Here is a 115,343-nt window from a genome sequence, read left to right on the forward strand (position 1 = left end):
GTACAGTTCCATCAGGAGGTAACGTTTGCACATGGCTTCCAAGATTTATTGATTCATTCGGAAAAGATGGGGACATCTTCGCTACCAAACCACCTTCAACTGTAGGGTCTGGTTCCGGGTAGTTTTTTACCCCTGTGAGGAAGGGGAGCTCCAACGGATGTGCATAAACCGGAACTTCCCAGTGTTTTACAAGTTCGATCACCCCTCCGACATGATCAAAATGTCCATGAGTCAAGATTACCGCTTTGGGGCGGCTGTTTGCACCGAAACGCTCCTCAATGACAGAGATTATTTCATTTGCTGACTTTGGCATTCCCGCATCTACTAAAACGAACTCGTCAGATTCCGGGTTACCCACTAGACAGATATTGACGATTTGGATAGTGTAGCAAAATAAATCAGGTAATATTTCAATCCCCACACCACTTCCTACTGAAGTTACGGGGACGAACTTATAATCTGTACCATAATTCAATTGTTCTTGATTCATTACTCATCCTCCTTGAAGTTGTTCAATCGACATGCTGTAGTATACCCAGAAGCAAAAAAATATCCGGCTTACATAGCCTCCACAGATAGATTATAAAAAAACTGTCGATTGACAAGAATAGAGGCGCATTTTGCATTCATGTCGCTATAGAAGTGGCTTATTGGGAGAAAATCAAGGAATTCTGCAAATGATATAGTACCTTATCACTCTTCAATCCGAGGTCAGAAAGAAGTTTCGATTGAAGAGTTTGCTACTTTAGATGAAGAAAATTAAGAACTGACTCATGGCTCCTTCGTCAGATGGTGGTGCTGATCGCGAAGTGACCGTTGTTTACCAGCGAAAATCATGTTGATGTTTGCCTTAACCAATCCCATTTCTCTTGGAAAGAGGCAATTACCGTTCCCCCCTATGAATGATACTTCATAGAATAGAAAATAGAATATTAATTTTATCTTATAGAAAGTAGGGGAATCCAACGATGGATGGGATAGGAAATACAGAGAGTGGTTTCGCGGCTCACGCAGAAGGATTGAATACTACTGCCAGTGGGACAGCGTCTCACTCTGAAGGTTATCAAACGATTGCGAGCTCAAATGCATCCCATGCCGAGGGCAGCACAACTACAGCAGCGGGTGCAGCATCTCATACGGAAGGATACCTTACGAATTCAACGATCGATACAGCACATGCCGAAGGTGATTCTACAACAGCTAGCGGCGCTGCAGCACATGCGGAAGGTTATAATTCAAATGCTAGTGGAATTGGCTCTCATGCGGAAGGTGGAGAGACACTAAGCAGCGGACTATATGCACATGCTGAAGGTCAAAACACATCTGCCATCGGGCAAGCCTCGCATGCTCAAGGTCTGCTTAGCTTGGCTAGCGGTGATTTTTCCCATGCCGAAGGTGAAGGAAACACAGCGATCGGCAGAGCTTCTCATGTTGAAGGTGGAGCTCAGGATCCAAACGGAACAGCTGCTCCTAACCTGGCGAGCGGTCCTTGTTCTCACGCGGAAGGGGTTGGAACAACCGCCAGTGGTTTTGCCTCACATGCGGAAGGGGGAACTTTTGATATTACAGTTGTCCAAGGCCCACAGGCGATAGGTGACTTCTCCCATGCGGAAGGGAACAGCACAACAGCACTCGGTATCGCCTCACATGCGGAAGGGATTGGCACTATAGCAAACGGGGAAGCTCCCCATGCGGAAGGGATTGGCACTGTAGCAATCGGGGTCGCCTCCCATGCGGAAGGAATGAATACAACAGCGTTTTTCAATGGATCTCATATTATGGGTCAGAATGGACAATCGCGATTCCCCTTTTCTTGGCACTTAGCAAATGGTCTTGCGGTCGGACCAACATTAAACTCAGCTGTGATTGAAGGAGCTACAGGCAACCTTTATTTGGATGGAACGGTCATCTCTCCCGCAGCTGCCGATTATGCTGAAATGTTTGAAACATATGACGGAAATACAATTGATGTCGGGTATTTTGTAACCTTAGTTGGTGATAAAGTTCAAATAGCTCATGCTGAAGATGACTATATTCTTGGTGTAGTGAGTGCGACACCAGCGATTATTGCCGATGCAAGTGATCTAAGATGGCATGATCTATACGTCAAAGATGAGTGGGGAAGAATTCAATATCATGATGTTGTTGTACCTGAAGTGAAAGATAAGGAAGGTCGAATAATGATTCCTTCCTATACTAAACGAGAAGGTCAACTAAATCCTGTGTATGACTCATCGAAGGAATATATCCCCCGATTGCAAAGGGTAGAATGGATACCGATTGGTGTTGTCGGTAAATTGCTTGTTCGTGATGACGGTACTAATCAGGTAGGGGGATTTTGCCGGCCGAATAACGAGGGAATTGCAACATCATCTACAACAGGCTACCGGGTTATGAAAAGGACTGGACCTAATCAAATTTTGATATTTGTGAAATGAGAAGTATCTCTTCCATCAAGATTAAATTATAGTGTCAAGGAGAATTCTAAAATGTTGCTTTCAACAAATGTCTAGGGACAAGAACTTGTTCCTATTGCAGAATAGGCGTGATCGTTATTTTGCCCTTTAATTCATTAAGCTAACGGGCAGGTTAGTTTAATAAGAATTGCTATATTTGTCACTACCATGTATTTATCATCTTGACAGTAATTGAGTCTGACTCGTAATATTTGAAGTGGAGATGTAGGAAAGGGGACTCGCCGGACAATGTGGACTTCCTTGTAATGATTATCTAAACTGGATCGCTCGACTTGGTGTTTTGGTTATAACCACACGCCTCGTTTGTGATGCCGATCCGCAATCATTCAAGGGACGCGAGGAACCGTTTGAATCAAACCCGGGCGCGGATACTTGATGTATCCGCTTTTTGTTATACCTAGGATAATTCCATCTCCAATGAAAAATGGTTTTCTCCCTCCCTTATTAAACGGAGGAAATAAAATGACCAAACTATATGGAAAAACCGCTATCGTGACAGGCACAAGCCGCCCCGGAGGTATCGGAACCGCTGTCTGCCGCACGTTGGCGCACGAAGGCGCTAATGTGTTCTATACCCATCTGTACGATTACGATAAAACAGAGAATCCGGGAGATGCCGACAAGAACTGGCCGGATCTCTTCGCCGAAGAACTTCGCTCCTATGGCATTAAAGCAGCGCATATGGAGGTTGATCTTACCGATCCCACTTCCCCAGTGCGGCTGCTTGATGCATGTCGATCGGCTCTCGGGCTGCCGACCATTCTCGTCAACAACGCTACCTACAGTGTATCAGCTGATTTCCGTCAATTGAATGCATCACTGATCGATGCGCACTGCGCCATGAACATTCGAGGTACATTCATGCTATCGGCCGAATTTGCGCGTATGCTGGAGGTTGAACTGGCCAACCGTCAGGTCCTTTGCGGCGGCCGGATCATCAACCTCACGTCTGGTCAAGGTAAGGGGCCGATGCCTGGCAATCTCGCTTATGCTGCAACAAAAGGCGCTGTCTCCACCTTTACCGAATGTCTATCTGCTGAACTGGCGCCGTTTCACATTACTGTGAATGCGGTTGATCCCGGTCCTACCGATACGGGTTGGATGTCGGAAGAAGTGAAAAGAGCCTTGCTACCGGGATTTCCGATGGGCAGGATTGGTCTTCCTGAAGATGTATCCCGTCTGATTGCTTTTCTGGCGAGCGATGATTCCCAATGGATTACCGGACAAATCATTCATTCTAGAGGTGGTTTCTAATTTCCATAAAACCAAAAGAAGCCGCCGATCAACAAGATCGGCGGCTTTATTCGACTACCGTAACTGGAGTGGATACTATGCTTTGTGAAGAAGATTATGCAACGGTGGCGAAAGAAGCTTTACGTCACTACCCAATCAATTGGGAAAAACTTGTCGTCTCCGCCTGTTAACGTCTTCGGAACGCTCCACTGCGCGCCAGAGCATAGAAAATCAAGAGAGCAATGATCGACCCGACGATCGCGGGTATGATATGAAATCCACCCACAACCGGCCCCCTCGGTCCCAACAGTTCATACCCTAACCATGATCCAACAAAGCCAGCAATGATATTTCCGAGTACGCCTCCCGGCACGTCCCGTCCAATCAGATTTCCACTTAACCAGCCAATTAGCCCACCGACAATAAGTATCCAGATTAAATACACGAATTGGTCTCCCTTCCATTGATTTATTACAAGTTATGTTTCGTTAGGGGGAATGTTGCAGATCATCTGCGAATCGACCATTAAACCATTTCCATTTTAATCCAAGGGTAGTAAAATCGGTTGTACCACCACTAGTATGAATGCTGATGCAGATGGGGATTGGAGATCGCCAGTATAGGAAGGAGGCGCTTAGGTGTTCATATTTCGAAGTCCTTTTATTTTAGCCTTGTTGATGATATGCCTGATGTCAGGCTTGTCTGCTTGTTCTGAGTCAGAGCAATCGGAAGATAGGGGTGTTCCGACAAAGGCTGACTTCACGGAGCAGATACAGAGCCTTAATCTGAATCTGGAAGAACCGTCATGGAAGCTGGATACCACCCCCGTGAATCTAACGTGGTTCGTTGGAGCCGAATGGTACGGGCACACTTGGGGTGAGAGCCTGACTTCCAAATATGTCACCCAAAAAACAGGGGTCAATATCGAATTTGAAGTATCCACTGGTAAACCAAGCGAGATGTTATCACGGATGTTGACGACCGGTAGTCTGCCGGATTTGATAACCATCGGCTCCTGGGAGAGTGCGGTTAACAAACTTCGGGAGAGTAATCTCATCTATGCCCTGGATGAGCTAGCCAACCAGTATGATCCTTACTTTTACAAGGTAGCAGGTGATGGTGCTCTACAATGGTATCGGCAGGAAGACGGCCATACCTATGTCATCCCCAATGATGCGTACAGTCCCGAACAGATGCGTTCAACCGGCTTGACGGGAGCTAACCAAACCTTTCTCGTACGTAAAGATCTGTATGAGTCGATGGGTAAACCGGACCTTACCACAACCAAAGGTTTTCTAAATGCATTGCAATTGCTGAAGAATCAATATTCTGTTTATAAAGGCCAACTGATCAGCCCGTTTTGGGCACAGGGGAATGCCTCCTATGGGATGACCGAATATTTGCAAAATCTGCTTGCGATCCCCCATGAACAGAACGGTAAAGTATACGACCGAATGACAGATCCCGATTATATCGAGTGGCTGAAAACATTTCGTATCGCTTACGAGCAGGGCCTGATTAATGTTGATTTTCTGGTCGACTCCAGTGCACAGGTGCAGGAAAAAACCAACCATGCCCAATATTTTATGATGATTCGGGAATGGACAGACATATCGGACCTTAATTCGAAATTGGAAGTCCTTACGAATCAGAGTTCATACTATATTGCTGTAGATGGACCCCGGAGCAGCAGGGGAGAATCCGCCAAACTGTTCCCCGGCAGCATGGACGGCTGGATGGTTACGATGATTAGCAGATCCACGGAAAACCCTGAACGGGCCATCCGATTTTTGACCTATCTGGCCAGCGAAGAAGGCCAAAGGGATTTATTTTTGGGCAAAGAAGGTGAAACCTGGGCGATGAAGAACGGCAAACCGCAGTTGACGGCGGCAATGGTTCAGTTGCATGACACGGATCGGGAGCGGCTGGAAAAGGAATATGGCATTATGGATACCTACTGGATGCTGCGAAACCCTGCTTTCGTTAACAAGTGGAGACCAGAGAATGCCCCATCCATTAAACAAATGGAGGAGTTCGCCAACCAACAGGCTGATCTGGACAGTGGCATCTATAAGGGACTAGATCCTGTAGGGGATTCCGATATCGCGTTAGCCTGGTCACGTATTTCTCAGAATTGGGAAGAAGTGCTGCCAGAACTGATTACAGCGAAAGATGAAGCTGCCTTTGACAAAATTTTCGAGAATTTTCTGATACGTCGTGTGAACTACGGCTTTAACCAGGTGATGGAATATCGCCAGGCTGAACTGGAATTGCGGAAATCCAAGATAGCCAGATAACCATTCCCTAATACATTGTTACCTACGTGATAACTAGTAATATATGGTATAACAAAGGTGGTGAATACATCAGAATGAAATACCTGCTAACGAGATTGAGGAAGCTTTATCGCAATGCCCGTATATCCCAAAAGCTGTTTCTGGCATTTAGCCTGATGATTGCCATACCTGTTATTTTGATATCCTTTGTGTATATCCGCATGCAAGAAAACCAGCTATATAAAGATGCTATGGCAACGGGCAACAGTCACGTTTCATGGCTGAATGAACAATTGCACAGAAGAATGGACACGATTGAGAACGCTTCCAATACAGCTCTTACTCAAAAGACATTTGTGGATTTTATTCATTCCAATATGCTTGTGGATGGACTGCGTCTGGTGAAGTTTAAGCAAAACCAGTTTGAGCAAATGCTTAATATCATTCAAAGCAATGCGATGATCAGTGAGCTTAGCTTTTACGTCGATAACCCAAACTTGTATGAAATCTGGCCTGAAATCTATCATTACAAGAAATTTTCGCCGCAGGATTATTGGGTAAAGCTTCGGGATGAAGGTGGGGCGGCTTACCGTTTATTTTCTTTTAGGGATGGTGAACACACATTATCCTACTATCGTCTGGTTCGTCTTCAAGGGCAGGAACAAAAACGCCCTAGTATTATGGAAGTGCGAGTCCCGCACAGCATGTTTTTCAGCGACCTGCTCCAGGAGAGCAAGGGGGACTTCTTTTCGGTGTTGATGAACGCAAGCGATCCTCCCCAGTATGTTTACAATCCCCAGCATGAGTTTTCTGAGAAGTACGGGCAGGGGATGGAGGAGATCCTTGGCAGTATTCATCGCCAGCTGGATATATTGCCGCAGGAAAGCCCGCTTCAGGTTAAGGTGGGAGATCAGAGCTTCTATGCATTGTATCGATACATCGCTCCGTTGAACACTTATGTGGTTGATATTGCTTCCCATGAGGCATTGATGAAGGGGCCGCGCAGTTGGTATGCATTTGTGGTAGCGATTACATTAGGTGTATTGCTGCTGATTATGCTACTCGTATCCCAAACGACGCGACGTATTTTCCGGCGGTTGGACAGCGTACTGGGTTCCATGCGTCAGGTACGGAAAGGCGAGCTGGATGCAATGATTGATACAGGCCTTGATGAGAACGAAAGAGGGGATGAAATCGATGAGGTGGCGGTGAATTACAATAAAATGTTACATGAGGTCAAACGTCTGATGACACAGGTCGTGGATAAGCAGTTAATTGCCAAAAACGCACAGTTGCACTCCTTGCATTCGCAGATTAATTCTCATTTTTTATATAACGCCCTGGAATCGATTCGCATGGTGGCAGAGGTACAGAGGCAACCTGCTATAGCCAATTCATTGGTGTCGTTGGGTTCCCAGCTACGTTACAGCATGCAGTGGCGTAGCGATACCGTTGCTTTTCATGAGGAGCTTGCCAATATCCAAAGTTATATTGAATTTATTAACTTTATGGAAGGCAGCAGTATCGTTATGACGGCCGATCTTCCTCAGGAGATACTTCGCTACGCCATTCCCAAGATGTGTATGCAGCCCATCGTTGAAAATGCAGTTCATCACGGGTCACCTTCAGGCGGCAGGGTATCTATAGAGATTACCTTTTCTGTGGAGAATGACAGTCTGCTTTTCATTAACATAAGAGATGACGGAGTGGGGTTAGAGCCTGAGATGTTACACCGTATTCAGGCAGTACTGCGGAGCAAATTGGATACGCCGATGGTGACTAGCAGGAGCGGACTTGGTTTGGAAAACGTGAATAAGCGGTTGCAGCTTCATTATGGCAAGAATTGCGGTCTTTGGATTGATAGTGTACAAGGTGCATATACCTGCGTAACGATACGCTTGCCTTGGGAAAATGTAAATCTTGGAGGGTGGTAGAGCATGATTAATATCCTGATTGTGGACGATCAAAAACACATTCGTGACGGCCTGCAGGCCATGCTGCATCAATTTCCTCTGGAGCTGAACAACATATACTGTGCCGCGAGCGGGATTGAGGCGCTGTGCCTATTGCGGCAGCATTGCATTCACATCGTTATTACCGATATTATGATGCCGGATATGGATGGATTGGCACTCATGGCTCAAACCAAAGAGGAGTACATGGATGTGGAATACCTCATTATCAGCGGTTATAGTGATTTTACATATGCCCAAAAAGCTATCGGGCTTGGGGCAAAGGGCTACTTGCTAAAACCTTTGAAGCGAGAGGATCTGCAACATTCCCTGGAGCATGTATGGCAAGAAATCCAGACACGGCAGGCACTTACGCATAATATGCAGCGTGTATCCCGTCTCGCCCAAGAGACCGATCGTAAAGAATTAAGAATGTTTATGCAAGGTGCGTTAAGTGATGACGCATGGATTCTTCAGATTGAGGAACAAAATGTTGCGTTATGGCGTAATTATCGCCTAACCCTGCTGCGGGAAGAAGTTTGCATGAACCAGCCCGGGGCCAGCAGCGCCCATAGCATGGAAGCCATTGCTTATCGTGTGTTTGGCAGACAAGGTTGTATTTGCCTGCAGCATCGCCCATACCTGATCCTTGCGGTGGATGCGTCCATAGATCCAAGTGTTTATCCTGCAGCGCTCAAGGAAGGAAAGATCGATGCCATAACAGCCATGACTAACCCGATTCAGGGGTTAAAAGACCTACCAGAAGGCTATAACCAAGTGCTTGAGCTCTATCGCCACAGTTACTTGTTTCCTGATCAGTACAGTATCTTCCCAGTCCATATTGAGCATATGGAACAGCAGTGGCAACTTCCCTATGAAGACCTATATCAACTATTCCAGTCGGTTGGAAGAGATAACAGCGGAACAATCACTCAGGGTATTTCTGCAATATTTCACAAAAAGGTGCTGCAACGCTATCCTATTCGCTATACTCAACAGCTCTGCGCCGCCACCGTTCAGATGATGGAGGAATACCAACGAGTTATCCACCCTTATATGGGGGAAGAAGTGCTGGACCTTGAATCATTGCGTAATCTCTTTGATTATCAAGGGATGCGTGATTATATACAAGCACTGCAACAGCAGCTGCTTCGGCTGAATCAGTTATATTATGACTATAAGTGCAGCTATCGCCATTCGCAGGATCTAAATGAAGCCATTCGTTTTATACACGAGAGTTACCACAAACCGCTGGACCTCGCAATGGTATCCAATCATGTATCGCTTAATTATGCTTATTTTTCAAATCTGTTTAAGAAGAATATTGGTAAAGGTTTTGCTGAATACCTACGAGATGTGCGTCTGGATAAAGCGCGGCGGCTTCTCGCCGAAACCGATCATAAAATTGTGGAGGTGGCTGCTATGGTTGGCTATGAAAGCTACAAAAGCTTTACACGCGCGTTCCGACTTGTGATGCAGATCCAACCCACAGAGTACCGACAAATGATGCGGCAGAAGGCAGATTGAATCAAAAGCCAAAAAAATGGGATACCACAAAAACAATTGTACCTTTTCAGCGAATTAACCTATTCGATAGAATAAAGATATTCTCCTATGTAAGCGATTTCCTTAATGCGCATGGATTGGGAGAAGCTATTATTCTATTAAAGGAGGGCAATTATGAAACCATCTCACTTTACGGCGAAACGGTTTATGAAAAAGGGACTCGGTATGTTCCTTGTGGTTGTGATGCTGGCTAGTATTGGCATACTGCCAGCTTCAAAGGTTCAGGCAGCGGGAACTACCGTAACCTCAATGGAGTACTTCTCACCAGCAGACGGGCCTGTTATTTCAAAATCAGGCGTTGGCAAGGCCAGCTACGGATTTGTTATGCCTAAGTTCAATGGAGGCTCCGCGACATGGAATGATGTTCACAGTGATGTAGGCGTTAATGTAAAAGTGGGCAACAACTGGGTTGATATCGACCAAGCAGGCGGTTATATCTATAACCAAAACTGGGGACACTGGAGCGATGGCGGCTTCAATGGCTATTGGTTCACCCTCTCCGCAACAACCGAGATTCAACTGTACTCCAAAGCGAATGGTGTTAAGCTGGAGTATCAACTTGTGTTCCAAAACATCAACAAAACAACCATTACAGCGATGAATGCAACACAAGGTCCACAGATCACAGCAAGTTTCACAGGCGGTGCAGGCTTTACATATCCAACGTTCAACAATAATCCTGCGGTCACTTATGAAGCTGTTGCGGATGATTTGAAGGTGTATGTCAAACCTGTAAACAGCAGCAGCTGGATTGATATTGACAATAACGCAGCCAGCGGCTGGATCTACGATCACAATTTTGGCCATTTCACGGATGGCGGCGGTGGGTACTGGTTTAACGTAACGGAGTCGATCAATGTCAAATTAGAATCAAAGACTTCTTCGGCTAATCTTGTTTATACCATTACGTTTAATGAACCTACAAGAAATTCATATGTCATTACGCCATACGAAGGAACAACCTTTACAGCAGATGCGAATGGTTCTATTGGGGTTCCGCTTCCCAAAATTGATGGAGGGGCGCCAATCGCCAAGGAACTGGGCAATTTTGTATACCAAATTAACATCAATGGGCAGTGGGTTGATTTGAGTAACTCCAGCCAGAGCAAATTTTTATACTCCGGTAATGGGTATAACAATATGTCCGATGCCAACCAGTGGGGTTACTGGGCCGATTATGTCTATGGTCTTTGGTTCCAGCCAATCCAGGAAAATATGCAGATCCGTATTGGATATCCGCTGAATGGACAGACGGGTGGAAATATTGGCAACAACTTCGTCAACTATACCTTCATCGGCAATCCAAATGCCCCGCGTCCTGATGTATCCGATCAAGAGGATATCTCAATCGGAACACCAACCGACCCGGCAATCGCGGGCATGAACCTCATCTGGCAGGATGAGTTTAACGGAACTACGCTGGATACAAGCAAATGGAACTATGAAACAGGATATTATCTCAATAACGATCCCGGTACTTGGGGATGGGGAAATGCAGAACTGCAGCACTACACAAACAGCACTCAAAATGTTTATGTACAGGACGGAAAGCTGAATATCAAAGCCATGAACGACAGCAAATCTTTCCCACAAGACCCAAATCGGTATGCACAGTATTCTTCAGGAAAGATTAACACCAAGGATAAACTGTCCTTGAAGTACGGCAGAGTAGATTTTCGTGCCAAGCTTCCTACAGGTGATGGTGTATGGCCAGCACTGTGGATGCTTCCACAAGATTCGGTATATGGCACTTGGGCTGCATCAGGTGAAATTGATGTTATGGAAGCGAGAGGCCGTCTGCCTGGATCAGTAAGCGGTACCATACACTTTGGTGGACAATGGCCCGGGAACCAGTATTCGGGCGGCGATTATCACTTCCCGGCGGGGCAAACTTTTGCCAATGATTATCATGTATACTCGGTAGTCTGGGAAGAGGACAATATTAAATGGTATGTAGATGGCAAGTTTTTCTATAAAGTCACTAACGAGCAGTGGTATTCCGCAGCTGCACCGAATAATCCTAATGCACCTTTCGATGAGCCATTCTACCTCATTATGAACTTGGCAGTCGGTGGAAACTTTGACGGCGGCCGTACCCCGAACGCCTCCGATATCCCGGCGACTATGCAAGTGGATTATGTACGCGTGTATAAAGAACAGTAATAAAAAAACAATTTCCGCAATGAACAAGCCGTTGATCTGGTGATGATCAACGGTTTTTTTGTTATGGCTTTAGCCAGTTGAGTGTGTGTAACGACGCGAAACAAAAAACCACCCGCTATGCGGGTGGAGGGATCGAGGGTTTGACCACCAAGACCATTCCGATAAAATTGAGATGTTCAGGCTGGGTGAAAGGAATGGTCTTAGATGGCAAACAAGAGCTATAGCCTAGCTCACACAAAGTGGATGTGCAAATACCACATTGTATTCACCCCGAAGTATAGACGGAAAGAAATCTATAATCAAGTGAGAAAAGACTTAATCGAAATTTTTAGACGTCTATGTAAGTACAAGGGAGTAGAAATTATAGAAGGTCATATGATGCCCGATCATGTTCATATGTTGGTAGCGATTCCACCGAAAATAGCTGTCTCCACGTTCATGGGATATCTAAAGGGAAAAAGTTCGCTAATGATATTCGAGAAGCATGCCCAGCTCAAGTATAAATACGGCAATCGAAAGTTTTGGGCAGAAGGGTACTATGTGAGTACAGTGGGTCTAAATGAAGCAACGGTAAGAAAATATATTCGTGAACAAGAAGCACATGATCAAGCGTTAGATAAGCTGAGTGTAAAAGAATACGAAGATCCATTCAGCAGTAAAATGGATGCTAATCTAAGTCAGTAAGCCACACGCTCGCGTGAATGAAATGTATTTTGGTAGCATACATGCAAAAGCGAAAATCCGTAAAGTCGAAATTTCGCTTTTTGTCAGTATTTTTTCAGTTTGCAGTTAATGAAGCCGGGGCGGAGGTTAATTCGATATCTTGCCATTGACCGTCAATTTGTGCCCTAAACTTTGCACGAACTACCAAAGTATACGTTCCGAGAATTTTTAACTCTAATACATTTTGTGGCGAAGATACATACTCACCACCATCATAACTATAACTGCCTCCGATTTGATGGTTGTGCTAATTCCAATACGATTTACTATCGAATTTTCTGTACCATGATGTTTTCAATCAACGCTATTGTGTCATAATAGTTCTTTTGTCTTATTTATTGAATAGAACACTTTTTCATTAATTTTTCAAATTAGCTATAATCAAATTTGAAAAATTAATGAAAAGTGTACAAAGCCAGGTGTTTTAGTGTCAAACTTGTGATAATATTATTCTAGTAATTTTTTCTTTTTGAAGAACATTACTACAATTCCCTAACCAATGAAAGGTACGTGAGGCCCATTATAAAATCTAGGAAGGAGGATGCAATCATGGGAAGTCTACCAGAAAAATGTATTGATCTCGTAGGCTTCGCTGCGCAGCAGCAGCTTATCTCAGAAACCCAAGGATCATAAAAGGATTGCAGAAGCAGAGCATTTGTTTTAACAAATGACTAAAACCAAATCGCCCTTTCTTAGCCATCAATTGGAGCGATCAATAAGCAAAACCATCTTATAGAACGTCTCTTACATAAAGTCGATGAAAAATCCAAAGACACAAAAGCTTTTAGAGCTAATTGTCATTCATAGAACTGTGTTTTCTGACGACACAGATGGTCAGTGAGACTTCATTCTCCGTGATGCGAAGCGACGTATAGCAAAGGAAAATAAGAATACGAGGCAGCTGCTTTATGAGGAGTAAAACACATGTTGACAGAGACCAGTAGCTGCACTTCATTTGGTTCTCATTCAGTATGCTTTAGGAGATATGTCAAATGAATAAAATTAAAATACTAATGTTGATGATTCTAGTTTCGTTTATCATGTATTCAACAAGGACGTACGCGGATAATAGCATAAGCTCCTTTACAGCTTCTATTGAAAACTCCCAAAGTTCTACCGGGTTTATGAAGTCCGTTAAGCCAGGAGACGAAGTAAAAGTAAAGGTAAAAGTAAATAATGTTAGTAAGAATGAAAAAGAGTTTACAATATACCCCACGGATGTACTTTCCGATCTAAGAGGTGGTTGGACATATCCACTTAAAGAGAATGTTCCATCTTTATTTGGAACATGGATAAAAGAAACTCCTGAAAAAGTAAAGTTAAAACCTAATGAAAGTAAAGAATTTGTATTTACTGTCAACGTCCCAAAAGATACTAAACCTGGTCAATACATAGCTGCGATAGTGTCTCAGGAATTCACTCCTGCTGAAGAAGCGACCGCAACCTCAGGCATGAGCACACAAACCAATTCCAACACTCAATTACCCTTGCAAGTTGTATTGAATGTGGATATCGAGAAATCCACTCGTAAAATGGACATAGGAAAGTTATCTCATACATTCAATAATGATGGATTGCTAACCGTTTTTGTACCTCACATAAATAAAGGTACTATTCTTGAGAAGCCTCAAGGAATTCTAATATTGAAAGCCAAGGACGGTACTGTACTTGTTAAAGAGACTTACACTATGGATTCTGTGTATGTGAAAACAACGGGTCTTTACGATCTAAATGTGCCCAATATTCTAACACCTGGAAAGTATGATTTAGAGTATGAAGTTAAGTATGATGAAGCAACCTTAAGAGGTACATATCATTTCCAAGTAACCACTGCAGATCTAATGAAAGCGATGGACAAAGCTGATAACGTAGGTAACCCCTATGATTTAGGATTTTGGGCATTCATTAAAGAGTTCTGGATTTGGATCATCGTAGTTATATCGATCATTATACTTTTAATGATTGTCATAATAATATTGCTTTTAAGAAGGAGAAAAAAGGATGAGAAGGAAGAACGTGTTAAAGAAGTTACCTAGCATCTTGTTATCAGCAGCATTAGCACTGTCTGTTATAGGATCTGGTCAAGCAACAGCAGCAACGAACTTAATTCAAAATGGAGGATTTGAGGGTCCTGCAGCTGGAGGTTCTGGTGCGAATTGGTACTTTGGGACAATAGGTAATACCCCTCAGTCTCTACAAGCAGCGGTCACCGGTGAAGATCCATACGAAGGAAATCAGGCTCAATTCTTAGCAGAAAACGGTGCCAGTCTTGCCGGAGATAATCTTAGAGTAATTAGCGATAGTTATCCAATCGTACAAGGTCAAGGATTAACTCTTAAGTTTAAAAGTAAAATCGTAACTATAGCAGATGCAAGTCTTAACTATGCAATCGTATTTTACGACAATGCGAATACGTTAGTAGGAGAAGTAACCAGCAGTCCTGTAACATCAGCAACAGTAGGATACTCAGACTTCATTCTGAGAGCAACTCCACCAGCCGGTGCTACTAATTTCAAAATTCGATTTGATTCAATCATTTCTCAAGACGGTGGCTCTTATAAATTATTTATAGATAACGTAGAAGTTAATTCAACGCCCAATACTGTACCGGTTTCAGGAGATACTCAAGTAGGAGTTATTGGAGGAGAGCTCGAGTTTTACATATCGTCAGGTTCATTTAATGATGTGGAATTGGACTACAATAAAACAATGATTAGCCAGACTTCAAGTAACGCTTCCGTGACAGACAATACTGGGGAAGCTAAAGGATGGAAGTTAAAAGTATCTTCAACGGATTTCATGAGTGAACAACTCCTAGATCCTTCTGGTACTAATGCTACAATTGTTCTAAAGTTACCTGCCTCTGCGGTAACGTTGCAAACAACACAACTTACACATGTATCTGGTCAGGCCGTAGATCCAACTTATGGACCTAACACAGGAAGTATTACGCTGAGTAGTGCAAGTAAAACTATACTTAGTGCTGATCCGGGATTTGGATCGGGATCATATAATTATCGAGTAGAAAATCATCTTATCGTACCTAAAACTCTAGAGGTAGTAAGCAAAGAAGGTGACGGTAACATCCAAGTGGGTCAGATGGTTGGTACTCGATCAGGAGTATACAAAGCTACAGTTAACTATGTGATTGGGACTGGACTTTAAAAAATAGGTAAGGAACTCAGAGTTGAGTTCCTTACCTACCGTTTTAATATGATACAATTTTGCATAAGAAGAGAAGTAACCCAACTCAAGGCTACATCAGTGAGTGGGTTACTTCTTTTTGTCTTTATTAATAGGGCAATGACGCATAATATCGCTTCAATTCGAGTGCTTGAGATGGTTGGCTTTCAAAAAGAAGGCATTGCTCGACAGAATGTTCATATTAATGGAAAATGGGAGGATCATCAGATACTCGCGATTCTTAACCCATACAGTTAGTTCTTTAGAATATGAGTAATACTGCGTCCTTATAGCTTTACGTTATAGAGTATAGTAGGACGGGAAACGTTAGCTCAATAATATGAAAAGAAAGCAGCTGATCAATGTGATTGGCTGCTTTTCGTTTTAACTAACGAGCAGGATAGTTTAATGACTAAAAGGCAATAGATCAACGAAACAAGGGGTACTCTAATGCGGATTCCTTTAGCCTATGTTATTTATGTAACAAAAATATAAATATATGTCGAGGGACACGAACATATTCCCATTGAATTCGCTATTTTAGCGGCTTTTTTTATTTTATCCGTACAAGTTCTTGTCCCAAGCCAAGCGCTGTTCGCATCGTTTGCGACAGGGCCGATTTTTGTTTTTTTAGGCTAGCTTCAAATTGCTATTCTTTCCAGACACTCATAGGGTCCCATGGCTTGATTTGATTACCATATTTTCCGGCCAAAAAAACTTTCATGTCTTCCAGCTTAGCAGGCACCTCGTTCCAAATTGGAAGGGGTGGTAAACCTCGTTTACTTTTCAATAGGATGTCCACTGTAACATACAGGCGTTCTGGCTGAATCCAATGAAGGAAGCGGGAAATATCAATTTGCTTGGTCAGGGACAAGGCATCAATTTCGTCATTGTAATGCTTGTTGAACTCGCTGATCAGGTTCAGGAGGTAGTCTCTCTGCTCCTTCACGAAGTCCAGGCCGCAGATGGCGCCATGTCCTGGAATAACAATTTCGGGTTTAATTTCATCAATAATGCGGTCAAGCACTTTAACCCAATTGAGGGTTCCCTCTTCGCTGTACGCCGTACATCCGTTAAACACGACATCGCCGGCGAACAGCACTTTTCCTTTTGGCATCCACAGCAGCAAGTCACTGTCAGAGTGGGCCGGAGCTACGTTATAAATCATGACTTCCGTATCGCCAAGACGGATGTTGATATCGTCCTTTATCTCAACATTCGGGAGCAACCATTCTACGCCTTCCAGGTCGAATCCTTCAAATTCCGCTGCAAAAAACCGCTCGCCCGAAGTAGATTCCGGAGAATCCTTTCCTCTTCTGATGACGCTGTCCATCCAGGCGATATTTTCGGTAAGACGCTCTCTGGACGCTTCCTTGTGCATAATAATGCAAGCATCTTCAAACACTTTGTTTCCCCAGGCATGGTCGCTATTATAGTGCGAGTTCACCACATATGCGGGAGAGCCGCCGTTGCTTACTTCCATAAAAGCCTCCCGCATTTCCCTCGCATGGAACAAATCGAAGAACGTGTCATACACCAACCCTTCACCTTTATTGATGAATCCGGCATTGGCCCAACTGATCCCGCGATACGGCGAAATACCGGCAAAGACGCCATCTGCGACTTCAAAAAATTTAACACGAGGTTTTTGAATAATACGTCCATACTTCATAAAAATTCTCCTTTGCGTATATGTTTTGGGGTGAGGCATACTGACTATGCCATTATTATAGAGATTGGAAAACAGAAATGCAAGCATGTACTTGCATGCACTAGTTCTATGCAATATGATAGTAATCGAACAACATCACACTACATGGATGGAGGCGCTTAACCATGAAACTAGTAACCTTTCAAACCAATACATCGCAAGAACCTTTGTTTGGGCTTGTAATTAACGAGAAATTTGTCGTATCTTTTGCCGCAATCATGAAAAAGCAGGGAACATTCGTTGATAGTCTTGAAAGTATGGACAGCTATCTTCATGATTTGCCGGCTAGCTATGATGCCGCTAAGGAATTATTGCAATATGTTATCGGACAGTCCCATCAATTCAATGAAAATGAAATCTGCCCGATTGCAGCGGTAAACCTGCTACCGCCGGTTCCGAATCCGGCTGCGCTTATCGATTTCGGGCTGACGCCAAGACATCTGAGAAATGCTGGCGTAAATCTGCTGCAAAGAGAATATACAGGGCCGGAAAGAGAAGAACTTAAACGGAAAATCGCCGAAAAATTCCAGCAAGATCCGAATAAAGTGAATTTCAGTTATTACAAGTGTAACCATAATGCATTAATTGGCGATGGGGATACGATTCATTGGCCATCATACTCTTCATACCTGGATATCGAGCCGGAGCTGGCCTTTGTAACAGGAAAGGGGAATTGCATTGCAGGTTATGTTATTTTTAACGACAGTACTATCCGCGATGTGCAGTGGCCGGATTTCCAGGCGATGACCGGACCTACGCGCTGCAAAGATTTCGATCGCAGCAAAGGAATAGGACCATTTCTGGTAACGTGTGATGAAATCGACAACCCGCTGGCATTGGATGTGGATGTACGCATCGGGGAGAGACTGCACTGGAAGGGAAGCACATCCGAGTATTCTGCACACCCCGCAAAAGTGATGGAGGAGGTTCTCAAAGTTTTCACGCCACTCCCGGGCACGATTATAGGAATGGGGACGATACCGGATTGCTGCGCAATAGAGACCGAAGAATGGCTGTTGCCCTCTGACCGAATCCAGATTACATTTGATAAATTAGGCACGCTCACGCAATTGGTACCTGATCATGTCAAGATTACGGAACCAAGCCGCTGGGAAAAAAGAAGCGATTTACCTTAAATAAACGTTTATCAAAATGATGAACTCTGAATCTGCTTCATCTGCAAAACTTGTAGTAGAATAGGTTTAACATATGCAAAAGGAGAAATACAATGCAAACTTCAGACAGAATCATTGAAGCCGCGACACGGCTCATCAAAAAGAATGGCTATCGGGGAGTAAGCACCAAAGCCATTGCAACGGAAGCTAAAGTCAATGAATCTACGATTTTCCGCCAATTCGGAAGCAAGCAAGGCATATTGGAAGCCATCATTGAAAGACATTCGGATATCCCGCAATTCGAGAAGCTCTTAAAAGAGGACGCGACCGACAATCCGGAAGTCGATCTGCTGAATGTAAGTCAACAGTACCGATTGTTTTTCCATAAAAATGCGGACATCATTTTGATTGGCATCCGCGACAAAGGAATGTTTCCCGAATTGGACAGAGTGCTGGCCGATCCGCCGGTGAAGCTGCACTCCTTACTGGTTGAATATTTTGAACGCCTGCAGAAGAAAAAAGTTATAGCCAGACAGGATGAGCGCCTTGCCGCCATGTCTTTTCTCTCGATGTGCTACGGATTTCAGATGAGCGAGCTGATTCACCGGCAATATCAGTCCCAACTCGTCACCGAGGAAGATTTCTACAAGCACAGTGTCTCATTGTTTGTAAAAGGAATTTTGTCTCAGTCATAAGCTTTGTTGATTTATTTAAATATGCCAAAGACTGCTTTTGCTCGACTAACTTTACCATTCGTTTCACATTCACAACAAATGCTGTGAGATATGTCTGTATTCGCATACGAAATAGACCTCGGTACTTGGCTGTTGCCATACCGAGGAAGCTCTTCATCATAAAAGCCCCTAGGCTGCAAACTGACGTCGTTATTCCACCGACGTCAGTTTGTTATAGTTTTTGCTCTGGCGGTTTTCTTGTCCTATGTCACGGCCAGTGACGAGTTATGAGGGAGTGACGTTTTTCAAAGACTTTTGATTATGCGTAACTCTAGTTTGGTCGTTATTGTAGCAGCTTTTTTATTTTTCGGTTCAAGTTCTTGTAGATTGCTGTAATTCACAAATACTAGGTTCTGCTTGTAGTATTATTGTTAGACCAATGCAAATTGTATGAGTAGAAGATCTGTTATAAAGTTTGCGGCATGTAATAGAACTCACCAAAAAATGTCCACCCAGGTAAGCAAAATGTTAGAAATTGGTTTATATATTCAGCCTAATGGGCTAGGCGGGAATTGTACATTTTTTCGGGGGAAGACCTTTAGTATGTGTATAGGAAAGAACAAGCGGGGCTTGTACAATAATATTAGAAATTGTAAACGCTTGCTTCACGCTAGAAACTGAAGGAGAACAATTCCAATACCAAAGGAGATGCCTTATGAAACAACAACAACAACAACAACTACCTAAGCCCCACCAGCCGCTTGTAACCCACATCTTCACTGCGGACCCGTCCGTCCATGTCTACGAGGGAAAAATCTATATCTATCCTTCCCATGACCTCGATCATGACGAGCCGAGCAACGATAACGGCGACCAGTATAAAATGGAAGACTATCATGTCCTCTCGATGAACAACTTCGATTCCCCGGTGGTCGATCACGGCGAAGCGCTGCATCTGAGAGATATTCCGTGGGCTTCCAAGCAGCTCTGGGCACCGGATGCCGCCTATAAGAACAATACCTATTACCTGTTCTTCCCGGCACGGGACCATGACGGCATCTTCCGTCTGGGTGTGGCAACATCAGAGTCTCCGGCAGGCCCGTTCACGCCGCAGCCGAATTATATGGAAGGCAGCTTCAGTATCGATCCGGCCGTACTGGTGGATGACGACAATCAGTCATACATCTATTTCGGCGGACTCTGGGGCGGCCAGCTGGAGAAATGGCAGACCGGCAGCTTCGTGCCAGATGCAGAAGGACCGGCTCCTGACCAGCCGGCGCTTGGACCGCAAGTTGCACTGCTTAGTGACGATATGCTGTCCTTCCAGGGCAAGCCTGCCGAGTTATCGATTGTCGATGAAGACGGGAATCCGATTCTGGCCGGGGATGAGGAACGGAGATATTTTGAAGGCCCATGGATGCATAAATATAACGACAATTACTACCTGTCCTACTCTACAGGAACCACGCATAAGCTCGTATATGCGATCGGCAAGAACCCGATGGGGCCATTCACGTTCAAGGGCGAGATTCTCTCTCCGGTTATCGGCTGGACAACCCACCACTCCATTGTGCAAGTTGAAGACAAGTGGTATCTGTTCTATCACGACAGCTCCCTGTCGGAAGGCGTCAACCACAAGCGCTGCGTTAAATATTCGGAGTTGAAATACAACGAAGACGGAACGATCCAGAAGATCAATCCTTATCCGGATGCCGAGTAAGCTGGCGGGTTAGCGGAAACAGATAAGATTACTAGATAAGACATAACATGAGGCAGCTCCTGACGGGGCTGCTTTTTTGATAGGAGGATTAGTTGTGTCACTTAAACGTAAATTGGATCAACATAATTTTTTATTTAAAGAGGACCATTAATCATAAGAGATCACTTAGAATATTTACAGACCAAATCGTTAGTCATCAAACGAGAAGTGAAGGGGGGGGATTGATAAGAACGCATTATTCTGGATATTAGAAAAGATTGTAGCTCAATTTAGTGCAACCTTTTTTATTGATTGAGAATTGCAGGAGAAAGAAGTGTATAAGTAAGTGTAACTCAAGGGGAACGAAATTGAACAAATAAGAGATAACAGTTTCCCAAACATAGCAATAAAATTTATGAAAAAATTCTTTATCAAGCTCAATTGAGTTTTATCATCTAGAAGAAGTGTCGAGGGACAACTTGTACCGATTACCGTATTGGACAAGAACCTGTTCCTATTACCGATTAGTCGTGTATCTAATCGGCAGGGTATCGCAAACTACCGAGCAGCAAAAGATATAAGCAAAGATTTAGTAGCGATTGCTTCCGAGAATGGGGGAAGCAATCGCTATTTTTTTTTGCGGATTTTTTTATTTTTTGTCCGCCACATGTGTACAAAAAAATAAAAAGATGATACATTAAAATCAATCTAACCCTTTTTATAACAGGTTTTTCCCGGAGAATTATATGTCTCCTGTACAAGGACATGCGTATGTTGAGGAGGGAATGGAATGTCAAGTCAAGCATTGGACCAATTTTTAAAATCGAACATCGAAGATCTAAAAACTAAAGGTCTATATAACTTCATCGATACGCTGCAGGGTGCAAATGGTCCTGTTATTCGTATCGACGGAAAGTCCCTAATCAATTTGTCTTCCAATAACTATTTGGGACTGGCAACAGATTACCGCCTGATTGATGCTTCAGTTAAGGCGTCGCAGACATACGGGGCAGGCGCAGGGGCTGTGAGAACAATTAATGGTACGATGGATCTTCATATTGAGCTTGAAGAAAAACTGGCCCGTTTCAAAAAAACGGAAGCCGTTATCGTGTATCAATCGGGATTTAACTGCAATATGGCTGCTATATCTGCGGTAATGGACCAGCATGATGCGATTTTATCAGATGAGCTGAACCACGCTTCGATTATTGATGGCTGCCGCCTGTCGAGAGCCAAGGTGATTCGCTTTAAGCATTCGGATATGAATGATTTAAGACAGCAGGCGAAAGATGCCAAGGAATCCGGTCAGTACCATAAAATTATGGTCATCACCGACGGGGTTTTCTCCATGGATGGTGATATAGCAAAGCTGCCTGAAATCGTGAAAATAGCAGAAGAATTCGATCTGATTACTTATGTGGATGATGCCCACGGTTCGGGCGTTCTCGGAGCAGGTGCGGGAACCGTGAAGCATTTTGGATTGTCCGACCGCATTGACTTTCAAATTGGTACTCTTTCCAAGGCGATTGGCGTTGTCGGCGGTTATGTGGCGGGTAAAAAACAACTGATCGAATGGTTGAAGCTGAGAAGCCGTCCGTTTCTGTTCTCGACATCGCTACCTCCGGCTGCAATCGCTTCTTGCAGCGCTTCTGTCGACATTTTGATGAATGACAAAGAGCTGATCGAGAAGCTGTGGGAGAACGGCAATGATTTGAAAAATGGCTTGAGCCGGCTTGGATATGATGTAGGCCAAAGCGAAACGCCGATCACACCTTGTATCATTGGCGATGAAGTAACCACCCAACAGTTCAGCAAACGGCTTTATGAAGAAGGCGTTTACGCCAAGGCAATCCTGTTTCCGACGGTTCCGAAAGGAACCGGAAGAATACGCAACATGCCGACAGCTGCCCATACCAAGGAGATGCTCGACCAGGTGATCTCCGTTTATGAGAAAGTTGGCAAGGAAATGAAGCTGATTTAGCTGCAATCGCGGGAGTACATTTCGGGAGGAATGTCTTATGTACAAGATTTTGGTGACCGGAGCACTGGGCCAAATCGGTTCTGAGTTAGTTGTTAAATTACGTGAAATTTATGGTGCGGATCACGTCGTTGCTACGGATCTCAGGTCATCAGCCCACGAAATTACCCGATCCGGGCCATTCGAGCTGCTGGACGTGACGAATGATAAGGCGATGTTCGAAATCGCCAAGCGGTACGAAGTTGATACCGTCATCCATTTGGCTGCGCTGCTGTCGGCTACCGCAGAGGAGAAACCGCTGCTTGCCTGGAATTTGAATATGGGCGGATTGATGAATGCACTTGAAATATCCAGGGAGCTCGGCTGCCAATTTTTCACTCCAAGCTCCATTGGATCTTTTGGTCCTTTGACTCCGAAAGACAATACCCCTCAGGATACGATCCAGAGGCCCAATACGATGTACGGCGTGAACAAAGTGTCCGGCGAACTGCTTTGTGATTATTATTTTCACAAATATGGCCTGGATACTAGGGGGCTGCGATTCCCGGGTTTGATATCTTATATGACGCCTCCCGGCGGAGGAACGACGGATTACGCCGTGGAAATTTATTACGCAGCCGTGACGACTGGCCGGTATACATCTTATATCGCCAAGGGCTCAAACATGGACATGATGTATATGCCGGATGCCCTGAACGCTATCATCGATTTGATGGAAGCGGATTCTTCCCGGTTGATGCACCGAAATTCATTTAATGTCACCGCAATGAGCGTGGATCCGGAGGCGATCGCTGCAGCGATTCGGGATGAGCTTCCCGGCTTTATCCTCGATTATGACATTGATCCGAAGAGACAGGCGATTGCCGATAGCTGGCCGCATTCCATTGATGCGACAGCAGCGAAAACAGAATGGGGATTTCATGCTCGCTACGACCTGAAGGCCATGACGAAAGATATGCTTTCACACCTAAGCGAAAGACAAATGCTTCGCAAGGCTTAAAGTTATTATGAATTCGATCGAAGAGTGACATCGCTAGAAAAAGCAATTCGGATTAAATCCGAATTGCTTTTTTAATGATTGCTCTCATTCAAAGAGGGCTTACGATGGTGAGAGGACATCTTGGACTGGCCATAAGGTAAAGAGGTGATATCCGTCAGAAGATCGAGACCAGGGATTCTTTTCTTGAAGTCTCTCTGCAGAAGGTGCAATGTTCTTTTCTTCAGAGTCGCCTTAGCCATCCGTTTGAATGATTTGGGTTTCAAGTGAGGACCGACCAAACCGAATTTATTTAAACGACCACATCTTAATTTGGTTTATTATCAAGTATCCTTCAGCAAGTCAACCATGTTAGAATAGTGAATTTCACTCAGTTGCTCGATAAAGTTATCTACCCTGTAGTTCTCCGGTTCAACAATCCAGAGACAAATTACTCCTACCAATCCAGATATCATGTATTCGATGCCAATTTTTATCTTCTCATCGTGGCGATGATCGCCGATCCCCGAAAAAATGATCGTTTTAAAAGCCTCTTTCAAGTATACGGAGAAGTTTGGATAAATATTTTGAGTGATCATTGTCTTAAAAAATGTCATATTGGCTTCAATATCGTCGAAAATCGTTTTTAACATGGTAGCAAACATATCTTTATCCATCTCATGAATTGAACTCACTTCCAGGCTTAAGCAAGCATTTAAACTCTCCACGTTTTCCTGAAATAACTTCTCCATGAATTGAGGTTTATCTACATAGTGCAAATAAAATGTGTTGCGATTTATCATCGCTTCTTCGGCAATGTCCTGCACAGTAATTCGTTCATAGCCTTTGGTTTGTACTAATCTCAGAAACGCTTCTTTAATGGCTTTCCGCGTTTTGAGAATGCGCAGATCCACTTTATCTTTACCCAATTCGTGCTTCCCCTCCATAAATAATAGTCGGATTTATTAAAAGTGATGTTTAATTAACACATTGAATTATATCAACCATTGAGTCCTTTAAGTGTACGTTTTACAATTAAAACTGTCAATTGAACTCACTAACTCATTCATAAAAGGAGAATCATAAATGAAAACACTGGCGATTATTGGTGCAGGTAAGGGATTAGGATTATCTATTGCGAAGAGCTTTGGCAAGCACGGCTTCCAAGTGGCATTAGTTGCAAGAAATGCTGCAAAGCTGCAAGATATGGTGGATGAACTGAAAGCGGATGGTATCGAGGCATCTTACTTCGTAGCAGATATTTTTAACAAGGAACAGATTGAACAGGCTATGACCAACATGAAAGAAAAGTATGGTCAGATTGATGTGTTGGAATTCAGTCCAACAGCAGGCAATTATCCTCCCACTTCTGTATTGGAGTTAACGGCGGAGAACGCCAGGGACGCATTTGAGGCGAATGTGGTTAGTGCCATCCATGTCGTCAATGCTGTTCTCCCTGATATGCTCGCCAGGAAAGAGGGAGCCTTGCTCTTTACCTCAGGATTATCCGCCATGTACCCTGTGTCCATGATGGGGAATATCGGTATTGCTCTTTCAGGGTTACGCAATTATGTTGCTAATCTTCATACTTCATTGTCTGCTCAAGGGATTTTTGTGGGCCACCGCTCATTAGGTTTATTGATCAAGGAGTCAGGTACCGGCGCAATTAATGATCCGGATGTCATTGCAGAGATGTGGTACCAGGCCTATGTAGAGAAAAAGGTATGGGAAGAAGAGTATCCTAAGGGCGTTACCCCCGAAAGCATTCTGTTTTAACATTGGTGATGATTTCAGCAGGTCATAACATACAGTTGTAACCAAGTAGATGAGCTTTAGAACTAGGCATATATTTTGTGCTAAGAAACACTTGAAAGAGATGAAGAAGTCGCTATAAGAGCGACTTCTTTTTTGTTGGCACAGGAACCGATCTACTGCACTGTAGAAGCAAGAGGTGTCTATGATGTAGTAAGAAAAGTATCGGGGGGGATTTTAAGTTCGATCATCAGCTGTCGAGGGGCAAGAACATATTCCTATTGAAGTCGCTAATTTAGCTGCTTTTTTTATCTGTACAAGTTCTTGTACAGATTGCCGAAAAGGACAAGAACATGAGCCGATTACCGATTAGATAAACACCTAACTAAGTTTCATGCAATTTCATTTAACAGTTGCGTAGGAAAAATAAACTAATTGTCCAGCGAAAATATAGTATTTTCTTAGTGTTCAGGTTAAAGATAAGTCCCTGTTTAAGCACTACATGCTACACGCGTAGGTTCTTTAATAGGTGACTGGAATTGGAATATATAAAGGAGGACGTAACCCGCGAAGGCGCAGAGGGCAGTGCTTAGACACTCATGAATAAAAGAGGTGTCTGTGGTATTATATGTAATTATGGGTTATGAAATAAATGGATTATTTGAAAAGAAAATGGGGGAATCAAAATATGGAACGTAAAATTCAACTAATGGAAAACTACGTAAATATCGACTTTGGAAACTCACCCTTTTTAAAATTAGATAAAGGGTTGCAAATTCCATACTCTTCAATCGAGGGAATAACAACAGGTAGACCAATACCCAATGCTTTTAAACTATATGGTGCTTTATTAGGAGAAAAGAGAAATGGGTTATTTAGATCAAATGGTGGTTATCAACTGCACTTTTTTGAAAATGAGCTTGAAACTCTTCATTTAGATTTGAATAGCTTTAAAGTTGGTAAGTTCAAAATATCAAAGTTGATCATTGGTGTTGAAAATCCTGAAGAAATAAGTAAAAATATTTCCGAAAGAGTGAAGTGATAATTTGTTGACGTGTCGAGGGACAAGCACATGATCAAGAGATACGTTTGAGGAATATGGGGCATTTATTAATGCAGGTGTATTTTATTGGCCAAATGAACTTTCTAAATCAACACCTTACCAAAAAAACTTAAATCATATTGAACTTAAAAAAAAGGTAGGAGATAGAATAGCCATTGTAGTAGTGATCCGCCCATAATAGTGTGAAACTTTTACGTACAATTATTTAAGGAGGGTATCTTCACATGAAACGTATGTCAATTTCTGAATTGAATGAAATTTTAGTAAAAGCAACACTCTCGGCCAGACAAGAGGCCAAAAGCAATGGTGTGCCCATTGTATATGAAGAAAATGAAAAAATGATCAAGGAATACCCGGATGGCAGAAAAACAGAGATTATATATGAAAAAAATGGTAACAAAAAGGAAATTGAATACCCATGAGCTGAAATAAATGAGCTGATCATTGTTCAGCTGTCGCGGAACAAGAACATTGTTGCATTAAAAGTCGCTATTATAGCGGCTTTTTTGTTTTAAGGAACCAAGTTCTTGTCCCAAGCTGAGGACAAGAACTTGGTCCTTTGCCGAAAAGGACAAGAACTTGTACCTATTGCCGGAATGGACAAGAACATAGTCCGATTGCCGATTAGATGCATAGCTAAACATTGAGCACATGCAGTTAGAACTTCATTAAGTACCATAATAAATGAAAATGTTCACATTGATATGGGACAACTGACACGAAGAGAGGTTAAACACAGTCTCTAGTATTAAAAAAGCGAAATATCGGACTAAAACTAGCGGTTGAGGACAAGAACATGTTCCCATTTTCGATTAGATGAATATATAAGTGTGAGTAGTGAGTCTCTTTTGAGCGACTAACAGGCTATTATACTCCGATGTATGCCGTTCCTCATTTTTATCTATATAAGACATCTTTAGATTAATTTAATTCAAGCCATAGAAACATCAACATATAGTATATATATATATTCAAAAATACAACATAAGCTATTATAGGATCAAGTGTTCGCATAAAATATGTTGACTTTTTCCAGTTACTAGATTACGATTATATAGGTAAATCGGCCCATGGCATGATTAATGCCCATTACTCTTAAAGAGCAGAAACAGATTGGCAATTTTTAATTTGTGTATATTTTATGCACAAATAATGAGAATATATAACATTGTGGAAGGATGAAGTTTTATGCCGCATAATCAAAGCCAATTCGAAGGTTTTCATAATGCAATTAAACTAAGCGACGAGTCTACCATTCTTAAAGAAAAACGAGATATCATTATCAAACGTCTAACTGAAAAAATGCCAGCAGCTGCTAAGTCCTACACAACCTTTAATCAGGGTAGTTATGCGATGAGAACTGGTATTAAACCTTTAGACGGAGAAAATTATGACATTGACTTAGGACTTTATTTTGACATGTCAAAGGAAGATGCGAATCCTCTTGAGGCAAAAACTTGGGTCTATGATGCCCTTGTGGGTCACACAAACGATGTCGTAATGAAAACCCCCTGTGTAACTGTTACATATGCTGCTGGGTATCATGTTGATGTAACAACATATGCGTCAGAGAATAATGATGGAAAGGTATATTTAGCAAAAAGTAAGTTGGGAAGTACTTTAGAAAATCAGAGTTGGAACGAATCAAACCCTAAAGATTTAATTAAAGAGATTAGAGAAAAATATTCGGACGAGGATGACAGAAAACAATTCCGTAGAATCGTTCGTTATCTTAAACGTTGGAAAGATGTCCAATTTAAAGGTACTACCTATGGTAAGCCTACTGGGATTGCTCTAACCTCGATTGTTTATCATAATATGCAAGTTAAAACAGAAGTTGTAGACTTTTTTTCTGGAGAAAAAAAATATCGTGACAGTGAGGCTCTTATCCACCTTATCTCTACATTTCTTTCAACATTCACCACTAGATTGGCGGTTGAGGAGGGTGAGGTTATTCAATATCCTTATGTAGAAGTAAATTTACCAGTTTCTCCTTACCCTAATTTGCTCGAAAGAATGACCCTGAAACAAATTAAGGTATTCAAAGAGAAGTTAGAGAAACTCCTAGCTTGTCTTATTGAGGCAAGAGATGAGGTCGATAGCGCAGATGGAGCAACTATACTTCAAAAACAATTTGGAGACGACTTTCCTGTGCCTTCCAAAGATCCTGGGCAAAGAGCTGCAATTCCAGCTATAATTCCGTCAACAGAGTCAGCGTAAGAGAAGAGGGATCAGTTGTGAATATTATTGAAGAGACTATAGACTATATTAAAAAATATGGCAAAGCTATTGTAGAAGATATAACTTTGATTTCCGAAGTGTCCCTCAAGCAGTATCCTCGTAATATAGAACATGCATTTCGAATTCAGATTGAAATATTAGAGGGACCGGCCACTCTTGTGGTCGGTTTGCCTTTTGATTTTCCTGCCTCCCTGCCTCACTTCTATGATTCTCAGCAACAATTTGGTTTTATTCCCCATATTGAAAATGATAGGTTTATCTGCTTTACACAGAACGAAAGTCTAGTCATTGATGAAAGATATCCCGGTAAAGTCGTTTTAGATTGTTTAGAGAAAGTAATCTCTGTCCTTGAAACTGGGGAAACGACAGCTGAAAATCATGATTTTCTTGAGGAATTTGAGGTATACTGGGCAAAGAACTGCAACTGTGAAGCACATACAATTGTTAACGAGAATAATGGGGCAGTACGCGAGTTGGATATATATATGATGCCCAAGAACGAATTAACGTACTTTATTTGCGAAAAGAATTATAATGCAGAACACTATATGCGAACGACATTTCATTTACCCAAAGAGGAATTAATCAAGACAAGATGCATTTATATCCCTCTTAAAAATGGAACATTCACCTTACCACCAAGACGTGGCCAATTCTGGAGCTTTAAGGATTCAAAAGATTTTATTATGAAGAATCTTGATTCAACAAACAAAAATATTCTATTGAAATTGCTAAGTAATACCCCAAAAAGAAACCGTAACTATGACTATTTCTGCCTAGGGCTACCTATTGACACGGAAAAAAAAGCAATGTTCGGTATGACATTAAATTATCCAGTAGGCATGATTCGTAAAGGAAAAAAAACAATCCATCCTTTTGTTCAACGCCCCTTAAAAATAGAAGTTAGTCCATTTAAAATTTATAGACATCAAAAAGAATTTTTACTCCAAAGAACTGGGGGAGATACGGGTTTCACTAACAAAAACGCTGTCGTTGTTGGCGTAGGCGCTATTGGGAGTTTAGTTGCAGCGGGATTAGCAAAAGCCGGTTTTCAAAGGATAACTCTTATCGACCATGACTTTCTTGATGTAGAAAACATATATCGCCATGAACTTGGGTTTGACCAGGTGTTTGATAATAATGAATCTAAAAAACTCATCCGTCAATTTAAAGTTGAAGCCTTAAAAAAGGAATTCGAACGTAAATATCCTTTTACAGAAGTAGTTACTATCCCAAAAAGAATAAAAACAGTACTCACTGAAAACCTAATTGATTGGAGTACGGTTAACTATGTTACTGTCTGTATCGGTGCGCCAAACGTAGAAATGTCTATTAATAGGTATATGCACAAACTAGATAGCTCCCCTCCAGTTATTTATTCTTGGGTTGAGCCCTTTGGGATAGGAGGGCATGTCCTTGTCACTCTAAATAAAGAGAAACATGGCTGCTATCAGTGCCTATTCCGACCTCTTAGTAATGAAGAACCAATAAGAAATCTATCCTCTTTTGCAAAACCCGGCCAGTCATTTACTAAATCGCTTGGTGGATGTGGTACCTACTTTACTCCATATAGCTTTCTTGATAGCGAAGAGACAGCAAATAAAGTACTGCGTACGGTTTACCAAGTTTCTCGGGGTCAAATACAAGGAAACCCAATATTATCTTGGAAAGGGGATTCAGCCTCCTTTGTAGAACATGGCTTTCGGGTAAGTAGTAGATATGAAATGTCAGAGGAAACATTGATGAAAAATAAATTACTTTATTATGATCCTAACTGTCCTGTCTGTTCTAAAAAGGAGTCACATTAATGATGTCAAAAGCTATATTCCCCTTACCCGATAATCGTAAAATTAAGATAGGTAATGACGTCTTACAAATGCTGTTTTCCTTTGCTCAAGATCAAAAGAATTCCCCGGAATCCGGGGGGATTTTAATTGGAAGAGTACTTGATTGTAGTTCTCATATAGTAGTAGACCATGCATCACGTCCTATGGAAAGCGATGTTCAAACGAGGCACCGTTTTATTAGGAAAGCTGCTGAGCACCAGGAGTTTTTTAATCAGACCTGGGAAAGTAGTGAAGGCAGATGTTTCTATCTTGGTGAATGGCATACACATCCTGAAACACATCCAACTCCTTCTGCTATAGACAAGCGTGAATGGAGAAAATTATTAGCAAAATCTATACAAGACCAAAATCAATTGTTTTTTATCATTGTAGGAACTATAGAGCTAGTTGTATGGTATGGACAACGACAAGCGAACAAAGATACTTTCCTTAGAATTGGGTCTTATAAACGGAACGAAATTCAATACTAATATCAATGGAGGTGTTGTAATGACTAGAAGAAATCTTTCATCTGCGGAAAATTACCATTTATGGATGGTGAGTGGGGGGATTTGTACATTCGAAGGATGTAATGAAAGATTAGTTGTTAATACGAAAGGGAAACTGACAAATTCAGGTATTAAAGCACATATTATTGGTCATAAAAAGGGGGCAGCTCGGCACGAGTTTGCAAAAGAATTTGGGTACTCTGATGGCAACTTGGAAGATATCTCTAATTTAATGCTTATGTGTTATACACATTCTAAGCTAATTGATGATCCTCACACAAGAGGCTCATTTCCACCAGCTTTATTGTTTGATATGAAGAGCAAACATGAAGAATGGGTAAGAAGTTGGACAGATGAGAAGAAGAAGAGTCTTGCTATTGTTCATAAGAGGCTCGGCCCACCACTTACGACATTACCTTTAACCGAACATTCTCCTAATATCATGCTTGAAGCTATTGAAAGTCAAGTTGAATTCACTAATTTCTCTCCTGCTGGTTGGGAGCAAGGAAAAGCTGATAATGAGAAACTCTACGCAAAGTTTGTCACTCGAATCAATAAAGGAAAGTACGATGTAGCTGAAGTTTATGCCATTTCTCCAATCCCCCTTTTAATTCATTTAGGGAAACTAATTTCAGACACAGTTCCTTTAACAGTATACCAATATGATAGAGAAGTAGGCTTCTGGGTTAACAAAGCACCGGATAAAGCTTTGTTAGAAGATTTGAATCCTACTACGTCATTCACAGATAAGGAATCTAATGAGTTGGTTGTAACTATTTCAGTTAGTGATACGATTACAGACGAGGATGTTCATGCCATTTTGGGAGAAAACCAGGATCGGTATGATATTTTGATTAAGAATCCTCATGTAAAACGATTACTTTATTTTGAACATGTACAGCAAATTCAAAAGCTTTTTAAGGATAATGTTGAAGCCTTACACCGTCAAAAGAAGTATAAATTAATTCATCTGTTGTTTAGTGGACCAGCCGGGTTGGCTATTGAGCTCGGACGGAGTATCAATACAAATATGTGGCCAGAAGTAGTTGTGTACGAATTTAAGTATCGAGGGACCCCTCGCTATCAGAAAGCTTTTTGTATTTAATCGTGAAATGAGATGATGATTGTTTGCCTTCATGGAATCTCAGGTTAGAATGGAATCTGTTGTTCTCCTTCACTCGAAGAAATCATGGCTCATAGTTCTATCGTACATCTCAGGATTGAATTAATATTCTTTCCTCTGTAAGATAGTTACATTATGAAATACAATTTTTTCCTTGTCGTCTAATCAACAGGGATGAGGAGAATCTTTCAACAAAAGTAAAGGATATCACTTAAGGAGACAATAGGTATGCGGGCCCGTATGCCTTTTTGTCTCCATTTTTCGTATCCACAAATTCACAGGATGAATGTATACCAATCATGCCAACCTCAGGTTCCAAGACGAGGAGAAGTATTCCCTATACATAATTCATTGTGTCCTCATCATGAGTGAAAGGAAATTGTCGGGGGACAAGAACATATTCCCATTGAAAGTCGCTAATTTAGCGGCTTTTTTATTTTATCGGTACAAGTTCTTGTTCCAAGCTCAGGACAAGAACTTGTACCGATTACCGAAAAGGACAAGAACTTAATCCGATTGCCGATTAGATGATTATCTAAGTAATATCGATGTATTAAAACCTCAATAAGCAGCATAATGAGGACAGTTTTCACATTGTTATGGAACAACTTCTTAGAATAGAGGCGGTTAGGTATTCATCAAGCGAATTATTGGTACTGAAACAAGCTGTCGAGGACAAGAACTTCTACCGGTTGACGTTATGGAGCACATGGACGATAGTTCATTAAGCTAACGGGCAGGTTAGTTTAATAAAACTGCATTCAACTCATCATATTGGGAAAAAATAAAATATCCCAATCACGAGGTGTATGCATTTGATAAAAGTAATCTTGACAATCGTTTTAGTGCTTGGATTAACTTCTGTGATCGAAACTCCAGCCTTGGCCAAAGAAACTCCGCCGTTAACAGACACAATTCAATGTTCGTTAATGCAGCAGGCATTGATAATCGAGTTACATCCTCAAATAATGGATGCACTTCAACAAAAGTACCACAATAATTTTATGTTCGGGAACGCCCATGTGTTGCCGATCCAAGGTGAGGATATCCTGGAGTTTGAGTTCATTGTGGAAATGACGGTAATGAAAGAAGAGCAGCCAGAAACAGTTCAAATGACGTTTCGACGAGATGGTCTTAATGGCTATATGGTAGATCATGTTAATGTTATTCCTACTAAGAAACAAGATTAAACTAACGGGAAACGTTAGCTCAAAGCTGGTCAACGTCAATCGGCTGCTTTTGTTCAAAGTTCTAATATATAGTAATACAACAATAAGGAATAATGAGGGAAGGGATGCAAAATTATCCCAGCGGTCCGTTTAGACGTGTCATTTTTATTGAGCAGTGAGCAGGTTCACTCACGATCTCGTAGTTACAGTCGAAGGCGGGACCGTAGATCCGGTAGATGTCGCCAGGGTTGCCCTGGTTCTGCACGACGGCATCACCGGGTTTGACGACCATGTCCTCACCCCACGGGGCTTCAATCGCTTGGGGAGATCGGCGACCTCCTCTGCTGCCGAGAGCGCTTCGGTCGGAGTCAGGTTCGTTGTAGGTTCGCTGTTTGGGCATGCAGTTAACGCCAGTGCTGCGATAACGAGAACGGACGTGGTAGTCACACGAACTCCGCTGACGAAATTGGTACGCACGGCAACACTTGCAGTGTTTACGATACGACTATGCGTAGCCCGTCTGGCCGGTTGCGTTATTGCATTAAATCGGCAGCGCTTCGCTTTATTCCGAAGGAGGATCTGAAGAAAGAAGGATACGGGGAATACCTTCACTGGTTTGATAATGATTCCTCGGAGTACTGAGTTTTATGAGATCCGCAGTTGATTCCAATACAGAGTCCTTTTAACGGGAAACAAAAGCTCAATTGGTAGCAGCGGCTTTATTATTCTAACGATATAAGTTCTTGTCAAAAGCCAGTGACAATGACTTATATCGTTTGCCTATTGAGGACAAGAACATGTATTGTTTTAACCAAACGAGGAGAGGGAAAAATCGAATGCATACGATTTCGTTCCCTAGACATAATAAATCGAGTATGACTTACTCAAAGGAGGTGAGAACATGAAAGATACCCGAACGACCAATAAGGATAAGATGGTTTTTCATGCAGGGGAGATTCACACTAATGATTACGTATATAGATGTATAGGTAATCCCGCTTTTGCTTATATTTGGGCTTCGGAATATACGCGCTTGGAAAACTTAGTCGAATTAAGGTATCAAGTTAGAGCATGGTATGCGGAGAAAACACTTGACGGTCCGGACAGAATTTATGAAAAATTAGAACACATAGCTGATTCCGACTGGCATAAAACACCTCAGCAATGCAGAGAAGAAATAGCGAATAACGCTGGTATAGAATTTGGAGAAGTTGTTAATAAGAACGCTATCGGTTCTTTACCAGCGGAAATAAGAAACCTTTCTTACGTTGACAATGAGCACACTCAATAAAAAACGGCGCAGTTAATACCGGCCGCCGCTTTAGTCAGAATTTTTATTCGAAAGATCAAAATTTTTTGCATAACTTGTTGTCGAGGGACAAGAACATGGTCCCATTAAAGTCGCTATTTTAGCGTCTTTTTTGTTTTAAGGAACCAAGTTTTTGTCCCATTCTGAGGACAAGAACATTGTGTCATTTATATTGCTGCGGGCTTTCCTGTGCCTCAATAGCATGGGTTATCCACCTACTGATCCGACCAACCACCCTCGCAGATAAATTGAGAATGAAACGGGGAACGTAGAAGGGATCGGTACAAGTTCTCATCAGCAGAAGAAGATGTCAAGGGACAAGAACATAGTCCGATTAACGATTAGATGAGTATCAAAATGTCGTTCTTCTAAAGGACATCCATGTAGAGAGACATGAACAAAATCCCGTTGTAGTCTTTAATCGTTGAAGTTTTTAGACTTAGCTTAAACTAAGATTTTTTTATCAAGAAACGAGCTTTTCCTGAGTTAAAGGAAGAACTAATTCCAAATGTAACGATTAAAGACATGGGGCCAATGTCGATTAGAATATAGCTTTGTTCAAAAAAATTAATAAAAATACCTAACAAAAATTATATTTTTAGCAAACATGGGGATGCTACAAGTGAATAAAAATCTGAAAGGAGCTTACTATGGAGTCAACTATTCTTATTTTTTGTTTACAGAAAGCTGCTGAAGCATTTGGTACGAAGGCTGCAACCATAATAATAACCGATATTGGACGAGGAATTGCAGAACGAATATCCGGGGATTTATTCAGAACATCTGTTGAGGAAATATGTGAACGTGTTCAAAAAATTATCGAAGAATCTTTTTTTAACAGAGATCTCGCCTCATCCAGAAGTATAACAAGACTCTTTTTTGAAGCAGCAAGTACCAAAGATTACGATGTACTTACTGACTTATACAGAGACTCAGATCATATAATTGAGCAATTAATGTCAAAAGTAAATAGTTGGGAGGGCTACCTGGCGACTGTTCAACTGATGTCCGTAGCTTTGTTGATAATAGCAAGTCTTCGTGAAAAACCAAATGAAGGTGATACAGATTACTATAAAACTTACCATGATGTTCTACTTAAACGAGGCAAATTATATGCAGAGTGGGCAATCCCAAAGGCGGAAATGATAGTACAAATTGCTCAAGATAGCGTTTCAAAAGGAGTAGGTCCGTATTACCCAACTCCATTTGCTCATGAAGATTATTATGCATACGAGAAAGAATGTCCCATTGATAAAACTAAAGCCTGTTATCGTTTTCAATTTGAGTTTTACGATACATGGGCAAGTGGAATGTCTCTAGAAAGGAGAGGAGATCCGTATTATCACATTTCAAAATTTTGGAATGGAACGGTTTTAACTCCAAGTTTAGATATAAAAGAACCAGAATTCAAGAAGGCACGAATGGATGCTATTCAGAATGCAGCAAAAAAAAGAGAGGATTATTTACTACCTAGAATAGAAAAATCAACAGAAATAAGGGATTCAATAATAAATATATGCAACTTATGGAAAGATGGAGTTGCACCAACCCCATAATCGTTAAAGAGAATTTATGAAACGTTAATCTTCTCAGATTAACGTTTTTTTACGAGAGGTGGGAATTTAAACGGCAACGGGGAATGCACAAGCTAGGGGCTATCTCGATTTGTCGAGGGACAAGAACATAGTCCCATTGAAGTCGCTAATTTAGCGGCTTTTTAATTTATCGGTACAAGTTCGTGTCCCGAGCCAAGGACAAGAACTTGTACCGATTGCCGGAATGGAACAAGAACATAATCCGATTACCGATTAGATCTGTGTCTAAATAAAAAAGCGATATAATTAAAGTCTCAATAGTCAGCATAGTGCAGGTCAATTTTTACATTTCTAATGGGACAAATGACTTGATTTAGAGATAAACACGATCAGCTAGACATTAAAAAAGTAGGGTACTTTGTGCCAATGTACAAATCATCCGATTGCAAAAATCATCAGGTTTGGAGAAAGGCCTATATACATATGTACAAAATACGAGTTTTGTGAAACAGTACTAATGATTTAAAAGCTGCACAGTGATTTTCACCCCTGCACAGCCAATTCTTTATAATATTCGAGTTAATCCCAAACTACTTCTGTTCCTGCTACGAAGTCATGAATCGCACGTCGATCCTCACGCATACCGACCATAAAAGCACTCACTATAACTCCGATACCCAAAGTTAATACGTACACAAGTCCAGCTACAACAACTCGCATCAGCATCGTACCAATTTTTGGCGGTTCGTGTGTATCGTATTGGCGGATTCGAATTCCACATATACGTTTGCCTATGGTTCGACCATACCAGTAAACTGGTAATAAAATTGAGTATAAAGCACTAAGTAGCTTGGCAATCGGCTCATCCGTATCAAAGTTACCCGTAAGCACACCTGCAATAATCACTAACGGAATTGAAATAATAAGACTATCCAACACATTTGCTCCTAATCTAATCCAAAAACCTGCTTTATACAAAATGCTTTCCTCCAAACTACAATTTTAAACTAAACGGCTAATTTACTTCATGAACTCCCTTCATTAAAATATCTAACTTTATGTACACAACTCAAATAGTATAACAGAAAATTTTACCTTTTTACGATAAAACTCCTAGTTCTTCTCACTGGCACTCTTTGTGAATTTTATAACAAACTATCGAATTAACTTAGCTGCTTGTTCATGTTCACTACTTACTCTTACATAATCCTATCTAATATTGTATTCAGCTTCTAAATCTCCAATGAAAAACACCATAATAATTATGTAAACCAAAAAAACTACTCAACATTTGTTAAGTAGCCATCTGTTCGTTCTGCATCTGCCCTCTTCGCCAAATCTTATTCTCCACAATGGCGTAGACTAAACCGGCGATGGCAAATATCCATATCGATGTCATTCGATTCAGATTGTATCCATTCACAAAATATGGATTGTACATGAGATCAAAAACCCACAGCCCGCCCCATCCAAACCCAATCATATAGATGAAAGTTCTCACTATAGGAAAGCATACATATTTCCGCAGAAACCATGATATTGGGCTAATAATAGCAACATAAAAAGCGACTAAATAGTGTCCGAATCCCAGGATGAGCGATAAAATATATATTACTCCCCCTGCATTACGTAAGCCGTAATACTCTGTCGTTGCAATATGGTACCCTTCAATCCTTTCAAGAACGATATAAGCCGTTAAGCTTATTCCAATAAATATACATGCTAATACCATGTACCGTTGAACCGCGTTCACCAACATCAGATCACCCCAATGTCTAAACGCAGCCAGAACCGCTCAAGTTACATGATTTCGAACAAATTACACAATTACACATAGGCCTCCGTTAGGTTCAGTTAAAGTTAAAGTTAATCCATCATAAATTGATCTAATTCAACGACTACTTCTGACCTTCCAGAATCATCGTACCCAAACGGTCCATAAGCTCCATTCTTCCCATGGCTGTGTAGGAATAGTTGTAGTTATCGACATTGGAAATTTTGTATATCTTGCCGTTCTTTACGGCGTTCATGTTATTCCACACCTTGCTGTCTACCATCTTGTTCTCACTATTCTCCATCAATAGCAGACGATCCGAATTAACGGTAGCCAGAGCCTCCAGTGCGATCTGTTTACCGCCCCAGCCCTCTGGATCAGGGATACCCTCTGTGCGCTTTAGGCCCCATTCACCGTATAACATCTCAGCTGCCCCTTTATTGGAATAGATGACCAGGTTGTTTGGATATGTCTCAATTACGGCAAAGGATTCACCATTTACAGCCGCCTCCAGCTTTTGTTTCCACTCTGCAGATTTCGCACCATATTTGGCCAGATATTCATCTTTCTTGCTTTCTTCTTCAAACGTATCTGCCAGGAACGTCAAGCGTTCTCTCCAATCAAAGTAGGAGTATGGCAATGCAATCGTAGGCGCGATTTTGGATAAAGTTTCATACTGATCCGTGTTAAAATCCTTACCCAAGATAATCAGATCAGGATTGGCACCCGCTATAGCTTCAATGCTTAAGGGGAAACCATACCAGCCCAGATTAACGGTATCTGCACTCAGCTGATCCTTAATGGTTTGCGTGAGTTCCTCCGGGTTACCATAATCCGCGCTCATCGTGGCCACAGGTGTTTTCCCAATGATCAACAGTTCTTCTGTAGAGCCGGATAGATCAACAATGCGCTCTGGATTCAAAGGGATCGTAATCTCTTCTCCATTCGGGTTGGTAATCAATTTGGTCGTTGCTTGTGCAATTCCCTCAGAGGAGCTGGCCATTTTACTGGTGGTCTGGGTCGTTCCACAGGCCGCCAAGGTGAGCATACAGCATAGTGCAATCCATACAGGAATTCGTTTAAACATCGTTGTCATTCTCCTTTTATGTCAGTTCATTAGCCACATCAGGCTTATTTGCTTCAGTTTTTATCTATCTCATCGAACACTCATGATCCGTTCACTTTTACCTGCCAGCCTTCCGCATCCTGTTGTAATTGCCACAACCGAGCGTAGATGCCTGAGTGATCTAACAAATGCGCATGAGTTCCTTGCTCTACGAGCTGACCATGGTCCAATACAAGGATCTGATCCGCATTCTGAATGGTCTTTAATCGGTGTGCAATCAAAATGACCGTTTTGTCCGCGACCAGCTCATTAATCGCTTGCTGCACTGCGGCTTCGTTCTCCGGATCAAGTGAAGCTGTAGCTTCGTCAAGCAATACGATCGATGCATTTTTCAACAAAGCACGTGCAATGGAAATACGCTGTTTCTCCCCACCAGATAACGTCGATCCACCCTCGCCAACGAGCGTATCGTACCCTTGAGGCAGACTGGAGATAAACTCATGACAACAAGCTCTGCGCGCGGCCTCTTCAATCTCGAATTGCGTAGCGTCTTTCTTTCCTACACGAATGTTGTTGCCGATCGTATCCTGGAACAGATACACGTCCTGGAAGACCACAGAGATATCCTGCAACAGCTTCTCCGGGTCCATCTGATCAACGGGTCTGTCACCAATGCGAATGGTGCCTTGCTGTACATCCCAGAAACGGGCAATGAGACGTGTGACTGTACTCTTACCACTACCGGATGGGCCCACCAGCGCAGTAATGGTATGCGGCTCAATCGTAAAGGACAAGTCTTTCAACACCGGCTGCTGGTCATCATATCCAAAGGTCACCTGGTCAAATGAAATCGCCTGATTGGGCTGTACATCTCCCGTTCCTGCCATCGGTGCTTCCTGCTGCACATCCATAATGCGTCTTGCACTATATGCAGAGTACCGCATCTCCCCATAACTCATCAGTACAACCGTCAACGGCTCAAATACCTTCGTACCTACCAGCAAAAATAGCAGAAATACCGGTAGGGACAACTCACCGCCTGCAAGCAAATAACTGCCCACGAGAATCATCCATGTCATTCCTGATCGTGCAAGCAACATCGCGCCCATGATCATCGGTCCCATGATGCCTTCCAACCGAATGGAAGCGGATTTCAATTCGTCAAAAGAACGACGCAGCCGTTCAAAACGTTTCCCCCCCATATTGTGGGCCTTAATCTCACGAATACCGCTCAGATACTCCTGCAGCCGGCTGGCGGCTTCATTTTTAGCCCGAACATGGTTCTCACTCAGCCGTGCCTGAATCGAATCCGTAAGCCATAACAGCGCTACACCTAAGGGAACGGCAACAAACATGGCTACGGCCATTCTCCAATCCACCAACAGAAGTCCGCCAAAAGCGAGCACCGGAAGCACAATCGCGCTGATCAGCTGTGACAGATTGTGAGAGATCGTATGCTCGACCTGACCATAATCACTCAAGATCAGATTCGTCAGATCCCCAGGATCACGTTTCCCGAAAAATCCTAACGACAGATGACGAATATGTTCTGCCAGCTTCAACCTTCCTGAGGCCGCGAGGCTGTATGCTGCCCGATAGGTCTTGTCATAGAGCGAAGCGTAAGCCGCATATTCCACCAGAAGCCAGGCAAACAGGATGCAGCATACAATCCACATTCGGTTGATATCCAGTCCTTTGTCCGGTTCAGAGAAAGACTTATAAATCGTATTGAATATGTCCACAAGCAGCGCCGCAGGAACAATCTTTGCAATCCCGTCCAGAATCGCTGCAATTACCGAAGGAAGCAGACTACGCGGGTTACCCCCAGATATATTGTATAAATAATTCCTCATCGTACTGCACCTCCAAGCTTCCAGGAAGCTGCACTGATATGGGCTTGCCACATGTGCTCATACACTCCGCCTAATGCACGCAATTGATCATGTGTCCCACGCTCGGCAATCGTTCCCTTTCGGATCACGAGAATTTGCTCTGCTGCACGAATCGTTGTTAGACGATGAGCAATAATCAGTACTGTTTTGCCTTGAACCAATTGGGCTAGACCTTGCTGGATCTTGTGCTCATTCTCTGCATCCGCGTAGGCCGTCGCTTCATCCAGGACCAGAATCGGAGCATTTTTGAGCAATGCCCGTGCAATCGCAATTCGCTGTGCTTCACCGCCGGACAGGTACGTGCCGCCTTCTCCGATTTTGGTATCATATCCGGCGTCCAGCTTCTCGATAAATTCATGACAGCAAGCATTTTGAGCCGCAGCTATAACGTCCTGTCGTGAAGCTGATGTATTGCCCATCCGAATATTTTCTTCAATCGTATCGTAGAACAGATGTACATCCTGAAATACAAAGGACACGGTATCCATCAGCTTCTCCGTACCCATCTCCTGAATCGGAATTCCACCAATCGTAATCTCACCTTCCTGTACATCCCAGAAACGAAGTAATAGATTAGCAATGGTTGACTTCCCCCCACCAGAAGGTCCGACAAATGCGGTCATCTCTCCTGCGTTGGCTACAAAATCAATCTGTTCAAGTACAGGTTTATATGCTTCGCTCTCCTTACGTTCATAAGCAAACGATACCTGCCGAAAGGCAACCTCATATGTATCCGGAACTTTGGGCAACTCAGGTTCTTGTACAAGCGGCTCGGCAAACACCGATTCAATCCGCTTCTGTCCTTCCACAATCTCTCGCATCCCACTACCCAGATACATTAACTTCAATAACGGTGCAGATAGACTCGGGGTAATGATCAGAAACAGAATAAACGTGATCGCAAACGACTGATTCCCCGCATTTCCACTTGACAGCAGAATACCCACCGGAACAATGAAGGTAAATAACGAGATCATGATTACAAAAAACAGCCCGTAAGATGTTTTACATAAACCTGTTATTTTCAACGAAATATCCCGGTACCGCGTTACCGCCTGTTTAAACGTTAGAAATGAATCGGCTGTAATGCCAAATACTTTCACTGCTGGCATACCTCTCACGTATTCAACACCCGTCGCATTCATTTCTTCTATGGCAAGCTGAAAATCACGATAAGCCTGACGGCCTCGTTCGCTGCGGAAGATACGACTTTGGAGCCAGAACCCGATTCCAATCGGAACCATAAGCGTCAGCGCCATGCGATAATCAAGCCAGAACAGATATCCCAAGAGCATCAGTGGAATGACGACCGCACTCACCAGATCCGGCAACTGATGGGCGATAAATTTCTCGATTTTCTCCACACTGACTTCGATGATCTTCTTCAGCTCACCGGTTGCCGTCCGAGTGTGATACCCCATGGGTACTTTGGCAACATGTTCCGCAAGTCTCACTCTGAGCTGGTACAAAATGTTGAACGCGGCAATGTGTGAGCACATCCCCCCGATATAGAGCGAAATAAGCCCTGCAATCAGGGCTACGAATGCGACGATCCCCCAATAGATCAACAGATCTCTGTCCATGGCAGAGGGCTGCCCCGCATGAGTTAGCAGTTCCTCGACGATTTTATACACTCCGACAAAAGGAACAATCTGCAACAGACTCGACAGGGTCGAGAAGATACTTGCTGTGATCAGCAGACCTTTGCGCTCCTTCGTTACTTGCATTAACCCGAACACTTCAGATGTGTTGTTCATCTCACCCCTCCTGATATTAATAATCATTCTCAATATAGCACAGTGCTATATACGCACATTAATATCTCACAGAGCCCTGAATGATCACTACCTCTTCACGGAGCAATAATACCTCTTCACGGATTATTGTTGTCTCACAGCTTCTTATAAGCCAAATTGGACATACGACCTCGTCGCTTAACTTGAGAATGACTGGTGAAGTATTTACATTCTCGCCAAGCAAAAGAAGTGTTGTTGTAGAAAGTTTTCGTTTTTTGTTTGCATAGACAAATATGACTTCTTTGATCTGTAACTCCCGTAATATTTTCCATTTAGTATGGATAAATATGTGAAGGAGTTACTTACATCATTAGACTGTCTCCTATTGAATCCAAAAGGAAGCCATATTGGATATATGGCTTCCTCGCTTAACCTGTGAATGGACACTCAACTATGAAAAGCTTTCCAGAACGAACCTTCTGTATTAATGATATCCTTGATCTGGACAAAAGGAATCGTAAACGTTGGAAACCCTGCCGCATAGGGCGCGATATCATACGGGTTGAAGTAGAGATGCAGAGCATCCGCTGAGACAAAAAACGGCTGATCCGCACTAATCCCCTTATAGGTGTCCGGAAACACATACGAGTATTGAGGATCATTTTTGATCTGATCCCCCACAATCTGGCTTAACACTTTTACGTAGTCACTATTCGGTTTAAATAAATCCTTCAGCTCATACAACTGACCATTCGTCAGATTAATGATCGCATAGATCATCGTAGGCATACCATGGGCTGCACCAGCCGGATAATTATAACCTGTGAGTTGCAGTTGCAGCAATTGCTGTTGATAAAACGTAATATCAAAATCACCTGTATACGTATAATCCAGCTGCTGATCCGCAGGGATCGGTTTAACCTGGGAGAGTTGCTTCAACTTGGCATTTAGCGCAATTTGCTCCGCTTGGTTCGTTAATCCCTCCACCTGCGGATAATATACGAGATAGTCCCTGTTCGGTTTGTATTTCTCTTCGCGTACACGGTACGGCGGATGAAGTGGAACGATTGTATTTTGCCGCCAGATGATCTGTCCTGCCCGATTCACATACGATAAACGCTGGTCTACATAGGCCTTAATCAGATCTGGTGCCACGACCTCCAGCGTACCCGAACCTTCTACATGGGGATACCCAGCGGCAGGTCTTCCACTCAGATCCAACAGATAGGTCTGTCTGCCATCCGATGCGGAAGCAAGGCCGTTTTTGTAATTGCTCACTTCGCGATATAGGAACTCCGTAAGTCTTCTGCCATTGGTATCTGCAATCGCGTATACAGAGCCAATATACGGCTGCTCCAGATTAATTGCTTGCCCCAGCGCATAACGATGCTCGCCTAGTTCGCGGATGTCATTATATGCGGGTTGAATGATAAACGATCCTTGCGTATTAATGACACCATAGTTCGATTTGTAGTCCTCTGCTGTATTAACAATCGCTTGCCCGCCGCTAAAAGGAAATGCCGATGAAAATTTGGGCTGAATGCGAATATTACCCCGTTCGTCGATGTACCCATACTTGCCCGAGGCTTCTTTTTGAAAAGCCAGCAGACCATCCCCTAGTGGTCCCACATAGGCATATGGGTACGTTGCGAGCCGATGTCCATTGCGATTAATGAGTACATATTCATTGTCCTTAATCTGCACAACCGCTTTGCCATCTTGAAAATCATTCGCCGAAGCGAACTGTGCCGGAATCACCTCATTGCCCGACGCATCCAGATAACCATACCGACTCACCGAACCATCTGACTGACCAGGATTAGAATCGTAAAATAATGCTCGACCGTCGTTCATATTTGAGATATACGGGTACGCCCGTTTGGTCAGTACTGTACCTTGTTCATTAATCATCTTAAATCCTTGAGAATCAATGGTTATCGCCCGTTCTTCGGAAAAGGAATTGATGGAATCGTATACAGGTTGAACGACATACTGCCCCTGAAGGTTAATCACACCGGCTCGACCATCCTTCACAACCACAGCCAACCCATTGGGCTGAAACTCTTGCGCGTCACCCAGTACCGGCTCAAGCCGAATGTGGCCTTGTGCATCCATATAACCCCAACGCGTCCCACTCGTAGTTCGAACGGAGACTGGATACAACCATGTCGCTACCCGGGCATGGCTTACAGGGACCATCGCCTGCGTAATTTTCTTTTCCAGCTCTTGTAGTACCTCTCTGGAAGGATAAGCTTCCGGGAAACTGAGTGCCTTCTGAACGGAAGCAAGTGCTGCCGGATACTGGCCGGCATGGTACTGAGCATCCGCAAGGTAATACCAGTAAAAGATATAATCAGGATATTGCTGGGTTAGTTGCTCGTAATATTGCACCACTTTGGGATAATAGGTTGCATATACGTCCGGTGCAGGGACCCATTTCCCATTCTGCCATCGGATAATCTCCACACGATAGGCTTCACCTGTGTCATGTATCCAGAGTGCAATCTCCACTTTCCCATCTCGACCATGTGGACCAGGCATATCTATAATCTCTGCATAGCTATAGTATAGATCGTCAGGCGCCAGATCTTTGAGCCCGGATTCCGTCCACTCATATATGGCAAGCTTAGACCAAATAGAACCAATCCGCCAACCGATAATGAGATTGTTCCTTGCCGTTGAAGTTACAGGGGCTGCAGTCATTAAAGTCACCCCATACCCCAATCCCTTAATTAGTGCCATCTTGATCCAGTGTCCTTGAACAAATTTCAGAATGAGCAAATACAGCTCACCATTCAACTGATAGACTGCAGCAATCTCCGGCATACCGTCACCGGTAAGATCTGCCGCATAGATCGCTGGATGTTGAACAGGTTTATCAATAGTGACGACCGTTGCACCAGCCGGAATATGTTGATTCACAATTTGCGTTAACAGCGGTTCGCTCATGGACATATCAGTTTCCTCCCTTATGACCGCATTCGCCTAATGGTATGCGTCATAAATCGGGATATGACATGTAATTCATTTTATATAAGTTGAACTAAAGAATACTCACACTTACCACTCTGATGACAGAACAAACTTCCGATCGCACTTATCCACCGATTTTTAATTCACTTTTTAATTATTCATCTTGTAAAGTTACTCTCTCCCCATTAATTAGCAGGTAGCTCACATCATTCACCGGAATGGTCTTAGGGGATATCCACTTAATGATATCCTGATCCACCTGGAGGAAACCGGATGCGCCAGACAACTTTGTACCATCCTTCAGGTGAACTTCAATACTCAAGTCCTCCACCCGAATCTTGCTCAGTGCCTCACCTCTAAGCGTGACGCCAACCGAGGAAAGAGTTACATTTGCCTGTAAGCCTCCTCTTGCATCAAGCTGAATGTTTCCCGTTTTACTCAAAGTATTTTGACTCAAGTTAAAGGTCGTTTTCCAATTCCCTTGTATAACTTCACTAATACTCGTAAAGCTGCCTTGAAGTCTCAGTTTATCTAATTCGTTAACAGCGGACAGATCATACACAAACTCCTCATAATCTCCTCCATACCCGACCCCATCTTTCATATAATGTCCATAGCTAACGGAATATTCAGGTATATCGAGTTTTTGACCTTGCTCATCCGTGAAGTAGAAATATCCATGATTATACTCGCCTATCTCATTATTCGGATTAATCTGAATGTGTAACTTGCCCTCCACAAAACCTATATTGGAAATATGCATCCAATCAATACCCTCAACAGGGATATTCGTTACATCCTGATGCAATACCGGAATTGGATCGGTTTCCAATTGAATATCGGTTTTACCTCCCAAGCCACTTATACGATCTTGATCCAGGATTTCATAACTATTGTTTTGCTTTTCTTGTAACACCTGCTTCCAGTCCACTTGTACGTTGTAACCATCTTGTCGAGATGCACCCGACATCAGCGTATTGATCTGAACGGTAATCCGATTTTTACTGACTTTTCCTTGAATGAGGAATCGGACAATAGCCGTTTTGTTAGCATCATCATAATGAACAATCTGAGCGTTGTTTGCATTACCTCCGGTTACCCTGTAATCATATACGTCCAGTGTATCGTCAATGCGATGACCCGTCAGATCCGATAATGAAACATAGATTTCCGTTGTATCTCCGTCCCTGACAGCACCTATAACCTCCATTCGAATCCCTTGATCTTCACTCACCTGGTGAACAGGCTGAAGAATGCCAATCCGATCTGCACCTAGAAAATGAAGAATAGAAGACAGATCAATGATGCCCACCGATGCAGCTGCCCCTGTAACAAGACATAACGATAACGCAGCGGTTACAGGAATATAGATGGCTTTGCGATACTTTCTTCTCCTATTCATGGACTTCTTTGTCTGTGCGGATGGATATAATACAGGTGGATAAAATGATGTATCTGATCTCGTAACGGTTGGTGGTTCATTCAGCGCCAATTTATCATAGAACAACTTTTTAATATTAAAGAGGTTCTGCTCAGTGAATTTTTTTTCGGATTTTCGCATTTGATCGCCTCCTTTATTTCCTGTTCATCCACCATGTCCTCAATCGTTGCCTGGAGCGATAAAGCTTGTTATGGACTTGCCTAACGTGTAGGGACAATGCTTCCGATATCTCATGGGGTCTCTGTCCTTCATAAAACCGACGTTTCATAATCTCCCGTTCCGGTTCTGGAAAAGATTCAATCATTTGATTAAGTTCCGTATACGTCTCTTTACTGATCATCTGAACCAACAAATCATCCGTTTGCACCGAATGAATCTCCTCTTCATATGTAAGCTCAGTTCTTCGATTAAGTTTCCGGTAGCGATCAATCGCTTTATGTTTTGTGATCGTTGCAAGGTAATTTTTCAAGCTGCTTCGCCCAGATTGGAATGCATCCGGATTCTGCCAAAAAGCAAAAAATGTATCTGCTACACATTCTTCAATCTCTTCTACCGATGCATGATGTAGGATGGAATGAGCAATCTTCCATAACAAACCTGCGTAGTGGTTCATCACCCATTCCATGGCCTCAGGATCACGATTCGCTACTGCCTTCCGTATTTGTTCTTCTTCCACGATTACATGCACCCTCCCTTCCATGCTCATATGATCACGAGTGCTCGTGTTGATCCGTGCTTCCTACCTATATTCGTTTGGCAAATGACTTTTACTTACTCCTCGATAAAAAAAAGATTTGCAGTGACCCTGTGGTCTTCTGCAAATCTTCTTATATTCTATAATACATCTTATTTATTACATCATATCGCTTCATGTGCCTTCGCTTCGATTACTAACCAATATCACGCCTCTTCTTGCACACTGAGCTGTACATATTGGGTGAGACGACAATACTGAAATAACAGCAATTCTTCATTACCTTGTCCAAGAGCCACGCTACGCCCTTCCTTGATGAGGTGATTCAACAACTCACCGAGGAAACTCATCTGCAACCGCGAGGATTCCGCTGCGAGCTGCTCAAGCACCTCAATATCCCGGATCGTAAACTGAGATAACCCGCGCAGGAGCAACTCTTCTGACCAGCCGTTAATTCTCTGCATAAACTGATTATATTCTTCCAAGTCTGCCCATCCTCCCATTACCGATATCCAGTTTTAGACTGAGCACCGTTTGACCCTTCAGGAAACTGATCGGGCTAATCCGTTTTGGTTCCACACGCACAAAGGCATAGAAGTGTTCAAGTGATTGGGAACCATATCCTGACTCCAGTCTTTGGATCATCGTTTGCCAATCAGTTGAATACGGGAGAGTAAGTGCCAAACGTTCTCCTTTGGCACTCTCAACCGTCAGGACAAGATCCTGCGTTTGTTTGACAAAGTTATGGTCCACGATTCGAGCAACTTTGATCACAGCCAATCGTTCTTTGGGAGCAGCAAATAAGTCAAATGTTCGCGATTCCTCTTCAAGTACAGACGTTACGTCTTGCATGGTTTTGCCCAGGTTCAACGTTTCCACACCCGTTCGTGGCAAAATCGCAAGCTTGGCACCTTCCCCGGAAGAGATCCGGCGTTCTTCATTCACTTTAACTGAATGGAATTGAACTTCTTCACCGACGAACTGGCGAAAGGTCAGATTAGGCAGCCATGGTGTGAATGCACCATAATGCTCTGTATATGAGAACTGCTGATCATCGTAATATACAGCACGTACATCGCTATAGGTGTAGATTTCCTCATCATCGAAACAATAGAAATAATAGGTGATTCCACGGAAACCGGATCGTGTCTCCCACGCATCAGCTCCCAGTCCATACAGGTGAAGTGAAGGAACTGTAAAGTATTTACTTCGAAAACTGCCAATGAGCTGACTCTGCTGAATGACAGATACCTTTTCTTCTTCAAGAACCTGGAGTGCAAGATACAGCTTGCTTACCCGATCCAACATGGATTGCATGGAGAAACGTATATGTCTGTTGAAAAACAACTGTAGTTCCCCTTGAATCCCTCGTAAACTGCGTTCTATGTCAGGCAGGTTGCCACTATGAGCAGCGATTGCCAAGGTCTCCAGTTGTGCCATATAGGACTGAGGAAGGCGGGCCAGTCCCGTCTTCAACAATCCTGCCAGCATAACCATACATTCCTGTACTGTCTGAAGAGAGAACTTGGCTTCGTATACCCGTCCACTTAATGCATCCGTATCATCCAGGCCTTTTAGGTTCCGATACCGTAGCAAAGCTTCAAGCTTGGCCATTTTCCCAGCTGTCTGCTGCACCTTACAGAGTGCTTTTGCAAGGTTCGGTTCCTCAGTAAAAGACACCTCGATATTCTGGGTGGTCAGATGAACCGTAAGAAGTGAATCTTCAATGATCTTAATTTCCTCTGGGTATCTCAGTCGGAAAACAACTTCCTCAATCATGGAAGAACTATACGATTTAATTAACACGTTTAGGTCAGACTCTGTCATCCAGCGGAAGCGAGACTCGATCCCACGTGATACCGTATGCGGAATTTCGCTTGGAGCGTCCACGTTGGATACTAAGTTTGAAACTCCGTCTGTTACGGATACGTTTTTTGGTACGTCCAACGGATCATTATCCGGTATCCCTGAGTCCTTATCCAGCGCATGCTTCTCGTCTGCATTCATTGAATCCTCTGCCGTATATTCCCGTTGATCATACAGAATTGCAATCAGCACATGCTTGCAGATATGATCGGCCGGGCAGGAGCATTCCCAATGATCCAGCGTATTTTCAAGCGTACATTGTGTCCCGTCACTGAGCTGACAACTCACAGATGATGCATTCCATGTGTACGTTACACTTACACCATTGTCCAACTCTTTCAAAGACCTTTTGTACAACCCCTTGTTGGCATACCGAATCAAATAATCCTCCGTACACAGCTTCGAAAAAATCCGGAATTTTTCCTTGAATCCACTCACGTCATAAACGCCCCGTTGCTCTTAGAATATCGTAGATCGTTTCACTGAACACGCGACCTGGAACGTTGCCTAGAGCAATGGGTTTGTTGTCACCATAGTAATAATATTGCTTGTTATTCGGTTTGAAGAAATGAAGGGATTCCAGGGTAATGTCATCCAATCCCTCGTAATACGTGATGCTCGTACCGCTGAATTGCAATTCCGCAACAAGATCTCCGTACTCTTTATAAAATTCATGATACCAGCCGCCGTCCTGTGCCGGTCCTTTGATCCAACCGTATTTCTCCAGTGCTTTGGGGAAAGCCGTTGGTGAAAAGTCAGACTCGGGCAGATGATCGTATTCATTCTTCGTTTTATCCTCATCTTCTGGCTGGTGAATCTCACGATTCAATTGCTCGAATGGCTGCTTGATCTCGTAATCCTCCAACTGCGTTGTCCAACCTTCAAGCGTCGCCTGATCCAGTTCCAGCGGGTGTATAAGTCCCACCTGCGCACCCGAAGGCAGATCAACCTCATCTTCATCCACAGAATTGAAGGTGCCGTCCTCCATATAACGGAAGGTGCTGATCAGAGCGCCATCCTCATACGTTCCCCAGATCAGACCAACAGCAAATTTCTGCATAATTACATTTTGTACAAACAATGCTTTCCACTCATCGGCAGACCACAGACGTTGCTTGGACAATGACTCTTCCAGACGCTGCGCCTGAATATTAACCATGGATTTGAGATCTTTTTTCAGCTGTGTGAATCGTGCCTTGGACTGCGCTGCCAATTCAGGGTCATCTTTATGTGCAGGAGCAGGCAGACTCTTCACGGATTTGCCCGTTTCTTCATTGAGTACAACGATTTGTAAGTCTCCATTTACCTTAATCAGGAAGGAACGTTCTCCGTAACTCAGCTGCATGGTTCCTTTTTCATCAAAACCAAGCGTAGTGACTAACCGATCCTCCAGTTGTTCCGGGGTAAGTCCCATATTATCCGCTGCAAGCTGCAACGCTTCTTCTGCTGCACCTTTCACCTGACGGTTCTTCACACCACGTTTGATTTTATCGATCGCCATAAGAGCGGATGGATCCTTCAGATAAGCGAGCACTTTTACAGCATCTGCTGCAATCGCGCCGCGGCTATTTTCTGTCCATTCCTTAATTTGCGGAGCCAGAATATTCACAATCTGAATATCGCCAAAGAGTGCTGAAACATACATCACCCACTTTTCTTTCGCAGGGGCACCTTCTTGAATCCAGACCTGAATCAATTCACTTGCAAAACGAGCGAGCGATGCCTCACTTACGTAATCCCGTAATTCATTCAACCGTTCATTAGGACCGGATGTATGATCCAATGATTGGACCAAAGCATACTGTTTAATCCGGTCATCTAAAGGCTGATTGTCTTCAATACGTATCAGTGAAGGGAGATCTTTCAAGGACAACCAGCTCAGTCTCGACAACTTTTTGGCATCCGCCTGATCAGCGAGTGCAGCATGGGCATACTCTGGACTTAGATCTGCGGTATCCAGCAGAATTTGGATCAAGCTCTTCCAATCGTCGGACTTCTCTTTCTTCAAAAGCTCACCGTACAGTTCCTTGCTGTTTTCCAGACTGCGGATTGCGGTCAGAGCCATTTCTTTGATCGCCACTTTTTTCTCCGAGAGGTAGACGAGCGTATACAAGTCCTGATCAGGAATTCGGTTGAATTCCGCTAACGCCACGCCGTTGGCCTTTTTGGAAGAATCCTGCAATCCGGCACGAATCGCTTCGGCCAATATTTTCTTCGATAACTCATCACGCTGTTCAAAGGTAATCTCCAGAATTAAAATGCGTGTATCTGTTGGCAGTTTCTTGTACTGTGTCAGTGCATAGTCCAGATTCTGCTGAATGATTCGGCGGTATTCGTCATGCGGCATCGATTTGTATCTGTAGTCGGTCATGCCATTGAGTGAGATCAGGCTGGTTAGCAATTTCTCACGTTGCACCTCAGGGTCTTGCCCGTAACGTTGAAGCAGCTGCTCTCCACTAAACGCGTATGAATTGTACATGTCCGAGATAATATCCAGTGTCCAATCGGGATGAGTGGTCAGGATTGCGAACCTGCGCATCGCCTCCGAGTCCAAGGGCAGAAAACTAATACTAATGAGGTTGTGAACACGCTTCTTATCCCGATTCAGTTGATTAAACAACCCGCGACTATTCGGGTCCGCCCAATATTCCTCCAGGGTGTTTTCCCCACTTAAGTATCTTGCAATCGCAAGTCCTTGACGTCCCCCGTCCAAAGGATGCCGAAGAGCGTTGAATACAGCTTGCTCCAGTGACCCCTCCGCATTAGGCAATGTCAATCCTTGATCCTCCATGAATTTCTGAATGCAGAGTTTGAGGAATGGCGGTTTGATAATCTCGTATGCTCGAATCGCTTGTTCAGGACGATTCGCGATCGCGGATTGTAACATGTTCCAAGATACCGTGTACGAATTAAGCTCGTCCCGCAACATTTCAACCAACTGATAAGGCTCATCCAGAGGCACAAGTCCAGCAAGCAGATCATTTGGACTCTTGGCTCTAGGGTCCATACTCAGCAAGTAACGGCGAACTTCAAGTGGATAAATCTCATGTAACTGATGTATTGTGTGAAGCAAAACATGCCCAATCTCACTATTTGTATCAAGGAACCGTTGTTTTCCTCCACTAATGTTAATCAGGTACAACAAGGCACCACTCACAAGTACCATAGTTTGATGGAATACGGTGTTTGAACATTGCTCTTTTGAAGAGAAAGACGTATTGGGATACAGCTCAGCTATGAGCCGACTGCGCTTTTCTTTGAGGAATTCATCCTTCAATTCTTGGGATGATCCGTTATGCTTTCCTTGAATATTACTTACCACTACAGGTTCAATCAACGTATGTAGCTCGTCCCGCAACTTATCTGGATCATTAGCCATCACATGTTGAAACAACACGGGTAACGATTGAGCAGAAGATTGAACCTCTGCGAGATGAGAAGCCGTGTCACTGAGTCTTGAATATAGTTGTAGCAGCATTAACGCATTGATTACATCTCGATAATCCCCCTGGGTGTCAGCCTTTTTGGAATCAAAAAGCCACTGGGCACGCTTTAATTTGCTCTTTAATTCAGTCAAAATTTCGTTCTCGCCTGCAAACTGTTTGATCTTCTCCAACCGGGACAACAATCCATCCATGCGATCAGCGCTTTTGCTCTTCCCGCTTAATCCGTAGGCTTCGGAGTCATTTCCCATACAGACAGTAAAGGCATCCGTTCTCCATGAATTTCTCTTGGAATAATTGGATTCCAGATATATCACAATAGCCCCGGCCCGGTAAAAGATATCTCCATCGTCTTTTTTGGCAAGCTTCATGAGCAGATCAATCGTTTGATACACATAATGACTCGAATTTCCCATCATATCCGGAAACTTGTCTGTCGTTCCCAATACATAATCGATAATTTCGGAGCTTCGATCTGTTTTTAATGAATACTCGTTTGAACAGGTTACTGCGAATTTCTCCACCAAAGTTTCAACTGCGCGGTCTGCGGTAAGCATTACACATTCCTCCTTGAATTTAAGTGATGATCTCGCCAATCCAATCCGCGAGTTCGTTAGGCGTAATTGCTGCTACATGTGCCCCCATATTGGTTAACGTCTGTGCGGCATGTTTGTTATAGACTGAATCCCCGTTAAAATCGAGTGCGGTGAGAACCAGCAATTTGCATCCTGCATCGATGATATCTTTACAGGCTTTGTACATTTGCGCGATCGGGTACCCTTCCTCCAGATCACTGACCAGAATAAAGATGGTTTTGCCTGGATTATCGATTAACGTCTCGCCATAACGCAACGCTTTGGTAATATGTGTCCCCCCGCCGAGCTGTACATTCATGAGCACGTCTACCGGGTCTTCCAATCTGTCGCTCAGATCAACAACCTGCGTATCAAATATGAATAATTGGGTGCGCAACGCATTCAAACGGTAGAAGATGCTGGCCATCACCGAACTGTAGATGACTGAATCCAGCATACTGCCACTTTCGTCCACACCAATGATGATGTTCCACTTGTTATGGGGCTGGATACTCCCGTCGAAATACAGACGATCAATCACAAACCTGCGCTTGTTTTTATCGTAATTCTTCAAATTCTTGGTGATAGTTCGCTTGAAATTCAGATTTCGCAAGGATCGTACTGAACTCGAGGTATAGCGACTACGCTTGCCCATGATACTCGCTCGGGTCTGAGATTCCAGCTTGCTGCGCAGCTCTTCAACCACGGTTCGCACGATCTCCTTGGCGCTCTTTAACACCTCACCTTTCATCCGTCCTTTGAACTGCATAATGTTCTTGAGCAGATTCATGTTTGGTTCAAGCGATTCAAGCAGCTTTTTGTCCGTTAACAATTCTGTCAGCCCATAACGATCAAGCGCCTGTTTTTCCAATATTTCTACCGTTGTTTTGGGGAATAGATCCCTGACCTTGTGCAGCCATTTTGGTACAGTCAGATTAGACGCACCGCGTCCTCCCTCTTTTCGGTAACCTTGTTCTTCACCGTATTCACGGTTATACAGATAACCCAGAATCTCATCGATTTCCGTATATTGAAATTCACCCGAAGTGTATTGGTCTGTATTACACAACCCTTCTTCCGCCGATTCACCGAGAATCAGACGCCATCGATTTAAGGTTTCAGCAGAATGTTTATCCCCTTGGTTGTTTCCATCCGGATTGGAACTTTCGATTTCTCCGGTTCCTTCCGTTGTCCGATTCGCTTCATTCATATTAGCTTCCATGCGGCAAACTCCTTTCGAAGCGCTTCGTCCCATGCTTTGGACTGAATCAGCATCTGCTCATCCACCGCAGGCCTCAACATCTCCTCTGGTTCAACCTGATGCAGACTCGCCACCCGCTCGGCAATCAAGCCCGTCTCCATTGGTGTAAAGTAGGTGAATGCCAGCCGCAATTCCGGTACCATACTGATGAAGTCGTCGTATGACAGCTGTTCAATCAGATAATTCAACTCGGACAACAGCTGATCTTCATATAAAAAAGCGTCACGTGCTACAGTGAATACTCCCTGTAAAAAAAGTGCCGTTTGACGGGTCTGATCCGGTGTACCATGGATATACCCGCGAGCACGATCAACAATCTCATCCCTGGGCCTGTCACCTAGCCCTGAGGAAATAGCTACACACACACCCTCCAGCTGAGCCGGAAGCTGGTGATCAGACAGAAGCTCATTCAGGTGAATTCGGAATGTCTCATCCTGAAAATACCCCTCTGATGACTCTGCGAGCATAGCTAGCAGCTTCAACCCCTGAATAATGTCTTCATGTTCATCCGGATTGGCTCTGGAGAGCTGTAACAACTTGTCCACGGCGTTCCTATAAGCTTCGGAGACCAGGTCAGGGAGATGATGCTCGTCAGATAATCCCAGCAACCTGCGGTGTTGATGAATTCGGTTCAAGACATGCAGACTGTTACATAAGGATAGAAAATTCCCGTCCGTTCTCAGCGCTGAGCGGACCTGTTCATAGAGTTTCATCGCAGTGTCCTGAAGTCCCATGAGCAGCGCTTGAAGCATGAGTCGGGCAAGTTCACCGCTATGATGATCCGGTACTTCCTGCATCTGTTCTTCCATTTTGCGTGTAGCGGCCCCGGCAAGTGTTCCACCATAGAGAGAGTTCTCTATCAATCTGGCTTCAATGCGAGATGAGTACATATAAACCCAGGTTTCGCGAACAAGATTCATATCACGCTCTGCGATCCAGTCCGGCCCCGATTGCCGTTTCGCGAATTCCGGAACCAGATAGGTGATGCATTGAATCAATTGGCTTATCTGACGATGCTCCGGTTTCGCATACAGATCCAACACTTTCTTGTGTTGACCTGTTGTACGAATCTGCAGTTTGTACTCTGTACAACGAGCCTTGAAGTCCTCCACGATGGGAATACTGAATGAATTGGGAGCCACGCTTCCAATGACGTCTCCTGTCAATAACTGTTGCAGCTCTTGCAGCGGTTTATCAGTCGCCAAGGTAAGCTCACCCTTCACAAAGGAAGAGAGTGCTGCATCCATCAACTCATAGACGCCGCCTTCCCTTTTACCACGAAGCCCGGCAAGACCTTGAATCATACTGTATGCCTCAATTGCATCACTCGTTGATACATGCTCGTGTCCATCCCGTAATTGGCGCATCAGCCGAGATAACAAGTCCAGAGCCGTTAGATTATACGGTGTACTCTTTTTGCGAAGCAGCTGGTTCCAGATCTGATCGTAATAATTTACATAAGGCATGCCGCTCGCATATCCATTGAGCCGATCCGCTTCAGCAAAAGTATAGACCATCGGGTACATTTGTTGGTGAACCGTATCTGGATTAACCGCACTTTGTTGAGACGTTCCTGGTTTACCTTGTCCATCCAAACGTTGGTCTGTATGCCGTTTATCCATTTCTGGATGTTCCAATTCGGATTCATGTTTCTCTGACATCAACAGTCCATACGTATGAAATCCACCTGTAATGACAAGCACACGATCATGCTCCTGCACCGCTTGATTAATACGTTGTCTCATATGTGCTTCTCTTGCCAGATCACCTGAAGACTGTAATCGTTCCGTGGAATAACACATTCGGGATAAGGTACAATACGTGAATACATCCTGCACGAATGCCTGAGTGGATTTTTCCAGACCGCCAATTTCAAACACCTTTTCCCACAATTCATCAAAACTGCGGCAGTTTGTTTTTTGGCATAATCGGTTAATGAAATCAGACCCCGCAAGCAAGGTTTCGTCCTGAATGGAGATCTCCTTTTGTTCTGTCTGGCCGGATTTGGATGCACGAGTGGAGAAGTGTTGATAGTCCAGGTCAATAAACTTCGCCGGAATATCCAGCCGTTTTGCTTCTTTCAAAGCTACATATTCAGGCGAATAACGAAGCATCGGATAATAGCAGGCTTCTCTTTCCAATTCACTCTCATAGGTATAATACAGACTGACAGGAGGTATCGTTGCCTCATCACTCAGCACCGAAATTAATGGATTACCGCTCTCCGGTCCTTCGATTAGAATGATATCCGGCTTGTACTCCCCGATTAATCGTAACAAGTGATACGAACATGCAGGGCTGTGGTGTCTAATAGGATAATAGACCGTATGATTACTCAGGTTATATACTTGGGACTCGAACAAGGATTGTAACTGATCAACATCAGGGTCCAGTACCGCTGTTAACCGATCCATTTTCTCTCCTCATAATAGTCCTTCCACATTCCCTCTTCCCTGGAACGCTCTTTTACGACCTTGGAGAAGTAGGTTTTGAGAATGGACAGATCCTTGTCGTTTTCCTTTGCAATGGTCCCTAGCATGTTCTGTACCAACCGATCCAGTGCAATAGCTTTATCTTCGTAATAATAGGAAGTCATCGCACTCTGGACATAGACAGACACCGCTTCCGCCGTACTCATGGATGCCTGAGGGGTGTCCAGCTTGTAGCCTTCCCGTGTCATGCCAGTGCGCAGTTCCATGAATGTTGTAGCCAGCAATTCAACCACATCCGGGTTAATGTCAATATCAATTCCACTATGTAATAACAGGCTTCGTGCCTGGGATTCAATAATTTTGGCTTCCATCTTTACGTTATGAATGGGCTTGATCGTTTCAAAATTAAACCGACGTTTCAATGCACCGCTCATTTCGTTTACACCTTTATCCCGAATATTGGCTGTAGCAATGACGTTAAATCCTGGCTGGGCAAACAGTACACCACCGTCCAGTTCAGGAATGCTCATGACCTTGTCACTGAGAATACTGATCAGACTATCCTGCGCTTCAGCCGGACAACGTGTAATCTCTTCAAAACGGGTAAGAATGCCTTTCTTCATGCCGTTATATAACGGTGATGGTACAAGCGCAGCTTCCGAAGGGCCTTTATCAAGCAACATGGCGTAATTCCAGGAATACTTGATCATATCTTCTGTTGTGCCTGCTGTACCTTGAATCGTGTTTAGACTGGTACCGGAGATCGCTGCGGTCAACAGTTCGCTCAGCATAGTTTTGGCTGTGCCGGGTTCTCCCACGAGCATTAATCCTCGATTGCCTGCCAGAGTAACCACTGCACGTTCAATTAACACGTCATTGCCATAGAATTTGCGGGTAATCGAGATCTCTTCTCCATTTAATAACGCAGGCTTATCCCTGCCAATAATAAAATCGCGCACATAGGCGGGAGATAACAGCCAGTTCGGGGGACGTTTCCCCTGATCTTCCTCTCGCAGCGCGCGTAATTCAACCTCGTATAATGTCTCGGCGGGTGGTTTAAGCATCTCCATCGTCAAGGTGTCTCCTCTCACGTAAACAGATCGTATGTTCTTATTCCTATCATTTTATCACAGCACTCCAGCAACTACCCGGTAAAACGATAAAAATGGTTGAAACGTCCTTCTTATCAGCACTCTTCCTAAGTCCATGGACATAGCCTCTAGCGCAAATATGAAGGTGAAATATTCTTACAGCCGTGCCAACACACTGGTTTCGGATCAGAATCAGCATGCTTATTACCCATTTAAAAGCATTATAGGCCATATGACCTTAGGAATCATTACACTTTCGATCGTGTGTTTCAACCAAAATTAAGCCCATTATTACAAAGAAGACACCGGCCATCAGCAGCCTGTGTCTTCTTATATGTTCAAATTTCACCCAATATCTATGAATTTTGATCGAAACTAACCAATCTTTCAGAAGTCTCTACTTACATTCTACGCCCACACGAAGCCGAATACAGCTCGTACCAATCATATCGGGTGAGCTCAATATTCGTTGCATCACGGCAGGCCAGAATACGTTCTGGTCGAATTGAACCAATCACGGGCTGAATACCTGCTGGATGCTTCATTAACCAAGCCAGCACAATAGACTCTGGTGTCACTCCACGCTCCTTGGCCATTCGATCAACCAATTGAGCCGTATGCTCAATCTCCGCGCGCTGTCCCTCAACTATCCTGCCAGTAAATCGCCCTTGAGCAAGTGGACCCCAAGCCTGCAGTTGAATATGCTCTGCCTGACAATATTCCATCGTGCCATAGGGGAACACGTTGTCTCTGGCTTGGGGCCGATTAACTGTCACACCGGCTTCTACGAATCCGATTTTGTCCAGACTCATCTCCAGCTGGTTCACAATCAGAGGTACTTTACTATGAAACTGAAGAAGACGAATCTGTTCAGAACCCATGTTAGACACACCAAAATGGCGCACTTTACCGGAATGATGCAGCTCAGCCAGTGCTTCTCCAATCTCTTGCGGATGGGCAAGTGGATCAGGACGATGTAACAGCAAAATATCCAGATAATCGATACCGAGCCGTTCCAGGATACCGTCCACACTCGCCAGGATATGTGCACCTGAGGTGTCATAACGCTGCGGTCCTTCATCATCACCCACAAGACGTATACCACATTTCGACTGTATAATGATCTGTTCACGCAAGCCGGGAGTTTCGGATAAAACTCGCCCCAAGACATGCTCTGCCTTACCACGTGTGTAAATATCCGCCAGATCAAAGTGATTAATGCCTATTTCGATAGCTGCTTCTACCGCTCGATGACCTTCTACGACAAGATCTGAAGTAATGGGGAGCCCATCCCATTCACCCCCAAACCGCATACAGCCAAGAACCATTCGACTTGCCGGAATCTGGTGGTGATGCAAAGGAAGTTGTGCGTAAGACATGTCAGCGTTCACCTCATTTTCATTTTTACCAAGCATAATAACCGATTCTCTCTACCATGTCTTCTTCCGTCTTCCTCTATTTTCCTGCTCTATCATCCATATGAAGAAAAAACAAGGTTTCAAAAGCTTGTGTATTGAATATATAGAGGGTGCAGGTATTATGCAGGAATATGAGAGGAGATTTTGCATTTGAATCCGAATGAATCCAACGAGTCCTCAAAGCCAGCGTTTTTCACGAAAGAATTCACACACAACCCTTACCCGGTATATGAAAAGTTAAGAAAAGAAGAGCCCGTTTTCCGAGTTATGTTTCCTCAAGGAGAATTCGGCTGGATGATTACCCGATATGAGGATGCAGTCCAGATTCTGAAAGATCCTCGCTTCAGCAAAGACATGGTTCGACGTTACGGCGCTGACAATCAAAGCATCTTCTCCAATAATATGTTGTTCTCCGATCCGCCCGATCATAAACGTCTTCGCGGACTTGTGCAGAAAGCGTTCACACCCAAACTGGTCGCAGACATGCGGAGCCATATTCAGGACATTGCTGATGAACTGCTGGACAACCTCCCGTCACAGGAAAAAATGAATCTGATCGATGACTTTGCCTTCCCACTGCCCATCATTGTCATTAGTGAAATTCTGGGAGTCCCTGCCCAGGATCGTGACCAATTCCGCATATGGTCCAATACGGTAATCGATGCTTCCACAGCCGAGAGTGCTGAGCTGTTTGAGCAGCATTCCAGAGAGTTTATAGATTACCTTACGGCCTGGTTCGCGAAAGTACGCCAAGACCCGGGCACAGATCTGATCAGCCAGCTTGTCATTGCAGAAGAATCCGGGCAGCAGTTAACTGAACAAGAACTGCTTGGCGTTGTCTCCTTATTAATCATTGCCGGTCATGAAACAACTGTTAATCTCATCGGCAATGGGATTCTCGCCCTGCTGGAGCATCCAGAGCAACGCGAACTGCTCATCAAGCAGCCCGAGCTTATTCACAATGCCATTGAAGAGATGCTTCGCTATAACGGGCCTTTGGAGTTCAGCACATCTCGCTGGGCTCTGGAAAATATTGAATTCCGTGGACAACGTATCGCTCAAGGTGATCTTGTCATTGTTGCGCTTGATTCCGCCAACCGGGACGAACAGCAGTTTAAGGATGCTGATATCTTCGACATTACCCGCGAAAAAAGTTCGCATCTGGCTTTTGGCAAAGGCATTCATCTCTGCCTCGGAGCGCCGCTTGCTCGTCTGGAAGGTGAGATTGCAGTCAGCACACTTCTGAATCGTTTTCCAAATATACAGCTTCAGGCAGATGTGAATGAACTGGAATGGAGACCTGGCATGATTGTTCGTGGTGTCAAGGAAATCCCGGTTCAACTTAAATGATAGCTAAATATGAATAAATGAAAGTGAGGCACATTACATCATGGAAATGAACACCTTGGTATGGATTGTTCTGCTGCTTCTGATCTTTGTGTTACTGGTCAGAGTCACCAGCCTGCAACGTCAATTAAATGAATTGAAAAGAGATGTGGAGCGTCTGGAGAACGTTTCAATCTCAGGCACACGCTCCGACTTCAATTACACCTTGTCTCCTAAGGAAGCATCCCCTTCGCATACAAGCCAACCAGCCCAAACGGATCTGGATCAGGAACTGCTTACACTTATACAACAAGGGAAAAAAATTATGGCGATCAAACAACTGCGTGAAGCCAGAGGTCTTTCGTTGAAGGAAGCCAAAGACTATGTTGATTCTCTGGATCGGTAATATACAACTCACATAACTCTCGGAAGAAGTTACTCCAGACTTTCGGCTGTTAACACAGACGCAGTAAAAAGTATGGAATCTTTGTCCGAGAGTTTACTTTTCAAACGACATATGCTACTGTTATTTCTATATTACTAGAAATAAGAAATAAAGACGAAAGGACAGATCATTATGCAATCAAACTCGAATGAGATTGAACAAGTCGTCAAAATTCATAAAGCGCTGGGCGAACAAACACGGTACAAAATCATTCAGATTTTATCGGGCGAAAGCAATCTGTGTCCTGCCGATCTGGAGAGCCGCCTTGTTACCGTTGCCCTATCGACTCTGTCTCATCACCTGAAGCAGTTGTCTGATTGCGGCCTACTTACATCGCAGAAGAAAGGTACGTATATTTACTACAGCCTGAACACGGAGACCGCACAAAAGTTTGTTCCCTATCTGCTAAATAAATAAAAAATTTGAGTTATATTTCTATATAATTAGAAATATCGAAACATTGTACAATATTTCATACAGAACTTGGTCACATAAGTTTACGCTTATACCAATATTCATTATCTCGGTTGTAACATACCATTCGCGCAGATGGGTTGCATTCAACGCATTCATGTCTTGTTCTATCGTCTTTATTTCTATATTTCTAAAAATATAATAATTATAATCAGAAAGAGGTTATGTTTCCATGTCTTCTACGCTCAAAATCTATGTTCTTGCCTTGGTCAGTTTCCTTGTAGGAACGTCCGAATATGTCATTGCCGGCATTTTGGATCGAATTGCAGATACCATGAATATCTCTTTAATCGCTGCCGGACAGCTCATTACGATTTTTTCACTCGTATATGCGCTAGGTACACCTGTCATGATTGCACTGACTTCGCGCTGGGACCGTCGCAAGCTGTTGCTATACTTCCTCGGTCTATTCGTTGTGGCTAATGTTCTTGCTTACCTGTTGCCAGGCTATGGACTGTTCGTCGCAGCACGAGTGTTGATGGCTTTGGGTGCGGGCGTTGTTGTTGTCACGGCATTAACGGTTGCTTCCCAAATAGCAGCGGAGGGCAAACAAGCTAGTGCAATCGCCACAGTAATCACTGGATTTACGGCTTCTTTGATCGTTGGCGTTCCGCTCGGAAGGCTTGTAGCTGCATCTTGGGATTGGAAGCTTGTTTTTGCCGGTATCGCCGTTCTTGGAGTTCTCGCCATGCTGGTAATCGCGGCCGCCATTCCGCCTTCCAAAGCAGAAGCGCCTGTTCCGCTGAAGAAACAACTGTCTTTGCTCAAACAGCCACGAATTGTTTTGGCACTGCTGGTGACATTTTTCTGGTTAGGTGGTTATTCCATTGCCTACACGTACATTTCACCTTACCTTGTATCCGTTTCAGGAATGAGCGAAGCACTACTCAGTTCAGCTTTACTCGCATTTGGCATAGCAAGTCTGATCGGTTCAAAAGTTGGAGGGTTCAGTGCTGACCGATTGGGTGTCAAACGAACGCTGATCACAGGCATGACATTGCATATCGTAAGTCTGGTCCTGTTGAATATAACGGCAAGCTCTCATCTCGCTGTCTTCCTTGTTCTGATTTTGTGGTCTTTTGCCGCATGGTCTTCGGGTCCAACTCAGCAATATAATCTGGTCACCATGGCTCCGGAATCCTCAGGCATTATGCTAAGCCTCAACAGTTCGGTGATGCAACTGGCGATGGCTGCCGGAGCAGGTATTGGCGGAATCGCGGTCAGCAGCGTTTCATTGTCATCCATCACCTGGATTGGCGCTGTCGGGGTTGCTGTTGCCTTCATCATCGTTATAAGCTCGTATCGTTCAGAATCTGCGAAAAGTACACACACCGATACATCGCACAACGTTGTCTGATATGAATTCGTAGTATAAAAGACAAACCAAAAAGAGAGCCACTGTATGCATACAGTGGCCTCTCTTTAACCATTTTAACGGTTATTCTATTACCGATAAGCTGAACTCTTATTGGGCCGTAACTGCACCATCGATCGGATATACTGCACCATTGATATAAGGCGCTTCATCTCCAAGCAGGAAGGAAACCAAGTTCGCGATCTCTTCCGGTCTGCCCAGACGTCCGGACGGAATGCTATCAACGGTTGCTTTGAACACTTCAGGGTTGTCTTTACCGAACTGAACAACCATAGGTGTCTCAATTGTACCTGGGGCAATCGCATTTACACGAATGTTGTCCTTGCCATATTCAATTGCAGCTGTACGCGTCAAGCCCACCACGCCATGTTTGGTTGCTGCGTATGGTGCAACTGCAGGTACACCAACAATACCCGCTGTGGAGGCCGTGTTCAGAATGGAACCTCCACCTGTTTTAAGCATTTCAGTAATTACATACTTCAACCCGTAGAATACACTTCTCAGGTTAATATCAATAATCTGGTCAAACTGCTCAATCGTATGTTCAATCAGCTTGATCCCAGGACCTGCAATACCTGCATTATTAAAGAACATGTCGATTCGTCCGAACTCTTCGACTGTTTTTTTCACATAATTCTCAACTTCAGGTGCTTTACTTACATCTGCTTGTACAAAAATGGCTTTACTTCCCAGCTTCTCAATCTGCTTAACCGTTTCAAGACCTGTCTCTTCGACAAGATCCACAACGACAATGGATGCACCCTTCTCAGCTAGCTTCAGTGCTGCTGCTTGGCCCAATCCACTTCCTGCTCCAGTAATAATGGCTACTTTTCCTGCGTGACTCATGTTGATCTCCTCCATGTGTGTGTGTCATCTTGTGATTGGATCGATGAATACGATATGAAACGTACGTACATGCCTGATGCAATATGTAGGTCAAAAATGGCATAAAACCTTCCTGACTTTACCTATTCTAATAGACTTTCGACATAAAAACAAATCATATAATATGTACTTATACTATATTACATGTCACATTTTCAGCATTCTATTCAAGAAGCACGTAACCATAATGTCTTGTCACGTGCTCCTCTTTTACCTCTTTTACATAAACAATACTTTGAAAGTCGGTATCTCTACAACTTCAAACGGTGCATATCCGCTTATCAAGACACTTTAACGCAGCAAATTCGTTTTTGCCAATTCAATAATTTCGTCCCCGCGTCCGTTGAGCACGGCTTTCATCATCCATAACGTGAATCCTTCCGCCTGTTTGATATCAATCTTCGGAGGTAAAGACAATTCCTGACGGTTCACCACCACATCAATCAGTACAGGACCATCATGCTGAAGCGCACGCTGCACAGCTCCTTCCAGTTCACCCGGATCCTCCACCCGAATACCTTCCATGCCCATGGCCTGAGCAACCATCGCAAAGTTGGGATTGACAAGCTCTGTCCCCGATTCCAGGAAGCCGGCAGCTTTCATCTCCAGCTCAACAAAACCGAGTGCTCCATTATTAAACACCACAACTTTAATCGGCAGATTATGCTGTTTTAATGTCAACAGATCACCCATCAGCATCGTAATACCGCCATCACCCGACAACGAGATGACTTGTCTGCCCGGATCAGCGACCTGAGCACCAATTGCCTGTGGCAAAGCGTTTGCCATCGTACCATGACTGAATGAACCGAGCAGTCTGCGATTACGAGACATCTCGATATAACGGGCCGCCCATACTGTCGGAGTGCCGACATCACAGGTGAAGATGGCATTTTCAGCTGCGGCATCACTAATGACCTTGGTCAGGTACTGCGGATGAATGGGCTTTTTACCCGGTTTTCCAACGGCCAGCTCGTCCAGATCTTTGCGTACTTTCACATAACGATCCACACTTTTACGCAGATGTTTGTCACTGTGTTCTTCTGTCAGATAAGGAAGCAAAGTTTCAATAGTCGCTTTCACATCCCCACATACGCCGTAATCCAGCTTCGTGCGCCGACCCAGATGGGAAGATTGAATGTCGACCTGAAGGACTTTCGCATCTTCGGGATAGAATTGACGATATGGGAAATCCGTTCCCAGCATTAATAATACATCACAGTCCATCATGGCATGATAACCGGATGAATACCCAATTAGACCCGTAAGACCCACGGAATAGGGGTTGTCATACTCCAAATATTCCTTGCCTCGTAGCGCAATAACCATCGGGGATTTCAAGCGATCACAGAGCTGCATAAGGGGTTCCCGAGCGCCCGCGCAGCCTGCACCGCACAATAACGTAATTTTTTTGCCTTGATTAAGATACTCCGCCAGTTTCACGAGTTCAGGCTCAGAGGGATGTACCACGGGGTTGGTTGCGTGATACACATGCTCAGGCACAGGAAGATCCGCTGCTTCAAGTCCTGCTACATCCCCCGGCAATACAACGACGGACACACCTGAACGTGCAACTGCTGTCTGAATGGCCATCGTCAGAGAACGCGGCATCTGTTTGGCTGTTGTAATGACTTCACAATAATCGCTACATTCCTGAAACAGATACTCCGGATGGGTCGCCTGAAAATATTCACTACCAATCTCGTCACTTGGGATATGTGCAGCGATAGCGAGTACAGGAACACGATTGCGGTGACAGTCATACAGACCGTTAATCAGATGCATATTACCAGGACCACTACTACCTGCGCAGACAGCGATACTTCCACTGACCTCAGCGTCCGCCCCAGCAGCAAATGCAGCTACTTCTTCATGTCGTACATGAATCCACTCGATCTTCCCAGAACGACGAATGGAGTCGAGTACCGCATTCAAGGAGTCTCCAACAATGCCATATATGCGTTTGATGCCAGCGTTCAATAAGGATTCAACCAGAACGTCCGCGACTGTTTTTTTCATAAGTGATGGGTCTCCTTTAATTGCTCATTTTGATTATGTTTCCACTCTGTTAATATACCTATTCTTATACCCCAATCTTCTGAAACCCGAACCAACTCATATGTATTTCTGGATATATGAAAAGATATGCCCCTTAAAACTGTTTATTGGTTCTTAGCAAAATTCCAAAAAAATGGGTATATCTCAAAAAGAATTCCGCCTCGCTCCAATGGCTAACAAACCTACCGCACCTTAAAAGGCAGATCATCATCCGTTGCAAGATTTAACGAACCTCAGTAACCCTATTTCGTCATAAAAGGGGTTCAACACCTAAAAAATCCAGTGATTCGACGAAATAGTGTCTCTGTGATTCGTTAGTTCTCAGATCTCGGCAAATGGGAGCGAATAGCGTGTGTCAGGTTCATTAGAAAAAATAACACTGCAAAGAGGATGTCCCCCGTCAAATTCATGACTTATGGGACACCCTCATTAAGGCTGAACTCAATTTATTCGTATTTCATGTCAATTTCCAAATCCACTTGGACATTAGATAGCAGGCATCACATTGCCACCACTTACCGGGATATAGGCACCTGTGATAAATGAGGACAGATCCGACGCAAGAAAAGCCACCGCATTGGCGATTTCCTGATCTTCACCCCTGCGCTTCAGCGGCACGGTACGCGTATATGCCTCATCATGTCCAGGCTCACTGGACCGATCACGTTCACTAATTGTCCATCCAGGTGCAACCTGGTTTACGGTAATCTGATACTCGCCAACCTCCTTGGCAAGTACGCGATATACACCGTCCATTCCACGCTTACCAGCGGTGTAGGCCGATTGATGAGCGAAATTTTGCATTGCACATTCCGTATTGATACCAATGAACCGACCAGCTCTGATATTTTGCATATGTGGAATGAAAGCTTTGGCAAGATACACACTCTGCATGACACAGGATTCAAACTGGCTCAAGTAATCTTCAGGAGACTGTTCCAACACTGTTGTCCATTCATATTGAATGACCGCATTGGCAACAACGATATCCACTCCGCCAAGGACAGGCTGAATTTCATCACGCATCCGAAATGCTGTATCCTGCTTGGTAATATCTCCCTGTACAATTACAGCCTTACGACCGAGTGCTTCAATCTCACCTTGAAGCTCCCGAGCCTTGGTATCATTATTTATGTAATGTAGAGCCAGATTGGCGCCACAGGCTGCCAACGTTCGGGCGATGACTCTCCCCAGTTGTCCGGTTGCACCTGTAACCAGAGCCGTTTTTCCTGAGAGATCCAATTGCATAACAGCGAAAACCTCCTTATATTCGTTTGGTCGAAAACGATTTCGATAATATGTTATCTTTGCTCATTAATTACGCGTTATTCAGAGAGATATACAGCATTGTTCAATGCTGTATATGATAGTTCAACTTTTTTCTTATATGTGGAGACTATTAATTATGATGTTGAATAAGATCAATTTCCTGGAAGCGACTAACTTCCTTTTCCCAACGCTCTTCTACATATTGACGGTGAACCGGGTGATTGTTGTATGCATCATACGCAGCCTGATCTGCAAAGACCATCGAGAAGCTGTAGTCAAACTCATTCTTCTCACTTACCTGTCTCAGAACCTGAAACTGCTCTACCCCAGGAATGACAGCCAGTGCATCCGAACTTTCCTTCAAAAAGGCTTCGGCCTCCGGCGTATCTTTACCCGCGTATAGTGTAAACGTTACCATATGTGTGATGCTGCTCATCTCTATTTCCTCCTCCAATATGTTCGTACTCGTTTCCTAGTGTACATCCGAATGTGTTGTAAGCGCAATAATTGGTTGAATAATTTTTAATGTACACAAAAAAACCTCAGGACAAATCCCGAGGTTTTTTTGTAATGTATGGACAAACTTATTTGTTGATGTTGTATTTACGGTTAAATTTATCAACACGGCCACCGATATCCACGTTTCTTTGTTTACCAGTGAAGAACGGGTGGGATGCGGAACTAGTGTCCACACGGATTACTGGGTAAGAGTTACCGTCTTCCCATTCCATAGTTTCGTTAGAGAACTTCGTGGAAGAACTCAGGAATTTGAAATCAGCACTTGCATCGTAAAAAATTACGAGTTGTGTCTTTGGATGGATGTCAACTTTTGGCATAATCTATTTACACTCCTTTAATATGGGTACTTCTTTAGAATCAAACTACATTTTATTATACTCTTTTTTTGGACAAAGTACCAGCAGGTTTTGAGGAATAGCTAAAAAAAATATGATATCTGTGATTTTGCACCTAATCAGGTGTCACGCCGTCCCTTTCTCCAGTACATTCAACATGTACTCCAAAGCCTCCAGTTCATCCCTGCCTCTTGTCTGTAATCTGACAACACTACCATATCGAATGGGTAGTAACGCCATTCCAAGCAGGCTTTTGACATCTACACGATGCTCATGCTCAGACTCCATATACGACAAAATAATATCCGAGGAAAAACGCGACGCTTGAGAAGATACCGACATCAGATCATCCCGATGAAAATCAGCGTGTATCATAAATTCATGTACTCTCACAACCTTCAGTTCCTTTCGCTAAGTACTTATTCACCAATATGGTGTGTATCCATTTATATATTAAAATCTTCATGAATTATACCATGTTATGGGAGCTTGACCCATACTTTTTTGCAAAAAAAACAAAAAAAGAGTCCTATACCGCAGGACTCTTCCAGGTTGTTCTTACATACCATTCGGATATACCATGACCTTCAGACTACCACTTTTATTGTGTAATGCGCGCTCCATCGCTTGCTGTGTCTCTTCGAGTGAATAACGATCTGTAATCAGGGACATGACGTCATGCTGACCGGAGCTCAGAAATTCAATTCCTGCCGGATACGTATTGGCATAACGGAATATGCCATAGATATCAACTTCATTGTCCGCAATAAATGGAACATTGAGTGCGATCTCGTCCTGTGCAGGCAGGCCCACAATCGCAAGTTTGCCTCCACGTCGAAGTGAATACAGAGCGGATTGTAGCGCCTTCGGATTCCCCGCTGTTTCCCATGCGGTATCGACACCCACACCATTTGTTAACTCGCGAATCACAGCCAGCGCATCTTCATTCCGCACATTAATGGTATGCGTGGCACCCATGCGGCGAGCGGCTTCCAGTCTAACTTCCTCCAGATCCGTTACAATGATCTTCTCTACACCGAAAGATTTGGCAGCAGCCACAGCCATGAGTCCAACGGGACCCATGCCCATAATCGCTAGGGTTGTACCCGGAGCCAGTTTGCTGCGGCGTGCAGCGTGAATACCAACAGAGAATGGCTCGTTCATAGCTGCTTCCTCATAAGACAGATGATCCGGGATCGGGAATACCATATCTTCACGCATAACCATGTATTGTACAAATGCCCCATCCACCGGAGGGGTCGCTAGAAATTGTACATCCGGACATAGGTTATAACGACCTTCTTTGCATGCCGTGCAACGTCCGCAAGTCACCCCAGGCTCAATAGCAACCCGATCCCCTGTTTTGAGACGTGATACGTTCGAGCCAACAGCAGCAATGATCCCCGCACACTCATGACCCAGAATGATCGGTTTCTCCACAACGAATCTGCCAATGCGTCCATGTTCAAAATAATGCACATCCGAGCCACACACCCCGACAGCCATTACCTGAATTAACACTTCATCCGCTGCCGGTTGCGGGACGGGTTGTTCCTCAATAATGATGTGTCCTGGCTCTGTCATGACAGCAGCTTTCATGGTCTCGGGCAGTTGATGTTGTCGCATACGGTTCTCCTCCTCATGTATGTCCATGCTGTCTATTCTACATCAAAGAAAATAAGGTATCTTCTTTCTTCCTTCCTAATTGCCAAGTTCATCTGCATCCGTAATTCCACTCAATAGATTGTTCGACCTTGTTCATCCGCAATGCCGCTCTTCCGATAGAAGTACGTATTGATCATGTCCCGCCATTCCTTCGCATGTTCGGCCTGGTTGTCCTGTAATGAAGCTACTTTACTGAAAATAACCGGGTCGATTTTGCCCTCCAGCCCTCTCCATGTCTCGGCTAACGCCTCCGCCTGCACAACACCTTCAAAGTGTGTATCATAAATATGCTGAATGACCGTTTTACCCGAATGCAGAACATGGGTGTACGGCACATGATGGAAAAATAAGATCAGCTCATCTGGACAGGTGTCTACGGACTCATAACGATCAGCATTCTCAGGGTGATACTGTGACGTATATCCTGTACCGCTGTTCACGGTTCGATCTACACCAATGCCATGACAATCAGCAAAGTGATACGTTCCCCATTTGGAATACTCGTATCCATCTACATTCGGCCCGTAATGATGTTCCGGATTAACCATCCAACCCACACCGAGAGGCGCAGTATAATTCTCATAGATATCTAGTGAAGTCAAAAGCATGCCCGTAACCTGCCGCACAACTTCGTCTTCATGTCCAAATGTGAGTCTCACCCACTCATCAGCAATCTCTTCGGCGGACAGCTCCGGGTTCCACGCAAGTCTTCCATATCCATATAGATTCGCCTGCGCGAGTGGATGTCCTGTCCAACAGGCATCTGCACCAATATTGGATACTGCGGCGAAGCCACTGTATGGTCGTTTATACAGAGAACCGTCCGCAATTCGCTTGATCTCTGAACCTTCGCCTTTAGCGTATGTGTCAAAGTCCAATACTTCTTTCCACTGGGGAACCAGATAACAGAGATGACGTTGTTGCCCGGTATACTCCTGTGTAATCTGAAATTCAATCACCTGATTTGTATTTTCCATAGCGCCGAACAATGGGGATACCGCTTCCCTCACCTGAAAGTCCATCGGCCCGTTTTTGATCTGCAAAATGACATTTTCGGCAAAACGCCCGTCCAGCGGCGTAAAGTGGTCATAGGCTGCCCGCGCACGGTCTGTGGAACGATCCCGCCAGTCTTGCTTGCAGTTATAGACGAAGCAACGCCAGATGACCAATCCACCGAATGGCCGAAGGGCTTCAGCCAGCATGTTCGCACCATCGGCATGATCACGATTATACGTGAACGGTCCCGGACGATTCTCGGAGTCTGCCTTGATCAGGTAACCGCCAAAATCCGGAATGGCCGCATACACCTTCGCCGTTTGAATGTTCCACCATTCCCGTACCTTCGCATCCAGCGGATCTGCCGTATGCAATCCACCAATCTCGATTGGGCTTGCGTAGTTGGCGCTCAGGAACAGTCGAATACCATACGCTCTGAATTCAGCGGCAACCTTCGCCACATCACTAAGATAACGTTCTGTCAGAAACAGACTCTCACGGCGGTGTACATTGACGTTATTGATCGATATAGCATTGAGCCCTGTGGAAGCGAGCAAACGTGCATAATCTCTGATGCGTTCCAAGTCCAGTGTGAATTCCCCGTTATCGTAGAAAATCGAGTCTCCAGCGTAACCCCGTTCAATGCTGCCGTCCACGTTATCCCACTGATTAATCATTCGCAGTGCATTGGTTGGCTGCTCTGTAATGAAGCTCCACTTATTCACAGCGTCATCCGCCTCATGTGCACTTCCTTGATCCATTGTCAGCTCTCGAAGCAGATGGAATGCACCATACAGCACACCCTGGGGAGTCTCTGATCCAATGACCAGTACACCTTCGTTCTCGTTCTCACGAATGATGTACCCTTCCCCTTGAACAGTTGAACGCTCTGTCTCGCTGAACAACCCGGCCACGGAATGGCTCCCTGTCCAAGTACCGATTCGTATTGCGGGAGCGGAAGCATGACTGTCCCGTACACTTTCCTGAGCATCAGACAGATGACTGACCGACGGTTTCACGCCATATAACTTCTCCAGTCCCCGTGAAAGTTCGGTCAGCGCTGTTGTGATTACTCCATGGTTCTCTTCCGCGAGTATCAGTTTGCTCCATGCAGGAGCCGTCTTTTGGGCAAGTCCATTCGCTCCTGGCAATTCAGAGTGATACCCCAGCCACGCATCATATTGTGGACCTGACAAGGCAGCTTGAACGACGGATTGGTTCATTGTACCGCCTCCTTGCTGGCATAGATCTGTGCAAGGCGATTCCCTTTTCCTTCGAGTAACCATAGGATCGACGTTACACCACGCGGGTAGTACTTGCTGCCAACCGCTACACCAGACAGAATCTGGTCGCTCCAGCACCAGTAGGATTCCTCCGGATGCAGCAGCCAGTTGACATGAGCCGCGTCTGCTGCCTTGCCTGTCTCATCCCATTCCACATCCAGCAGCTCTCTAGCGATAAACTGGGACAAATAGATTTTGCTCAACCACGAGTTATTGCTTGTTGAGGACAGTTTCCAGCCTCCATCTTCGAACAGACATGTTCCCGGTACAAGAACCGTTTTCAGATGAGTTTGGAGTGCTTTCAGATAAGGTCCAAAACGACCATTGACATCCAGTGCTGCTTCACAGCCTGTAAAGTACGGGAACACCAAACCTTCAATCGCCGGAATGATTCGAGAATCATTATTTTCTGCAATAACAGCTGGAATGTAGCCACCATCAGTCAACTGTGCAGCAATACTGGCAGCGCAGCGATCCGCTTGAAGCCCAGCTTGATGGGACAGATCCGCCAATTTCTCAGTTGCGAACAGCTTCTCCAATGCAACATAAACCGCCCAACATTTACCCGCCAGATAGATATTATTGCGAGACTGTCCAAGTGACACATCCAGACTGTCGTAGGTTGTAATCTCCGCTCCACCTTGGGTACGGCTGCTATCCAGACCCATCAGACCGTTACGCTGCTCAGCGTCGGGATGGTCACGATTAAGCATGCTTTCGAAGCAATCCTGGATAACAGGCAACATGTTTTTCACAAAAGCCTGATCCTGTGTCTGTTCAATGTATACTGTCGCGCAGCAGAGCCAGTTCACCAGCTCCTCGTGGCTCATCTGTGAGAAACAGTCGTCAATGCCAACCAGCTCATATGCCGAGTGTCCAGGGCGTGAGAACACATTGGCAACACCAATATCATGGGTAAAGGTAATTCCTCCCGGATATAACTTCTCTTCCCCCGGGAAACGAACCTGATCCGTATAACTGTATCGTTTCACAAACCACTCCAGCTCATTACGCACCGTCCATGGATTCAAGGCAAGCTCGAAGTACAACTGATCAGCCGTCAGATCAAGTGTGTTCATCATCCGATACTCCCCTTCGTTCACCACCCAGAGTGGCTCACCATTGGCATCCAGCAGTTGAGTACTGGCATAATAGCTGTGAATGGAATGAGCAAGCATGAATGATTGATCTTCGGTCAAAGCAGCCGATCCAAGGCGCTGTTCAACCTCTCCACAGGATGCCGTCAACTCACTAAAGCGTTGTAGTGCATACTCTCCTGCTGCCTGAATATCGGAAAAGTACCGCGTGTACCAATACGTTGTGTCCATTCCGGTCGTCACAATGCCCCCGAAATAGAAACATACTGCGAACTGATACGTACGTTTCTCTCCAGCCGGAACCTCCATCAGTAGTGCAGCGGTTGAGCCAAGTCCAAATGCCAGATTCTCCCGATGTTTCTCCTGCAACAGTTTCTCCAGCGTAAATCCGCGTGCGGGCCACAGTCCGTCATCTGCTGACATAATTGCTGTAAGTCGACCTTGTCCCACACCTGTGATGGAGCCACCTTCCGGTCCCCCAATCAGACGCATCGCAGAGTACGGATCATTGCCCTGATAGCCAAAGTAGGCTTTGCGGGGTTGTTGACCTTCCGTATTGTCAATCGTCATCTCAACCAATACGGCAGGTACGAGTGCATCCATTAATTCTTCACGATCCCCATTCGTTGGATCAGGTACTGGACGTACAGGCGAGTAGATACGAAACGTCAGATCTCCAGCAGTCCACGTATCCGTACCTGAGGTAAATTCACGGGTAATATCTTCATCGCGAAAAGCCGTAATAAGAGGTTGTGGAACTTTGGACGCTGTTGTCGACGCCGTGTCCCCATTCTCCAACTTTTCTACATCATAGCGGCTGCTCTCATCCTCGGAAGCTTCATAAAAAGGAAGTGCCTGATAATTGTCGCCATCGCGAGATTGTAATCCAATATATACATTCTGGTCAGCCGGCTTGCCGAGTTCAAGACCCAGCCCGCCTTTGGCACCTTTGTAACCAAGTGTAAAACTCGCAAAAGCACCAATCGGTGCGTGATGTGCATTATAAAAGATGGATTTGAATGTGCTCATGAATCATAACCCCTCTCAGAATGGTATGCATACGTTTTCATTAGCCCCATCCTAACACGTGGTTCCACCTCAGACCATGATCAAATCAATCGGATATTTACCCAAATCAAGCTGATAGACTATAATAGATTAAAGCGGTTACACAAAACCATTCCATTTGATATAAGTGTGTGTTCAAAATCACTTTTACTGAACAACCTCTAAATAAAGGGGGATCTTCCATGTCTTCAACGTACTTGCCTCCTACTTTGGGAGAAAGTGTCCATGAAGTTTTTTATCCAGATGTGCAAACAACGGTCAATCTTTTCGCCATTCATTTACGAAGTGTCGGTATGGACTGGGATTATCCGGCGCATGAGCACCCTCAATATGAATTGAATTATGTCACGGAAGGCGAGCAACGCATGATGGTGAATGGTACCCTATACATTCAAAAGGCTGGCGAACTGCTCCTGATTCCTCCGGGAAGCATTCATTCCAGCCAGAGCCATAACGGCAAGGGATTCACGTATTTTTGCATGCATTTTGACATTGATGATCAGTTGTTCTTATCACTACTGGCGCGCATCAAACAAGTGCGATTCAGTGCGGATAGTCCGGTTACACAGCAGATTGAGCCGGTTTTACGCAAATTGATGTCATCTGCGGATGATGAAACAGCCAATACGATGGTACAGCGTATGCAGCTTCAATCTGCGGTATTTGAACTATTTGGCCATCTGTGGGAGGCGGTCTCGCAAGAGGCAGCGCAGTGGTTTACCGACGGACACGAGAAGATCGAACTCGCCCACCAGATTCGTAATCGATTACAAGGGCTGATGAGTCAGCAATTCAAACAGGGACACGAGTCCAACGGTCACTATGGCATTGATGATATTGCAGCAGAGCTGGGCATCAGTTCTTCTCACTGTAATCGCGTGTTCAAGCAGGTGTTCGGTCAATCTCCACGTGCTGTATTGTCCCAGTTGGTTTTGCATGAAGCGAAGCTTCTTCTGGGCAATCCGAAGCTGTCCGTTCAAAATATTGCTGTCATGCTTGGTTATAAGGATATTGCCCATTTCAGTCGTCAATTCAAGCGCTGGTCCGGCATGTCACCATCCCGTTACCGACAGGAAAAGCCTGCTCTGGAATAAGGTCCAGTAGCAGGCTGTTCATCTTTCTTATTTATTTCAACAAACGCTTAATCAACTTCAGCTTGTTATCATATGGTGGATATAGAATCGGCAGATTCAACTTGGTGCTTTTTTTCAGTACACTTTTGAGATGGGAGAAAGTCTCGAAGCTATACTGCCCATGATACGAGCCAACGCCAGAATGACCAACACCACCAAACGGCAGACGCGGATTCGCTACATGCGTGATGGTATCGTTAATGCAGCCGCCTCCAAAAGAAACTTCGCGCAGTACTTTGTCCTGAACCCGGGTGTCGGAAGTAAACAGATACAAGGCGAGCGGTTTCGGCCGCTTTACGATTTCTACAATGGCTTCATCAATGTTACGGTAGCTAATGATCGGCAGAATCGGTCCAAAAATCTCATCTTCCATCGTTGCTGCATCCCAGGACTCCGCATCAATCAGTGTAGGTTCAATGAAGCGATCTTCCTCATCCGAAGCTCCCCCATATATTACTTTGGCCTGATCCCGCTCAATCAAAGTCGTCAGACGTTTAAAATGTCCCTTATTCACGATTCGCCCATAGTCCTTGTTGTGCTGGATATCCGAACCAAAGAAGGACACAATCGCTGCTCTCATCTCCGTAATTAACGGTTCCTTAACACGCTCATGCACGAGCAAATAATCGGGTGCGATACAGGTCTGTCCTGTATTGAGCAGTTTGCCCCATATAATGCGCTCAGCTGCTACTTTGATATCCGCCTGTTCATCCACGATGACCGGACTTTTACCTCCCAGTTCTAACGTAACGGGAACGAGATTTTTGGCAGCTGCCTCCATCACAATCTTGCCAACCGGTACACTGCCTGTAAAAAAGATATAGTCGAATGGCGCGTTAATCAGCGCTGTTGTTGTGTCTTTAGCACCGTCAAGTACCTGTACGTATGCCGGTTCAAATACGTTCGCAATCATCTCACGTACAACAGCGGACACCGCAGGTGTATTCTCTGACGCTTTGAGCACGGCTGTGTTACCTGCTGCAATAGCACCTACCAATGGTTCGATTAAGAGTTGAAAAGGATAATTAAACGGTCCGATAATCAGAACCGCCCCGTAGGGTTCGGGTATAATATAACTTTTGGAACCCAGGAGTGCCATTTGCGTTTTTACTTTAACGGGTTTCACCCATTTATTCACTTTACGAATAGTGTGTGTGATGCTGTCCATCATAAATCCGATCTCGGTTGTGTAGGATTCGAACTCACTTTTGCCCAAATCCTGATAGAGAGCTTCTGTCAGTCTGGATTCGTACTTTTGAATGGCCTGTTTCAGTTGGGTCAGACGTGCAATTCGAGCTTCTGCCGATCTTGTGGCCCCGGAACGAAAAAACTTTCGTTGCTGCTCCAAAATCTGTTCAACTTCCTGACTGGTTACTTCCTGTATAGTTGTTGTCATATATACATACTCCTCTATTTATTATTGATTAAGCGTTTAAACTTACGAACCTAAAAGGCACATGCAAAAGCATGTTTTATCACTTTTAATCTACAGACACTCTTCTTCCAAAGCAGCTACCAATTCCTTCAGCAGTTCCACGGATGCATTCAATGAAGCCGAATAATATCGCTGTGTGCCCTTCTGTTCCACAGATATAAGCCCCTTCTCTAACAACAACTTGAGATGATGAGATATGGCTGGTCGGGATAGGCTGGACTGTTCGGTAATTTCATTCACTGTCATTCTGCCCTTCTCGGTGAGTGTCAGCAAAATGGATTGACGATGGTTGTCACTTAACACCTGAAATAACGGGATACAGGTTTGAAAAACGCTAATTGCTTTTTGTCCCATGGTTTCACCTCTGTACTATTTCTTCAATATTTCTACGTATATTTTCCCTGTTTTATGTCTGTTAGTTTAAACATTCGAACCTAATGACTGAATTGTACTCTTTAATCACTTGAACTGCAAGTGAACCATCAACTAAATTTAATATAATACCGATAAAGCGCTTCCATACTACCATACAAGTATGGTAGTATGTCATTGAAGGAGTTGAAGTTGTGGAATATACCCCAAAGTTATCATCCAAAGCCGGTTTGTTGCCTGTTGCGAGCAATATGTCTTCCATGAATAATAAGCAATCTTACTCATCGCGAGATGTCGTTTACTTCACGCTGAAACAACTCATTTTGAGTTTGAAATTGCCTCCGGGAACAGCTATTTCTGAGAAGGAAATTTCGCTGGAGTTCCAGGTAAGCCGGACACCTGTTCGAGAAAGTTTTGTAAGGCTTGCACAGGAAGGTCTGCTGGAAGTGTATCCACAGCGCGGCACATACGTCTCTCTGATTCAGGTCGATCTCGTTGAGGAAGCACGGTTCATGCGTGAACAGCTCGAACGAGCCGTAATCAGGCTCGCCTGCGAGAACTTTCCGAACGAACAGATGGTAGCTCTTGAACAGAACCTTGCGTGGCAACAGGAATGCAGGGTCAAACCGGATGATGAACGAATGTTCCAATTGGATGAGGAATTCCATAGCACTCTTTTTGCAGGCTGCAACAAAAGCAACACCTGGACTGTTATCCAGCAGATGAATGTACATTTGAATCGAAGTCGCATGTTACGCCTGTCCTCGGACCACCAGTGGGATCACCTGATTGAACAGCACCGGTCTATGGTCAAGGCCATTCAGCAGCATGATGCCGACACAGCAGAGCGACTGATGCAGGAACACTTGCATTTAACTGTCACCGATTTGGCTGTCCTGCAGGATACATATCCGTCCTATTTTCAATGACTGAATTTTTCTTCCTACTATTCATGATGAGGTGAACGTGATGAGAATGGTTTTTCGCTGGTTCGGCGAAGGCAATGATACGGTAACGCTGGATCATATCCGGCAGATTCCGGGTGTTGAAGGTATTGTGTGGGCACTGCACGATGTTCCTGCTGGCGAGGAATGGCCGATGGACAAAATACTTGCTGTCAAAACAGCAGCAGACAAGGCCGGGTTACATCTGGATGTCGTTGAGAGTGTGAACATCCATGAGGATATCAAGTTGGGCCTGCCATCAAGGGATAAATACATTGCGAACTATATTAAAACAATGGAGAAACTGGCTCAAGTTGGTGTGAAGGTCATCTGTTACAACTTTATGCCGATCTTTGACTGGCTTCGCACGGATATGCACAAGGAAATGGAGGATGGCTCAACTGCCCTCTTCTATGAGCACAGTAAACTCGCAGATATAGAACCTTTAGAACTCGTTCGACGCATTACGGAAAACTCCGCACTCACCATGCCAGGTTGGGAACCGGAACGATTGCAGTATTTAACAGGTCTGTTCGAAGCCTACAAGGATGTAACCGAGGATCATATGTGGGAGCACGCACGTTATTTCCTGCAAGAGATTATGCCTACAGCCGAACGGCTGGGGATTCGAATGGCCATCCATCCGGATGACCCGCCATGGCCAATCTTTGGATTACCAAAGATTATTACAAGTCAGGAGAATGTTCGGAAATATTTGAATCTTTATGATAGCCCTTACAACAGCGTGACATTATGCAGTGGCTCTTTGGGAGCGAATGCTGATAATGACATAATCGGGATGATACACGAGTTCAAGGATCGGATTCCATTTGCCCACATTCGTAATGTCAAAATCTACGATAACGGCGACTTTATCGAAACCTCACATCGCAGTCAGGATGGCAGTGTTGATATTGCAGGGGTTGTTGAGGCTTATCACGATATCGGTTATGAAGGTTATGCAAGACCCGACCACGGTCGTCATCTCTGGGGAGAACAGTGCCGACCTGGTTATGGACTCTATGACCGGGCTTTGGGGATCATGTATCTCTGGGGCGTCTGGGATTCCCTGCAAAGGAGGGCAAAAGCATGAGTGAACGTCAATATGAACGCTCATCTCTTCTCGAAGGTAGAACAGCTGTAATCACCGGAGGTGCTGGAGTATTATGCCGCTCCATGGCGGAAGAACTCGCTCGGCACGGTGCAAGTGTAGCCATCCTGAACCGCACTGTGTCCAAGGGACAGGAAGTTGTAGCTGCGATTGAAGCTGCCGGTGGCAGAGCGATTGCGATTGCTTGTGACGTAACGCAGGCCGATAGTGTGCAAGCAGCGGCAGATGCAGTACTGGAACAGCTCGGACCATGCGACATTCTGATCAATGGCGCCGGTGGCAATAACGCCAGTGCCAACACCACAAATGAAATTTTCAGATTGGAAGATCTGGAACAGAGCGATGTTACTACGTTTTTTGATGTGAGTGTAGAGGGATTTCGTCAGGTGATGGATCTGAATTTTGTCGGTTCTCTCATCCCCACTCAGATCTTTGCAAAACATATGATAGAGCGCGATGTTCCCGCTACTGTCATAAACATTTCTTCCATGAGCGCCCCATCGCCCATGACGAAAGTTCCAGCGTACAGCGCTGCGAAGGCAGCCATTAACAACTTCACGCAGTGGCTCGCCGTTCATCTGGCCGAATCCGGAATTCGTGTCAACGCTATTGCACCCGGGTTCTTCCTGACCGAGCAAAACCGTAATCTATTACTGCAACCAGACGGCTCACCTACGGAGCGTTCCAGTAAAATTATTGCTCATACACCCATGCGCCGCTTTGGCAAACCGGAAGACCTGCTTGGCACATTGATGTGGCTTGCGGATGAAAGACAGTCCGGCTTTGTCACAGGTACAGTCATTCCCGTAGATGGCGGATTTATGGCGTATTCTGGTGTTTAATGATTTCTTACACAGACACTTCGATGAAAGACCTCCGTTACGTGCAAATGAATCAGTTCAACTAATATAGAGAATCATAGAGACCGAAGCTTGGGATACTTACCCAGGTTTCGGTTTTTGCGTTTAAGCATAAGATCCTCCAGCATAGGAAAAGCTTGTTATAATACGTGTTCAAAAGCAAACTTTTAAACAACCTCTTAATACAGCTACGGTGAAATAAAGGAAGGTGATACATATATGATGGAAGAAACATGGGTTGTTGCCGTACGGTCTATTATTGCCTTTCTGACCCTGATCATCTACACAAGGGTACTGGGCAAGCAGCAGATGGGTAACTTGACGTATTTTGATTACATTAACGGCATTACAATTGGTTCCATTGCGGGGACTTTTGCAACCGATCTCTCGTCCAAGGCGTGGATTCATTTTGTGGCCTTGACCATCTTCACAATCATTACGATCATCTTTCAGTATATTACGCTGAAGAATCGCACCATCTCCAAACTGATGGACTCTGATCCTACATTGATCATCCAGAATGGTAAAATTCTTGAACAGAACTTGAGTAAAATGCGAGTCAAATTTGATGAATTGACCATGATGCTACGGCAAAAGGATGTATTTGATATTACGACACTGGATTATGCGATTCTGGAACCGGATGGCAGCCTCTCAGTTGTTTTGAAACCTGAGAATCAACCGGTAACCGCCAAAGACATGCATATGCATCCGCCCAAGAGCAAGCTGATGACCGAAATTATCATTGATGGCCTGCTGATTAAGCAAAATCTGGAGGAAAGAAACAAAGATACTAATTGGCTCAGTGAGCAGCTGAAAAAGCAAAACATTACGATACAGGATATCGCTTTTGCCGCCATATTACCCAATGACAAATTGTATGTGGACCTGTTCAAGGATAAAATCACCGAAAAAATCGATATGGGCGATTATGAGGGGCCTTTCTAAACTCTTTACATCAAGGAGGCGGTTGAATGAAAACGCGTTTCTGGCTGTTATATGTGCTTCCGATCTTCCTCATTCTTGTGTTCGTTGCAATTATGGCTAGCGGAGCCTTTCTCAAAAAGCCCTTTGGTACCGATGATCGCTTGCTTGAATCTGTACAGATGTTGGAGAAACATGTCGAGGGAAAACAATGGACTGAAGCCAAGTCCCAAATCAATTATGCAATGCAAGCTTGGGATAAAGTCGTCAACCGCATTCAGTTCAGTGTGGAGCGTGAATCAATTTATGATATTCTGGGGACCCTTGCTCGGATGAAGGGCGGCGTTGCGGCAGAGGATGATAAGGCGATTATGGAAGAGATTTATTACTTTTATGTGTTATGGGATAATCTTGGAGATTAGGTTCAATATCTTTAATATCAGGCTTGAATATCAGAAGTAAGTCTATAAACAAAAGGCACTTTCCTTTTATGAAGAAAGGAAGTGCCTTCTTTACTTTGATATAACTTTATATCCGTTACGCTCTTCGTAATCCCCGAGACCGTGACGATCGCGAAGTGCCTTCTTTGCGGAAAAAGAGAGTGAGTGCTCTGTTCGCACACCACAGTGCAAATAGAGCAAACAGCGTGCCCCAGAATAGCGCGGGAAGGAATGTCTGCTGAGCGAGATTCGCTGCATCCCCTGCCCGTGAAGGCTGAGTCCAGGACATAAATCCAACGTATACCGCACTAACAACCGACTCTTCAAGCGTAAGAAACGCCAGTAACAGATAATAGAACTTCACGATCTTGGCACCAAAAATCATAATAACAACGTTCAGTACGATGAACCCGGTCAGCCATAACATGCCGAACTCCCCTCTTACATATAACAGGAGCGACACCAGAGCGACAGCCGTCATAATTCCAAGTCCCCACATATGCAAGCCTTTGCGGTATAAGTAGAACAATAACCAGGCGAACAGTGATGCACTGATATATCCCGCCAGAGAAACCAGGATCGATCTGCCTGGCGTCAGCATGGAAGAGTAAGTTACACCACTATGATCAGCGTACAATTCAATGCGCAGCACTTTACCGGACAATACCAGTGTCATTAGTGCATGACCGAATTCGTGAATCATCGTATCCAGGTTACGGAACAAGGACGAAAATGGGATGAATCGTGTAAGAAAGACGGAGCCTAGTAGGAACAGTATCGTTTTGACCCACTTATTCAATCGTGTAATACCTCCTTTACCTTCAAATAAACAAGCCTATCCTTTATACTACGCTTTTTTCACTCGATTCGTTTCGGCTTCCAAACTGTAGGGCACAGTGCTCCATCCACCAGCAGAAGCTCCGATTGTGTCCAATGAAAAAAGAAGATAGATCATAGCGGCCCTTTTCGGCCTCTAGCGTAACGAGCAGTCGATTCCGCATCCGACGGAGAGCATAGTGTACGAATTGATCTGCAACCTCACTTTGTACCAGGGTAACATAAGCATAAAGGGAATGATCGACAGGTTCATCAAGCGGACTCACCCCTGCACATGAAAATTCCGTCCTCACGCCCGCACTCTGAAGTATGGACAATGCCTTCACGAGTTCGGCATCAACTTCAACACCGTTCCAAATCTCTATTTTCTTCGCGGATACTGTATGTTTGTCACGTTCCGTCCAGTGCATCAGCTCCAGCTTCCGCCGTCTCCACAGATGGGCAGGCTGTTCACTTAACAGCACTTCATGTTCCTCATTTAAATTCATGCAATGCGTCCTCCTGTTCTCCTCGATCCGGTCACCTTATTAAACAAAGAGAGAGCACATCACTGTGCTCTCTGCTTTGCAAAAAGGCAAAGGAATGGCACTCCATTCCTCAGCATGTTGTATTATTGTACCTCTTTCGGTAAAAGGCATCAAATCGATCTTTTCTTATTCGTTCAGCGCCAGTTTCAGAGCCTCCAAATTCTGTCTCATCACGCTAATGTAGTCCATTCCCGCCGTGATCTCTTCCTCGGTGAGTCCCTCAATCGGGTTTAATACAGCCGTCTTGGCCCCCACTTCACTTGCGATCGTCTCAGACACTTTGGATGAAACCAGTGTTTCGAAGAAAATCGTTTTCACCTGATGCTCTTTCGCAAAATCAATGACAGATGCCATCTGCGCTGCTGAAGGTTCTTGCTCAGGAGACAATCCTGCGATGGGCACCTGTTGCAATCCGTATTCCTGTGCCAGATAACCAAATGCAGCGTGTTGTGTGATGAAATCTTTGCGTTTGCTATCCGTCACAGCCGCCTTGATGTCCTGATCCAGTGACTCCAATTGAGCAATGTAAGCATCTGCATTTTGCTTGAACTGTTCAGCATGTTCAGGGGCAGCCTGAGCCAGTCCTGCTTCAATATTGCGCACTTCTTTGACAGCCAATGCAGGTGACAGCCATACGTGGGGATCGAGTCCACCGTGATCGTGATCATGTCCCGCTTCTGCCTCTGCGTCATGATCATGATCGTGTTCTTCAGCAGTTGCTTCATCCGCATGATCGTGATTATGTGCTTCTGTAGTCGCTTCATTCGCATGCTCATGATCGTGGTCATGTTCTGTTGCCTCTGAATCTTCTTGATGGTGTTCATGCTCTCCACCTTCAAGAAGGTTAATTCCTTTGCTCGCTTCCACCTGAATGAGTGAAGTATTGCTCAGACTTCCGGTGACCTGATCCATCCAAGATTCCATGCCCGCACCGTTGTATACAAGCACATCTGCTTTTTCAATGCTGGCAATATCTTGTGGTGTTGGCTCCCAATCATGGGGCTCCATCCCCGCTGGAACGAGGGTATGCACCTCGGCCAGATCACCTGCCACATTTTTGGTGAACTCATACATCGGGTAGAAGCTGACCTGCACGTTTAATTTTGCGGTTTCCGTCTCGACTGGAACGGAAGTGCCTCTCGAAGCTGTATTTGCATCAGAAGCGGATTTTTGTCCGCAGCCTGCAACGATAAGTGTGAGACTGAACAATAATCCGAGCGTTGCTTTTTTACTGAATTTCATGTGATGTATTCCTCCTAGAATGGTTGACCAGAATGACGTGCTGTGATTTCGTTTCTTTGCGGTGACGCTTGCGGTTATATCGTGCAATCAGCTTTTGTGCTGATATTCCAGTCAATAGGATGACCAACAGGATAAGGGCAATTGTTCCTCCCGGTGGTGTATTTAGATGATAAGATGTGGTGAGTCCGCTAAAAATACCGATTAAACCTGTAATTACCGCGACAATAATCGCTGCTGTAAAACTGCGAGACACTCTCAGTGCCAAGGCAGCAGGCAATACAATGAGAGCAGAAACCAGCAACACACCGACGATCGGCATGGCTGAAGCTACAGTCATTCCTGTCAGAATGGCAAATGCAAACGATAAACCTCTTACCTGAACGCCTCCAATGGAAGCAGTCTCTTCATCAAACGTAAAGTTATACAACGGTCTCCGGAGCAGGATGAAAAAAAGTAAACCAATGACACACACACCTGCCATCATCCACAATTGTATATCGCTAACCGCGACAATAGATCCAAATAAGTATGAGCTGAAGGTCTTGGACAGATTGGTTTTGAGACTCATCAATACCACAGCAAGTGCCAGCCCCGAAGTCATGATGATCGCCACAGTTACCTCGCTGTAGGTTCGGTAACTTCGCCGCAGTTGTTCAACCAGTAATGCACCGATAATTGCTATGGCGAATCCGCAGATCACCGGGTTAAGATTCATGACCGAACCGAGCGCAACCCCTGCGAGTGAGACATGGGATAACGTGTCTGCCATTAGTACCTGCCGCCTGAGCATCAGATAGACCCCGAGAATTGGAGCGATGACTCCAATCAGTCCACCTGCCCAGAAGGCACGTTGCATGAATTCGTACTCAAACACTGCCATTCCTCACTTTCTTGCCGCTCCAGAGTAATCGTTCGGTCCAATCGATCCCCCATCTCTTCCAGTCCATGAGTAACCATAGTAATCGTTATCCCATGAGCATCAACATAGTAGCGCATCAGATTGTAAAATCCTTCACGGCTGTGGCGGTCCATCCCCGTTGTTGGCTCATCCAGTACCAGAACTTGCGGTTGCCCAGCCATAGCTCTTGCAATACAGATCCGCTGCTTCTGTCCACCAGACAGCTCACCGACGCGTGTATTTCGATATTCCCACATACCAACTTCCCGCAGACTGCGTTCAACGATGGCATCCTGCTCTGCTGTGAATCTGCGGAATAATCCCAGCCTGGTGTAACACCCGGACCGGACCAGTTCATTCACCGTACTGGGAAATCCACTATTAAACGATGCCACCTGCTGGGGCACATAACCGATATTGGACTTGTTCCCACGTTTCAAATGCGGATTCATATGTATGGTGCCGCTCCAGGGCTTCAACAGCCCCAGCAGCAGCTTTAACAGGGTCGTTTTGGCAGAGCCATTGGGACCTGTGATGCCAATGAACTCTCCCACATGGATATCCAGCGACAGTTGATCAATGACCGGCTCTCTGCCATATCCAAATACAACATCACGCATGGAGGATAGTAACATGTCTTTCCCTCTTTTCGTAAATATTACGATTTAAAATGAACAAAAAAATTTATCGTGTTTCCCGGTGGATCGTCATTTTCTTCAAACGTGGGGAGTACTTCTTCATCTCAAGTCTCTCTGGATGGTTACGTTTGTTCTTGGTTGTTGTGTAATTGCGGTCCCCGCACTCGGTGCAGGCTAAAGTTACAATGACTCTCATCGTTGTTGCCTCCTCTTATTTAATCGTAATAATTACTATTTAATGATATTAGCCTATACTTTTTCTTTTGTCAACTCAAAGGAAATAGATTTAGATTAAATCGTAAAGTTTATGATTAAAACATAGGAATGATGTATGTTGCCGCACGTACAAGCATATATTTTAGCAAAGTCCTAGTTGTGGAGGTCTGTTTCATGAAAATGGCAGCCAATCTGAAGCTCCTGTCCTTCCTGATCCCTTGTGCATTTCTTGTTCCCGTGTTGATCACAATGGCTCCAGACTTGAAGGAAGCATGGAACAGTGAAGCTTTGCAAAATATGAAAACCGTATTCATAGGTATTTTCCTTGAAGCCGCACCTTTTCTGCTCATGGGTGTGCTGTTGTCCTCGCTCATGCAGTGGTTCGTATCTGAAGAAATGGTCCGTAAACTCACGCCCAAGAATCCGATCGGCGGTGTGCTGGTCGCAGGACTACTCGGTATTATTTTCCCCATCTGTGAATGTGGCATGATCCCGGTAGTGAGAAGGTTGATGCACAAAGGCATGCCAGCCTATATTGCAGTGACGTTCATCCTGAGTGGTCCCGTAGTCAATCCCATCGTATTTACGGCAACCTTGCTCGCCTTTCCCTCCCATCCTGAGATTACCATTGCCCGTATGGGACTGGCCTTTGCCGTAGCAGCTTCCATAGGCATGCTCGTGTATGTGTTTGTTCGTCGAAATCCCCTTCGGGTGCCAAAATTCGCAGTGACAGAGGTCAAGACACATCCCGGGTTTAAAATGGCGCAATCTCATGCTCATGCACACGCAAATGCTCATGATCACAACCATGTGAAAAACTGGCGCAGCTTCTTCATTCATGCCGGAGACGAATTCGTCGATATGAGCAAATATCTGGTGATTGGTGCCTTGATTACAGCCTGCATCCAAACATTCATTAGCCGCAGCGATCTGATCTCACTTGGCAATGGTCCTGTTGCCTCTTACGTGTTCATGATGGGGTTTGCTTATGTGCTGTCTCTCTGCTCCACGTCCGATGCTTTTGTGGCTTCTGCGTTCTCACACACTTTTGCACTGGGGCCACTGGTATCATTCCTTGTGCTTGGTCCAATGCTGGATTTCAAAAGCACCCTGATGCTGCTCTCGACCTTCCGCACCCGGTTTGTTATTGGTCTAAGTCTAGCGATTATCACACTCGTCTTCGCCGGCTCGTGGTTGATTAATCTGCTGGTATAAAGGTTAAGCAAAATACTTCATGACCTAAATGGTTAATCACATGAATTTTCATCCTGAAGATTAATAGAAATGAGGTGATGTTATGAACCACACTGTCTATACGATGAGCAAACCTCCCGTTCCAAAATCACACTTCATTCAATGGCATAACCTGATACGTGCGGTCTGGATCGGCGGTCTTGCGGTATACATTATTCATTTGAATTCAAGTGACTCGCTTCATTATTATTTGGCGCCGACCATGCAAAAATTGCTATTATGCTGTCCTGTTCCCTTATTGTTTATTGCCGTTATCATGGCCTGGCACGGACTGTTCGGTAGAAACGAGGTTCATTGCGACTGTGAGCATCCACCACCTTCCGGATTCCTACGCAGCTCAATGGTATATGGTCTGATTGCCATACCCTTGTTGCTGGGGTTTCTGTTACCTGATCGGGCTCTCGGCAGTTCCATGGCCAGTCAGAAGGGAATGTCTCTCACTTATGCCCCTCCCGAAATTCGTCGCAAAGAGCCTTTACCTGATCCGGCAACGCAATTGAATGTACAAGATCTCACGCAAAAACCAACGGCTGTTCAGGCTGCTTCGGCTACCAAAGTACAATTCATTCCCCCAGACGAGTATAGCCGCGAATTCGCTGAACTGGCGGAGAAGTTGTATGCAGAACAGGTCATTCGAGTCTATCCTGAAATTTTCTCTGAAACCCTCGGCACGATTGATATGTTCCAGCGACAATTTGCAGGCAAAGATATCTCCTTAACTGGGTTCGTTTATCGGGACAAAAGCATGGATCATGAATCACATTTTGCGCTGGGACGATTTCTCGTCATGTGTTGCCCTGCTGATGCCGCTCCCTTTGGCGTGATGATTCACATCCCAGAAGCGGATAGCTTCCCTACAGACAGCTGGGTTCAAATCGATGGCAGTATCGGCTCTGCACAGGTGAATGGTAAGGATACGATTGAGATTCGGGCAACAAAGGTGACACCTGTGACTGAGCCATCCACACCTTATATTTACACCAATGCGGACTCGGTGATGGCGTATGAGAAAATAAAGAGCCCGTAGTTGCTCGCAATAACTAACAGCGTACTTTTCAACGATAAAAAGCCCCAAAGCTATGGATTACATCGCTTCGGGGCTTTCATGTTCAGTCAGGCATGAGATTACATCTCGTCTGCTCTGATTGTATTATTCCGTTACGATATCATGAACCAATACAGGCGCATCGGCATGATCCGCAATCGTAATGTTTTCTTTGATCTTCGCGATGACGTCTGCTACGTCTTCGCGATTGGCATGGATCGTTACGAGGGACTCACCAGCTTTGACTGGGTCACCCACTTTTTTGTTCAGCATCAGACCAACCGCGAGATCGATCTCGGACTCTTTTGTTGCACGGCCTGCGCCGAGCAGCATTGCTGCAGTTCCGATTTCGTCAGCAACGATTCCGGCAACATAGCCGTCTTTGTCTGCTGGCACTTCAACCAAATATTGTGCTTGTGGCAAACGATCTGGATGATCCACAACCGAAGCGTCTCCGCCTTGGTTTGCCAAGAAATCTTTGAATTTCTCCAGTGCTTTACCGTTCTGGATCACTTCTTTCAATTTCTCCTCAGCGTGCTCCAAGGAATCTGCCTTGCCAGCAAGGAATACCATTTGACGTCCAAGTGCCAGACACAGTTCTTCCAGATCTTTTGGACCTTTACCTTGCAGGGTGAGGATGGCTTCTTTTACTTCAAGCGCGTTACCAATCGCCAGGCCCAGTGGTTGGGACATATCGGAGATAACAGCCATCGTTTTACGGCCAACATTGTTACCGATGCTTACCATGGCATGTGCCAATTCTTTGGCATCTTCTGTTGTTTTCATGAATGCACCAGCACCCGTTTTAACATCCAATACGATTGCATCAGCACCTGCTGCAATTTTCTTGCTCATGATGGAGCTGGCGATCAGTGGAATGGAGTTAACGGTAGCTGTTACGTCACGCAGTGCATAGAGCTTTTTGTCTGCAGGCGTAAGGTTACCACTTTGTCCAATAACTGCAACCTTGTGTTCGTTTACGAGACGAATGAACTCTTCTTTTTCAAGCTCTACGTGGAAACCAGCAACGGATTCCAGCTTGTCTGTTGTACCACCCGTGTGACCAAGTCCACGTCCGGACATTTTGGCAACAGGTACATCCAGCGCAGCAACAAGCGGAGCCAATACCAGTGTTGTTGTATCGCCTACTCCTCCCGTGGAGTGCTTGTCTACTTTGATGCCTTCAATAGCGGACAGGTCAATCGTTTCACCGGAATTTACCATCGACATTGTCAGATCGGCGCGTTCCTTGTCTGTCATATCTTTGAAGAATACTGCCATCGCCCAAGCGCTGACTTGATAGTCGGGGATTTCTCCTTGTGTGTATCCTTGAACAACAAAATCAATCTCAGCCGTTGTCAGTTCTTTTCCGTCGCGTTTCTTAGCAATAATGTCTACCATTCTCATGATGATCTCTCCTCGGGTAAATGATTTGTATAGAACACTTTGTACTGGGACCGTTCCGGCTCCGGATCGTTCCTCCGATCGCTGTTGTCTCCAAGTTTTTTTGATCCATTTTGCAATGGGGAAAACTCGGAGACAAAGGCGAACGCTAACGCTTCTTCAGAATCGATTCCGGTTCCTTCACTCCGTGCTTAAAACAAAAGTTTCGATCCACATCAAATGATTATGAATATAATATGCAACAACATCTTGTTGTCATCCTACAAAACACTTTGTGCAGCAACCGTTCCGGCTCCGGATCGTTCCTGTGATCGCTTTGCTTCTTCAGTATCGGTTCCGGTTCCTTCACTTCGTGCTAAAACAAAATTTCGACTAAAATCAAATGATTATGAATATAAAATGCAACAATTACAGTGTGATTGCTGTGTCCAGGGCAACTACCATCATGTCATTGAACGTTTTTTGACGTTCTTCGGCAGATGTTTCTTCGCCTGTCAGCAAGTGGTCACTTACCGTCAGGATGGTCAGTGCGTTAACACCAAACTTGGCAGCGATAGTGTACAATGCTGTTGTTTCCATCTCTACGCCGAGTACGCCGTGTTTCATCAACTTCTCGGTTACGGAACGGTCATCGCGGTAGAAAGAATCGGAGCTGAACACGTTACCAACATGAATCTTCATACCTTTAGCTGTTGCACGGTCATATGCTTCTTTCAGCAGGGAGAACGTAGCGATTGGTGAGAAGTCATAACCACCGAATACGTGTTTGTTCATGCTGGAATCTGTACATGCTGCTTGTGCAAGGATAACGTCACGTACACGTACATGCTCCTGCATACCGCCACAAGTACCCACACGAATCAGGTTTTTTACGCCATATTCGCTGATCAATTCGTTAGCATAGATTGCGAAGGACGGAATTCCCATCCCTGAACCTTGCACCGAAATCCGGTGTCCTTGATATGTACCTGTGTATCCGAGCATTCCACGAACCTCGTTGTAACATACAACATCTTCAAGGTACGTATCTGCAATATATTTCGCGCGCAAAGGGTCTCCTGGCAATAGGATCGTTTCTGCGATATCCCCGGGTTTTGCTCCAATATGTGTACTCATGAATGAATCTCCTCCAGTTATACAAATTAGTCTATTATGATGGCAGGACCGGAGCAGCCCAAGCTACTCCGACCTCCCCTATCCAGTTTTTGAAAAACTTATTTCAAATCCTTCAGGAAACTGGTGCCGTGTTCCGGCATTTTCACTCCAAAGTTCTCGGCTACGGTTGCGCCAAGGTCAGCAAATGTGCTGCGCAGATCAAGCTTTTTGCCCTCGCTGAAACGCGGAGAGTAGGCAAGCAGTGGTACATATTCACGTGTATGGTCTGTACCACGGTATGTTGGATCGTTACCATGGTCAGCTGTGATCAGCAGCAGATCATCATTGGTCATTTTGGCAAAAATCTCTGGCAGCCGTGCATCATAGTCTTCAAGTGCCTGAGCATAACCTTGCGGATCACGACGGTGACCGTACAGGGCATCAAAATCAACCAGGTTCAGGAAGCTGAGTCCAGTGAACTCTTCATCCATCGTTTCAGACAACTTGTCCATGCCATCCATGTTAGAGACGGTACGAACAGCCTTGGTTACACCTTCGCCATCATAGATATCTGCGATTTTACCCAAAGCAATCACATCAAATCCACTATCTTGCAGTTCATTCATAACAGTACGACCAAAAGGTTTGAGTGCATAGTCATGACGATTCGCAGTACGTTTCCAGTTACCCGCTTCACCTACAAATGGACGTGCAATAATGCGGCCGAGCATATACGGATCTTCAAGTGTAATTTCACGGCAGAACTCACAGATCTCATACAGTTCTTTCAGGGGAACAACGTCCTCATGTGCTGCAATTTGCAGAACCGAATCCGCGGATGTATAAACGATGAGCGCGCCAGTTTCAACATGCTCTGCACCCAGCTCATCCAGAATTTCCGTGCCGCTGGCCGGTTTGTTACCAATCACCTTGCGGCCCGTTTTCTCTTCAATGCGCTGAATCAACTCATCGGGAAAACCATTCTCGAACACACGGAAAGGTGTATCAATGTAAAGACCCATCAGCTCCCAGTGACCTGTCATTGTGTCTTTGCCTCTGGATGCTTCCTGCATCTTGGTGTAATACGCTTTAGGTGCATCCGCTACAGGGACACCCTCAATTTCTTTGATGTTGGACAGTCCGAGACTGGCCATGTGAGGCATTTTCAGACCTCCGCGTTCACGTGCAATGTGACCAAAGGTATCTACATCAAAATCATCAAATTCTGCTGCATCCGGCGCTTCGCCGATCCCTACAGAATCCATAACGATCAGATGTACTCTTTTGAATGTTGACATAAACTAAGCACTCCTTCCAATAATCCGGTTTACAAGAACAGTCCAGTAATGATCGCTGACAGCACGCTGACAAGCGAAGCACCGTAAAGCAGTTTCAGACCGAAGCGGGCGACCACATTACCTTGCTTCTCATGGAGTCCCTTCACCGCACCAGCAATGATACCGATGGAGGAGAAGTTGGCGAACGACACGAGGAAGACGGATACGATCCCCGTTGTTCTGGCAGACATTGCAGTCTCCTTCAAATTAAGCATAGCTACGAATTCGTTGGATACCATTTTGGTTGCCATAATACTTCCTGCCTGAATCGCTTCTTTCCATGGAACACCCATGATGAAAGCAAATGGTGCAAACACATAACCAAGTAGCTCCTGGAACGAAATGCCAAGCACCGCGCTGAAAATTCCGTTAACAAGTGCGATCAAGGCAACAAAACCGATTAACATCGCAGCTACGATGATAGCAACTTTGAATCCATCCAGGATGTATTCGCCGAGCATTTCGAAGAAGGACTGTTTCTCCTCTTCCTGTACTTCCAATATATCTTCTTCCTCTGTAACCTCATAAGGATTCACAATCGAAGCAATGATAAAACCGCCAAACAGGTTCAGTACAAGAGCTGTAACCACATATTTCGGCTCGATCATGGTCATATAAGCACCAACAATCGACATCGATACCGTGGACATCGCCGAAGCACACAAGGTGTACAGCCGATGTTTTGGCAACAACCCAATTTGTTTTTTCACAGAAATGAAAACTTCAGATTGCCCCAATACAGCCGAAGCAACCGCGTTATATGATTCCAGTCTGCCCATTCCGTTGATTTTGCTTAATACCAGACCAATATATTTTATAACAAAAGGCAAGATTCGGATATACTGCAATATACCGATAAGGGCAGAGATGACAACAATCGGCATCAATACGCTGAGGAAGAACGGTGCCCCCCCGCTTTCGGCACCTACAGTAGTCAAACCCCCAAATACAAATGCGATACCTTCATTCGCATAGTCGAGTAAACTTTTAAATACGGTCGCGAAACCGCCAATTAAAAAAGTACCCACTCCTGTATTCAACAGAGCATAAGCTAGTATAACTTGCAAAACAATCATGATAGCCAGCGGCCGGTAACGAATCTGCTTTTTGCCGTTGCTTGCGATATAAGCCAGTCCAAAAACAACGAGTAAGCCGATAATGGCAATTAGAAATTTCATTTGATTTCTCCTTTGAAGGTAGTTAAGCCGGATGTGAAAATTCAGCTCAAAGGTTTTTCATGCGTGTAATGAAATAAACCTTTCAGAAAACAAGTAAAGCGCTTACAACAAATTCGTTTTATATCAATTTCAGGTTAAAAAAATAAAGAGGCTTTTTCAGGCTTGAATCTTGTTCTCCATATTAATGATTAACATGAAGAACAAGTTCAATCCCGTGAGGCAAAGCCTAGATGTTATCTAACGAGTCAGATTGCAACGAATTAGTAAGACGATGAAGACTGTTCGCCCTGCATAATCTTCACGCCAGAACTTGCACCGATACGTGTTGCACCCGCTTCGATCATTTTCTGCATATCTTCCAAGCTACGTACGCCACCGGAAGCTTTAACGCCAACATCAGGACCTACAGTACGACGCATCAAAGCGATATCTTCTGGCGTTGCTCCACCTGTGGAGAAACCTGTAGAAGTTTTAACAAAATCAGTTCCAGCTCGCACAGCTGCCTGACAAGCACGTACTTTCTCTTCATCCGTCAACAGACAAGTTTCAATAATAACTTTCACCAAAGCTTTACCCGCAGCCGCTTCAACAACAGCACGAATATCTTGTTCAACGAAATCATCTTTGCCATCTTTCAAAGCACTGATGTTGATGACCATATCGACTTCAGTTGCACCTTTAGCAATCGCATCTTTCGTTTCGAAAGCTTTTGTCTCCGATGTAGATGCTCCCAGAGGGAAACCAATAACGGTGCAGATATCTACGCCAGAACCCTGCAACTGCTCAGCAGCATAAGCAACCCAGCCTGGGTTAACACATACGGAAGCAAACTGATATTGCTTTGCTTCTTCGGTTAACTTGGCCATTTCACTTTGCGTTGCGTCCGCACGAAGCAACGTATGGTCGATCATTTTAGCTAATTGTGGTGTAGTCAATTGAATCTCTCCCTTATCTGAACTAGTTATTTTCTATACCCTTACACTAACATGAACATATGTAAAAATCAACTTGAACTTTTGTTCACAGTTACACTTGTATTTCTTCTTCGTTATATTTTCTTCCTAAAAAAGCAAAACATCCGCCCTTTTTGCGTGGCAGATGTTGTCATCCATATCCATTTGAAATTAAAATCGAAGTAATGCCTGCGCTGTGTACTGGTCCGTCACCAGAATATTTGCGTAATGACCTTTGAGCGCGGCGTGAATGGCTTCAATTTTGCGTTGTCCCCCGGCGACAAGGATTGATTTTTCCTTATTTCTCAACTCGGCTAGATCAATTCCAACGGTTCTGCTGTTAATTTCTTCACTGATCAACTGACCTTCCGCGTCGAAAAAGCGTGAACAAATGTCACCTGCACCGGAGTTCATCAGCAATTGTTGCTCTTCTTCATTGAAGTAACCGAGCCTGAACAATAATGCATCTTCTTTCACAGTACCCACGGTAAACAAAGCAATGTTGGCCTGTCTGCCAAGTTCCACGATTCTGCCGATATGTCGATCCGCTTCCACCATGTTTTTTACTTCAATGTTGTCGAAAATCACAGGCAGCGGCAGATACCTTGGTACCGTATGGAATGCCTCAGCGAACAAATGAACAATCTCAGCGGCATACGTATTGACATGGGAGTGGCTTACGCCCCCCTTCAATTGCACGACTTCGACACCTTTGACCTGCTTGGGACGAAGTTGGCGTGCTACAGCATGCATGGTTGTTCCCCAAGTCACCCCGATAATATCTGCATCCTGAACCGTCTCTTGAAGATAATCCGCTGCTCGTTTACTGATATGCTTCTGTATTTCCTCATCACTCTTCAACGGGGCAAAACACACAAGTGCCGTATCCAGATCATATTTCGACTTGAGTTCTCCGGCAATGATGTCGATATCCTCCAACGGGTCCATAATTTCAATCCGCACGTATCCACGATCTTTGGCGTACTGAAGTAATCTTGACACCGTTGGACGCGACACGCCCAACCTTGCGGCAATATCCTGCTGGCTATAATCGGATTGATAATACAATTTCGCTGCTTCAATGCTTAATCGTTGCTTCTCCAGGTCCATTCCCATGTGCGCTCATCTCACTCATCCTATTGTCTTTGGAAAATAAATACTCGTCCTGTATATTATACATGGATTGAGTATCTGGTCACCATATAGCATCCAATTCAGTATCATGATCGATCCATTCATATTCATATCCCTTTCTGACGTATAAAACGGGGGAAACGATGCATACTACTGCGGTCGCTTCATCATTGCCAAGATCGCTTCACCCCATTAATCGCACAGAGAGGAAGAACTACATGTCTACCTTATTGTATATTACTGCCCATCCTCATGATCATGAAACCTCCTTCAGCATGGCTACGGGCAAAGCATTTATTGATGCGTATCGTGAAAGTCACCCTTCTGATGAGGTCGTTCACCTCGATCTGTATCGTTCGGATATTCCGCATATCGATGCGGATGTCTTCAGTGGTTGGGGCAAACTGCAATCGGGCAGTGATCTGACTGCCGAAGAGCAGACCAAAGTAAGCCGTTTGAATGAACTGTCGGATCAATTTGCCGCAGCAGATAAATATGTTTTTGTAACCCCGATGTGGAACTTCTCGTTCCCTCCAATTCTGAAGGCTTATGTGGACTCGATCTGCGTAGCTGGCAAAACATTTCGTTATACCGAACAAGGTCCTGTTGGACTGTTGTCTGACAAAAAAGCGTTGCATATTCAGGCTCGCGGTGGCATTTATTCCGAAGGCCCAGCGGCTCAGATGGAATCCGGTCATCGTTATCTGAGTATTATCATGTCTTTCCTTGGCGTGCCGAAGCTTGATGGCATTTTTGTTGAGGGGCATAACCAGTATAAAGATCGAGCGGATGAGATCAAGCAACAGGCTATAGAGCAAGCACGCACTTTCGCAAAACAGTTTTAAGAGAGGTAGTTCAAAAAGTCCGCTTTTGATTACGAATGATGCCTAGTGGCATCATTCGCAGTGTAGTAAACAATTAAATTAGAGCAAAAATAAAACCCGCGTGGACCTTGGGGATAATCCCAGGAAACACGCGGGTTTTCAATGTATAATCAACCTAGAGCTTATTGATGTCCAGCGCTGGCACGGCTCATGGTTTCAAGTTTACGTGTGATCGCATGACGGTCTACTTTCAATCCCCAGATCATTTCAATAATCTGCTCTTTCTCCTCAGGACTGTCGGCATGTTTCAGTTGCATTAACAGATCATGCATTTGTTCATTAATGCCTTCAAATTGAATCCATAAATCCTGTCTTACCTCTTTGGAATCCAGATGATGATTCGCATCGACTTCTTCCTTCAATGCTTGCAGAATAGCATCTTTCCATTCGTCATCACCTAGCTGTTTCGCAATGTTCAGGAGATCCAGATAATCGTCAACAAGAAGTGAGTTCAATTCAGCATGTGTTTTCATCGTTTATTGCATCCCCTTTTCGTCTATTTACCAAGTATTATACTCGGTATTTCAGGATATGCAATAGCTGTCGGAAAAAGTTGATTTATGTAGCCTGTCCCTTCAACCTGTGAACAAGCAAATTACACAAGACAAAACCGATCAAAACATACACACCGATCATCCCCACAATGCCTATCCATCCAAGATGACTGTAAAGCAGTCCACCTCCTGTTCCACTTACGCTTGAACCAAGATAGTAGAAAAATAAATACAACGCATTGGCCTGGGATTTGTGCTGATTGGCCACGAGTCCAACCCAGCTGCTTGCGATGGAATGACCGCCAAAGAAACCAAAGGCAAACAGGGCGAGTCCGATAATTTTGACCCAAAGCGCTGGATGAACGGTACAGACTGCACCAGCCAGAATAATGCCCAGCGCGATTCCAAGCACATGTGATCTACCGTAACGATCGGCAAGCCTGCCCATCCAGGTACTGCTCACTGTACCCATCAGATACACCACAAAAAGACTCCCAACGATGGACTGGCTAAGATGATAGGGTTCACCCGTTAATTCAAAACCGATATAGTTGAACAAGGTCACGAATCCCCCCATCAGGAGAAAACCGAGTCCATACAGGCATAACAGCCTTGGATTGCGACATTGTGACCACAAAAGAGGTATTGGATTTTTGAATCCAGGTGCAGCTTTGACAAAATGACGGGATGGCGGGATAACAAGCCAAAAAATAACGGCTGCACACAGTCCAAGAATACCAATGAAACCCACAGCAGCGCGCCAACTGAACCAATCTGTCACCACACCGCTGATGAAACGGCCGGCCATGCCTCCTATCGAATTGCCACTGATATATAGGCCCATAGCATAACCAAGACTTCTAGGTTCAATTTCTTCTGACAAATATGTCATGGCTATCGCTGGCAACCCCGCGATTGCCACACCCTGGAGAATACGAAGCAGAAGAAGCTCCGTATATCCCGGGCTGAATGCACTTAGCAAAGCAATAACAGAAGATATTACCAGTGCTGCTGTCATAATAAAGCGTCGGCCCACTGAATCAGATAAGGACCCGATGAACAGCATCGTCAGCGCCATGGCGATCGTTGTAACCGATAACGTAAGACTGGCGTGTGTCGGCGTAATGGAGAATGCGTCGCTAATCTCAGGCATCAGGGGCTGGAGGCTGTAGAGCAAAGCAAAAGTGACAAAACCTCCGGCGAACAGTGCAAGGCTAATGTTACGAAACGTCTTAGTTCCCTGCTGAATCATGGATGTTCCAACTTTCTCAGTAAGAAAGCTTCTTGGATCGACTGTGGTCTGATCGCCGGTCAGTGAAGCCTTCCGTTTATCGTTATTTGGTGAACAGTTTCCGCTCCATATGGGTCAGAAACTCATAACCATCTGGCGTTACAACAATTGTATCTTCGATTTGGAACCCACCAGCACCTAGCTCGTAATATGGCACCTCAACACATAACACCATACCGGGCTCCAGTATCCGCTGGTCACCCGGGGAGAGGGTTATATCATCGTACAGTTCCAACCCGATGGCATGTCCGACATGCTGACGTCGGTAATGCGGAATCCCTTCACGTTGTACACGAGATACTGCCGCATGGAATACTTCCGACGCCTTGACGCCAGGCCGCACGGTTTCAAGTGCCGTCTCCCATCCACTTTTGACCGCAGCAAAATGTTTTTTCATCCAAGCGGTAGGCTCCCCTGCAACAACCGTGCGGCCCGTATCTCCCCAGTATCCTTCCAGCTGCAGGCAAAGATCGAAACGGATCTGATCTCCGGTCTCAATCGTATGAAAATAATTTTCGATGAGTGGTAATGCGCTGCGTGGCCCTGCCCCTACCGCTGTCATTGCCGGAGTTCCACCTGCTCTCATCACAGCCAGACGATAATGATCGGCAAGTTGCTTCTCATGAACACCTGCTGCAATCAGGTCAATCAGCTCCTGCTCAATCCGTTCATTTAATTGAGCAGCCTGACGCAGTTGCTCGATTTCGAAAGGTGTCTTGACCAGACGGATTTCTCGGAACAGCTTATATGCAGGAATTACCGGTCTGTCAGGAGCCTCCTCCTTGATTCTCGTCAGAATATCGGGAGCGATCCGCATCTCATCGATGCCAATCGGCTGATCTTCGATCTCAAGCTGTTTTAATGCTGCCTTGAGTGCTTCAACAGGACCTGGATGAATAACCGTCGTTTGCAGGAGAGAATAGAACAGATCAATGTCGTCAGTGGAAGGTTTGCCTTCAATTGAACCTTCCACGAAGAAATCACTGTAAGCAAATATATCTACCCCTGTAATACCGAACTGAGCTACAACGCCCAACCGATTCGTCGGAATGACGATACAAGGCTTTGCAGATCTGTCGGCAGGTAAAACCGCATAAATCTGCATAGTCCAGTTGCTTGCACGCAGCTGGGACCCGATGACATAGTGAATGTTCTCTGGAGTAGTTGCAATCAGGGCGCTTAGCCCTTGAGTTTTCATCATTTCTTCCGCCCGGTCCCGGTTCAGACCTGAGCTATGGGATAGATGCAGTGAATTATTCATTTTGATCCAGACCTCCTTTTGTTTTCCTGCGACCAAACAAACTCTCAAGTCCTGGTACAGAGCGCAGCACTAGTTTAATCGTCATAAACAGAGCCAGCGCAAAAGCGATCAGAACTACAGACACTACGGCAATCGTTGGGTCCTGCCATTTCTCCATATACAGGAATAGCTGTATTGGCAACGTGTAGCTGTCCTGACGGAGCAGCAGCAGTGCAGCCTCGACCTGATCAAAAGTGAAGACAAAAGCAATTGACCCTGACAGAAGCAGGGATAGTCGGAGCTGTGGCAGCGTAATTGTGAAAAAGATACGCATCGGCCCTGCGCCAAGGTCCGCGGCAGCTTCCCGATGAGCCGGGTGCAGATTGGCTAATGCACTGCCCACAAGAGTGAGCACGAATGGAAGTACAATGACCGCTTCACCCAAAATAAGTGCAAACAATCCGCCAGCAATATGCATTTTCGAGAATAAAATCAAATATGCGATACCCAGCGTAATTTTTGGCATAACCATCGGAGACACAAAAAATGCCCTTAAGATACCCGAGCCCGGGAAAGGGTATTGCACGATTGCTAGCGCAGCAAGCGTACCTGTAATCAATGCCAGCAGAACCGCCCCTGTAGAAGCAATAAGGCTGTTCTTGAATGCATCGAGAAACTGGGTCTGCTCACTCAGATTGGCATACCACTTCAAGGTGAGACCTTCCGGGGGAAATTTGCTGGCTGAACCTGAGCCTACAGATGTCAACATAATCATGAGCAGCGGCAGCAGCAAATAAATCGCTACGGCGCCCACAAAGATATAGAGCAGCAGCTTGGTGCCCCTGTTCGACTTAGCCATACGCCTGACCTCCCTTACGGGAACGACGGAACATCAACATTTCCGCCCCTTTATTCACAAGCAATGAGACGACGATGGAAGACACAAGCAGAAACAGACTGGCAACCGCAGCCATCGGCCAGTTGGTGTCCAAGGTTCGCTGATATATAAACACCGGAAGTGTCATGACTCTTCCCCCACCGATCAGTTGAGGTGTGGTGAATGCGGTGAGGCATAACGTGAACACAATCTGTACCCCGCTTGCGATACCTCTTGCCGATAAAGGCAGGGTAATGGTCAGGAACGTTCTCCAGCTGCCCGCCCCCAGATCCTGAGCAGCTGCTTTTAAAGAAGCGTCACTTTGGGACAGTACATTCAGGATCGGGAAGACCATAAATGGCAGGAAAATATGGACAAGGGCCACGACAACACCTGTCTCGTTGTATATCATGCTGAACCCTTCCTCGGTTAGCCCCAGACGGATGAACAGCCAGTTCATGAAGCCCTGTTTGGACAACAACAGCTGCCATCCATAAGAACGTACAACCGCACTGACAAGCAGCGGAAGAAACGTGAGCAGCAGCAACAACTGTTTCATGCCAGGCTTCTTTAGACCCGCTATGCAGTAGGCCAGCGGATAGGCAAGTAGAAGGCTCCACAGCGTAACCTTGAAGGCAATGCGAAACGTCGTGCCAATCAGCTTCCAATAATAAGGGTCGGACAGAAAAGCACGATAAGCTCCCAAATCCCAACCCCGAATAAGCTTTCCATTCTCATACATATCAAAGCTATATCTGCCAAAGATCAGCAACCCGCCCAGATAAACGATGCCCATCAGAGCAAGCGCAGGCAACAGAAGCAGCAACCGGGTTACCCATGTGCGGTTTCCAAAGGAATACAGATTCACGATCCGTTCCGCGATCCGGTTCATATTCTTGCCCCATTTACACGGTCATCAATGGGTTCGGATAACAAGAGCGCGTCCTCTGGGTCAAAGCCAATTTGTATTGGCTCACCTGGACTATAACGTGAGACTCCCCGCTGATGCAGTACACTGGCCTGTACCAGAAAACCTTCAGCAATCTGCACACTGTATCGAATATTTGCTCCACCGTACACTGCTTCAATCACATGTCCATTCAGCTTGTTCAGGCAATGAGTTGCATCTTCTCCAAGTCGAATATACTCATTGCGGATCGATAAGGAATGTCGTGCTCCCGCTTTCGGTACGGCATTTCCACCACTGACTTTCACTAGTAATGGCTTGCCGAAGCATTCTACCCGAGTTCCATTCACATCATGTCCCAACACTTCCGTCTCGAAGAGATTGGTATCTCCAATGAACTTGGCTACGAAGCTATCTGCCGGTCTTTCATAGATTTCATCAGGGGTTGCATATTGCAACAGCTTTCCGGCGCGCATGACACCAATTCGGTCAGACATATTCATGGCTTCGCTCTGGTCATGCGTTACAAAGATAAACGTTCCGCCGAATTCGCGCTGTATGCGTTTTAGTTCTCGCTGCATATCGAGACGCAGTTGCATGTCCAATGCCGAGAGAGGTTCGTCAAGCAGCAGCACTTCCGGTCTGTTGATCAGTGCGCGAGCAATGGCGACGCGTTGGGCCTGCCCCCCGGACAGCTCGGATACCGCACGCCTGCCATAGTCTCCGAGCTGGACCAGATCAAGCATTTCACCTACCTGCCGTTGGATATCGGCTTTTGGTAACTTCTTCACCTTTAGCCCATAGGCAATGTTGTTGAATACGTCCATATGAGGGAATAGCGCAAGCTGCTGAAAAATCATATTGCTGTTGCGTCCATAGGCCGGAATGCCGGTAACATCCCGGCCTCCCAGCATAATGGTGCCCTGATCCGGTTGCTCAAGTCCGCCAAGCATGCGCAGCAGTGTTGTTTTGCCACAGCCACTCGGACCAAGCAAGGAAACGAACTCTCCCTTTTTCACTTGGAGTGTTACTTGATCAACGGCGGCTCGTTCACCATAAGTCTTCGTGACTTCCCTTGTTTCAATGGATATGGTCTCTTGTCCGCTGCTCATCTCTGATTCCATCCCTTCCATTCCGGATTCAGAACAGAACCCGGAATCGTTGTGTGCCTGACAACAATCCTTTTTATTGAAGCTTTGTTTTCACGAGACGGTCCCATAGTTCTTTCCAGGAAGAGCTGTTCTGTGCAAGCACATCCCAGTCTGGATTAATGCCGTTACTTTGCGTTTCCACGGAGAAGGAAGGATCATCCTTGTACTTGTCCGGAACTGCAGCTGTCGTACTGGTTACCGGCGTACCCGTTGCTTCTGCATATTGTGACAGCGCTTCTGCGCTCAACAATTCGTTGATAATTTCGTTTGCAACACGTGTCTGCTCTGGTGTTGAGCCCTTCACGACCTGAAGTGTGTACGGGAAGGAGATGGCACCTTCGCTCGGATATGCTACGGCCAGTGGAGAACCGCCATCAATCCATGTCTGTGCAACCTGTGCACTGAATGGGGCAATGAGAGCATCACCTGACTCCAGAAGTGCCTTCAGCTGATCATTGGATGAAACCAATGTGCCAATCTGGTCACTGCGATCTGCCCAGAACTGGAAGGCTGGCTCGGGATTTTCATAGGATGCGCCAATCTCTTGACCTTTGGTAGCAATAAGTGGGGAGATATAGGAGTAGAACATGTAGTCCCAGAGCGCAGTTTTTCCTTTGAACTCCTCGTTATCCCATAGATCGTTCCAGCTGGTAGGCGGCGTTTTCACCAGGTCTTTGTTATACACCAGGGCGAAGCTTGAAACGCCCCAGACCACACCTTTATTGTCTGGCTTGTGGAAGGACTCCGGAATATCCTTGATATTAGTAACGAGGCTTGTATCCAGTGGCTCCCACATGTCATCATTTAAGCCTTTAGCCGTTGCATCTGCATTGAAGTAACCGAAGTTAATCACCGGATTGTTGGCATCAGCCTGCTTGCCTGCGACCATCTTGGGGTACATTACCGAATTGGAGGATTCCTCAAAGGTGACTTCAACGTTGGGATGTTCTTTCACATACTCGGCAACCACTTCTTTCGGAACGACATCCTGATTGGAGCCAGCCCAGATAAACATCGTCAGCTTAACTTTGTCTCCGCTTGCTCCTGAAGAGTCGCTCTCTCCGGCAGTATTACTTGAGCTGTCTGCTCCACCGCAGGCGGAAAGCACCAATGTACCGGCCAGTGTCAGAGAGGCGAGGCTGAGAAAGCGTTTTTTATATGATTTGAACATGCAAATTCCCCCATCCATGTAGTTGGTTTACCGATATGACAGAACTAGATAGTCTCCATACACTTGATCAATGCAACCCTATTTGCTGGCGTAACCCTTCCATAATGTCGGATATCTCCCGTGGATCTACAGATAGGGAATCCTTATACTTCTCCTCGACAACGCCCATGGTCTGACGCTTCAGGTAGTCTCTTAGTGCAAGCGGAGCATTCAGCAACGCCTGATTCAGCGTTACCTGCATCTCATCGCTCCATATGTCTTCAAATTGCTCCCGCGCCTTGCCATAGGCGAATTCCTCCTGCTGCCGCGTTCGCTTGGCTCGCATTTGTTCCGTATCGCTCTCGTTCAGCTCCAGGCCGTCAATCACAACACCGTATAACTCAAGGGCTTTCTCCGGGGATACCAGCCCACTTCTTACATCCTCCAGAACTAGGCTTGGGTCACGTTCAAGTGGATCACCATATCCGCCTCCACCTTGCGACAAGAACGTAACCGTTTCTCCAGGTTGAAGCAGCAGCTCATCAATTCTTCCCAGATGATGCTCACTTGCTCGCCCAGCATTAAGAATCGCTTCTCCATGTGAACCTACGCCGCCACCGAGCCTGCCCCAAGGCTGGAACTCCATACGCTCCATGTTTCTGGCCGTCATCACCGTATCCGGTGTTAGAATTCTGACACATAAATCAATTCCGCTTCCGCCACGGAAGGTTCCTGCACCTGCCGAGTCAGCACGAAGGCCGTAATGCTCGATCAACACAGGCATCTCGGATTCCACCGTTTCCGCAGGAATATTCCGAAGATGACCGACCGCAAAATCCATGCCATCAATGCCGTCTTTCATCGGCCTAGCTCCCGAACCTCCGCAGATCGGCTGAATTACGCCCACCTTTTTCTTGCCATCGGATGCATCTGTCATCGCCATCATGACGATGCAGGCTTGTCCAGCTCCTGCCGCGGGAACCATACTTCCCTGAGCTTTCCCCAAAGCACCCGTGATAACGTCCATCAGCCGAATAAAGGTCGCGGCGCGTGCCCCAACTGCTGCCATCGGCTCCGGGTTAAGTACGGAAGCAGGCGGCGCGTAATTTCGCACCATACGAATCATGCCCGAATTCCAAGGAATCGTCGGATCGAGCGTACGGAAATAACGAATAAGTGCGGGCACCAGCATGTAATGCCCCTGTTGGTTGTGGGTAGGAATGTTGAATGAAGCTCTGACCTGAGGATCGGTTCCGCTAAAGTCCAGATGAATCTCACTGCCTGCAATCGTCATTTTGCAGCGCAACCGGATAGGATATCCCCCTGGTCCTTTCTCCAGATAGTCCCAGAAGTCATAGGAACCGTCCGGGATATCCTGCACGATAACACGTGCCTTCAGCTCGGCATATTCCAGCAATTGTTCGATGCCCTGCTGAATTTTTTCCACGCCATAACGTGCAATGAGTTCCTCCAGCCGCTGCTCTCCCCGATTCAATGCAGCCATAAGCGCTTTGAGATCACCGAGATTTTGCTCCGGAATTCGGCTGTTGTCCAGAAACATACGCAGGATCTGCTCGTTCAGAACACCAGCTTCATACAGCTTGACTGGTGCAATTCGAATGCCTTCCATATGAATATCGTAGGCGCTGGGAGATACGCTCCCCGGTACCTTGCCGCCCACATCGGATGAATGAACAAAGCACATGCCGTAAGCGATGATTCGCCCTTCGTGAAAATAAGGCTTGATGAGATGAATGTCTGGAAGGTGTGTGACCATGCCTTTAGTGGAATAAGGATCATTACATATGACGAGATCCCCTTCTTTCCAGTCTTCAATGCTGTTAATGGTCTCAGCAGCAGGGATGCCCAGAGACAGATTGTACCCCGTCTCCAGCGGTGACCCGAACGTTTCCCCGGATGGAGATAAGAGGTAGGTTCCAAAATCGCCCGTTTCTTTGACAAAAGCGGTGAATCCTGTGCGCAGAACAACATTCGCCATTTCTTCCACGGCAGCTTGAATTCGGTTGTTAAAAATCTCAAGAAAGACCTTGTCGCCGATCATGCTTCCACCTCCCCAATCACGTTCCCGTGGACATCCCGGTATACCTTATATTCAGGCGGGATAAAGATCGTTGTATCATATTCCTCCACAATAATGGGCCCGAGAATAGGGGCATCCACCGATGGAATCTGTCCTCTTTTGACTACCTTCGCTGTCTGCTGTACATGGTCAAAAGTAATGATCCTATCTTCCACTTCACTCTCGTCGAATGGCAAATCTACCGGATCTACCGTGTTACGGGTAGGCAAAACACCAACAATGGTCGCTCTAAGACTTACAAACATAACCTCTGCCTCTGGCTGACTAATGCCAAACACGTTTTGGTAAGACGTATGGAATTTAATCCCTGCCTTCTTGGGATCTTCAATTTCTTCCAATGTCAGCGTGACCTCGAGATCAAAGGCCTGTCCCTCATATCGCATATCCGCACTGTATAAGCAATAAATATTGTCCAGCTTGACACCACCACGGGCTTCCTCATCAACCCAGTTACGTCCCTGGTTTTCCAATTCAGTGAAAAGAGAGCTTAATTCGCCAGACTCCAGAGTCTGGGTGCTTTTGTGTAACGTATGAACGAAATCATTGCGAAGATTGGCGACCGTGCAGCCCATGGCACACAGTGTTCCCGGAGATGGCGGGATCAGCACTCTGCCGATGCCTACCTCGCGTGCCATCAGAAAAGCATGCATTGGGCCAGCTCCACCATATGCGAGCAACGTAAAATCGCGGGGATCAACGCCCTTGCGAGCCATGAGGGGAGAAAACTGGGCATACATATTGGCGGTTGCCACATCAAGAATGGCTTGCGCAGTCTGTTCGGCATTCAGTCCAAGCTTCTGTCCCAGATTGCCCAGAGTACGCTCTGCAAGTTCGGGATACAGACGCATTTGTCCGCCAAGGAAACGGTCAGCATGCAGGATACCGAGCTGTAGATAGGCATCTGTGGTTGTCGGCTCTTCTCCCCCGCGCTGATAACATGCCGGACCGGGGTTGGCTCCCGCGCTGCGTGGCCCCACCTTGAGTACGCCTACGGAATCAAGCCAGGCAATTGAACCACCACCTGCTCCTATAGCCGTTACATCAACAGCAGGAATGATGACAGGAAAATCTCCAACTTTGTTCTCGGATGAATAGGCAGGTTCTTTGTCAATAAGGGCGACATCAACACTTGTCCCACCCATGTCGAATGTGATGACCTGATGAATGCCCGCTCGTTCAGCAATATGGGTCGCGGCGATTACACCGGAAGCAGGCCCGGACAGAAGCGTACGTACCGGCTCATTAGCCGCTCTGGCAGCCGTCATAATTCCACCGTTGGACATGGTCGACAGCAAGTTAGCTTTGAGGCCGTACGCCTGAATCCCTTCTTGCAGACGCAGGAAGTAAGACCCCATCCGGTCACCTACATAAGCGTTCATGGCCGTTGCGAGTGTTCGTTCGAACTCTCGCTGTTGTGGCCAGATGGCGCTGCTTCGGCAGATGAACAGTTGCGGATAACGCTCCCTGATCAGATCTTCCGCAAGCTGCTCATGAGCAGGATTCACATAAGCATGTAAAAAACTGATCGCCAAAGCGGTAACGCCATCCTCCACCAGCTCATCCACAGCTTTCAACAGTTGTTCCTCATTCAGTGGCTGGAGTATGCCTCCACTCGCAATGACCCGTTCATCGACTTCCTTAACGCGATGTCTCGGTACCAGCGCATCGGTCTTGTCACCATACAGATTGGTTGTATCCTCAAGTCGCAACCGGCGGATTTCAAGAATGTCACGGAATCCTTTAGTGACCAGCAGACCTGTAACTGCGCCATTTCGCTCAATCAACGTGTTGACGCCAAGCGTTGTTCCATGCACAAACAGATCAATCTCATGAATATTCACGCCACTAGCCTTCAACTGATCAAGTGCGTTAAAAATCGCCTGTTCCGGAGCTACTGCAATCGATGGCGTCTTCAGCGCCGCAATCACCCTGCCCTGATGGTCCATCACCAGCGCATCCGTGAAAGTACCTCCGATATCTATGCCTAGACGGTAGATTGTGTCCACAAGCTCAACTCCTTTATCACCGGGTCTCATTCTGGGAATGTTATTGGTTTTGCATGGCGAAATAACGTTTGACATCATCGATCATTTGGTTAATATGATTCACCATTGCCGCTTCAGCCTGCTCCGGAGAGCCCGCTACAATAGCATCCAGAATCTGCTGATGATCCACAACTAATTCACTTCCTACTCTCCGGCGAATATACGCTGTTTCCAGAAAATCGCGGCTTGTCTCCCATACCAGTTCAACCGCATGCAGAAGAATTTGGTTTTGCGCAGCATAAGCCAGCAATCTGTGAAACTCCCGGTCCTCCTCGTATGGTATAATATTCTTGGAAAGCAATTCATGCTGGTTGTTAATCGATGCTTGCAACAGTACTATGTATTCTTTCGAGGCACGCTGTGCTGCCAGGGAAGCGATTTCTCGCTCAAGTGCCCTTCTGGCAACGAGAACATCTAGCAGAGCCTTTTCCCCGGAATGGTTCAGCATCTGAATTAACTGTGAGTTCACGCTTTGTTGCTGCAAATCTTTTTCCAACGTCTTCATTCGATCCAGACCCTGTTCGGTCAAAGTTCTTCCCTTGCGACCTTCCAGAACTGTAAAACCTTCAACATCCATCTCCATAAGTCTTCTTCCGATGGTTGCCTGACTCAGACCATACGTTTTGCCCAAAGTATGAACCAACGTACTGGCCCCGATGGGAGCGTTAGCGTCTCGAAGCTGCTTCAGCAGTTCGTATTCCAACTCCATTTCGTTTAGCTCAGGACCCACTGATTTCACCCCTCTTAGATACTTAATTGTTTTTAATCTTCTATCTTATTGTTGTTACTCACTGATGATTAACGTTAGTATACCTTGCAGACATCACAATTTCAACAATTCTCATCAAAATAGTGCGAATTATTTCCTCAGCTATACTGTGCTCCTTTTCAATTCAAAATCAAAATTAAAAAAGAGCATTTCACATCCTTTATTCCAGCGTTTATCTGGAGGATGCAATCTGCCCTTAAGGTATCAGGACTTGAGTTGTTGCAGCAACTGCACACGGTAGGCTTCACTTTCAAGGGATTGAATTTCCTTATATTCTTCAGCAGTTAACACTTTGGGTTCCCCCGCTGCCTTGGCGATCATATATACCTTCGCGCTTTCTTCCACCACTTGGGTGCGGTAATAGGCTTCGCGGAGGTTTTTACCCGTTGTGACCAATCCGTGATTGACGAGAATGAGTGCCGTATGTTCTGCTACCTTTGCTGAGACTGCATCGGCAAGTTGTTTCGTCGTTGGCAGAACGTATGGAACAAATCCGATATCGCCCACCAAAGCGGACTGATCAGGGAACAAGTGTGGCAATTCATCGAAAACGAGACTAAGTGCGATCGTATATGCCGGATGCGTATGCACAATGGCTTGGATATCAGGGTTCACACGATAACTGTACAGATGCATCAATACTTCGGAAGAAGGACGTGTTGTTCCCGCACGAGTCTCTCCTGTCTCGATATCAATGGCGATCCATTCGTCAGGCTCCAGATCCTCAAGTGCATAACCGCTCGGAGACAACAACATCGTTCCCTCAGAGCGAGCGCTCAGATTCCCACCAGGTCCGACTACCAGTCCTTGAGCAACTGCTCTCCGGGCATACTTCGTTAACTCTTCCCTTACTTGTTGTTCAGACATGTCTTCTCCACTCCTCATGCTTTTCTTTTTAGCACTTTGCATCCATGCTCAGTTCATTGAATCTGTTCATTACCTTTTGATTTGATTCAGACTTTGGTAGCTTTCATAAGCTTCCTGCCACAGCTCTGTATCCTCAGGCTCATAGGTCTCGGGGGAAAAGGAAGCAGCCATGACCTCCCGTACCTCGGCCAAGCTACTCACTTCTCCATGTGCAAGGAATTGCAGCATGCAATTCCCGGCTGAAGTCGCCTCTGCCGGGCCTGCCACCACCGGGACACCGGCTGCATTGGCTGTAAACTGGCATAGTAGTCGATTGTGCACACCGCCACCAACCATATGAATGACACGAGGTCTTGTACCTGTAATCAATTGCAATTCATCCAGCGTCTGTCTGAATTCCAGTGCAAGACTTTCCAGAATGCAGCGCACAATCGCTCCAGTCGTTTCGGGTACAATCTGTCCGGTGAGACTGCATTGTTGCCGTATTCGTTCAGCCATATTCCCTGGCGCCAAATATACGCCATCTCCCGGCGATACATAACTCTGATGCGGCGTTGCCAAGGTAGCCAGCTGAATCAGCTCTTCATGTGTAAAAAGTTGATTCTCCCGCTCCCATTGCCGTTTGCATTCCTGTAGCAGCCACAGGCCTGAACGATTTTTCAGGGTACGTACTTTGCCACTTACCGTCCCTTCATTGGTGAATCCGAGTGTACGACTTCGGTCATCCAATACAGGTGTATCACGCTCCACCCCCATAAGAGACCAGGTACCACAGCTGATAAAAGCGAAGTCCGAATCCATCGCAGGGATTGCTGCCAAGGCAGATGCCGTATCATGTGAGCCCACAGAGACTACCTGCATCGGTCCAGTCCGTAACTCGGCGCACAACTCATTTGTTAAATCGCCCAGCACGGTACCCGGTTGAACGAGTTTAGGAAATAATGTTTCCGGTATACCAAGACGTTCGATCAGATTTTCATTCCAACGCGCCTCGCCTGCATGCAACAGCCCGCTAGTACTTGCAATCGTATACTCACAAGCCTGCTGACCGGATAGATAATAGTGAAATAAATCTGGCATAAATAACATGCGCACATCCGGACGCAAACCTTCGGCCTGCTCTCGTAAACTGCCTAGCAGTTGAAATACTGTATTGATTTGCTGCGGCAGAACGCCAGACATGGCATACAGTTCTTCTTCTTTCACTATGTGCAGAACTTCTTCCATCCACTGTGCGTTGCGTGCTTCCCGATAGTGACGTGGGTTCGAGCACAACCTTCCCGCACCATCCACCAGTCCATAGTCCACTCCCCACGTATCCACTGCTATAGAACGGACCGATGGAGAGACGCCTTGCGTCCCTTTCACAATGCCTTGTTTTAATTCATGAAAAAGTCGCAAGAAATCCCAATACAATCCGTCCCCCAGCTGCACGGGTTCGTTGTTGAATCGATGCACTTCTTGTAACGAGAGTCTGTTTCCATCAAAAGAACCCCGGACTACACGTCCACTCCCAGCGCCGTAATCGGCAGCAAGCACATGTGTTGCTTGATTGCACATTCTACCAAGCCTCCTTAACTCTACCCGATAAGCCGTATTCGAGTTTTGAACACAGCTTTCAAGAGAACGCCATGTTACCTCATTTCACAGGGAACATGGCGTTTGACAGGTATGGAACTTTTTTAACGATACAACGGGCCAAACACACTGCAAGCACGGTAGTCTGCACTCTCCGGCTCACTTGTGCCGAACAATCCCCATGCACGCGGACGGAAAATCTCCGATTCTGGGACATTATGCATATTTACCGGAATACGAAGCATGGAAGCAAGCGTAATCAGATCAGCACCGATATGTCCATACGAGATGGAGCCATGGTTGGCGCCCCATTGATTCATGACCTCGTATACGGAAGTAAACGCTCCCGATCCGGTTAGAACAGGTGCAAACCAGGTGGATGGCCAGGTTGGATCTGTTCGCTGATCCAGCGTATCATGCACCTCTTCAGGCAGATCGACCGTGTAACCCTGAGCGATTTGCAACACTGGACCCAGTCCTTTGACCAGATTCAGACGTGTCATCGTTACAGGCATGCCACCTTTGGTCAGAAAATCCGCTGAATAGCCACCCCCGCGGAAATACTCTACGGATGCAGGTCTCCACGATGTTGCTTTTAGGCAGTCCTGAACTTCCTCATCTGTAATTTCCCAGAATGGCTTGAGTACAGGCTTACCATCTCTGGACTGTTGCCCAGTGCCATCCAAGGCTGCGGAACCGGAGTTGATTAGATGCAGGATGCCATCCTTTGCGTTTCCTTCCAACTGATGTCCCGTCACACGCTGTACCGAATCAGGACTCCAATACGTACGCACATCAGCAAAGATCTGTGCCGTATGTGTCAGCAGCGAACCGAACAACATGGACACTCCATTCAAGCTATCATTCTCTGTTGCAACCAGATAAGGTGCACGTTTGCCATTCCAGTCAAAGGAAGAGTTTAATATCGACTCCAGAAAATCTCCATTCGGAGAATGATCCGTCCACTGCCGTTGTCCCTGGAAGCCGGATACAATCGCGTGGTGACCCATCGACTCCTCTGTAAAACCAAGCTCTGCCAATCTTGGGTTGCCCGCCATCAAGTCACGCACGATTTGGGTCATTTTCACAACGGTTTCCCATTCGTACTCTTTGCGTTTGCGATCCGTTTGCAGATGGGCAGCGTTGTTGTCCGGACCCTCGCTACAATTCTCCTTCACCCAGGCCAATCCGAGCTTATACTCCTCGGGGTCGTAGATTTCTTCTTCGATACGACGAGTCAATTCGCTCATATCCACATATTCATTGCGCATGCCCAGATACTCCTGGAAAAATGAATCGTTCACAATCGAACCTGCAATCCCCATGGATACCGATCCAATGGACAGATAAGCTTGCCCTTTCAAGGTAGCGGCTGCCAGACCCGCACGGCTGAACCGGAGCAATTTCTCACGCACGTCCTCGGGAATTGTTGTATCCCCCCCGTCCTGAACATCCTCTCCATAGATTCCAAAGGCCGGAATCCCCTTCTGTGCATGAGCAGAAAGTACCGCTGCCAGATAGACTGCACCCGGACGTTCAGTCCCGTTAAAACCCCAGATAGCTGTAGGAATGGATGGTGACATATCCATCGTTTCCGTACCATAACACCAGCATGGTGTCACGGTGATCGTTACGCCAACGTTGGAACGGCTGAATAGTTCTGATGCTGCGGACGCTTCGGCCACTCCGCCAATACAGGTCTCGGCCACAACACATTCCACCGCGGACCCGTCAGGATAACGCAGTTCGGCCGCAAGCAGTTCCGCAACAGACGTAGCCATCCGCATCGTTTGCTCTTCCAGTGACTCCCGAACACCCTTGCGTCTTCCATCAATCGTGGGACGAATACCAATCTTGGGAAAAGCCTGCTTATAACGATAATCCTGATGTGTCATACTGGAATGTCCTCCTTCAATTCGTTTCATAGAATTTGGGTTGAATTGAGAAACCTTCTGTCTGATCCATGTGCAGTAATTGGAATAAGATAATGACGGAGATATAACCGATACCCGAGTTGCACGCAAGAGCTGCATACACTGATTGTCAAGAGCCTTACTTGAGATTGAATGCGTTTACATATTTTAAAAAATAACAATAAACCACTTCATTAATTAGCTATGTATGTAGTTCCTCTATTCAAGAAAACGGAACGTGCATGAGCAAATTTAACGAAATGGTTTATGTAGTAAATACGTTCATTACCCTTTAGGGTTATCGGTAACCCTAACATAGCACGAGCCTATCTTGCTGTCAATTGGCATTATCCTATAGAATGGTAAGACTATGTTGCGGAAAGGTTAGATTCTAATGATTACCATTTACGATATTGCCAAAAAAGCCAACGTCTCCGCCATGACGGTCTCCAAGGTCATTAATCATACAGGCCGTATAAGTTCCGCGACACGTGAACGTGTGCAACAGGTGATCGACGAACTGGGTTACATCCCGAACTCCAATGCACGCAGCCTTGTGCTTCAACGAACCCAGATGCTCTCCCTGCTTATTACGGATATTACCAACCCTTTTTATACAACACTGGCGCGTGGTGCTGAAGATGCAGCCCATCTTCGTGGGTACCGTCTTTTATTCGGCAATAGTGACGAGGATTACAATAAGGAAAAGGATTACGTGGATGCAATTCTGTCTACTCGTGTGGATGGTGTACTCTATGCCCCTGCGGGGGATCGTTCTCTGCCTCATCTGAAACAGCTGCAGGAACGTCACATTCCGTTTGTCTTTCTGGACCGCACCGTACCTGGCATTACCTCAGATATTATTGCCGGAGATAGCCGGGAAGGCGCGATTGAGCTGATCCGATATCTGGTGCAATTGGGTCACCGGCGCATTGCACTGGTCAATGGTTCTTCGGAGGTTTCTACCGCCAGACTGCGGGAGGAAGGTTATATAGCGGGTTTACGTGAGGCCGGAGCTGATATTGATCCCGAGCTTGTGCTTCGAACCGGGTACCGGGATTTCAGCGATGAAGAGGGACTGGATCGACTACTCTCTCAACCGGATCAACCAACAGCCATTTTTGCCGCCAACAACATGCTGGCGATTGGGGTCATTCGGCTTTTGCGCAAACGAGGACTGCGTGTACCAGAAGACATCTCTGTTGTGTGTTTCGACGATCTGGATCTGGCTTCTGCTTTTGATCCTTTCCTAACTGTAGCTGCACAGCCAGCATATGACTTTGGGTTTCAGGGCGTACAGATGCTGATTGACCGAATCGAGGGTAAGGCCCCTTCCGAAGCCCAAACCGTCATTCTACCGTCAGAACTGCGCATACGCGCTTCAGCTGCTGCTCCACGTGAGCAAGAATAGAGTTAAGCACATGAGTTGACTAAATAAGTGGACCAAAAATTATTTACACTGACACTACGATAACAGAACAACCTTCCAATCGCTGTTATCTCCAGATTTTTTCATTCCCTTTTAAAGAGGAAATCCGGAGATAGCGTATGCTTCCGATGTAGCTTTCTTGCAGAAAGCTTGTAGGCGAACGCTTCGCTTTTTCAGGTTTTTTCTGTCCTCTCCGTTATCGTGTAAATGATTAGTCCCACTTATCTAAATTAGGTTCAATTCAAATTCGAAAAATGTACAACATAAACAGGGTGCACCGGAGATTACACTCTGGTTGCACCCTGTTTGAAGTTCATTCGCTGAAATAATCCGTCGTTCGAGCCGTTTGGTTGGTCTGTTTCATTCAGGCTTGTCGTTTCCTTCAGTTCCATCCGAGCCGATATTCTACCGCTCCGACTGTAATGCAAGAGCGACCTCACGAACGAGTCCCGGGAACCAGTCCATCAAAGGTTCGAATGTATACCCCGCTTGTTCTGCCTTGGTTGTCTCCATCGTCCATGATTGCTCGATTCCAAATGGTGACATGTCCTCTTTTACAGTTTCCGTAAGGATCTGGGACTGCATGCCCGTGACCGTCTCGATCAGATGTATCATGGCTGACAGCGTAATCGCACCCTTGGAAGCTGCATTCACCGGACCGGTAATGGACGAATGTCCAAGCCAAGCGAGAAATCTTGCCGCTTCTGTGGAATTGATAAATCCAATCTCCGCATCCGGATTTGGCATGCCGATCGGTTTTCCTTTTTGCACATGTTCAATATGAAAATGAAGTCTTCTCGTATAATCATCAATCCCGAGTACAATGGGAATGCGCATCGCCACAACCGGGAAATCCGCTTCCTGGAAAAACACAGCCTCGGCAAGCCGTTTGCCTTCTCCATACGAAAAATCCTCTGCACTTCCATACTGTAATGGATATGTATACGGGTCAAAATCCGT

95 protein-coding genes and 1 pseudogene (2 of these 96 cut by a window edge) are annotated in these 115,343 nt (G+C 45.2%); 39 read left to right on the forward strand and 57 right to left on the reverse strand.

Annotated features, from left to right (window positions below; genetic code table 11):
• Positions 1-490, reverse strand: partial view of an MBL fold metallo-hydrolase gene (locus tag MHI12_RS16615; RefSeq protein ID WP_405169778.1) — the 5' portion only. Its footprint begins 359 nt before the window's first position; the window shows 490 of its 849 coding nt (coding positions 1-490); its start codon is at positions 488-490; its stop codon lies off the left edge, out of view.
• A 478-nt stretch (positions 491-968) separates the two neighbouring features.
• On the opposite strand from MHI12_RS16615, the gene MHI12_RS16620 reads away from it, so the two are divergent.
• Both MHI12_RS16620 and MHI12_RS16625 read left to right on the forward strand, forming a co-directional pair.
• Entirely contained in the window at positions 969-2,438 is a 1,470-nt protein-coding gene (locus tag MHI12_RS16620; RefSeq protein ID WP_405169779.1) for a peptidase G2 autoproteolytic cleavage domain-containing protein, read from the forward strand.
• A gap of 501 nt (positions 2,439-2,939) precedes the next feature.
• A complete protein-coding gene (locus MHI12_RS16625; RefSeq protein WP_405169780.1) occupies positions 2,940-3,731 on the forward strand; it encodes an SDR family oxidoreductase in 792 nt (263 codons plus the stop codon).
• Between the two features lie 166 nt (positions 3,732-3,897).
• On the opposite strand, the gene MHI12_RS16630 is transcribed toward MHI12_RS16625, so the two are convergent.
• Positions 3,898-4,155, reverse strand: coding sequence for a GlsB/YeaQ/YmgE family stress response membrane protein (locus MHI12_RS16630; RefSeq protein WP_341007715.1), 258 nt, complete (start codon positions 4,153-4,155; stop codon positions 3,898-3,900).
• Between the two features lie 193 nt (positions 4,156-4,348).
• Here MHI12_RS16630 and MHI12_RS16635 point away from each other — a divergent pair, with 193 nt between their 5' ends.
• The 8 genes and pseudogenes from MHI12_RS16635 to MHI12_RS16670 all read left to right on the forward strand — a co-directional run.
• Complete coding sequence (locus MHI12_RS16635) at positions 4,349-6,007, forward strand: extracellular solute-binding protein (protein ID WP_405169781.1); 1,659 nt, start codon at positions 4,349-4,351, stop codon at positions 6,005-6,007.
• Positions 6,008-6,081: 74 nt separating this feature from the next.
• Positions 6,082-7,920 (forward strand): sensor histidine kinase, encoded by a 1,839-nt coding sequence (locus MHI12_RS16640; protein WP_405169782.1) that lies wholly within the window; start codon positions 6,082-6,084, stop codon positions 7,918-7,920.
• A 3-nt stretch (positions 7,921-7,923) separates the two neighbouring features.
• On the forward strand, positions 7,924-9,465 hold the full coding sequence (locus MHI12_RS16645; RefSeq protein ID WP_405169783.1) for a response regulator: 1,542 nt from the start codon (positions 7,924-7,926) through the stop codon (positions 9,463-9,465).
• A 153-nt stretch (positions 9,466-9,618) separates the two neighbouring features.
• A complete protein-coding gene (locus MHI12_RS16650) occupies positions 9,619-11,667 on the forward strand; it encodes a family 16 glycosylhydrolase (protein WP_405169784.1) in 2,049 nt (682 codons plus the stop codon).
• Positions 11,668-11,871: 204 nt separating this feature from the next.
• Positions 11,872-12,351, forward strand: a complete 480-nt coding sequence (gene tnpA / locus MHI12_RS16655; protein ID WP_405169785.1) for an IS200/IS605 family transposase — start codon at positions 11,872-11,874, stop codon at positions 12,349-12,351.
• Positions 12,352-13,382: 1,031 nt separating this feature from the next.
• Entirely contained in the window at positions 13,383-14,426 is a 1,044-nt protein-coding gene (locus tag MHI12_RS16660; RefSeq protein ID WP_405169786.1) for a WxL protein peptidoglycan domain-containing protein, read from the forward strand.
• Positions 14,392-15,555: a WxL domain-containing protein gene (locus MHI12_RS16665; protein ID WP_405169787.1), complete on the forward strand. Its 1,164-nt coding sequence runs from the start codon at positions 14,392-14,394 to the stop codon at positions 15,553-15,555. Before MHI12_RS16660 ends, MHI12_RS16665 begins: the two co-directional genes overlap by 35 nt.
• Positions 15,556-15,690: 135 nt before the next feature.
• A pseudogene (locus MHI12_RS16670) lies at positions 15,691-15,831 on the forward strand (GNAT family N-acetyltransferase); the annotation flags it as partial.
• A gap of 391 nt (positions 15,832-16,222) precedes the next feature.
• On the opposite strand, the gene MHI12_RS16675 reads toward MHI12_RS16670, so the two are convergent.
• Positions 16,223-17,245: an MBL fold metallo-hydrolase gene (locus tag MHI12_RS16675; RefSeq protein WP_405169788.1), complete on the reverse strand. Its 1,023-nt coding sequence runs from the start codon at positions 17,243-17,245 to the stop codon at positions 16,223-16,225.
• A gap of 164 nt (positions 17,246-17,409) precedes the next feature.
• Between MHI12_RS16675 and MHI12_RS16680 the strand changes: the two genes are divergently transcribed.
• From MHI12_RS16680 to MHI12_RS16700, 5 genes are all read left to right on the forward strand, one after another.
• Complete coding sequence (locus MHI12_RS16680) at positions 17,410-18,420, forward strand: fumarylacetoacetate hydrolase family protein (RefSeq protein ID WP_405169789.1); 1,011 nt, start codon at positions 17,410-17,412, stop codon at positions 18,418-18,420.
• A gap of 92 nt (positions 18,421-18,512) precedes the next feature.
• Positions 18,513-19,094, forward strand: a complete 582-nt coding sequence (locus MHI12_RS16685) for a TetR/AcrR family transcriptional regulator (RefSeq protein WP_341007726.1) — start codon at positions 18,513-18,515, stop codon at positions 19,092-19,094.
• Between the two features lie 694 nt (positions 19,095-19,788).
• Positions 19,789-20,793, forward strand: a complete 1,005-nt coding sequence (locus MHI12_RS16690) for a glycoside hydrolase family 43 protein (protein ID WP_405169790.1) — start codon at positions 19,789-19,791, stop codon at positions 20,791-20,793.
• A gap of 769 nt (positions 20,794-21,562) precedes the next feature.
• Entirely contained in the window at positions 21,563-22,753 is a 1,191-nt protein-coding gene (locus MHI12_RS16695) for a glycine C-acetyltransferase (RefSeq protein WP_405169791.1), read from the forward strand.
• Between the two features lie 37 nt (positions 22,754-22,790).
• The gene (locus MHI12_RS16700) at positions 22,791-23,750 is read left to right on the forward strand and encodes an L-threonine 3-dehydrogenase (RefSeq protein ID WP_405169792.1); all 960 of its coding nucleotides are present in this window, start codon (positions 22,791-22,793) and stop codon (positions 23,748-23,750) included.
• 320 nt (positions 23,751-24,070) lie between these two features.
• Here MHI12_RS16700 and MHI12_RS16705 read toward each other — a convergent pair whose 3' ends face one another.
• Complete coding sequence (locus tag MHI12_RS16705) at positions 24,071-24,655, reverse strand: TetR/AcrR family transcriptional regulator (protein WP_405169793.1); 585 nt, start codon at positions 24,653-24,655, stop codon at positions 24,071-24,073.
• Positions 24,656-24,812: 157 nt separating this feature from the next.
• On the opposite strand from MHI12_RS16705, the gene MHI12_RS16710 reads away from it, so the two are divergent.
• The 8 genes from MHI12_RS16710 (at position 24,813) to MHI12_RS16745 (ending at position 33,430) form a co-directional block, all read left to right on the forward strand.
• Complete coding sequence (locus tag MHI12_RS16710; RefSeq protein WP_405169794.1) at positions 24,813-25,502, forward strand: SDR family NAD(P)-dependent oxidoreductase; 690 nt, start codon at positions 24,813-24,815, stop codon at positions 25,500-25,502.
• 664 nt (positions 25,503-26,166) lie between these two features.
• A complete protein-coding gene (locus MHI12_RS16715; RefSeq protein WP_405169795.1) occupies positions 26,167-26,520 on the forward strand; it encodes a hypothetical protein in 354 nt (117 codons plus the stop codon).
• 245 nt (positions 26,521-26,765) lie between these two features.
• Positions 26,766-26,963 carry a hypothetical protein gene (locus tag MHI12_RS16720; protein WP_133385255.1) on the forward strand — a complete coding sequence of 66 codons (198 nt, stop codon included), beginning with the start codon at positions 26,766-26,768 and terminating at the stop codon, positions 26,961-26,963.
• A 766-nt stretch (positions 26,964-27,729) separates the two neighbouring features.
• The gene (locus MHI12_RS16725; RefSeq protein ID WP_405169796.1) at positions 27,730-28,761 is read left to right on the forward strand and encodes a nucleotidyltransferase; all 1,032 of its coding nucleotides are present in this window, start codon (positions 27,730-27,732) and stop codon (positions 28,759-28,761) included.
• 17 nt (positions 28,762-28,778) lie between these two features.
• Positions 28,779-30,590 (forward strand): ThiF family adenylyltransferase, encoded by a 1,812-nt coding sequence (locus MHI12_RS16730; RefSeq protein ID WP_405169797.1) that lies wholly within the window; start codon positions 28,779-28,781, stop codon positions 30,588-30,590.
• The gene (locus MHI12_RS16735; protein ID WP_405169798.1) at positions 30,590-31,099 is read left to right on the forward strand and encodes a Mov34/MPN/PAD-1 family protein; all 510 of its coding nucleotides are present in this window, start codon (positions 30,590-30,592) and stop codon (positions 31,097-31,099) included. The genes MHI12_RS16730 and MHI12_RS16735 overlap by 1 nt, the downstream gene beginning before the upstream one ends.
• A 19-nt stretch (positions 31,100-31,118) precedes the next feature.
• On the forward strand, positions 31,119-32,222 hold the full coding sequence (locus MHI12_RS16740) for an SAVED domain-containing protein (protein WP_405169799.1): 1,104 nt from the start codon (positions 31,119-31,121) through the stop codon (positions 32,220-32,222).
• Between the two features lie 833 nt (positions 32,223-33,055).
• Positions 33,056-33,430, forward strand: coding sequence for a hypothetical protein (locus MHI12_RS16745; RefSeq protein WP_405169800.1), 375 nt, complete (start codon positions 33,056-33,058; stop codon positions 33,428-33,430).
• A gap of 168 nt (positions 33,431-33,598) precedes the next feature.
• On the opposite strand, the gene MHI12_RS16750 is transcribed toward MHI12_RS16745, so the two are convergent.
• Complete coding sequence (locus MHI12_RS16750) at positions 33,599-34,021, reverse strand: hypothetical protein (protein ID WP_405169801.1); 423 nt, start codon at positions 34,019-34,021, stop codon at positions 33,599-33,601.
• A 289-nt stretch (positions 34,022-34,310) separates the two neighbouring features.
• Between MHI12_RS16750 and MHI12_RS16755 the strand changes: the two genes are divergently transcribed.
• The gene (locus MHI12_RS16755; protein WP_405169802.1) at positions 34,311-34,700 is read left to right on the forward strand and encodes a hypothetical protein; all 390 of its coding nucleotides are present in this window, start codon (positions 34,311-34,313) and stop codon (positions 34,698-34,700) included.
• 668 nt (positions 34,701-35,368) lie between these two features.
• Positions 35,369-36,274 (forward strand): hypothetical protein, encoded by a 906-nt coding sequence (locus MHI12_RS16760; RefSeq protein ID WP_405169803.1) that lies wholly within the window; start codon positions 35,369-35,371, stop codon positions 36,272-36,274.
• Positions 36,275-36,832: 558 nt separating this feature from the next.
• Here the strand turns inward: MHI12_RS16760 and MHI12_RS16765 are convergent.
• The 15 genes from MHI12_RS16765 to MHI12_RS16835 form a co-directional block, all read right to left on the reverse strand.
• A complete protein-coding gene (locus MHI12_RS16765; protein WP_341007764.1) occupies positions 36,833-37,231 on the reverse strand; it encodes an RDD family protein in 399 nt (132 codons plus the stop codon).
• 316 nt (positions 37,232-37,547) lie between these two features.
• Positions 37,548-37,736, reverse strand: coding sequence for a hypothetical protein (locus MHI12_RS16770; RefSeq protein WP_405169804.1), 189 nt, complete (start codon positions 37,734-37,736; stop codon positions 37,548-37,550).
• A 415-nt stretch (positions 37,737-38,151) separates the two neighbouring features.
• Positions 38,152-39,114, reverse strand: coding sequence for an ABC transporter substrate-binding protein (locus tag MHI12_RS16775; protein WP_405169805.1), 963 nt, complete (start codon positions 39,112-39,114; stop codon positions 38,152-38,154).
• Positions 39,115-39,194: 80 nt separating this feature from the next.
• On the reverse strand, positions 39,195-40,946 hold the full coding sequence (locus MHI12_RS16780) for an ABC transporter ATP-binding protein (protein ID WP_405169806.1): 1,752 nt from the start codon (positions 40,944-40,946) through the stop codon (positions 39,195-39,197).
• Entirely contained in the window at positions 40,943-42,742 is a 1,800-nt protein-coding gene (locus MHI12_RS16785; protein WP_405169807.1) for an ABC transporter ATP-binding protein, read from the reverse strand. Before MHI12_RS16785 ends, MHI12_RS16780 begins: the two co-directional genes overlap by 4 nt.
• A 426-nt stretch (positions 42,743-43,168) precedes the next feature.
• Positions 43,169-45,676, reverse strand: coding sequence for a WG repeat-containing protein (locus MHI12_RS16790; protein ID WP_405169808.1), 2,508 nt, complete (start codon positions 45,674-45,676; stop codon positions 43,169-43,171).
• Between the two features lie 172 nt (positions 45,677-45,848).
• Positions 45,849-47,255 carry a hypothetical protein gene (locus tag MHI12_RS16795; RefSeq protein ID WP_405169809.1) on the reverse strand — a complete coding sequence of 469 codons (1,407 nt, stop codon included), beginning with the start codon at positions 47,253-47,255 and terminating at the stop codon, positions 45,849-45,851.
• 13 nt (positions 47,256-47,268) lie between these two features.
• The gene (locus MHI12_RS16800; protein WP_165980198.1) at positions 47,269-47,811 is read right to left on the reverse strand and encodes a sigma-70 family RNA polymerase sigma factor; all 543 of its coding nucleotides are present in this window, start codon (positions 47,809-47,811) and stop codon (positions 47,269-47,271) included.
• 224 nt (positions 47,812-48,035) lie between these two features.
• Positions 48,036-48,314 (reverse strand): hypothetical protein, encoded by a 279-nt coding sequence (locus tag MHI12_RS16805; protein WP_405169810.1) that lies wholly within the window; start codon positions 48,312-48,314, stop codon positions 48,036-48,038.
• Positions 48,301-50,133 (reverse strand): hypothetical protein, encoded by a 1,833-nt coding sequence (locus tag MHI12_RS16810; RefSeq protein WP_405169811.1) that lies wholly within the window; start codon positions 50,131-50,133, stop codon positions 48,301-48,303. Before MHI12_RS16810 ends, MHI12_RS16805 begins: the two co-directional genes overlap by 14 nt.
• Before the next feature lies 1 nt (position 50,134).
• Positions 50,135-53,695, reverse strand: a complete 3,561-nt coding sequence (locus MHI12_RS16815; RefSeq protein ID WP_405169812.1) for a DUF4132 domain-containing protein — start codon at positions 53,693-53,695, stop codon at positions 50,135-50,137.
• 19 nt (positions 53,696-53,714) lie between these two features.
• Complete coding sequence (locus MHI12_RS16820) at positions 53,715-54,935, reverse strand: VWA domain-containing protein (RefSeq protein ID WP_405169813.1); 1,221 nt, start codon at positions 54,933-54,935, stop codon at positions 53,715-53,717.
• Entirely contained in the window at positions 54,920-57,388 is a 2,469-nt protein-coding gene (locus MHI12_RS16825) for a DUF5682 family protein (RefSeq protein WP_405169814.1), read from the reverse strand. The genes MHI12_RS16820 and MHI12_RS16825 overlap by 16 nt, the downstream gene beginning before the upstream one ends.
• Positions 57,376-58,476, reverse strand: coding sequence for an AAA family ATPase (locus tag MHI12_RS16830; protein ID WP_405169815.1), 1,101 nt, complete (start codon positions 58,474-58,476; stop codon positions 57,376-57,378). The genes MHI12_RS16825 and MHI12_RS16830 overlap by 13 nt, the downstream gene beginning before the upstream one ends.
• Positions 58,477-58,898: 422 nt before the next feature.
• Positions 58,899-59,876, reverse strand: coding sequence for an aldo/keto reductase family oxidoreductase (locus MHI12_RS16835; protein ID WP_405169816.1), 978 nt, complete (start codon positions 59,874-59,876; stop codon positions 58,899-58,901).
• A gap of 189 nt (positions 59,877-60,065) precedes the next feature.
• Here MHI12_RS16835 and MHI12_RS16840 point away from each other — a divergent pair, with 189 nt between their 5' ends.
• The 4 genes from MHI12_RS16840 to MHI12_RS16855 all read left to right on the forward strand — a co-directional run bounded on the left by MHI12_RS16840 (position 60,066) and on the right by MHI12_RS16855 (position 63,517).
• Positions 60,066-61,265: a cytochrome P450 gene (locus MHI12_RS16840; RefSeq protein ID WP_405169817.1), complete on the forward strand. Its 1,200-nt coding sequence runs from the start codon at positions 60,066-60,068 to the stop codon at positions 61,263-61,265.
• Between the two features lie 40 nt (positions 61,266-61,305).
• Positions 61,306-61,647 (forward strand): ribosomal protein L7/L12, encoded by a 342-nt coding sequence (locus tag MHI12_RS16845; RefSeq protein ID WP_405169818.1) that lies wholly within the window; start codon positions 61,306-61,308, stop codon positions 61,645-61,647.
• Between the two features lie 171 nt (positions 61,648-61,818).
• A complete protein-coding gene (locus MHI12_RS16850) occupies positions 61,819-62,103 on the forward strand; it encodes a helix-turn-helix transcriptional regulator (protein ID WP_036613842.1) in 285 nt (94 codons plus the stop codon).
• Positions 62,104-62,332: 229 nt separating this feature from the next.
• On the forward strand, positions 62,333-63,517 hold the full coding sequence (locus MHI12_RS16855; RefSeq protein WP_405169819.1) for an MFS transporter: 1,185 nt from the start codon (positions 62,333-62,335) through the stop codon (positions 63,515-63,517).
• A gap of 108 nt (positions 63,518-63,625) precedes the next feature.
• On the opposite strand, the gene MHI12_RS16860 is transcribed toward MHI12_RS16855, so the two are convergent.
• From MHI12_RS16860 to MHI12_RS16900, 9 genes are all read right to left on the reverse strand, one after another.
• Positions 63,626-64,381, reverse strand: a complete 756-nt coding sequence (locus MHI12_RS16860; RefSeq protein ID WP_036673709.1) for an SDR family NAD(P)-dependent oxidoreductase — start codon at positions 64,379-64,381, stop codon at positions 63,626-63,628.
• Between the two features lie 330 nt (positions 64,382-64,711).
• On the reverse strand, positions 64,712-66,439 hold the full coding sequence (poxB, locus tag MHI12_RS16865; protein WP_338587061.1) for a ubiquinone-dependent pyruvate dehydrogenase: 1,728 nt from the start codon (positions 66,437-66,439) through the stop codon (positions 64,712-64,714).
• Positions 66,440-66,964: 525 nt separating this feature from the next.
• Entirely contained in the window at positions 66,965-67,726 is a 762-nt protein-coding gene (locus MHI12_RS16870) for an SDR family NAD(P)-dependent oxidoreductase (protein WP_405169820.1), read from the reverse strand.
• 151 nt (positions 67,727-67,877) lie between these two features.
• Positions 67,878-68,183, reverse strand: coding sequence for a Dabb family protein (locus MHI12_RS16875; RefSeq protein WP_076215373.1), 306 nt, complete (start codon positions 68,181-68,183; stop codon positions 67,878-67,880).
• 148 nt (positions 68,184-68,331) lie between these two features.
• A complete protein-coding gene (locus tag MHI12_RS16880) occupies positions 68,332-68,583 on the reverse strand; it encodes a type B 50S ribosomal protein L31 (RefSeq protein WP_062834756.1) in 252 nt (83 codons plus the stop codon).
• A gap of 144 nt (positions 68,584-68,727) precedes the next feature.
• On the reverse strand, positions 68,728-68,994 hold the full coding sequence (locus MHI12_RS16885; RefSeq protein WP_026081056.1) for an HPr family phosphocarrier protein: 267 nt from the start codon (positions 68,992-68,994) through the stop codon (positions 68,728-68,730).
• A 165-nt stretch (positions 68,995-69,159) separates the two neighbouring features.
• Entirely contained in the window at positions 69,160-70,227 is a 1,068-nt protein-coding gene (locus MHI12_RS16890) for an NAD(P)-dependent alcohol dehydrogenase (RefSeq protein WP_405169821.1), read from the reverse strand.
• A 110-nt stretch (positions 70,228-70,337) separates the two neighbouring features.
• On the reverse strand, positions 70,338-72,485 hold the full coding sequence (locus MHI12_RS16895; protein WP_405169822.1) for an alpha-glucuronidase family glycosyl hydrolase: 2,148 nt from the start codon (positions 72,483-72,485) through the stop codon (positions 70,338-70,340).
• Complete coding sequence (locus MHI12_RS16900; protein ID WP_405169823.1) at positions 72,482-74,671, reverse strand: glycoside hydrolase family 52 protein; 2,190 nt, start codon at positions 74,669-74,671, stop codon at positions 72,482-72,484. Before MHI12_RS16900 ends, MHI12_RS16895 begins: the two co-directional genes overlap by 4 nt.
• A 221-nt stretch (positions 74,672-74,892) precedes the next feature.
• On the opposite strand from MHI12_RS16900, the gene MHI12_RS16905 reads away from it, so the two are divergent.
• Positions 74,893-75,804 (forward strand): AraC family transcriptional regulator, encoded by a 912-nt coding sequence (locus tag MHI12_RS16905; RefSeq protein ID WP_221821501.1) that lies wholly within the window; start codon positions 74,893-74,895, stop codon positions 75,802-75,804.
• A gap of 31 nt (positions 75,805-75,835) precedes the next feature.
• On the opposite strand, the gene MHI12_RS16910 is transcribed toward MHI12_RS16905, so the two are convergent.
• Positions 75,836-77,239 (reverse strand): aldehyde dehydrogenase, encoded by a 1,404-nt coding sequence (locus MHI12_RS16910; RefSeq protein ID WP_405169824.1) that lies wholly within the window; start codon positions 77,237-77,239, stop codon positions 75,836-75,838.
• 90 nt (positions 77,240-77,329) lie between these two features.
• Complete coding sequence (locus MHI12_RS16915) at positions 77,330-77,632, reverse strand: helix-turn-helix transcriptional regulator (RefSeq protein WP_017688208.1); 303 nt, start codon at positions 77,630-77,632, stop codon at positions 77,330-77,332.
• 269 nt (positions 77,633-77,901) lie between these two features.
• On the opposite strand from MHI12_RS16915, the gene MHI12_RS16920 reads away from it, so the two are divergent.
• The 5 genes from MHI12_RS16920 to MHI12_RS16940 all read left to right on the forward strand — a co-directional run bounded on the left by MHI12_RS16920 (position 77,902) and on the right by MHI12_RS16940 (position 81,911).
• On the forward strand, positions 77,902-78,579 hold the full coding sequence (locus MHI12_RS16920; RefSeq protein ID WP_340020518.1) for a GntR family transcriptional regulator: 678 nt from the start codon (positions 77,902-77,904) through the stop codon (positions 78,577-78,579).
• A gap of 40 nt (positions 78,580-78,619) precedes the next feature.
• Positions 78,620-79,687, forward strand: coding sequence for a mannonate dehydratase (gene uxuA / locus MHI12_RS16925; RefSeq protein ID WP_036673719.1), 1,068 nt, complete (start codon positions 78,620-78,622; stop codon positions 79,685-79,687).
• Positions 79,684-80,547 (forward strand): SDR family oxidoreductase, encoded by an 864-nt coding sequence (locus tag MHI12_RS16930; RefSeq protein ID WP_405169825.1) that lies wholly within the window; start codon positions 79,684-79,686, stop codon positions 80,545-80,547. The genes uxuA and MHI12_RS16930 overlap by 4 nt, the downstream gene beginning before the upstream one ends.
• 237 nt (positions 80,548-80,784) lie before the next feature.
• Positions 80,785-81,513, forward strand: a complete 729-nt coding sequence (locus tag MHI12_RS16935; RefSeq protein WP_062834765.1) for a DUF421 domain-containing protein — start codon at positions 80,785-80,787, stop codon at positions 81,511-81,513.
• 26 nt (positions 81,514-81,539) lie between these two features.
• Positions 81,540-81,911, forward strand: a complete 372-nt coding sequence (locus MHI12_RS16940; protein WP_405169826.1) for a DUF4363 family protein — start codon at positions 81,540-81,542, stop codon at positions 81,909-81,911.
• Positions 81,912-82,026: 115 nt separating this feature from the next.
• Here MHI12_RS16940 and MHI12_RS16945 read toward each other — a convergent pair whose 3' ends face one another.
• From MHI12_RS16945 to rpmG, 6 genes are all read right to left on the reverse strand, one after another.
• Positions 82,027-82,728, reverse strand: coding sequence for a M50 family metallopeptidase (locus MHI12_RS16945; protein WP_062834767.1), 702 nt, complete (start codon positions 82,726-82,728; stop codon positions 82,027-82,029).
• A 43-nt stretch (positions 82,729-82,771) separates the two neighbouring features.
• Positions 82,772-83,254, reverse strand: coding sequence for a hypothetical protein (locus MHI12_RS16950; protein WP_405169827.1), 483 nt, complete (start codon positions 83,252-83,254; stop codon positions 82,772-82,774).
• Positions 83,255-83,419: 165 nt separating this feature from the next.
• Positions 83,420-84,535: a metal ABC transporter solute-binding protein, Zn/Mn family gene (locus MHI12_RS16955; RefSeq protein ID WP_405169828.1), complete on the reverse strand. Its 1,116-nt coding sequence runs from the start codon at positions 84,533-84,535 to the stop codon at positions 83,420-83,422.
• The gene (locus tag MHI12_RS16960; RefSeq protein ID WP_405169829.1) at positions 84,522-85,415 is read right to left on the reverse strand and encodes a metal ABC transporter permease; all 894 of its coding nucleotides are present in this window, start codon (positions 85,413-85,415) and stop codon (positions 84,522-84,524) included. The genes MHI12_RS16955 and MHI12_RS16960 overlap by 14 nt, the downstream gene beginning before the upstream one ends.
• Complete coding sequence (locus MHI12_RS16965) at positions 85,361-86,068, reverse strand: metal ABC transporter ATP-binding protein (RefSeq protein WP_405169830.1); 708 nt, start codon at positions 86,066-86,068, stop codon at positions 85,361-85,363. The genes MHI12_RS16960 and MHI12_RS16965 overlap by 55 nt, the downstream gene beginning before the upstream one ends.
• Positions 86,069-86,117: 49 nt before the next feature.
• A complete protein-coding gene (rpmG, locus tag MHI12_RS16970) occupies positions 86,118-86,267 on the reverse strand; it encodes a 50S ribosomal protein L33 (protein ID WP_036613813.1) in 150 nt (49 codons plus the stop codon).
• Between the two features lie 194 nt (positions 86,268-86,461).
• Here rpmG and MHI12_RS16975 point away from each other — a divergent pair, with 194 nt between their 5' ends.
• Both MHI12_RS16975 and MHI12_RS16980 read left to right on the forward strand, forming a co-directional pair.
• Positions 86,462-87,502: a permease gene (locus MHI12_RS16975; protein WP_405169831.1), complete on the forward strand. Its 1,041-nt coding sequence runs from the start codon at positions 86,462-86,464 to the stop codon at positions 87,500-87,502.
• A gap of 82 nt (positions 87,503-87,584) precedes the next feature.
• Positions 87,585-88,568 carry a TIGR03943 family putative permease subunit gene (locus MHI12_RS16980; protein WP_405169832.1) on the forward strand — a complete coding sequence of 328 codons (984 nt, stop codon included), beginning with the start codon at positions 87,585-87,587 and terminating at the stop codon, positions 88,566-88,568.
• A gap of 123 nt (positions 88,569-88,691) precedes the next feature.
• Here the strand turns inward: MHI12_RS16980 and MHI12_RS16985 are convergent, their stop codons facing one another.
• The 6 genes from MHI12_RS16985 to MHI12_RS17010 all read right to left on the reverse strand — a co-directional run bounded on the left by MHI12_RS16985 (position 88,692) and on the right by MHI12_RS17010 (position 95,663).
• Positions 88,692-89,993: a pyrimidine-nucleoside phosphorylase gene (locus MHI12_RS16985; RefSeq protein WP_036613808.1), complete on the reverse strand. Its 1,302-nt coding sequence runs from the start codon at positions 89,991-89,993 to the stop codon at positions 88,692-88,694.
• 405 nt (positions 89,994-90,398) lie between these two features.
• Complete coding sequence (deoD, locus tag MHI12_RS16990; RefSeq protein WP_017688193.1) at positions 90,399-91,106, reverse strand: purine-nucleoside phosphorylase; 708 nt, start codon at positions 91,104-91,106, stop codon at positions 90,399-90,401.
• A gap of 98 nt (positions 91,107-91,204) precedes the next feature.
• Positions 91,205-92,383, reverse strand: coding sequence for a phosphopentomutase (gene deoB, locus MHI12_RS16995; protein ID WP_124115150.1), 1,179 nt, complete (start codon positions 92,381-92,383; stop codon positions 91,205-91,207).
• 29 nt (positions 92,384-92,412) lie between these two features.
• Positions 92,413-93,600 (reverse strand): NupC/NupG family nucleoside CNT transporter, encoded by a 1,188-nt coding sequence (locus MHI12_RS17000; RefSeq protein WP_036613804.1) that lies wholly within the window; start codon positions 93,598-93,600, stop codon positions 92,413-92,415.
• A 260-nt stretch (positions 93,601-93,860) separates the two neighbouring features.
• On the reverse strand, positions 93,861-94,511 hold the full coding sequence (gene deoC, locus MHI12_RS17005; protein WP_405173013.1) for a deoxyribose-phosphate aldolase: 651 nt from the start codon (positions 94,509-94,511) through the stop codon (positions 93,861-93,863).
• 213 nt (positions 94,512-94,724) lie between these two features.
• The gene (locus MHI12_RS17010; RefSeq protein WP_062836066.1) at positions 94,725-95,663 is read right to left on the reverse strand and encodes a sugar-binding transcriptional regulator; all 939 of its coding nucleotides are present in this window, start codon (positions 95,661-95,663) and stop codon (positions 94,725-94,727) included.
• A gap of 242 nt (positions 95,664-95,905) precedes the next feature.
• On the opposite strand from MHI12_RS17010, the gene MHI12_RS17015 reads away from it, so the two are divergent.
• Positions 95,906-96,532 (forward strand): FMN-dependent NADH-azoreductase, encoded by a 627-nt coding sequence (locus MHI12_RS17015; RefSeq protein WP_074095370.1) that lies wholly within the window; start codon positions 95,906-95,908, stop codon positions 96,530-96,532.
• 161 nt (positions 96,533-96,693) lie between these two features.
• Here MHI12_RS17015 and MHI12_RS17020 read toward each other — a convergent pair whose 3' ends face one another.
• From MHI12_RS17020 to MHI12_RS17080, 13 genes are all read right to left on the reverse strand, one after another.
• A complete protein-coding gene (locus MHI12_RS17020) occupies positions 96,694-97,044 on the reverse strand; it encodes a hypothetical protein (protein ID WP_036613800.1) in 351 nt (116 codons plus the stop codon).
• 85 nt (positions 97,045-97,129) lie between these two features.
• A complete protein-coding gene (locus MHI12_RS17025) occupies positions 97,130-98,317 on the reverse strand; it encodes an MFS transporter (RefSeq protein WP_405169833.1) in 1,188 nt (395 codons plus the stop codon).
• 82 nt (positions 98,318-98,399) lie between these two features.
• Entirely contained in the window at positions 98,400-99,617 is a 1,218-nt protein-coding gene (locus MHI12_RS17030; RefSeq protein WP_405169834.1) for a M24 family metallopeptidase, read from the reverse strand.
• Complete coding sequence (locus tag MHI12_RS17035) at positions 99,610-100,455, reverse strand: ABC transporter permease (protein WP_405169835.1); 846 nt, start codon at positions 100,453-100,455, stop codon at positions 99,610-99,612. Before MHI12_RS17035 ends, MHI12_RS17030 begins: the two co-directional genes overlap by 8 nt.
• Positions 100,448-101,365, reverse strand: a complete 918-nt coding sequence (locus MHI12_RS17040) for an ABC transporter permease (protein WP_339193614.1) — start codon at positions 101,363-101,365, stop codon at positions 100,448-100,450. The genes MHI12_RS17035 and MHI12_RS17040 overlap by 8 nt, the downstream gene beginning before the upstream one ends.
• Positions 101,362-102,492 (reverse strand): ABC transporter ATP-binding protein, encoded by a 1,131-nt coding sequence (locus MHI12_RS17045; RefSeq protein ID WP_405169836.1) that lies wholly within the window; start codon positions 102,490-102,492, stop codon positions 101,362-101,364. Before MHI12_RS17045 ends, MHI12_RS17040 begins: the two co-directional genes overlap by 4 nt.
• A 73-nt stretch (positions 102,493-102,565) precedes the next feature.
• Entirely contained in the window at positions 102,566-103,702 is a 1,137-nt protein-coding gene (locus MHI12_RS17050) for a PotD/PotF family extracellular solute-binding protein (protein WP_405169837.1), read from the reverse strand.
• Positions 103,703-103,769: 67 nt separating this feature from the next.
• On the reverse strand, positions 103,770-105,743 hold the full coding sequence (locus MHI12_RS17055) for a hydantoinase B/oxoprolinase family protein (protein WP_405169838.1): 1,974 nt from the start codon (positions 105,741-105,743) through the stop codon (positions 103,770-103,772).
• Complete coding sequence (locus MHI12_RS17060; protein ID WP_405169839.1) at positions 105,740-107,788, reverse strand: hydantoinase/oxoprolinase family protein; 2,049 nt, start codon at positions 107,786-107,788, stop codon at positions 105,740-105,742. The genes MHI12_RS17055 and MHI12_RS17060 overlap by 4 nt, the downstream gene beginning before the upstream one ends.
• Before the next feature lie 40 nt (positions 107,789-107,828).
• A complete protein-coding gene (locus tag MHI12_RS17065; protein ID WP_235193939.1) occupies positions 107,829-108,557 on the reverse strand; it encodes an FCD domain-containing protein in 729 nt (242 codons plus the stop codon).
• Between the two features lie 243 nt (positions 108,558-108,800).
• Positions 108,801-109,463, reverse strand: a complete 663-nt coding sequence (locus tag MHI12_RS17070; RefSeq protein ID WP_405169840.1) for a class II aldolase/adducin family protein — start codon at positions 109,461-109,463, stop codon at positions 108,801-108,803.
• A 69-nt stretch (positions 109,464-109,532) separates the two neighbouring features.
• Positions 109,533-111,023, reverse strand: coding sequence for a rhamnulokinase family protein (locus MHI12_RS17075; RefSeq protein ID WP_405169841.1), 1,491 nt, complete (start codon positions 111,021-111,023; stop codon positions 109,533-109,535).
• Between the two features lie 122 nt (positions 111,024-111,145).
• Positions 111,146-112,936 carry an L-fucose isomerase gene (locus MHI12_RS17080; protein ID WP_405169842.1) on the reverse strand — a complete coding sequence of 597 codons (1,791 nt, stop codon included), beginning with the start codon at positions 112,934-112,936 and terminating at the stop codon, positions 111,146-111,148.
• Positions 112,937-113,348: 412 nt separating this feature from the next.
• Between MHI12_RS17080 and MHI12_RS17085 the strand changes: the two genes are divergently transcribed.
• Entirely contained in the window at positions 113,349-114,365 is a 1,017-nt protein-coding gene (locus tag MHI12_RS17085; protein WP_036673745.1) for a LacI family DNA-binding transcriptional regulator, read from the forward strand.
• A gap of 423 nt (positions 114,366-114,788) precedes the next feature.
• Here MHI12_RS17085 and MHI12_RS17090 read toward each other — a convergent pair whose 3' ends face one another.
• Positions 114,789-115,343: the 3' portion of an NAD-dependent epimerase/dehydratase family protein gene (locus MHI12_RS17090; RefSeq protein WP_405169843.1), read on the reverse strand. The gene runs 339 nt beyond the window's last position; only the last 555 of its 894 coding nucleotides appear in the window; the start codon falls outside the window, past its right edge — the gene reads right to left on this strand; it ends in the stop codon at positions 114,789-114,791.

Origin of the sequence: Paenibacillus sp. FSL H8-0280, from assembly GCF_045040665.1 — a bacterium.
Taxonomy (GTDB): domain Bacteria; phylum Bacillota; class Bacilli; order Paenibacillales; family Paenibacillaceae; genus Paenibacillus; species Paenibacillus xylanexedens_A.

What these genes read in the sequence shown, in the direction of transcription:
- MHI12_RS16620 (WP_405169779.1), top strand. Translation starts at nt 969, where the DNA reads ATGGATGGGATAGGAAATACAGAGAGTGGTTTCGCGGCTCACGCAGAA.
- MHI12_RS16625 (WP_405169780.1), top strand. Translation starts at nt 2,940, where the DNA reads ATGACCAAACTATATGGAAAAACCGCTATCGTGACAGGCACAAGCCGC.
- MHI12_RS16640 (WP_405169782.1), top strand. Translation starts at nt 6,082, where the DNA reads ATGAAATACCTGCTAACGAGATTGAGGAAGCTTTATCGCAATGCCCGT.
- MHI12_RS16645 (WP_405169783.1), top strand. Translation starts at nt 7,924, where the DNA reads ATGATTAATATCCTGATTGTGGACGATCAAAAACACATTCGTGACGGC.
- MHI12_RS16650 (WP_405169784.1), top strand. Translation starts at nt 9,619, where the DNA reads ATGAAACCATCTCACTTTACGGCGAAACGGTTTATGAAAAAGGGACTC.
- tnpA (WP_405169785.1), top strand. Translation starts at nt 11,872, where the DNA reads ATGGCAAACAAGAGCTATAGCCTAGCTCACACAAAGTGGATGTGCAAA.
- MHI12_RS16660 (WP_405169786.1), top strand. Translation starts at nt 13,383, where the DNA reads ATGAATAAAATTAAAATACTAATGTTGATGATTCTAGTTTCGTTTATC.
- MHI12_RS16665 (WP_405169787.1), top strand. Translation starts at nt 14,392, where the DNA reads ATGAGAAGGAAGAACGTGTTAAAGAAGTTACCTAGCATCTTGTTATCA.
- MHI12_RS16675 (WP_405169788.1), bottom strand. Translation starts at nt 17,245, where the DNA reads ATGAAGTATGGACGTATTATTCAAAAACCTCGTGTTAAATTTTTTGAA.
- MHI12_RS16680 (WP_405169789.1), top strand. Translation starts at nt 17,410, where the DNA reads ATGAAACTAGTAACCTTTCAAACCAATACATCGCAAGAACCTTTGTTT.
- MHI12_RS16685 (WP_341007726.1), top strand. Translation starts at nt 18,513, where the DNA reads ATGCAAACTTCAGACAGAATCATTGAAGCCGCGACACGGCTCATCAAA.
- MHI12_RS16690 (WP_405169790.1), top strand. Translation starts at nt 19,789, where the DNA reads ATGAAACAACAACAACAACAACAACTACCTAAGCCCCACCAGCCGCTT.
- MHI12_RS16695 (WP_405169791.1), top strand. Translation starts at nt 21,563, where the DNA reads ATGTCAAGTCAAGCATTGGACCAATTTTTAAAATCGAACATCGAAGAT.
- MHI12_RS16700 (WP_405169792.1), top strand. Translation starts at nt 22,791, where the DNA reads ATGTACAAGATTTTGGTGACCGGAGCACTGGGCCAAATCGGTTCTGAG.
- MHI12_RS16710 (WP_405169794.1), top strand. Translation starts at nt 24,813, where the DNA reads ATGAAAACACTGGCGATTATTGGTGCAGGTAAGGGATTAGGATTATCT.
- MHI12_RS16715 (WP_405169795.1), top strand. Translation starts at nt 26,167, where the DNA reads ATGGAACGTAAAATTCAACTAATGGAAAACTACGTAAATATCGACTTT.
- MHI12_RS16720 (WP_133385255.1), top strand. Translation starts at nt 26,766, where the DNA reads ATGAAACGTATGTCAATTTCTGAATTGAATGAAATTTTAGTAAAAGCA.
- MHI12_RS16725 (WP_405169796.1), top strand. Translation starts at nt 27,730, where the DNA reads ATGCCGCATAATCAAAGCCAATTCGAAGGTTTTCATAATGCAATTAAA.
- MHI12_RS16735 (WP_405169798.1), top strand. Translation starts at nt 30,590, where the DNA reads ATGATGTCAAAAGCTATATTCCCCTTACCCGATAATCGTAAAATTAAG.
- MHI12_RS16740 (WP_405169799.1), top strand. Translation starts at nt 31,119, where the DNA reads ATGACTAGAAGAAATCTTTCATCTGCGGAAAATTACCATTTATGGATG.
- MHI12_RS16755 (WP_405169802.1), top strand. Translation starts at nt 34,311, where the DNA reads ATGAAAGATACCCGAACGACCAATAAGGATAAGATGGTTTTTCATGCA.
- MHI12_RS16760 (WP_405169803.1), top strand. Translation starts at nt 35,369, where the DNA reads ATGGAGTCAACTATTCTTATTTTTTGTTTACAGAAAGCTGCTGAAGCA.
- MHI12_RS16770 (WP_405169804.1), bottom strand. Translation starts at nt 37,736, where the DNA reads ATGATTGGGTTTGGATGGGGCGGGCTGTGGGTTTTTGATCTCATGTAC.
- MHI12_RS16775 (WP_405169805.1), bottom strand. Translation starts at nt 39,114, where the DNA reads ATGTTTAAACGAATTCCTGTATGGATTGCACTATGCTGTATGCTCACC.
- MHI12_RS16780 (WP_405169806.1), bottom strand. Translation starts at nt 40,946, where the DNA reads ATGAGGAATTATTTATACAATATATCTGGGGGTAACCCGCGTAGTCTG.
- MHI12_RS16785 (WP_405169807.1), bottom strand. Translation starts at nt 42,742, where the DNA reads ATGAACAACACATCTGAAGTGTTCGGGTTAATGCAAGTAACGAAGGAG.
- MHI12_RS16790 (WP_405169808.1), bottom strand. Translation starts at nt 45,676, where the DNA reads ATGTCCATGAGCGAACCGCTGTTAACGCAAATTGTGAATCAACATATT.
- MHI12_RS16795 (WP_405169809.1), bottom strand. Translation starts at nt 47,255, where the DNA reads ATGCGAAAATCCGAAAAAAAATTCACTGAGCAGAACCTCTTTAATATT.
- MHI12_RS16815 (WP_405169812.1), bottom strand. Translation starts at nt 53,695, where the DNA reads ATGCTTACCGCAGACCGCGCAGTTGAAACTTTGGTGGAGAAATTCGCA.
- MHI12_RS16820 (WP_405169813.1), bottom strand. Translation starts at nt 54,935, where the DNA reads ATGGAAGCTAATATGAATGAAGCGAATCGGACAACGGAAGGAACCGGA.
- MHI12_RS16825 (WP_405169814.1), bottom strand. Translation starts at nt 57,388, where the DNA reads ATGGATCGGTTAACAGCGGTACTGGACCCTGATGTTGATCAGTTACAA.
- MHI12_RS16830 (WP_405169815.1), bottom strand. Translation starts at nt 58,476, where the DNA reads ATGGAGATGCTTAAACCACCCGCCGAGACATTATACGAGGTTGAATTA.
- MHI12_RS16835 (WP_405169816.1), bottom strand. Translation starts at nt 59,876, where the DNA reads ATGTCTTACGCACAACTTCCTTTGCATCACCACCAGATTCCGGCAAGT.
- MHI12_RS16845 (WP_405169818.1), top strand. Translation starts at nt 61,306, where the DNA reads ATGGAAATGAACACCTTGGTATGGATTGTTCTGCTGCTTCTGATCTTT.
- MHI12_RS16850 (WP_036613842.1), top strand. Translation starts at nt 61,819, where the DNA reads ATGCAATCAAACTCGAATGAGATTGAACAAGTCGTCAAAATTCATAAA.
- MHI12_RS16855 (WP_405169819.1), top strand. Translation starts at nt 62,333, where the DNA reads ATGTCTTCTACGCTCAAAATCTATGTTCTTGCCTTGGTCAGTTTCCTT.
- MHI12_RS16860 (WP_036673709.1), bottom strand. Translation starts at nt 64,381, where the DNA reads ATGAGTCACGCAGGAAAAGTAGCCATTATTACTGGAGCAGGAAGTGGA.
- poxB (WP_338587061.1), bottom strand. Translation starts at nt 66,439, where the DNA reads ATGAAAAAAACAGTCGCGGACGTTCTGGTTGAATCCTTATTGAACGCT.
- MHI12_RS16870 (WP_405169820.1), bottom strand. Translation starts at nt 67,726, where the DNA reads ATGCAATTGGATCTCTCAGGAAAAACGGCTCTGGTTACAGGTGCAACC.
- MHI12_RS16875 (WP_076215373.1), bottom strand. Translation starts at nt 68,183, where the DNA reads ATGAGCAGCATCACACATATGGTAACGTTTACACTATACGCGGGTAAA.
- MHI12_RS16880 (WP_062834756.1), bottom strand. Translation starts at nt 68,583, where the DNA reads ATGCCAAAAGTTGACATCCATCCAAAGACACAACTCGTAATTTTTTAC.
- MHI12_RS16890 (WP_405169821.1), bottom strand. Translation starts at nt 70,227, where the DNA reads ATGCGACAACATCAACTGCCCGAGACCATGAAAGCTGCTGTCATGACA.
- MHI12_RS16895 (WP_405169822.1), bottom strand. Translation starts at nt 72,485, where the DNA reads ATGAACCAATCCGTCGTTCAAGCTGCCTTGTCAGGTCCACAATATGAT.
- MHI12_RS16900 (WP_405169823.1), bottom strand. Translation starts at nt 74,671, where the DNA reads ATGAGCACATTCAAATCCATCTTTTATAATGCACATCACGCACCGATT.
- MHI12_RS16905 (WP_221821501.1), top strand. Translation starts at nt 74,893, where the DNA reads ATGTCTTCAACGTACTTGCCTCCTACTTTGGGAGAAAGTGTCCATGAA.
- MHI12_RS16910 (WP_405169824.1), bottom strand. Translation starts at nt 77,239, where the DNA reads ATGACAACAACTATACAGGAAGTAACCAGTCAGGAAGTTGAACAGATT.
- MHI12_RS16915 (WP_017688208.1), bottom strand. Translation starts at nt 77,632, where the DNA reads ATGGGACAAAAAGCAATTAGCGTTTTTCAAACCTGTATCCCGTTATTT.
- MHI12_RS16920 (WP_340020518.1), top strand. Translation starts at nt 77,902, where the DNA reads ATGTCTTCCATGAATAATAAGCAATCTTACTCATCGCGAGATGTCGTT.
- uxuA (WP_036673719.1), top strand. Translation starts at nt 78,620, where the DNA reads ATGAGAATGGTTTTTCGCTGGTTCGGCGAAGGCAATGATACGGTAACG.
- MHI12_RS16930 (WP_405169825.1), top strand. Translation starts at nt 79,684, where the DNA reads ATGAGTGAACGTCAATATGAACGCTCATCTCTTCTCGAAGGTAGAACA.
- MHI12_RS16935 (WP_062834765.1), top strand. Translation starts at nt 80,785, where the DNA reads ATGATGGAAGAAACATGGGTTGTTGCCGTACGGTCTATTATTGCCTTT.
- MHI12_RS16940 (WP_405169826.1), top strand. Translation starts at nt 81,540, where the DNA reads ATGAAAACGCGTTTCTGGCTGTTATATGTGCTTCCGATCTTCCTCATT.
- MHI12_RS16950 (WP_405169827.1), bottom strand. Translation starts at nt 83,254, where the DNA reads ATGAATTTAAATGAGGAACATGAAGTGCTGTTAAGTGAACAGCCTGCC.
- MHI12_RS16955 (WP_405169828.1), bottom strand. Translation starts at nt 84,535, where the DNA reads ATGAAATTCAGTAAAAAAGCAACGCTCGGATTATTGTTCAGTCTCACA.
- MHI12_RS16960 (WP_405169829.1), bottom strand. Translation starts at nt 85,415, where the DNA reads ATGGCAGTGTTTGAGTACGAATTCATGCAACGTGCCTTCTGGGCAGGT.
- MHI12_RS16965 (WP_405169830.1), bottom strand. Translation starts at nt 86,068, where the DNA reads ATGTTACTATCCTCCATGCGTGATGTTGTATTTGGATATGGCAGAGAG.
- rpmG (WP_036613813.1), bottom strand. Translation starts at nt 86,267, where the DNA reads ATGAGAGTCATTGTAACTTTAGCCTGCACCGAGTGCGGGGACCGCAAT.
- MHI12_RS16975 (WP_405169831.1), top strand. Translation starts at nt 86,462, where the DNA reads ATGAAAATGGCAGCCAATCTGAAGCTCCTGTCCTTCCTGATCCCTTGT.
- MHI12_RS16980 (WP_405169832.1), top strand. Translation starts at nt 87,585, where the DNA reads ATGAACCACACTGTCTATACGATGAGCAAACCTCCCGTTCCAAAATCA.
- MHI12_RS16985 (WP_036613808.1), bottom strand. Translation starts at nt 89,993, where the DNA reads ATGAGAATGGTAGACATTATTGCTAAGAAACGCGACGGAAAAGAACTG.
- deoD (WP_017688193.1), bottom strand. Translation starts at nt 91,106, where the DNA reads ATGAGTACACATATTGGAGCAAAACCCGGGGATATCGCAGAAACGATC.
- deoB (WP_124115150.1), bottom strand. Translation starts at nt 92,383, where the DNA reads ATGTCAACATTCAAAAGAGTACATCTGATCGTTATGGATTCTGTAGGG.
- MHI12_RS17000 (WP_036613804.1), bottom strand. Translation starts at nt 93,600, where the DNA reads ATGAAATTTCTAATTGCCATTATCGGCTTACTCGTTGTTTTTGGACTG.
- deoC (WP_405173013.1), bottom strand. Translation starts at nt 94,511, where the DNA reads ATGATCGACCATACGTTGCTTCGTGCGGACGCAACGCAAAGTGAAATG.
- MHI12_RS17010 (WP_062836066.1), bottom strand. Translation starts at nt 95,663, where the DNA reads ATGGACCTGGAGAAGCAACGATTAAGCATTGAAGCAGCGAAATTGTAT.
- MHI12_RS17015 (WP_074095370.1), top strand. Translation starts at nt 95,906, where the DNA reads ATGTCTACCTTATTGTATATTACTGCCCATCCTCATGATCATGAAACC.
- MHI12_RS17020 (WP_036613800.1), bottom strand. Translation starts at nt 97,044, where the DNA reads ATGAAAACACATGCTGAATTGAACTCACTTCTTGTTGACGATTATCTG.
- MHI12_RS17025 (WP_405169833.1), bottom strand. Translation starts at nt 98,317, where the DNA reads ATGATTCAGCAGGGAACTAAGACGTTTCGTAACATTAGCCTTGCACTG.
- MHI12_RS17030 (WP_405169834.1), bottom strand. Translation starts at nt 99,617, where the DNA reads ATGAATAATTCACTGCATCTATCCCATAGCTCAGGTCTGAACCGGGAC.
- MHI12_RS17035 (WP_405169835.1), bottom strand. Translation starts at nt 100,455, where the DNA reads ATGGCTAAGTCGAACAGGGGCACCAAGCTGCTGCTCTATATCTTTGTG.
- MHI12_RS17040 (WP_339193614.1), bottom strand. Translation starts at nt 101,365, where the DNA reads ATGAACCGGATCGCGGAACGGATCGTGAATCTGTATTCCTTTGGAAAC.
- MHI12_RS17045 (WP_405169836.1), bottom strand. Translation starts at nt 102,492, where the DNA reads ATGAGCAGCGGACAAGAGACCATATCCATTGAAACAAGGGAAGTCACG.
- MHI12_RS17050 (WP_405169837.1), bottom strand. Translation starts at nt 103,702, where the DNA reads ATGTTCAAATCATATAAAAAACGCTTTCTCAGCCTCGCCTCTCTGACA.
- MHI12_RS17055 (WP_405169838.1), bottom strand. Translation starts at nt 105,743, where the DNA reads ATGATCGGCGACAAGGTCTTTCTTGAGATTTTTAACAACCGAATTCAA.
- MHI12_RS17070 (WP_405169840.1), bottom strand. Translation starts at nt 109,463, where the DNA reads ATGTCTGAACAACAAGTAAGGGAAGAGTTAACGAAGTATGCCCGGAGA.
- MHI12_RS17075 (WP_405169841.1), bottom strand. Translation starts at nt 111,023, where the DNA reads ATGTGCAATCAAGCAACACATGTGCTTGCTGCCGATTACGGCGCTGGG.
- MHI12_RS17080 (WP_405169842.1), bottom strand. Translation starts at nt 112,936, where the DNA reads ATGACACATCAGGATTATCGTTATAAGCAGGCTTTTCCCAAGATTGGT.
- MHI12_RS17085 (WP_036673745.1), top strand. Translation starts at nt 113,349, where the DNA reads ATGATTACCATTTACGATATTGCCAAAAAAGCCAACGTCTCCGCCATG.